This is a genomic window from Streptomyces sp. A5-4 (genome assembly GCF_051131715.1).
Taxonomy (GTDB): domain Bacteria; phylum Actinomycetota; class Actinomycetes; order Streptomycetales; family Streptomycetaceae; genus Streptomyces.
The window spans coordinates 4,880,297-4,995,114 of the sequence record NZ_CP178591.1 but is presented as its reverse complement, the minus strand read 5'-3'; the positions used below and the strand labels follow the sequence as shown (position 1 = coordinate 4,995,114).

Here is a 114,818-nt window from a genome sequence, read left to right as displayed (position 1 = left end):
CTGTACGCGTAGGCGTCCTCGACGGTGAGGCGACCGCCGGTCAGTACACCGGCCCGGCCGCGGGCCGCGGCGAGACCGCGGGCGGCGACCTCCAGCGCCTCGGGCCAGCTGGCCGGCTCAAGGACACCGTCCGCGTTGCGTACCAGCGGAGTGGTCAGCCGGTCGGGGCGCTGTGCGTAACGGAACCCGAAGCGCCCCTTGTCGCACATCCACTCCTCGTTGACCTCGGGGTCATCGGCCGCCAGGCGCCGCATGACCTTGCCGCGCCGGTGGTCGGTGCGGGTCGCGCAGCCGCTGGAGCAGTGCTCGCAAATGCTCGGCGTCGACACCAGGTCGAAGGGCCGGGAGCGGAACCGGTACGCGGCCGAGGTGAGCGCGCCCACCGGGCAGATCTGGATGGTGTTGCCGGAGAAATACGACTCGAAGGGGTCGCCCTCGCCCGTGCCGATCTGCTGGAGTGCGCCGCGCTCCAGCATCTCGATCATCGGGTCGCCCGCGATCTGGTTCGAGAAGCGGGTGCAGCGCGCGCACAGCACGCACCGCTCGCGGTCGAGCAGCACCTGGGTGGAGATGGGGACCGGCTTCTCGTACGTCCGCTTCCTGCCCTCGAAGCGGGAGTCCGGGTCACCGTGCGACATGGCCTGGTTCTGCAGGGGGCACTCGCCGCCCTTGTCGCAGACCGGGCAGTCCAACGGGTGGTTGATCAGCAGCAGTTCCATCACTCCGCGCTGCGCCTTGTCGGCGACCGGCGAGGTGATCTGGGACTTGACGACCATGCCGTCGGTGCAGGTGATGGTGCAGGAGGCCATCGGCTTGCGCTGGCCCTCGACCTCGACGATGCACTGACGACAGGCGCCGACGGGGTCGAGGAGCGGGTGGTCGCAGAACCGGGGGATCTCGATGCCGAGCAGCTCGGCGGCGCGGATGACCAGCGTCCCCTTGGGGACGGAGATGGCGATGCCGTCGATCGTCAGCGAGACGAGGTCCTCCGGAGGAACCGCTGCCTCGCCGCCTCCCGTGGGGGCTGACGTGGTGACTGTCATGCGTTCACCCCTTGGTGAGCGTTCTTGTCGTCGGCCCAGACGGTCGACTTGCTGGGGTCGAAGGGGCAGCCCTGACCGGTGATGTGCTGCTCGTACTCCTCGCGGAAGTACTTGAGCGAGGAGAAGATCGGGGACGCGGCGCCGTCACCGAGCGCGCAGAAGGACTTGCCGTTGATGTTGTCGGCGATGTCGTTCAGCTTGTCCAGGTCGGACATGCGGCCCTTGCCGGCCTCGATGTCCCGGAGCAACTGCACGAGCCAGTAGGTGCCTTCGCGGCACGGTGTGCACTTGCCGCAGGACTCGTGCGCGTAGAACTCGGTCCAGCGGGTCACCGCCCGCACCACGCACGTCGTCTCGTCGAAGCACTGGAGCGCCTTGGTGCCGAGCATCGAGCCGGCCGCGCCGACGCCCTCGTAGTCCAGCGGTACGTCGAGGTGCTCGTCGGTGAACATCGGGGTCGAGGAGCCGCCCGGCGTCCAGAACTTGAGCCGGTGCCCGGCCCGCATGCCGCCGCTCATGTCGAGCAGCTGGCGCAGGGTGATGCCGAGCGGGGCCTCGTACTGGCCGGGGCTGGTGACGTGGCCGCTCAGTGAGTACAGCGTGAAGCCCGGGGACTTCTCGCTGCCCATCGAACGGAACCATTCCTTGCCCTTGTTCAGGATCGCGGGAACGGAGGCGATGGACTCGACGTTGTTCACCACAGTCGGACATGCGTAGAGACCCGCGACCGCGGGGAAGGGGGGACGGAGCCGGGGCTGGCCGCGTCGGCCTTCGAGCGAGTCGAGCAGCGCCGTCTCTTCACCACAGATGTACGCGCCCGCGCCCGCGTGCACGGTGAGTTCGAGGTCGAGACCGCTGCCCAGGACGTTGTGCCCGAGGTAGCCCGCCGCGTATGCCTCCCGCACGGCCTCGTGCAGCCTGCGCAGTACGGGGACGACCTCGCCGCGCAGATAGATGAAGGCGTGGCTGGAGCGGATCGCGTAACAGGCGATCACGATCCCCTCGATGAGGGAGTGCGGGTTGGCGAAGAGGAGCGGGATGTCCTTGCAGGTCCCGGGCTCCGACTCGTCGGCGTTGACCACGAGGTAGTGCGGCTTGCCGTCGCCCTGCGGGATGAACTGCCACTTCATGCCGGTGGGGAAGCCGGCTCCGCCGCGACCGCGCAGACCGGAGTCCTTGACGTACGCGATGAGGTCGTCCGGGGACATGGCGAGGGCCTTGCGCAGGCCCTCGTAGCCCTCGTGGCGCTTGTAGGTCTCCAGGGTCCAGGCGTCGGGCTGGTCCCAGAAGGCCGACAGCACGGGTGAGAGCAGTTTGTCCGGGCTGGTCTCGTTGGTGTCGATCTCGGGTGCCAACGTCATCACTCCCCCTCCTCGGCTGCCGGTCCGGCAGGGTGCGCCGGGTCGGAGGCCGAGGTCTCCTCCGGCGCGTCGTGCGAGCTCAGGTGCTCGGACGGCGACGGATCGTGCGGCTGGTCCTGCGGCTCGCCCTGCTGGTTCCCGCCCTGGGCGGACTCGCCGCGCGGGTGCACCACTCGGGGCTGCGGGATCTCGCCCTTGGCGAGCTTGAGGCCGATGAGCGAGGCGGGCCCCGCGCCGCCGGTGGCCCCGACCGCGCCGGGGCGCTCGTCGGGGAAGCCGGCCAGGATGCGGGCCGTCTCCTTGTACGTGCACAGGGGCGCCCCGCGTGTGGGGGCGACCTGCTGCCCGGCCCGCAGGTCGTCGACGAGCCGCGTCGCGGACTCGACGGTCTGGTTGTCGAAGAACTCCCAGTTGACCATCACGACCGGTGCGAAGTCGCAGGCGGCGTTGCACTCGATGTGCTCCAGGGTGACCTTGCCGTCGCCGGTGGTCTCACCGTGGCCGATGTCCAGGTGGTCGCGCAGCGCGTCGTAGATCGCGTCGCCGCCCATCACCGCGCACAGCGTGTTGGTGCAGACACCCACCTGGTAGTCGCCCGAGGGCTTGCGCCGGTACATCGAGTAGAAGGTGGAGACCGCGGTGACCTCGGCCGTGGTCAGGCCGAGCGTCTCGGCGCAGAAGCGGACACCGGTGCGGGTGACATGGCCCTCTTCGGCCTGCATGAGGTGCAGCAGCGGCAGCAGGGCGGACCGGCTGTCGGGGTAACGGGCGATCACCTCCTTGGCGTCGGCTTCGAGCCGGGCGCGCACATCGGCCGGGTAGTCGGGGGCGGGGAGCTGGGGCATCCCGAGGCTGACGTCTGTCACCGGTCGACGCCTCCCATCACGGGGTCGATGGATGCGACAGCGACGATGACGTCGGCGATCTGGCCGCCTTCGCACATGGCCGCCATGGCCTGCAGATTGGTGAACGACGGGTCGCGGAAGTGGACCCGGTAGGGGCGGGTGCCGCCGTCGGAGACGACATGCACGCCCAGTTCGCCCTTGGGCGACTCGACCGCGCTGTACGTCTGCCCGGCGGGGACCCGGAAGCCCTCGGTCACCAGCTTGAAGTGGTGGATCAGGGCCTCCATGGAGGTGCCCATGATCTTCTTGATGTGGTCGAGCGAGTTGCCGAGGCCGTCCGGGCCGAGCGCGAGCTGCGCGGGCCAGGCGATCTTCTTGTCCGCGACCATGACCGGGCCCGGCGCGAGCCGGTCCAGGCACTGCTCGACGATCCGCAGCGACTGGCGCATCTCTTCGAGCCGGATCAGGAAGCGGCCGTAGGAGTCGCAGGTGTCGGCGGTGGGGACGTCGAAGTCGTACGTCTCGTAACCGCAGTAGGGGTCGGTCCTGCGCAGGTCGTGCGGCAGGCCCGCCGAGCGCAGCACGGGCCCGGTGGCGCCGAGCGCCATACAGCCCGTCAGGTCGAGATATCCGACGTCCTGCATGCGCGCCTTGAAGATGGGGTTGCCGGTGGCGAGCTTGTCGTACTCCGGCAGGTTCTTGCGCAGGGTCTTCAGCAGCTCGCGCAGGTGGTCGACGGCGCCCGGGGGGAGGTCCAGGGCGAGGCCGCCGGGCCGGATGTAAGCGTGGTTCATGCGCAGGCCGGTGATCAACTCGAAGGCATCGAGAATCAGTTCACGATCGCGGAAGCCGTAGATCATGATCGTGGTGGCGCCGAGCTCCATGCCGCCGGTGGCCAGGCACACCAGGTGCGAGGAGAGCCGGTTGAGCTCCATCAGCAGGACGCGGATGACGCTCGCGCGGTCCGGGATCTGGTCCGTGATGCCGAGCAGCTTCTCGACACCCAGGCAGTACGCCGTCTCGTTGAAGAACGGCGTCAGATAGTCCATGCGCGTGACGAACGTGGTGCCCTGCGTCCAGTTCCGGTATTCGAGGTTCTTCTCGATGCCGGTGTGCAGATAACCGATTCCGCAGCGGGCCTCGGTGACCGTCTCGCCGTCGATCTCCAGGATGAGCCGGAGCACGCCGTGCGTGGACGGGTGCTGGGGGCCCATGTTGACGACGATGCGCTCGTCGTCGGTCTTGGCGTGGGCCTGGACGACCTCGTCCCAGTCGCCGCCGGTGACTGTATATACGGGACCTTCGGTGGTCGCGCGTGCAGATGCGGGTGGGGTAGTCATGAGTACGACCTCCGCTGGTCCGGAGCCGGGATCTGGGCGCCCTTGTACTCGACGGCGATGCCGCCGAGCGGGTAGTCCTTGCGCTGCGGGAAGCCCTGCCAGTCGTCCGGCATCATGATCCGGGTGAGGGCGGGGTGCCCGTCGAAGACGAGGCCGAAGAAGTCGTACGTCTCGCGCTCGTGCCAGTCGTTGGTCGGGTAGACCTCGACCAGCGAGGGGACGTGCGGATCACTGTCCGGCGCGCTCGCTTCGATGCGGATCACTCGGCTGTGGGTGATCGACCGCAGGTGGTAGACGGCGTGCAGCTCCCGGCCCTTGTCCTCCAGGTAGTGCACCCCGCTGACGCCCGTGCAGAGCTCGAAGCGCAGCGCGGGGTCGTCGCGCAGCGTCCTGGCCACCTGGAGCAGGTGCTCGCGCGCGATGTGGAAAGTGAGCTCGTCGCGGTCGACGACGGTCTTCTCGATGGCGTTGGCGGGGAGCAGTCCCTGCTCCTCCAGTGCGCCTTCGAGCTCGTCGGCGACTTCGTCGAACCAGCCGCCGTACGGGCGCGACGCGGCGCCCGGCAGGGTGACGGTCCGTACGAGACCGCCGTAGCCACTGGTGTCGCCGCCGTTGCTGGCGCCGAACATGCCCTTGCGTACGCCGATGACCTCACCGGTCTCGTCGCGCTGGGCGGGGACGCCGTTCTGCTCGGTCACCGCAGCAGCCCCTTCATCTCAATGGTGGGGAGCGCCTTGAGAGCCGCTTCCTCCGCCTCGCGGGCCGCTTCCTCCTGGTTCACCCCGAGCTTCGAGTTCTGGATCTTTTCGTGAAGCTTGAGGATCGCGTCCAGCAGCATCTCGGGGCGGGGCGGACAACCGGGCAAATAGATGTCAACGGGAACAATGTGGTCAACACCCTGCACAATTGCGTAATTGTTGAACATTCCACCCGAGGATGCGCAAACTCCCATGGAAATGACCCACTTGGGGTTGGGCATCTGGTCATAGACCTGCCGCAGCACCGGCGCCATCTTCTGGCTGACCCGACCTGCCACGATCATCAGGTCGGCCTGGCGCGGTGAACCGCGGAAGACCTCCATGCCGAAGCGGGCCAGGTCGTAACGGCCGGCGCCGGTGGTCATCATCTCGATGGCGCAGCAGGCGAGGCCGAAGGTCGCGGGGAAGACGGAGGACTTCCGCACCCAACCCGCGGCCTGTTCGACGGTGGTCAGCAGAAAGCCGCTCGGCAGCTTCTCTTCGAGTCCCATTGGTGACCCCTCAGCCCCTCTAGTCCCATTCCAGGCCGCCGCGCCGCCACACGTACGCGTAGGCAACGAAGACGGTGAGCACGAAGAGCAGCATCTCCACGAGCCCGAAAATCCCGAGAGCGTCAAAGGAGACGGCCCAGGGATAGAGGAAGACGATCTCGATGTCGAAGACGATGAAAAGCATCGCCGTCAGGTAGTACTTGATGGGAAAACGGCCGCCTCCGGCCGGTGTGGGCGTCGGCTCAATGCCGCACTCGTATGCTTCAAGCTTTGCCCGGTTATAGCGCTTTGGCCCGATAAGCGAGGCCATGACCACGGAAAAGATCGCAAACGCTGCCCCGAGGGCGCCGAGCACGAGGATGGGCGCGTAGGCATTCACGCTCCTCGCTCCTTCCAGTCGTCCTTGACCGCTGAACCCGCAACGGGTCTTGCGATTCCCGTCTCCGCCATCCCGTCATCTCCGTCACGCGAAGATCACGCACATGTGAAGCAGGTCACAAGCCCGACTGCCCCGCATCCTATGCCTGTCGGTCTGTGATCTGCGACACGGGGTACGACAACGCCTTTGTGATCTCCACCACCTGACGAAGGATCATGAAGTCGGATGAGCGGTGATCTTCATACGCGAAGCGCCCGAGCGATCACGAGACGTGACAAGCGCAGGTGTTACCGCTGGTCGCAAGGGGTGTCGCTCTATCAAGAGATGCTCTGTACAGGCAAATTGGAGATGGGCGGCTTGGGGTGATAGGGGGTGCGGGCTCACCTGAGCGAGGGAGCGTCGGGGACGAATGTGGACGCGTGCATGCGTTCACGAGCGTTCACCGCCGCGAGGGGTGGCCGCCCTGTGACCTGCGCCACTCCGCGAGGCCTCCGACAAAAGCGGGCTTGGCCATCGGTGTGAACGGATGGTAGGCGTCGGGCAATTCGGGCGTATTGCGGAAAGCCGGTGATCACAGGCTTGCTTATGGGTGCCCGTATTGCCCGTTACGGCGTCAATAAAGGCCGCCGGGCTCCGGATTCGCGCCTTCGTTACACAACTGTGGCGCAGCACACGTTTCTTGAAGGAACCCCCATAGCCCTGGTAGCGGTTGACCCATGTCCCTCACCGCTCACATACCCAGCCACCGGAAGCCCCGTCGCAGTGCCTCGAAAATGGCACTCCGAGCCGGAGTTGCCGGTGGCGTCCTCAGCACGATCGCGGTGGCCGGTGCTGCCGGTCCGGCGAATGCCGAGCCGGTGACCGAGACCATCGAGATGCCCACGCTGACCGCGGACCTCGCGAACACCATCGCCGTCTCCGCGGACGCCACCCAGCAGGTCGCCCACGCCTACGACCTGCGCGCCCAGCAGGACGCCGCGGCCGACCAGGCGGCGAAGACCGCGAAGAAGGCCAAGGCCGAGGCCGACCGCAAGGCCGAGGCCAAGGAGAAGGCCGAGAAGGCCGCCGCGAAGAAGGCAGCCGAGGCGAAGGCCGCCGAACAGGAGCGCGCCTCGCGTTCCTCGGAGCGCACCACGCTCAGCGCCGCCTCCACGTCGTCCAACGACTCCGGCAGCTCCGCTTCCTCGTCCTCCTCCCCGTCCTCCTCGCAGGCGACCGGCTCCGCCGCCTCAGTGGTGGCGTTCGCACGCGCCCAGGTCGGCGACGCGTACGTCTCCGGTGGCACCGGCCCCAACTCGTGGGACTGCTCGGGTCTCGTCCAGGCCGCGTTCGGCACGATCGGCGTGGACCTGCCGCGTGTCTCGCAGGACCAGTCGACGGCCGGCACCCAGGTCGGGCTGAGCAACCTCCAGCCGGGCGACATCCTGTACTGGGGCAGCGCGGGCAGCGCCTACCACGTGGGCATCTACGTGGGCGGCGGCAAGTTCGTCGGCGCGCAGAACTCCGGCACCGGTGTGGTCGAGCAGACTCTGGACTACGACCCGCCGTCCGGCGCGGTCCGCGTTCTCTGAGGGACCCCGCACACTTCGTAAGGCCGAGGGCCGCCGCTCCCCCGCTCGGGGACGGCGGCCCTTCGCCGTCCCCGGCGGCCTTCCGTGCCCCGACGGCCGCCCACGGGCGCCCCCCGGCCGCCCTCCGCCGTCCCCGAGCCAGGAGACGGCGCCCCTGCCCGGAAATGCCCTCTTGCCGAGCGCGCCGCCGTGACCCACCCCTGGCCCACCCGGTACCAAGGGGGCGGAACGCGACGTACGCGACCTGGCGTACGCCACCGACGTACGCACCCAGGGGGCCGCCATGCCGTCGATGCCGCGCAGACAATTCCTACGGAACGCCGCCGGGACCGCGCTCGTCGCGGGCAGTGCGGCCGTTCACATCCCCGGCGGCCCGGCCGCCGCCGCCGAGCCCGCCGCCGCCACCGCACGGCTGCGGTTCACCGCCGCGACCAACGGCGCGGCCACCCCGGCGGGAGCGGGCGGCCGGGTCATCGCCGAAGTGCAGAACATCCTCTGGTCGCTGCCGGGCGACGGCGGCCCCGCCACCGCCCTCACCGAGCCGGACCTTGAACCCGGCCGGCCGGTCTGCTCACCGGACGGGCGCCACGTCGCGATGAGCTGCTACCGGGGCGGCCAGTTCCACATCTGGGCGATGGCCGTGGACGGTTCGGGGCTGCGCCGCCTCACCGAAGGCCCCTGGGACGACCGCGCGCCCGCCTGGTCGCCGGACGGCGCCCGCATCGTGTTCTCCTCCGAGCGCGGCGGCGACCCCGTGCAGGGCAGCCCGTACCGGATCTGGACGGTCGGCGTGCGCGACGGCGCCCTGCGCCAACTCACCGGGCTGCCCGGCCAGCAGGGCCCCGGCCAGGACGCCCCCTACGAGGACTTCGATCCGGCGTTCTCCGCCGACGGCGCCCGTGTCGTCTTCGTCCGGGCCGGGCTCGAAGGCGCCACGCTCGCGGCCCGCACGCTCGCCACCACCTCGGCGACCGCGACCGGCGCCCCCGTCACCGTCGAGCACGCCGAGACCGAACCGGGCAATCTCCAGACCCCGGCGTTCTCCCCGGCCGGGCGACCCGCCTGGCTGCGCGCGGTCCCCACCGGCATCGGCAGCGCGAACGTCGTCCTCGTCGTGGACGGCGAGCCGGTGGCGCTGGACGGCTCGCTCGCGGCGGTGCCGCCGCGCTGGCTGGACGACGAGCGGCTGCTGCTCACCGTGGACGGGCAGTTCCGCGCGGTACGGCCGCACCGCGAACGGACCGGGCAGCTCGTCCCGTTCCACGCGACCCTGCCGGTCGAGCGGCCCCGCTATCGCGTCAAGTCGTACGACTTCGAGCCCCGTGGCAGCCGCCCGGTGCGCGGCATCCAGCAGCCCGCCCTCTCCCCCGACGGACGTTCCATCGCTTTTGTCGCGCTGAACACCCTCTGGATCACGCCGACTTCAGGGGGCGCAAAACCCCGCAAAGTAGTGCGATCCGCCCCGACGACGTACCTCCAGGGGCCGTCCTGGACACCCGACGGGCACGGCCTGCTGTACGTCGACGACCGCGACGGGCTCAACGCCGTGCGGCGGCACGACCTGAGGACCGGCGAGGACACACTGCTGGCGCCCGGCGGCCGGGTGCACGGCGCGCTCTCCCCGGACGGCGCCCGCCTCGCCTGCCTCGACATGGCGGGCGGCCTCGTCGTGCGCGACCTCGCCGCCGGTACCGAGCGGAGGCTCGCATCGCCGCTCGGCGGCGGTGGGCTGCCGGGCCCGCCCAGCTGGTCGCCGGACGGCCGCTTCCTGGCGTACTGCGATCGCAACCGGCTCAACCTCCGCTTCCGCGAGGGCTACAACCTGATCCGGGTCGTCGACGCCACGAGCGGCGCGGCGAAGCTGCACGCGCTCGCCCCGCACGCCTCGCTCGCCGACCGGTACGCGTCGGGTCCTGTCTGGTCGCCGGACGGGCGGTGGATGGCGTGCGTCAGCGAGTCCGCACTGTGGCTGCTGCCGGTGCGGCCGGACGGCACCCCGGACGGCGCCCCCCGCCTTCTCGGCGACGAGGCGGCCGACCACCCGTCCTGGGCCGCCGACTCCCGCACGCTCCTGTACCTCTCCAACGCCCGGCTGCGGCTGCTGCGGACGGCCGGGGACGGCTCCGGCCAGGACGGCGGCGAGCAGCCGCCGCGTACCGTGCGCGTACGCCTGGACCACCGTCGGCCGACCCCCGTCGACACCGTCGTGCACGCGGGCCGGCTCTGGGACGGCACGGGCGGCGCAGGAGACGGCTCCCTTCGCGAGGACGTCGACATCCTCATCAGCGACGGCCGCATCACCGCGATCGAACCGCACCGCACCGGCCGCCGCACCGCCCGCACCGTCGACGCCTCGCAGCGGACCGTCCTGCCCGGCCTCTGGGACACCCACACGCACCCCTGGCAGTACACGTACGGCGCCCGGCAGACCGCGCTTGAACTCGCGTACGGCGTCACCACCACGGTCTCCCTCGCCGGTTTCAGCTACGAACAGGCCAGGCTCCGCGAGGACATCGTCGCGGGCCGCCTCAACGGTCCCCGGCTGCTCACCACCGGCGAACTCCTCGACGGCTCCCGCGTCGCGTACAGCATGGGCCGCGCCCACCGCACCCCCGAGGGCCTCCGGCGCTCGCTCGCCCGCGGGGCCGCGCTGGACTGGGACTTCGTGAAGACGTACGTACGCGCCCCCGTCACCGCGATGGCCGAGGCCGCCCGCTTCGGCCACCAGCGGCTCGGCGTACGGTCCGGCTCGCACCTGTGCGCCCAGGGCATCCAGAGCGGCGAGGACCTCACCACGCACCTGGCCGCCACCGAGCGGACCGAGAGCAGCCACAGCGTCACGGCCGGGGGACTCAGCCACCAGGACGTGGTGGAGACCTACGCGCGGGGCGCGTTCAGCCTGCTCGCCACTCCGTTCGCCGCCTTCGCGCTGCTCGCCGAGCACCCGGACCTCGTCGACGACCCCCGGGTGACCGCGATGATGCCGCCCTGGGACGTGCTGGCCGTCCGTGCCCAGGCCGCGAAACCGCCGACCGACGCCGAGCGGCTCCGGCTGCGCAGCGAGCTCGACACCTGTCGCACGGTCATCGCCCGCGGTGGCCTGCTCGGCCTCGGCACGGACACCCCGCTGACCCCGGTCGGCCTCCAACTGCACCTGATGCTGCGCGCCATGGTCGCGCACGGCTTCTCCCCCGCGGAGGCCCTGCGCACGGTCACCGTGCTCCCGGCGCGGATCTTCGGCGCCGCGAAGGACCTGGGCACGGTCGAGCGGGGCAGGATCGCGGACCTGACGATCGTGGACGGCGACCCGTTCACGGACTTCGACGACCTGGCCCGGGTCGAACGGGTCCTGGTCGGCGGCCGGATGCACGAACGGGCGCGGCTCGAGGCGCCGTACCGCGAGAACACCGCGCGCGGATACGACGCAGGGGCCGCCGGCCAGGACTGGCAGGGAGCCCTGGACCAGTTGCGCGGGGAGGGCCACTGCTGACGGGGGCCCGGCGGCGCGGGCCCCGTCCTCGGGGGCACGGGCCCGTCCTGATCCGAACGACAGCCCCTAGCGCGCCCCTTCGGGGTTCCACGCGTCCATCAGCAAGCGCAGCCGCTGCCGGTGGTCCTCGATCCAGCCGTCGGGGAGAGCGATGGGCACCCGCACGGTCACCATCGACGTGGTGACTTCCTCCAGGACCACCTCCGGGCAGTCCCGCTCGCCCGAGAGCCGGATGGACAGCGACAGACCGCCGCCATCGGTCATCCACCCGGCGTCCTCACCGGCCTCCAGCCTGTCCAGCACCCGGGCCCACTCCTCCAGGCGCGATTTCCACAGCGCGAGTTCTTCCCGACCGCTCACAAAAGGGGTTTCCAGCACGACCAAAGCTCTGATCATGGCGGGAAGTTCGGATTCGTCAGGACTTTTCGGGTATTCCCCAAGAACGGAAATACTGACCCTGTTTCCCTCCTCGTCCTCAAGCAGAACAAGATCCATCGATGCGACGCCGACGTTCTCGACCACGTTCTCTCCCCCATGCCGGATATCCGAATACCCACGCAGTATTAGTGAAGAGAGCGGCCCCGCACGCACCTTTTCCGGTGCCCACGGGGCCATGGCGGCGGCGATGGGATACCCCCGTTCCCACCCCCGCCCCCGGTCATGGGAGTCGCCGGCGAGGTGACCGGCCGATCACTCAGAACCTCGGTGAGCCTTACGACCCCCGAGGTCGTCAGTAGAGCTTGCCGACCGCGACGCCCGCGGTCTTCTTGAAGCCCGCCAGCGGCGCTCCGTCGAGCGAGCCCAGCTGACCCCACTGGACCACCGTGACGGCCTTGCCGTCACGGCCGATCGCGAAGAGGTTGATGTCGACGGGATCGGGCAGGAGTTACGGCGCCCTGGCCCGCCGAGTGGGTGTCAGCGCGTCGACCCTGCACCGCTACTGCTCGGGCCGCGCGGTGCCGATGGAGTTCGCCCCGGTGGAGCGGCTGGCCCGCTTGTGCGGCTGCGAGGGCGAGGATCTGATCGCGCTGCACCGGCTGTGGGTCATGGCGGACGCCCAACGCCGCAGGCGCCAGGAAGCAGCGGCGGACACGGCGGCGGGCCGGGGAGCGGCAGCGACGCCCACCCCGGCTCCGAAGCCGGCGGCCTCCGACGACGTACGGCCGGAGGCGGGCGACGCAGGGCCCGCCGATGAGCCCGTGAGGGACGACGCCCAGCGGGCCGAGGACACCGTCGGCGGCGTCGCGCCGCCCGCACAGCGCTACGTCCTCCCCGCACAGCTTGAGGCCCCGCCCGCACAGCTCGACGCGACGCATCACGCCGACGGGGACGACGCGGCACCAGGCCGATCCCCCGCGCCTCCCACGGCTGACGCGGACGGCGCCCCGTCGGCGGTTCACGAGATGACGCCCGTGGGGGACCACGCCATCCCGCCCGTGATCCCGTGGCACCGTCGCCGCGCCACGTACGCCTCCGCCGCCCTCGTCGCGGTCCTCGTCACCTTCGCCCTGCTCGCCGCGTTCGTCGACTCCCCGGGTTCGAGGGCGGACCGCCGCAGCGACGCGGTACGGGACGCGGGCGGTACGGCGTCCGAATCCGCCACGCCGAGGGGCAAGCGATCCGGCTCCGCCTCCCCATCGGCCTCCCCCGAGCCAACGGCCTCCGGCGGCAAGGCGGACAAGCGTCCCGGCGGCGCCGCATCCGCGGGCAAGGGTTCGGGGCCCAAGGCTTCCGCCTCCGCTGGCCGTTCCGCCGACGCCTCCACCGCACCGCGGCAGGGCGGCGGTACGCCGTTCAGCTGGAGCACGGACAGCCACATCTGGCGGGTCGGCTGCGGCCAGACCTATCTGCTCGACCGCGCCCCCGACGCCGTGCCGCCGCCGCCCGCCCAGGCCGACGCCGCACCCTGGGCGCGTTCCGTCGACGCGGTGCACGGTGACGAGACCGGCGTACGGATCAGTGTGCAGGGCAAGACCGACACGGCAGTGGTCCTCCAGTCGCTCCAGGTCCGGGTGGCCGCGCGGCGCGCGCCGTTGAAACGCAACGCGTTTCGCATGGACCCCGGTTGCGGCGGCTCGATCACTCCGCGCCAGTTCGAAGTGAACCTGGACATGCCCCGCCCGATCGCTCGTTCCGTCAGGGGCAACGACAGCGGCAATGTGATCCCCGCCGTGTCGTTCCCGTACAAGGTCTCGGCCACCGACCCCGAGCTCCTGCTCGTCACCAGCCGCACGGTCAACTGCGACTGCGACTGGTACCTGGAGCTGGAGTGGAGCAGCGGCAGCCTCTCCGGCAGCGTACGGATCGACAACAACGGCCGGCCTTTCCGTACGAGCGGAACGAAGGGCCGCCCGACGTACGACTTCGACCACACGGACTCCCGGAGCTGGATCCCGGCCGCGTCGTAGCGAGACCCCGCGAACTGCTTCGCCCCGCACGATCCTCATCGCGGAAAGGCCATGGAAGTGCCCGGGGTGTGGTGGGCCGCGCTCGGGGTAGCCGGGGGGTCTCTGGTCGTGGCCGTAGGCATGTGGGCCAGAGGCAGACGCGTGGAATCGCCGAGGGCTACAGGAGCCGAGGGTTTCCCGACAGTGGAGGAATGACATGACTGAGACAGCCAAGCCGATGTCCGGCCTCGAACGAGGCACCATTCAGCGCGCGCACATACGCACGCGCGTCTCGGACATCGCCCTGACAGCCCTGTGTCTTGTCCTCGCCCTCTGGGTGACCTTCGGCGCCATCGGCGTTGCGCGCGACATCGTCAACGCCTGGGCGTTCACGTGCGTGGGGGCCATTCTGTTCGCCGGCGCGATGTGGATGAGGGCCTCCGCGCTGCGGGAAAAGGGCCGTGGCCGCATCTGACGCGGCTCGGCCGGTCACCTCCCGCCGCCGGGAGTACGTACGCCTCACCCCCCTCCTCTCCCCGGGCCGCTGATCCGGTACGCACGCACCGCTTCCCGCAGCCGGTCCGCCTTCCCCCGCACGAGGTCCGCCGAGAGGCGGTCGTCGTCGGCGACGTACGGCTCGCTGCGGCAGATCCGGCAGAGGCCGCCCGGCAGTGACTCCGGCGGCCCCGGGGCGTGGCAGTCGGTGCACTCCATGATGTACCGGCCCTGCACAGGGGCCGGGGGCTCCGGCGGCATCTTCTTCAGCAGCCTTTTCCGTACGAAGCCGAAGGGGTACTCGACCACGTCGGGCAGCAGGGTCCCGACCGCCCGCACGATCTGCGTCTCCGTGGCCCCTCGCCGGAACCACTCCCCCGCCACGTCGGCCAACGCCTTGCATTCCAGCGCCGAGAGCGCCAACTCCGGCTGGTGGCGCCCCAGTCGGGCGAGGGCGTCGTGCCCACGCGTTTCCGGTTCCTCCACGGGCGCGGGGTCCGCCATTCCGGACTGCGGGACATCCCCGTTGAGGAACGCCGCCCACCAGGCGTCGGAGCGGGCGGTCCGGGTGAAGAAGCACCGGAAGACCCACCTCGCCCCCTCCGCGTCCGCCACCTGCCTGCGTACGCGCCGCAGATGCCCGGCCTTGGAGAGGCTGCGCAGGATGGTGCCGATCGCGCACTGACCGTAGCCCTCCACCTCCCTGGCCAGCGTCTTGATGGAGATGTCGGCGCCCTCGGGCAACCGGTCGACGTAACCGGCGATCGCCGCTTCACGCTTGGGCAGATGGGCGAAGTCCCGGCCACGGCGGGGCTCTTCGTCGGGCGCCGCGCGCTTTCCGAACCCGGGCTTGGCCATCGGGTGGGCGGGCGCGTGCAGGGCAGAGCTAAGCTGCTGAACAGCCATGAGATCGGTCCTATCGATCTTGTCGGTCAGACCCCTGTGCGGTGTTCCACCACCGCATGGGGGTCGTTCTTTGTGGCGCACGCTACACGGCGCGAGCACTGCGTCGCGACCCGATCACGAAAAGTGGCTCTGTCGCTGATCTTGTGACGGGGTGGGTCAGGGTGTGAGGAGCACCCGCTTGCGGAGGAAGTCGAGGTTGGCTCGTCCGTATCCTTGCCTTTTGAGGAATTTCACTCGTGTGACCTGGCCTTCGACCTGGCCTGAGCTCCAGGGGGTGGACAGGCCGGCGGTGACGGCGTCCTGGTCCCGGCGCAGGCCGTTGACCAGGGAGTGCAGGGCGGGCAGGTTGTCGGCGAGGACGCGTTCCATCCAGGCTGGCAGCTGGTCGCCGCGCAAGTCGCTCATCATGGCGGCGAAGTCGCGGACATGGTCGGTGACGGCGTCGAGTTCGGGGCAGTCGGCCCGGATCTCTTTGAGGTCGGCGGCGTCCACGGCTGCCAGGTTTCCGGGGGCGGTCATGATCCAGCGGACGATGCGGCGGGGCCGCGGAGCTGGACGGGGCACTGGCGGCGCGGTGGTGGAGGTCTTGAACGGGCGGAGGTAGCGGCGGACGGTCTGGATGCTTCCGGTGAACCCCCGGGCGACGATTTCCTGGTGGAGCTGGGCACTGTCGCGACAGCCCTCGTTCCATCGCTGGTGGAGGTAGGGCGTGTGCTCGTCCAGGAGGGTGGACCGGTTTGTCGCCTTGACCAGCAGTTCGTCGATGCTGGTGGCCCGGGCGAAGCGGCGCACGGTTTTGCGGCTCAGCCGCAGTGTCCGGCAGATCCCCTCCAGCGTGCTGCCGCCGTCCAGGAGTTCCCGCACTGCGGTGTAGCGTTCCCTGGTCCGGGTCACCAGACGGCGTTCGCGTCCGCAGACATCGAGCATCGCGTCAACCGGGGGCGGCGTCTGCCAGATGTCGTCGCTGGGCGGCGGCTTGGCCGGTACGGTGTTCTCGAACGCGGCCCGGGCGCAGGCGTGGTGGGCGGATACGGTCTTCTCCACCGCCTCGCCGAGGTTGTGCCACAAATGCCAGGCGTCTGCGACCTGGACCGCCTGCGGGGCGCCGCTGCGGGTGCCCTCGGCATACGCTCCGGCCCTGTCCCGGCACACGATCTCTATTTCCGGGTGGTTGCTCAGCCATGCGGCCAGTGGCTCGGCCTCACGGCCGGGCAGCACGTCGACCGGGCGCCGGGTCTCCAGGTCCACCAAGATCGTGGCGTACGTCGCACCCCTGCGGAGCGCGAAATCGTCGACACCGAGCACACGGATCTCTCCGACAGGCTCTTCCGGCACCGCACGGACCAGACGTAACAGAGTGTCCTTGGCGACGTCCAAGCCCAATACCCCGGCCAGGCGGGCCCCCGCGCGGCCGGCCAGCGCGAGAGCGATCGAGGTCAACTGGCCGCGCAGCAGCGGCGTATAGCGGGCATGCGGGCTGGTCAGCCCCGCGATCTGCTCAGCGAACGTCACCGCCCGGCACCCGGGGTTCAGGCACTTGAACCGCCGCACCAGCAACTCGATCACCACCCCGGCGCCGCTGGCCGCCGCGTCCGCGAGCCGCCGTACGTACCGTCCGTGCACCCGGCCCGACGCGCTACCGCAGTGCGGACACACCCCGCCCGACGACCGAGCACGCGCATGCATCGAGACCACACCGGACAACGACCGCTCGACCACCTCGACCACAACACCGGCCAGATGAGGGAACAACACCCCGAAACTCCGTGAAGTACACCTGGCTCATGATCACAGCCGCCACTGACACCACCCGCCCCGTCACAAGATCAGCGACAGAACCCGAAAAGTCATCCCCGCTGGTACGGCGTCCAGTTGGCGCACCACAGGGGAGGGTGGGTGGGAAGGATCCTCACCCTCCCTTCCTAGCAAAAGCGTCTCGACCCTCGCCCCTCGAAGCTCAAGAGCCGCCCCGGCACCGGGGGCATCGACAAGGCGGGTAGGCCATGGATCCGGGCGGCAACTTCACCCCGTCCACGGCCTCTGCGCCCGCTGTCGCGCCGAGCCAGAGCACGCCGTCCCTCCCGCTGTCCTCGATCAGCTCCGAGAGATACGCCCGCGCTTCGCTCCGGTTTGATTCTTCAGATGTCGCCACAAAGTCACCCCTGCCGCTCGATTCGCTACTTACGGTCACAGCTTGGAAGCGTTCCACCTAAGCTCGCCAGTAGGTGGAACGTGACATCGATGCGGTCACGCAGAGGAGTTGGCCCATGGGAACTGACGTACCGGAATCACGTATGCCTTACGGGGACGAGCTCCGGAAGCGCCGGGAGAAGGCGAGACTCACGCAGGAACTACTCAGCCGTCAGGCGATCATGTCGCGTACCCATATCGCGCATATCGAAGGCGGCCGGCGCAAGCCGTCACTGGAAGACGCGCGGCGTCTCGACCAAGTGCTCGACACGGGGGGCGTCTTTGAGAGGTTTCTGCCCACACTCGACTCGCGCAAGGTCGCGGACCACTTCGCGGCGGCAGCCGAGTCCGAACAGCAAGCCACCATGATTCGCGAATACGCCTCGTCGCTGATTCCCGGGCTCCTGCAGATCGGGGGGTACGCGCGCGCCCTCTTCCGCTCCTACTTCCCGCCCAAGAGCACCGAGGACTGTGACAAGGCCGTCGTCACACGGCTCACGCGAGCCCGCATTCTCGATGACCCCATCACCCCCGTCCTGTGGGCGCTACTGGACGAGGCGGTTCTACGACGGCCGGTGGGTGGTCCCGCTGTCATGGCGGAGCAGCTTCAACATCTCCGGGAGCTGGGTGAATCCGAACGCATCCGCCTGCACGTGATCCCGTTCTCGGCGGGGGCACACTCCCTGCTGGAAAGCGCAGTGACGCTGATGTGGTTCGAAGACGCACCACCCATCGCCTACGTCGAAGGGCTGCACACCGGCGCGATCCTAGACGACCCATCGGTAGTGCACTTGTGCCAATCGGCCTACGATCTCGCCCTGGGCGACGCGCTGTCGCACCGGGACTCACTCGCCCACATCAAGGCTGTTGCAGAGGAATACGAGAAGCAATGAACAGCACTGAGCACGCAATCCACTGGCGTAAATCCAGCTACAGCGGCGGAGGCGAAGGCAACTGCCTGGAGGTCGCCGACAACATCCCCGGCGTCACACCCGTCCGCGACAGCAAAACCCCCCACGGCCCCGCCGTCATTTTCAACGCCTCCGCGTGGTCGTGCTTCGTAACCGCCGTCAAGGACGACCAACTGCCCTGCTCCTGACCAGTTTCCGCCATGCCGTGAGCAGTTCCTCCGGCCCCACCACCCGCACGCCATCCACCATGGCACCACTCCGCGATACCGCCATCAGCGGTGTGCTCTCGTCCGCGCCCGGCAACTGCGACCGGTGGACGATCAGTCGCGCCAGGGCGCGGGTATCAAGTCGCGGGCGTCAAAGGGGTGGTTCTCCGGCCACTTGAACGCATCGCAGGGACCGGCGCCGGAAGAGTTCCCGCCGCCACTCCTCCGCGTTCAGGAGGACTCCGCGATCCGGCAACACGTTCTGGAAATGCCCGCACCGGTCGTCGCTGAGGCTCTCGGCTATCACCGGGTCACCACGGCCAAGCTCGCCTTCGAGGCCGGGGGCACGTGGAGCCGATACGCCGCTGGAGACCACTGGCGGTCACCACCCGGCTGGGCGCCCGGAGAGCTGGTGACAGTTGAGTACGCGAACTCGCCAGTATCACACCCGGTCTCAAGCCGGCGCCGCCTACGCCCCGTCGGCACTGCCGTCCTTGAGCACCGTCGGCATCCCCACCACCAGCACCACCACCTCGGCCACAGCTCCGTCTGCGGAGCGTCCCACCCACACGGGGTAGGTACCGTCGCCGGTTGTCGCGAAGGCGACCAGTTCGCCGCCGGATGCCTCGTCTCGAGTACGCACGAGGTACATGGAGTCGGGTATGTCCTCCCCGGCACCCGGCTCCCCCTGTACAAGGTGCCGCTCGAAGAGCCGGTGGAGCGACTCCCAGGCCCCAGCGTCGGCGAAGCATCCGGTCGCACTGTCGGTGTCGAAGCCGAAGATCTCGTTCTCCCCGAGCAGCCTGGGGTCGTCATCCGGCCCAAGGCGCATCTCCCACGACAGGGCCGGTGTCTCGCTGACGCGCAGCCGGACCGCCGTGGTGTCCGTACGGGTGACCCAGCCCTGGCGCCACTCACAGTCGTAGCCGAAGTGGACCTGCGCTTCTTCGAGTACGTACTCCCCCGGCGGGACGGGGACCGTGACGGCGGGCCCTTCGCCGGAGAGGTTGTCCGGCCCGGAGACAGCCAGCAGTCCGCTCGGCACGCGCAGGGTCCCGGTCCGGCGCGGCTCCACGACGGTCATCTCGGGGTGGTACCCGTCGGTCACACGCGTCCCGGGCCGAAACAGCGCGTCGATCGGCCCGGGCTGCGCGGGACGGGGCGGTCGCCAGCAGGTGGCGGGCGCCCCGGACGCGTCGTCGGGCGTCTCCGCCGCGTGAGAAGCGAGCACCGCCGCCTGGAGCACCACCGGCCCCGGAAGCCCTCGCCGGCGGGCGGTGACCACCGGCCAGTCGTCGAACCCGGGGCGAACCTCCCAACGCCGTATGTCGGCGCCGGGCACCGTGACGAGTGTCCGCCCGCGCTCGCCCTGGGGCTGCTGCGTGATCGATCCCCTGCCGTCCGGGAACAGCTCCGTCGAGGAGCGGGGGCACTCGCCGTCGAACTCCGCCATCTCCAACCCGGTGTACTGCCACCTGCGGGCACGTCGGCTGAGCAGCCGACTCTGATCGTCCAGCAGCCGCAGGTCCAGCTCGTCGGTGCGGCGGCCCTGGTCGTCGTAGGACCAGAGGCCGACGTAGTGGTCCCGCCAGGAAACCAGCCGGACTTCCAGCGGAACCTCCCGCCCCGGGATCCGGTACACCACGACGTACGGCAGCCCCGCGCCATCGCGCTCCCGCGCCGCCTCGGCGGTCAGGGGCCGCCACAGCGCGCGGGCTTCCAGATCCCACGCCAGCGCGTACGCCACCTCGACGACCGTCACCGGTCCCTGGTCCCCACCCATACGTCCACCGCCCGCTCTGCCTGAACCTGACGAACACAGTAGACACCGCCACTGACAAGGGCCGATGCGGGGACTGGCTACAGGACAACGGGGCCACGGGCGGAAGGCCAACTGGGACGTACACCGACGTGGTCGTCTTGGGGTCACAGCAGAACGGCCGCCAGTGAGGCGGCCGTTCCCTGAGAAACCGAAGCGAGCCCGGCCCGTTGGCCGGGGTCAGGAATTCGGCGCCACCTTGGACAGCCCGTTGATGATCCGGTCCATCGCGTCGCCGCCCGTCGGCTCCGTCAGGTTCGCCAGCATCTTCAGCGTGAACTTCATCAGCAGCGGGTGCGAGAGGCCGCGCTGGGTCGCGATCTTCATGATCTTCGGGTTGCCGATGAGCTTCACGAAGGCACGGCCCATCGTGTAATAGCCGCCGTACGTCTCCTTGAGGATCTTCGGGTACGCGTGCAGCGCCATCTCGCGCTGCGCCGGGGTCGCCCGTGCGTGCGCCTGGACGATGACGTCCGCCGCGATCTGGCCCGACTCCATCGCGTACGCGATGCCCTCCCCGTTGAACGGGTTGACCATCCCGCCCGCGTCCCCCACCAGCAGCAGGCCCTTGGTGTAGTGCGGCTGGCGGTTGAAGGCCATTGGGAGCGCCGCGCCCCGGATCGGCATGGTCATGTTCTCCGGGGTGTAGCCCCAGTCCGCCGGCATCGACGCGCACCACGCCTTGAGCACCTCGCGCCAGTCCAGCTCCTTGAACGCCTTGGAGGAGTTCAGGATGCCGAGCCCGACATTCGACGTACCGTCGCCCATGCCGAAGATCCAGCCGTAGCCGGGGAGCAGCCGGTCCTGGGGGCCGCGGCGGTCCCACAGCTCCAGCCAGGACTCCAGGTAGTCGTCGTCGTGGCGCGGGGACGTGAAGTACGTACGCACGGCGACGCCCATCGGGCGGTCCTCGCGACGGTTCAGGCCCATGGCCAGGGACAGCCGGGTGGAGTTGCCGTCGGCCGCGACCACCAGGGGGGCGTGGAAGGTGGCCGGGGTCTTCTCCTCGCCCATCTTCGCGTTGACGCCGGTGATGTGGCCCGTGCGCGCGTCGACGATCGGCGCGCCCACATTGCAGCGCTCGTACACCCGCGCGCCGGCCTTCTGCGCCTGGCGGGCGAGCTGCTCGTCGAAGTCGTCGCGCTTGCGGACGAGTCCGTAGTCGGGGTACGAGGCCAGTTCCGGCCAGTCGAGCTGCAGGCGGACACCGCCGCCGATGATGCGCAGGCCCTTGTTGCGCAGCCAGCCCGCCTCTTCGGAGATGTCGATCCCCATGGACACGAGCTGCTTGGTGGCGCGCGGGGTCAGACCGTCGCCGCAGACCTTCTCGCGGGGGAAAGCCGTCTTTTCCAGGAGCAGGACGTCAAGTCCCGCCTTCGCCAGGTAGTACGCAGTCGTGGAGCCGGCGGGTCCGGCCCCGACGACGATCACATCTGCGGTGTGCTCGGAGAGGGGCTCGGTCACGGCGGAATCTCCCGAAGACTCGATATCGCGTGCTGAGAGGCACTGGGCAAGGGCAGTCTAAGGGTGCGTACTGATCACCGACTCGAAGGGTTGCCCCCTATGACCGACATGACCGAGCGACCCCCCGTTGTGCGGCTTCGCGTGCCCACCGAGGAGGACGCCCTGGCCTGGCACCGGATCTTCGACGACCCGGAGGTCATGGAGTTCCACGGCGTCACGTCGACGGAGCTTTCCGCGTACGACGAGCTGACCGCCCGGCAGCGCAGACATGACGCCGAACGCGGTATTTGTCTGTGGACGATGCTTGACGAGTCGGGCGAGGTGATCGGCTTCACGGGCGCCCAGCCCTGGCCGCATCCCTCCTTCGGCCCGGTCGGCGAGATCGAGATCGGCTGGCGGCTCGGGCGGGCCCACTGGGGCAAGGGTTATGTGACGGCCGCGGCGCTGGCCACGCTGGAGCGGGTGCGGGCAGCGGGGGTGACCGAGGTGGTGGCGATGGTCAACTCCCTCAACGCCCGGTCGATCGCGGTGACTCGGCGGCTGGGCATGGAGCAGGCGGAGTCCTACACGGTGCCGGGGTCGGGGACCACTGCGTACTGCTTCCGTCTGAAGCTGGAGCAGGTGGAGGACGCCGCCCGGGCGGGGGAAGTGGAGCCGGTGCAGGTGCGGCCGGTGGGGAACGTGGATGCGGCGACGGCCGTGAGCGCCGCCTGATCGTCCTGTCCCGTCCCCGGCTCACGTCGGCGCGTCCCGCTTCCCCATGAGCGTGATCATCTCCGCCGGACGGGGCGCGACGGCCTCCTCGTCGCGCTCGTCCGGCCCGCCCCGCCGAGGAGCGGCCGGGAGCGGCGGTCGGTGTCGAGTGCGGGGCGCTCGCGCGCCCCGCACAGCCGTCCGGAATCCGCCGTCATTCCCCCGAAGAGGCGTCCATCCGGCGGCTCAGCCGAGGGTCCAGGTGGCCAGAGCCGTGTCGAACGTCTGCCGCGCGTACTGCCAGTCACGGTCCCGGCTCTTGGTGTAGATCGAGTAGTCGGTGCCGTTCGCCGCGATGTAGCCCTGGTCGATGGCGTGCAGCGTCTCGCCCGACTGCTTGTCCGTGTACGTGTACTCCCAGAGCGCACCCGGCCGGCCCTTGAAGGTGTTCTGCTCCAACCGCAGGCGCTGGAAGTTCCGTTGGTTCGCCTTGGCCTTCTTCTCCAGCTCCACGAAGTTGTCGTAGGAGGAGGCGTACGGCGGATTCCGCACGACACCGACCAGCAGGTGCTCCATGCCGGTGGAACCGGCGTAGGTGATCTGGCCGTTGACCGCCTTTTCGCGCGCCCAGAGCATGGGCACGGCGAAGGAGAACCCGGCCGGATCCGTCACCTGCCGAGAGCCACTGGGAACCTCGGGCGAGGTGGGCGGGACCGACGGGGTGACGGCCGGGGACGGAGTGAAGGACGGAGGCGGGGAGGAAGGGGCCGGAGCGGAAGAGGGCGGGGACGGCGAGTTCGAAGGCTGGGCACTCGGGCCGCCGCTCTGGGCCACGACGGGCTTGTCGTCCTTCACGGTGTTGCTGCCACCGTCGTCCTTGTTGTTCTGCAGGAGCAGGGCCCCCGCGGTGGCACCGCCGCCGATGATGAAGGCCGCGGCGAGCGTGCCCGTCCAGACGAGGACGCGCTTCCTGCGCTCGGGGTTCGGGGCGGGAGTTGTGGTGGGGGTGGGGGTGAAGGCGAGGCCCGGCATGTAGGTCTGGGCCTGCGCCTGCGCTTGGGCCTGCGCCTGCGCCTGCGCTTGGGCGTTGGCCTGGGCGTTCGCCTGGGCGTTCACTTCAGGCTGTTCGGGCGCGGGGCCGAACGCCGGTGCCGGCGCGGGAACGACGTACATCGTGTCCGGGTGCCCCTGCTGATCCGGCGCCGCCGGCTCCGGGGCGGCCATCGGCGCGACCGGGCCACCCGGCGTGTACGCCGGGTGCAATGGCGGCGTCCGCGGGACCGCGCCCGCCCCGCCGAAGGCACCACCGGTCATCTTCAGCAGATACGGCGCCGGCAGCGTCGCACCGCCCACCCACAACAGCCCGAACAGCAGCGCGTACGGCACACTCGGCGCCACCTCCATCGCGCCCTGCGCACTGCCGAACTCGCCCATCTGGCCCGCGAGTTCGACCGATACTCCGGTCAGCTCGATGAACAGCAGGAACAACGCGAGGAAGAATCCGGCGGCCATCAACTGCTCACGCCGGTCCACCGAACGGCGGACAATCCAGAGCCCGAACGCCAACGCGCACACCAGTCCCAGTGCCAGCGCGCCCACCACCGCCCCGGCTCCCTGGACGTCACTCAGCTCGCCGAGACCGAAGCTGCCGTTCTCGCCGCCGCTGCCGCCGCCGCCGAAGAAGCCGGCGGCGCCGCGTACGTCGTACTCCACCGGTACGCCCCAACTCCCCCCGAACACCAGCATCCCGATGTTCGGCAGGACCGGCAGCGCGAGCAGCAGGGCCTCACCGTCGACGTCGTCCGCGGTCGCGTACACCACGAAACCGACCAGCGTGCAGAGTGCGACGACTGCCCCGAAAACCCGGAGCGCCGTCCCCAGTGCGCGTACCGCCGCACCCGCCGCGGGTCGCTGCGCGAGCCACTGGGTGAGGTCGTCGCGCTGGAGCACGCCCGCGGTGACCGCGAGCGAGAGGACGAGGGTGCCGAGCGCGGCGAGCAGGGGGGCCGAGGAGACTTCGAGGCCCTCGAAGTCCGGCTGCGCGAACAGGCCGAGGATCAGTACGGCGCCGGTCACCAGGAGGGTGATGCGTACGGCCGCCTCCAGCCCCGCCGTGCGACCGGTCCAGGGTTGACCGGTCCGACCGGCCCGCTTCGTCTGCTTGGCGCGCAGAAACCTGATGCCGAGGAGGAGCGCGGCGACCCACAGAACGGTGACGGTGAGCGGTACCAGGGAGATCTCGGCGCCGCCTGCCGCGCCGAAGTCGGCGCCCGAGCCGAAGCCGGAACCAGATCCCGAGCCCGATCCGAAGCCCTCGCCGCCGCCGTCGAGCTGCGGCCCGCTCGCGCCGCTGATCTCGAAGCCGCCGCCGAGCGCTTGGAGCAGCAGGGCGAGCGCGACGCGCAGCCGACCGCCCCAGCCGACGGTCACGTCGCCGTCCTCCTGGCCGTACGACGGGACGGCCAGCGCCGCCGCCATGACGAGCAGCAGCCCGACGGGCCAGGCCGCGGCCTGGGCGGCGGACACCCAATTGTCCCGGCCCCGGAAGGCACGGCCGAAGAACTGGCCCACGGCGGAGGGCCCGGTGGGGACGGGCGCGTGAACGGGGGGCGGGGGTGGGGTGGGAGCCGGGTCGAGTGCGGGTGGCTGGGTCGGGGCCCGAGGGGTGTCCGCCGGAGGTGTGGGCGCGGGCAACTCTGCTGCGGGCTGCGGTTGTTCACGCCCGCACTTCATGCAGAAGCGTGCCCCTTCGGGGGCCTGGATTCCGCAATGTGGACAGTACGTCGTCACGGGGACTCCGGAGCGGGGAGAGGAGAGCGGTTCCTGTGTGAGGTGACTCAGTTTCCATGCCGGTCGGTTCCCGTCAACTCGCGCTTCAACGCGGCGGGGTGGAGGGCGGTGCGGGTGGGGAGCGGGGTGCCTGCGGGGCCGCCGAGCTAAAAGACCGACAAGCCCGTCAAGGTCGTGAAGCGGTCCAGCGCTGCCACTCCCGCCACCGAGTTGCCCCGGTCGTCCAGGCCGGGGCTCCACACGCCCAGGGTGCAGCGGCCCGGGACCACCGCGACGATTCCGCCGCCGACTCCACTCTTGCCCGGCAGCCCGACGCGGTGCGCGAATTCGCCTGCCGCGTCGTACGTACCGCAGGTCAGCATCACCGCGTTGACCTGCTTCGCCTCACTGCGGGTCAACAGCCTCGTGTCGTCGGCGCGCAGGCCGTGGCGGGCCAGGAAGCGGGCGGCCAGGGCGAGGTCCGCGCAGCTCATCTCGATCGCGCACTGCCAGAAGTAGTGGTCGAGGAGGGTGGGGACGGGGTTGGCGATGTTGCCGTACGAGGCCATGAAGTGGGCCAGGGCCGCGTTGCGGTCGCCGTTCGCCGTCTCCGACTGGGCGACCTCCGCGTCGAAGGCCAGGTCCGCGTTTCCGCTCTCCTGGCGGAGGAATTCCAGGAGTTCGCTGCTCGCGTCGCCGGTGAGGCTCTGCAGACGGTCGGTGACGACGAGCGCGCCCGCGTTGATGAAGGGGTTGCGCGGAATGCCGTTCTCGTACTCCAGCTGTACGAGCGAGTTGAACGGGTTGCCGGAGGGCTCGCGGCCCACGTGCTCCCAGAGGGTGTCGCCGCCCTGCGCCAGGACCATCGCGAGCGCGAACACCTTGGTGATCGACTGCGCGGAGAAGGGCTGCTGCCAGTCCCCGACGCCGTATACCTTGCCGTCGACGTCCGCGATGGCCATGCCGAAGCGGCGCGGGTCGACGGAGGCGAGCGCCGGGATGTACTCGGCGAGCCTGCCCCGGCCGACCTGCGGTGCGACGTCCGCCGCGATCCGCTCCAGAATCGCCTGGTAGTCCATGACGGTGACGGCCTTACTGGGAGCGGGGCCTGGTGCCGCGGTGCAGGGCCACCACGCCGCCCGTCAGATTGCGCCAGGCCACCTTCGACCAGCCGGCCTGCTGGAGGCGCGCCGCCAGCGCGGGCTGGTCGGGCCACGCGCGGACCGACTCGGCGAGGTAGACGTACGCGTCCGGGTTGGAGGCGACCGTGGAGGCGACGGGCGGCAGCGCGCGCATCAGGTACTCCATGTACACCGTGCGGAAGGGCTTCCAGGTCGGCTGCGAGAACTCGCAGATCACGACCCGACCGCCGGGCTTCGTCACCCGGTACAGCTCACGCAGCGCCTGGTCCGTGTCCTGCACATTGCGCAGCCCGAAGGAGATCGTGACCGCGTCGAAGGTCTCGTCGCGGAAGGGCAGCTTCGTGGCGTCACCGGCCGTGAAGGGCAGGTACGAGTGACGCTTCTTACCCTCCCGCAGCATGCCGATCGAGAAGTCGCACGGCACGACGTACGCACCGGCCGCGGCGAACGGCAGCGACGAGGTGGCCGTACCGGCCGCGAGGTCCAGGACCTTCTGTCCGGGGCGGGCGTCGACGGCGGCGGCGACCGCCTTGCGCCAGAACCTGCTCTGTCCGAGCGAGATCACGTCGTTGGTGAGGTCGTAGTTCGCGGCAACGTCGTCGAACATGGAGGCGACTTCGTGCGGCTGCTTTTCCAGGGAGGCTCGGGTCACGGTTCCATTGTGACGTGCGGTGTGCCGGAGCGCGGGGCAGGGTCGCCCGGGGCGCGGGGTGAGGGTGCCGCGCGGCCCTGCCCCTGGCATCGGGCAGCAGCACTCCTGGGGAGGGGACACAGTGGGGATCACGGTGGGTTCACGTACGAGACGGTGGCTGATCGGCGGCTGGCTGGCCCTGGCGCTGGGCGGCTGGTTCCTGACCGACACGATGGACGACGGCATCGCGCCGACCAGCGGGCCACAGCCTTCCCCGACCGTGTCGGCCACGCCCTCGCCGCTGCCCGGCACCTCCGGAGGTGGCGGCTGCCCCCGAGGCCGTCGGCGAGCCCCAGTACCGAGACTCCGGACGAGGTCACGATGACCATCTGCCTCACCGACCGTGCCATGACAACCGACGACTGAGCCGGTAACCAGTGGCCCACCCGCCCGTCCGCCGCCTCACCGCGCCCGGTACACCATCCGCCCGGCGATGCAGGTCACCAGGCAGCTCCCGTCGTCGGCGAGCACCGCGAAGTCGGCCGGGCCCGAGACCGTGAGCGGCCGGGGCCCGGAGCGAACGGGCAGCCCCGAGCGCTCCACCGCGATCCGGACCGCGGGCCGGGTGAACGGCCCCGCCACGGATGTCGTGCCCGCCGCGAACAGCCGCTGGATGCCGCGCCGCGCCGCCGCGCCCCAGCGGACCTCGGTCATCCCGAGCGCTTCGAGCGCGGCGCCGGTCAGCGGGTCGGTGCCGAGGGTGTCGGCCTCGCGCGGGTCCGGCCAGTACGCCGCTTCGAGGAGCGCGACGGCGTCCGGCTCGTGGCGCCCCGGGGTGAGCGCCCCGTCCCATTCGCGCGTGCGGGCGCGGTCGCCGTGGGCGGCGTACAACTCCTCGTACGGTCCGACCACCGCGATGCGGTCGCCCTCGACGAGGACCGCGTCCGCGCGGGCCCGGTGGAGGGTCAGCACGACAGGCCCGGGGAGCTAGTTCGCACTGAGCAGCTTCAGCTCCGGGTGGGCCGTACCGCCCTCGATGGCCGTCGACGACAGGTGCGAGACGACGTGGTCGTCGACCGGGTCGTCCGCCGGGTCGACGTGCACATGCAGGTGCTCGTACGTCGTCGCACGCTGAGCGGGGACGCGGCCCGCCTTGCGGATGAGATCGATGATCTCCATCCGGTTCGACCGGTGCTTCGCGCCCGCCGACGACACGACGTTCTCCTCCAGCATGATCGAGCCGAGGTCGTCGGCGCCGTAGTGCAGCGACAGCTGGCCGACCTCCTTGCCGACCGTCAGCCAGGAGCCCTGGATGTGCGCGACGTTGTCGAAGAAGAGCCGCGCGACGGCGATCAGGCGCAGGTACTCGAAGAGCGTGGCCTGCGTGCGGCCCTTCAGCGCGTTGTTCTGCGGCTGGTAGGTGTACGGGATGAACGCGCGGAAGCCGCCCGTCCGGTCCTGCACGTCGCGGATCATCGACAGGTGCTCGATGCGCTCGGCGTTGGTCTCGCCCGTACCCATGAGCATCGTCGAGGTCGACTCGACACCCAGGTTGTGCGCCAGCTCCATGATCTCCAGCCAGCGCTCGCCGGACTCCTTGAGCGGCGCGATGGCCTTGCGGGGCCGTGCGGGCAGCAGCTCGGCGCCGGCGCCCGCGAAGGAGTCGAGACCGGCCGCGTGGATGCGGGTGATCGCCTCCTCGGCGCTCACCCCGGAGATCCGCGCCATGTGCTCGACCTCGGACGCGCCGAGGGAGTGGATGACGAGCTGGGGGTACGCCGCCTTGATCGCGGCGAAGTGCTCCTCGTAATACTCCACGCCGTAGTCCGGGTGGTGCCCGCCCTGGAACATGATCTGCGTGCCGCCCAGCTCGACGGTCTCCGCGCAGCGGCGCAGGATGTCGTCGAGGTCGCGGGTCCACACCTTGTCGCTCTTGGGCGCGGCGTAGAACGCGCAGAACTTGCACGCGGTGACGCACGAGTTCGTGTAGTTGATGTTGCGCTCGATGATGTACGTCGCGATCTCCTCCGTACCCGCGTAGCGAAGGCGGCGCGCGGCGTCGGCGGCCTTGCCGAGCGCGTGCAGCGGGGCCGAGCGGTAGAGGTCGAGCGCTTCCTCGGGTGTGATCCGCCCACCCTCGGCGGCACGGTCGAGGACGGACTGAAGGTCGGCCTTCTCGGTCACTCGGGTGTCCCTTTCGGAGGGGTACGGACGGACCGATCCAGCCTACGCCAGCCCACGGACACCTCCGAGGCCGGTCGGACCGCCCGGAGCACCGCCCGGACACGCACAGCGGGCCCGGCCGGCGAGGCCTCAGCCCGCGAGCCCGCCGAGCAGGACGCCGACCAGCGCGCCGCAGATCATGAAGGGCCCCAGCGGCAGCGCCGACTTGCGGTCCGCGCGGCGGGCGAGGACGAGCCCGAGCCCGTACACCGCCCCGAGCAGCAGCCCCGCGAACGCTCCGGCGAAGAGCACGGCCCACCCGTACCAGCCGAGCACCACACCCACCACGAGCGCCAGCTTCACGTCCCCGAAACCCATGCCCCGCGGGTTGATCAGGAACAGCACGAAGTAGCCGCCGCCGAGCGCGAGCCCGCCGAGCAGCGCGGTCGGCCAGGACCCGGCGTGCTCCGGCAGCAGCGCCGCGCCGCCGAGCAGCACGGCGCCCGCGCCGGCGAGCGGCAGCGTCAGTACGTCGGGCAGCCGGTGCACCGCGAAGTCGATGTGCGCCAGGAGCACGGCGAAGGGCGCGAGCAGCAGCCAGACGGCCAGCTCGGGGCGCCCGCCGGTCGCGGCTGTCAGCAGCCCGCAGACGACCGCGGCGGCGACGACGGCGGGCGCGGACCGTCCGTACACCGCACCGTCCACCGCGCAGCGCGCCCGTCCGAGCCAGCCGCCCCCGGGCCCGGTGATGGGGTGGCCGTCCGGGCAGTGCGTGCGCCAGGGCGTCTCCGGTTCGACGGAGAAGCGGTACGCGGCCCGGGGAATCAGCAGCCCGGCCGCGGCGCCCCACAGCACGGCGCCCACGATCAGCGCCACATACGTCATGTCCGACCCGGACCCGCCCACGAGCTGCGGATCAGCCCGCGGCGGCGACGTTGGCGCGCCAGGACGGCAGCAGCTCGTCGAGCAGGGCCTCGCTGCGCGGCGGCAGCAACCCGCGTGCGGCGCCGCCCAGTTCGCGGTGGCGGGCGACGAGGGAGGCGGCCAGCGCCTCCAGCCGGGCGGGGTCCCCGATGGCGTGCGTGGAGCGCAGCAGCTCGTTCCACAGACGCTCGTCGGACGGCGAGCTGAACAGGGCCGCTTCGAGGGCGGCGACCGCCTTCTCCGGGTGCTCCTTGTCCAAGTGGTGCGCGGACAGCGACAGCGCCACGTCGGCGACGAGCAGCGGCAGCCGGGCGTCGATGATCTCGTGGGTGAGCCAGCGGTAACGGCCCTCGGGCCGGTCGGCGAGCAGCGGCCCGCGCACCAGGCCGAGCGCGTCGGTGAGCAGCCGCTCCCGCACGGACGCGCTGCGCGCTCCCCTGCCCTCGGTGGCTTCGTGGTGCAGCGAGCGCAGCACGTCGAGGTCGGAGACGACGGACGCGGCCAGCGTCATCCGGCCGGTGGCGTCCATGCCCAGGCGCGGAGTGCCGTCGGGGTCGGTGCCGAGCCAGGCGCGGACGCGCTCGATGAGGGCGTCGCGCACGTCCTCGGTCGCGCCGCGCGGCCACAGCGCCGAGGCCAGGACCCGCGGGTGGACGCCCTCGCGGTGCAGCAGGAGCATCGCGAGCGCCTCATGCATGAGCGGGCTGCGCTCACTGTCCGGGCTGTCGAGGCCGATGATCTCGTACGGGCCGACGAGCCGTGCGTACACCGCGGGCCGGCCCTGCTCGCTGACGTCGACGAGGAAGGGGCGGGACGCGGCGGTCGCCGGGTCGGGGCTGTGGTTCGCGTCGGCCTCGACGAACAGCCGGACGACGGCCTCGTGCTGGGCGCGGGGCAGCAGTTGGGCTTCGAGTTCGAGCCCGAGGAGCGGGGCGAGCAGCTTGCCCTGGGCGGTGACTTCCAGCTCCCAGGCGGCGCCGGGAACATTCTCCTGGTCCGTACCCATGAGGTAGCCGATGCCGAGCCGGCCCGCGTCGACGGCGAGTTCGGCGAGCTGCCTGGTCTCGTCCTCGGTCGGGTCGGCGCCGAGCAGTACGAGGTGGGGGGCCCACCGGGTGCTCTGGGCTGGTCCGGTGCGGCCGGTGAGGACGGAGTCGTGTCCGGCCGTGCCGAGCGCGCTGCGGCGCTGGAGGGTCTCGGCCGACATGGCTTCGAGCATCCCCTCGACGTCGTCGAAGTGGCGCAGCCGGGTCGGGGCGAGGGCGCCGAGCTCGGCGCCGAAACCGACGAGGCTCACGGTCATGCGGTCCGACCAGCCGTTGGTGGCCAGTTCGGCGGCGACGGACGACAGGACGGACGCACGGTCGGACGCGGCGCCGGTCAGCGACACGATGCCGGGGACGGCCTCCAGATTCAGCAGGAGGCGGGCGTCGTCGAGGGTGCCGATGCTGACAAGGCCGGGATACGGGGCCGCGGTCTCGGTCTCCTCGTACACCTCGGCGGCGGCCCGCTCCAGCCGCCAGAACGTCTGGTCCTGGCCGACCTGCCAGGGGGCGGGCGGCGCACCGGCGGGGTGCGCGAGCTGGAGATGCAGGTCCCCGCGGCTGAGCCAGGCCGCGTACACGACGGGCAGCGGCCGGGACTCGGCGCCGAGCGAGGCGGCGAGCCCGCGCAGGGACAGGTCGAGGAGGCGTACGGCCTCGGGGTCGGCCCCGACGAGGAGCGCGTCCTGCACATCGGCAGCGGCGCCGGTCGGGGTGGGCGGCTCGGTGCCGCGACCGCCGGCGACGGCGTTCATCGCGGACTGCCACAGGGTGTGACGGCGGCGGCGGCCCAGGGCGGCGAGGAGACCGGCGGCGAGCAGGGGGGCGCCGATGAGGGCCTCGGGGAGCCCGAAGGAGAAGCCTTCGTCCGCGGCGGGAACCTCTTCGACGACGGGCGCGGGCTGCTGCCCGGGGTCCTCGGCGGGACGCGGCTTGGGCATGGGGATCTGCCGGGTGTCGGAGTCACCACCGACGGAGCCATTCGCACCGGATCCCTGCGCGTGCTCACCGGACTTCGCGTACTCGGCGATCTGCTCACGCAGCTGCTCGGACACCTTCGGCGTCTCGTCGGGCATGTCGACGATCTCGCCGCCGTGCGCGTCCGCGGGCATCTCCATGATCCAGCCGGGCCGGATGAGGCTCGCCTGCGACAGCTTCGAACCGTCGGGCTGAACCCTGTCCTTGTTGAGCTGGTAGATCTCCTTGTAGCGGCGGCCGTCGTCGAGGTGGCGCTCGGCGACCTCCCACAGCGAATCGTGGTGCCGCCCCTCGGGGGGCTGGATCCGGTAGAACTTCGTGGCGTCCTGCTTGCCGCTCTCACTGGCGGCCTGCTCGCCCTGCGAGGCGGCCTGCTCGGCGAGTGCGTTCGCGGTCTGCGCCTGCTGCTGACCGAACAGCCCGCCGGGAGTCTGCTGCGCGGAGGCCGCCGTCGACGGCCGGTGCTCGTTCTCCATCTGCTGCCCGAGCTGCGACATCCCCGGCGCGAAACTGGCGGCGGTGGCCCCGACGAGCAGCAGCGCGGCGACCAGCTGCCGCGCCATCATCTGGGACGGCCCGGCCCCGGGCACCCGCGAGGGCATCCCGACCCCGGACAGCGCGGCCTTCATCTCGACGAGCACACAGGCGGTGAACTGCGCCCAGGCCAGCCAGACAACCACCGTCAACACATGGACGAAGGCCATGACGGTGATCTCGCTCTGCAACGTCTCCAGCGACGGAAGCTCGTCGGGAAGCGGCCACCCCACAAAGGTGACGAGCGCCCCGGGAACGGCCACAAGGAGCACGGCCAGCGCGAGGAACGCGAGAAGGGCCTTGCCGATGTCACCGACGGAGCGCCGACGGGGCAAGGGCCTTGGCCGTGCGGTCGAGTCAGGGGTACTGCGCGCCATGGCGGGATTCCTGTGGGGATGGAGTGAGACCTGAGGAGCGAGCCTACTCAGTGGCTGTTGCAGGTGTCGAAGTCCTCGTACGTATGGAGCGCATCGAAGACCCGGACCACAGCCGAAACCTCACTAATCGTTGGATAAGCCCGGCTTGCACACCGATACTTCTCTCCACTTCCCTCCTCGATCACCACCACCCCCTCACGTGCCACGCGTCCACCGGGTAATTTGCTGTTGGGTTCCGATACGGCACAGGAAGAGGACCACCATGGCTCAGAAGCCCGACCTGGCGCTCCCCCTCAGCGAGCTCGAAACCTTCGGCGGTCGGCTGCGCTCCATCAAGACCCGCATGAACCGTACGAAGAAGACCTTCGAGTCCTACCGCGAGGACGTCGGCGACAAGAACGTGTACGACGCCCTCGACGACTTCGAGTCGAACTGGGAGGACGGCCGCGAGGACATCGGCCAGCAGCTCACCGCGCTGGCCGAGATGTCGGACGCGGTGGTCCGCGAGTTCAAGAAGCTGGACGACGACCTCGCGAAGCAGGTCACCGAGGGCGTCAAGCCGAAGGAACCGGAGAAGAAGTAGGGCCCGGCCTTCTCAAGGTTCGCGTGGGAAGGAGCGTCAGAATTCCGGTGCGTCACTCAAGATGGCTCATCTCCCGCGCTTGCTGACCGGAGGACTCCAAGGCAGGCAACAATTCGTTCCTGATCCGGCTCCAGGAAGAGTTGAAAATAGACCCCCCCGTTCGGGCGGTCGTCCACAAAGCCGAGTGCGAGACTGGCCCCCTCATAGCTTCGAAGATCCTCAAGTGCTTCTTCGAACCCTACGGAAGGCTGCCCTGTCCTTCGCAGAGTCCGCTCTCGCCTCGCGTAGATCGAAACAATTCGCCCGGTGGGCGTTATGTCGGGCCAGATCTCAAACGCCGCACCGCGGGCCAACGCATCCCGACAGAGCCGTGCGGCATCATTCTCTTCCGAAAGCGCGCGCTGCAAGTTTTCACGAATCACTCGGACCGCCTGTGAGTATAAAGGTGGGAAAGCTGCGCAAGTGTGCCACTACGGTCTGCGCCAGGGGCCTCTGTCGACGCTGATTTCCGCACCAGAAATCGACCCCTCGATCGCGTGCTCCATTTCTTCATAGATTTCATGATCTGTCCCGTGAATCAAATTGTCTGCACTACTGGGGATTTCTGATCTTGGTATACGCATCACTATGCCACCCGGACCGAGTTCGTCTGCCGCGTCCAGTGCCACATCCTCATAATCATGAGTCCACGAGGTGAACTCGCTGTCCGTGTTTCCTCCTGCATGCCGCCCCGGATCGCGATGTCCTCCGCGCGGGACCGCTGTCCCCTCAAGGGCTTGCTGGTACATGGGGTGCCCTGCCGGCACTCCCCTGTAGAGGTACTCACCCGTCTCCGAACAAGACGGTGCGAGCCCTAGGGGGTCGCTCCAGGTATGCGGGTTGTGAACGTACGTAAAGGCATTGGGTGCCGGACTGAGTCCCAGGGGATCCGGGGAGAGGTAGCGAGCGGTTTCGGGGTCGTAGTGACGGTGATGGTTGTAGTGGAGGCCGGTTTCAGGGTCGTAGTACTGACCAGGGAAACGGAGGGGAGTGTAAGCGGTGCTGTCGGCGGCCCAAGCCGTGGCGCCCCAGAGGGTGGTGCGGGTGTGCCAGGCAATGTTCCCCTGCTCATCGATGAGCTCAGTGGGGGTGCCGACGAGGTCGGTGACGATGGCGAAGAAGCGGCTGTCGATTTCGTCCTGGGGCGAATCGACGGCCCTTATGCGCTCGGTCTGAGTAATGGGGTGTAGACCCAGATGGTCCCAGGTCAGGGTGATCGGGTGGAGCGCGGAATCAGTTGTCGTGGTCTGTTCGCAAAGTTTCGACCCGTCCCACGTGAAGTCGATCTGCTCCGCCACCGTTTCGCCATCGTCGGCGAGGCGTTGCTTGGTGAGGCGGCGGCCGAACGGGTCGTAGGTGTAGCGCCAGACGCTGCCGTCAGGGGTGGTGACAGCGGTGAGCTGGTCCTCCGCGTCCCAGGTGTAGCGCCACGTAGCGGGCTTACGAGATATTTGGGCTTTTTGACGCAGAGTTATGCGCCCCGCCGCATCGTACTCGTATCGGATGTGTCCGGCTTGCGTGATACGGCAGCCGGTGTAGTCGCGGGCGCCCGTCGCTTCGTGACCTGGGTGCGAGGCGGGCCAGAGCGCAGAGGTCTGATTGCCTGCGGAGTCGTAGGCGTACGACTCGGTCCAGTTACGCGCGTGGACAGCGGTGACGCGGCCTGCCGCATTCAAGTCAAAGGTACGTTCTCCATCGCGCATATCGTCCATGCCGATGAGGTGATTGTCAGCTTGATAGGTATAGGTGCGTTGCTGGAGGGTGACGCCGCTCGTGGTGGCGACAGTTTGCGTGGTCAGCCGACCCAGCTCGTCGAAGACATGGGCAAGTCTGAGCCCGCCGCCGAAGTACCGCCCCACCTCGCGGCCGACGAGGTCGTGCCCGAATTCGACGGTGCGCCCGCCAGTCGTCAGCTGCTCGGCGATGCCTGCTGCGTTGTAGGCCCAGGTGCTGCTGACACCCGTCGGGGTCGTGCGACTGACACGTCGTCCAAGTTCATCGTGGGTGAAGAGCAGGGTACGACCATTGAGGGTTTCGGACCTGCGCCGTCCGGCGCGGTCACGCTCAAGCGTGAACCTTGCGTCGGCGCCGACAGCGTGGGCGATGCGGCCGCTCAGGTCGTACTCGAATCGGGTGGTCGCACCGTCGACATCCTTGCGGATGATCTGCCCAACCAAGTCGCGCTCGTAGCGGACGGTCTGTCCGAGTGGGTTGGTACGGCCGATCAGGCGTCCGACGGCGTCGTGGGCGTAGGTAAGGATGCGGCCGTCGAAGTCGGATTCGGATATCAGACGGCCTGCGGGGTCGTATCTGTAGGTCCAGTTCATCCCGAGCGGGTCGGTGACCTTGGTCAATCGCAGATCGCTGTCATGTGCAAACTCGTAGCGTGCCCCATCGGGGCTGACGCGAGCCGTGAGCAAATCGAAGTGTGTGTACTCGAACTGCGTGACGGCGCCCATGGGATCCGTGTGGCTGGTGCAGTTGCCTTCACCGTCGTAGATCCATGACTCTGTGGTGCCGTTGGCCGCAACTCGCCGAGACGGCTTGCCTTCGACGGTCCAGTCCAGCCGTGTGGCCGCGCCGAGGGGATCAGTGACCTCTGCCAGGCGCCCAAAGCCGTCGCGCACATAGCGGGTGGTGACTCCGGGCGGTGCTGTGACTGTTATAGGTAGACCCGCCGCATCGCACTGGACTTGCGTGGTGTGCCCTGCACGATCCGTGACAGAGGCGAGGCCGCCCCTGTCGTCGTAGGCAATATGGGTGGATTGACCCGCCGGATCCGTGACAGCCGTGCAGTTGCCCCGGCCGTCGTACTCCCTTCGCCAGACGGCACCACCCGGCAGGACTATCGAACTCGGGGCCATCTGCTTGTTGTAGATGTACCGGATGACCGCACCGTCTGCTCGGGTCACTTCGAGGGGCCGCCCCAGAGGATGGTTCAGCAGGGCCGTCGTCCTACCGAGGGCGTCCGTCACGGATGCCAGGTGACCGTGGACGTCATAGGACGTGCGGACAACGCCGCCCAGTGAGTCGATCACAGCGACGATCAGACTCTGGTCATCGATGACGAAGCGCGATGTCGCACCTCCGGCGGTGACGACGGTGGTGATGCGAGCTCCGGGCCAGTCGCCATCAGCGCCGTCGTAGCTGAAGTTGGCGGCGACGTGCCCAGCCTCGCCGCCTTGGCCGGTGCAGCGGTCCTGTTCGTCGTACGTATATGAGTAGCGGCTGCCGTTGGTGTCGGTCCAGGACGTGATGCGCTGCCCTGCGTCATACGTGAACTGGAGCGGCAGGCCGGAGGAGTTGATGACGCATGCCAGGTTGCCGTCGGTAAAGCCGTAGCGCTTGACAGTGATCTCCGAGCCAGCCTCCTCAGCGCCGACCAGGCTCAGGGCAGTGATGAGGCCATCTTCGACTGTAAAGGCGAGGTGGTAGCCACCGGAGTGCCGGATGGAGATCGGGGTGCTGTCCGCGTCGTAGTCAAAGTCGATGGTGTTGTGATTGCGGTCGACAATGCGCTCCAGCAGGGCCAAGCCACCAGTCGGCGCCGTGAAGCGACGGCTATGCCCACTCAGGGGGTCGTCAATGCGGTACCCGCCGTTGTCCAGGCGGACCAGCGGCCAGCGGGGACCAGCCCCGGGCAGAACAGCTGCGTCCGGAGCCCCAGGATGCGGGTAGGCCAGGAGCATGCCGTCTTCGGTGACGAAGACGACGCCTTCTTCATCGATTTCAAGGCGCTGGTCGATGGTCGATGACCAACTGGGGCCGAACCAGAAGCCGGTGCGGCAATCGGAGGCGGCACGTCGGCTGAAGGTCAGCGGGAGGACTCCGGGCAGAGTGACATCGGTCTGGTCGAGGAACATGTACCCGGTGGCAACATCGACCGGGTCGCCGCAACCCTTGACCTTGCTTTTCAGGCGGTTGTACGCGCCCTTCGCTCCGTCGGCGATCGATCCGCGCGCCGACTTCGCCAGTCCGAGCACCGACTTGCCCATGGCCTTCATGCCGCCACGGGCCACCGCGAGACCGCCCTTGAGGCCCTTGGCGAGTCCGCCGAGGGTGGTCAGGCCCTTCATCCCCGGTATGCAGTCCAGGGCGGCGAACGCCACATCCCACAACGACGCTTCACCCTTGGCATATTTGTTGAGCGTGTCCGCCAGGACGATCAGGGCGGCGGCGAGGACGATCAACGCGATCGGCCCGCCGATGATCATCGCGACGATACCTAGGACCGCGACGACGACCTTGCAGACCGCGACGATGGTGTCCCAGTTGTCGGTGACCCAGTCCCCGACCTCCTCCCACCACTTCCGGTTCTTAATACCGGCGTCCGACGCCTCGTCGAGCTTGTCCTTCGCCTCCCTGGCGGCGTCCTCACGCATCTTCCGCGCATCGGCGGCCATCTTCTTCGCCGCGTCCAGCGCACTGTTCGCCGACGACACATCCGACTTCGCCGACCCCTGCGCGGACTTCGCCGACTGCGCGTTACGCGTCGCCGCCCGCACCTTGTCCTCATCCGGCGCCGGCGCGTCCTTCTTGTCCTTGTCCTTCTGGAAGTCGTCGGACTCCTTCGTGGCCCGCCCCACCCACGAATCCGCGTCCGTCAAACGGGTGGCCGCCGACTTCAAATCGGCCTGCGCCTCACGCCCGTTCACCAAAGCCTTGTCCGCCAACGCCTGCGCCCGCTCCAACTTCGGCCAGAACGCCGCCAAAGCATCCCCGGCCATCCCGTAGGACTTCTCCAGCTTCCTCAGATGCTTCGGAACATCCTCGAACTCATCCTGGAAGGCCTTGGCCGACTTCCCCGCCCACTTCAGGACCGCCTCCTCGCTGGCCATCCCCTTGACCAGCCGAAGCGCATCCGACACATCATCGGCAAAATCCTGCAACTCACGCGACAACGCCTTCACCCGCTGCGGATCACCCGGCGTCGGATCCGACTCCAGATCCAACACATGCCAATCACCCGGCCGATTCGCCGCCATGCCATATCCCCCGTCGCACCCGAACCACAACCACCAGCAACCACACGTACGAGCGAAGCTACAAGGTACTCAATTCAGGCGTGAAGAAAGCTCCGAATCCGTCCTCGGACAGTGAGGGCCAGCCTCACGACGCACCCCACTGGCCCCGAGAGGCCCGCTCCACGGGAAGCGGACTTTCAAGAGCCCCACGCTGACCACAAAAATGTCCGTGCCCCCGCCAAAGCCAGAAAGTGCCGCCGCTCAGCGGTTGATCGCCTGAATCTCCTGGACGTTCATGTCCTGGGTCGTCTCGAAGATGCCGTCCGGCAGCGTGTCGTCCCCAGCGCCGCCCGTGCCCACCCAGGAGATCTCCCAGGTCACCGACGCCTTCAGCTGGTACGGCGCTCCGTTGCTCGACCGCCGGTAGGTGATGCCGCACGGCGGGGGCGCGTCGGAGCTGCCCTCGGTGAACGGCGTACCGATGCTTCCGTCGCCGTTGAAGACACACTCGCCGGAAGCGGGGTACGTCTGCGCGTCGTCCGTGCCCGGCTCCAAGTGCAGGCTGACCGGCTTGGCCGTGGTCTGCGCCCACACATTGGTGCCGGGCAGCTCCGCGCGCACCCGCACCTCGTCGAACGTGCCCTTGTCGAGCCATACCCAGGTGGGCAGATTCACCGTCGACCTGGCCGCCGGCTTCAGCTCGATCTCTGTCTCGGGGACCTTGATCTTGTCGTAGGCGTACCCGGCGAGAACCTCGGGCGTGGGGGCGTTCTTGTCGTCGGGGACGGTGTTCGCGTCCTGCCAGAACAGGTTGCGCTCACAGTCGTACGACCGGGGATCGTCCGCCATGTTCTCGTTGATGACTCCGCGCCAGAACTTCCCGTCCTTGCCGACGTTGAAGTCCTTGTAACCATCGCCGCCGGTCTGCGGCTCGCCCTTCTCGTAGTGGTCCACCATCAGCTGCTCGCCCCAACTGAGGCTGGGGGTGACGGGGACCAGATCGCCGCCCGCCTTGAGCCGCTCCACACCGGCCTTCAACTGCTCGGGCGTCGCGACCGGTTCGTACCAGCAGGCCGGCGGCTTCCAGTTGGGGTCCACCGGAGCGAGACTCTTGGGCGACTTGCCCGACTTGCCGCCGCTCACCTGGGTGACCTTGATACTGGTCTGCCCGGCCCGCGCCGTCAGCATGTTGCCGGAGGAGCCACCGGATGGGCCGTCGGGGGGATTGTTCTGATGCTTGTCGCCCTCTCCGTACGCGAATGCCGCTGTCGGGCAGAGGACAAGCGTGAGAACTGAGGCGAGGACCGCGGCGCCCACCTTCGTCGAGGACCGCATCAGCCGCAGGCTCCGGGCACAGTCTCCAAGGAAACGGTCTTCCAGACACCCTGAGACGTTCTGTCCAGCCTGGCGCGGTATTGAAGAACCGAATCCGCGTTGTCGGGGGTAGCCGTGATCTCGCCGGTCTTACGGTTCTTCGTGGACGCCTTCCTTTCGTCGACGCAGTAGAAGAGCACGCCCGAACCGGATTCGTTGATGTGGACCTGAGGCGCGAAAACCCTGACCCCACCGATCAGACTGTTGTCGTCATCGACAAAGCTTTTGATCCACTTCCGGGCTGAGTCCAGAGAGGCGCCCGAGTTGTAGAACGCCACCGCGTCCGACTCCGGGTCGCCCTCGATGATCGCCGCATGCTTCGATCTCAGCTCCTCCCCGCCGTCGCTCAGGATCGCCTGCAACTTCCGATCGCTGTTCGTCCAGCCCTCGAAGTCCATCCGGAACGTACCCGGCAGCGTGATCTTCGGCCGCTCCGTCCCGCCCGGGGCCGGGGCCGAAGCCCCCGGCGTCGGGGCCTTCGAGGACTGCTCCGGGCCCGCGATCTTCTCCTCACCGGAACCGGTCGAAGAATCCTTCGCACAGCCGCCCGCCGCCAGCAGAAGTACGGCCACGGTGGTCAGCGCCGTCGTGGCAGGCAAATAGCGCGCATTCATGAAACTGCTCCAAGAAGGGGTGGAATCCATGGTCGAGCGGGGCTGGTGCCGATCAGCCCGCGACGGACTCGGCAGTCGCTCTTCCGCGCACTGTCAGCGCCGACTTGTAGAACATGCCGGTGAGGATCGGGTTGTAGGTCAGCGAGATCTCGACCTCGACCTGCTGTGCGCTCGCCGCGGTGCAGCCCGATGCCGCGATGTCCGGGCCGGACAGGCCCAGCTCCCGGGCGAATTGGCTCACTCGCGCGTCGCAGTTCTGGAAGTTGATGGGCGCGGCCCCGCCCTCGCCGACGTACAGCGCCTCCCTGTCGACGTCCTGCGCGGCGAACCGCGCCGCCTGCTCCGCGATGTCCGCCGCGCGCTCGCGCTGCGAGATGGACAGGCCGCCGTCGATGACGAACGCGGCCAGGGCCAGGAACACGAACGCGAAGATGATGACGGCCGCGGCGCCCGAGCCGCTGTCGTCCATGTGCGCGCGGCGCGACTCCGTCCACCCGACGAGCGTACGTAGGGGCTTCATGCCGCCCTCCTGTACGGGTCGAGCGGGGACGTCGAGCGGCCGGTCAACTCCGTGGGGAGGTCCAGGCCCAGCATCTTCAGGCCGCGGATCGTGCAGCTCACCTCGACGGTGAAGAAGCCGCCCGGCTCGAAGCCACCGCTCGTCTGCGTCACCGTCACGGGGCCCGAGCAGACATCCGTCAGGTTCGACGACGCGGCCCTCTTCGCCTCGGCCATCGCCGTCCCTCTGTCCTTCTGGATCGAGCCGGCCCGCGCCGCGTCGCGCGCCGCGCTGTCGATCGCGCCGCGGCCCTCGACGAGCTGGCCGAAGCCGACCAGGACCAGGATGAAGAGGATCATCACCGGGGCGAGGATGACGACCTCGACGGTGGACAGACCCCGGTCGCCATGGGGGGAAGCGGAGGACGCCGCGTCCAAGCGGTCACGTACGCGGTGGAACCACACGTCAGCCACCTTCCTCGACGAACCGTTCCACCGGTCCCATCGACTGCGCGTGCACCGTCAGGTTCAGTCCGGGAAAGACGGACGGCACCCTCCCGGTGACCTCCACCCCGACCGTGTTCTGCTCCGGCTGGAGCATCTTGACCTCCGGGCCGAGGACCAGCTGCGGGCCCAGTTGCTGGATATAGCCGGCCGCGACACCCCGCGCCTTGCCCTCCCAGCCGCCCGGATTCTCGTCCGCCTCCGCACGCGCCTCACGGGCGCCCGCCTGGGCGGCGGCCTGGGCGACGTGGTCGGCGAAGGAGTACAGCGCGAACTGCACCGTCGCGAAAATCATGAAGAAGAGGACCGGCGTGAGCAGGACGAACTCGATCGCGGTCATGCCGGAGTCGCCGCGGGTGCGAGCTGCCTGCACTCTGCGGCGTACGAACCTCCGTGCTCGCGTGCCCATGCCGTTGTTCCTCATTCAGATGATCCGCACGATGTGCGTATGGCTGCCGTACGTTCAGCAGGTACCGGAGGCCTGAGCGCCCTCGATGCAGTCGCCGACCTTCTCCGCGCCGCCCTTGAGCGCCGTGTTGATGATCGCCGCGACCACACCGACGATCGCGACCACGACCGCGGAAATGATCACCCATTCCACGGCGGAGGCGCCCCGGTCGGTGTCCTCGGAGCGCGCGCGCTCCACCCGGGCCTGCAGGAAGGTGACCAGGAAGTCGACCGCCGGGTGGCTGAAGGAGAAGCCGTTCTTGAAGTTCATGGGAGGCAGTTCCTCTCTGATTGAAAGTGGGGAGGGTGATGGAGCAGGTTCGGATTCAGACCTGGAAGACGCGCATCGCCGCCGGGAAGATCAGGAAGACCAGGAAGCCCGCACAGAGCAACAGCTGAGCCACCAGCATCGACTGCGACTTCTCGCCGGCGCTGCCCTCGATCTCCGCCATCTCCCGGTGCCGCATCGTCTCGGCCCTGGACGCCAGTGACTCCCGTACCTTCGCGCCGTCGTCCGCGACCAGCGCGAGTGACGCCGACAGGTCCTTGAGCTCGTCGATGCCCAACTCCTCGCCGAGACCGCCCAGCGCCTGCCACTGGCTCACGCCGGTGATGCGCGCGTCCGCGAGTGTTCCGCGGATACGGCGCAGCGCCCAGCCGTCGCTCACGTCGGCCGCCGCCATCAGCGCCTCGGGCAGGCCTCGGCCGCCCGCGAGGTTCATGGCGACCAGGTCCAGATACGCGCCGATCACGCGCCGCAGGTCACGCCGCTTGTCGGCGGCGTCCCTGCGGACCTCGAGGTCGGGCAGCATGAAGAATCCGATGCCGCAGACCAGCGCCAGCCAGACCGGGATCATCGGGCTGCTGCCGAACCCGATGGCCCAGCCGACCGCGAAGAGCAGCGGGCCGAAGAAGAGACCCGTCACGCCCAGCAGCACCTTGGTCGCCAGGAACTTGTCCCAGCCGCGCTCCAGGACGTTCAGGTCGGCGCGCAGGGACCGCTGTTCCCAGCCCTGCTGCCGGTAGAAGTCGCTGATGCGCTCCCCGAGCCGGGAGCGCGACGAAGCGAACCGCCCGGTGTCCTGCTGGACCGCCGCACGCCCCGCGTGCGCACCCCGCGCGCGCAGCGCGTCGATCTGCGCGACGCGGGAGAGCGCGCCCTGCCGGGACGGTATGAGGGCCCGTACGAGGGCGTAGATACCAAGCCCGAGGATCGCCCCGAGCACCAGTGTCGTCGTCATCGCATGACCACCTCCTCCGCCTCTCCCCGAGGACGTACGAATTGCACGGACGGTTCGTCGCGGACCAGAAAACGTGCCGGGGTGTCGATCCGGGACAGCTTGCGCAGCCACCAGAACCCGAGGGCGAACAGCCCGCAGACACAGGCGAGCACGAGCTGGCCGACGGCCGTGCCGTACGGCGCGACGAACTCACGGTTGAAGACGGCCAGGCCGAGCACGAAGGAGACGCTGACGGCCACCACGATCTGGACGCTGCGCCGGGTGCTCGATCGCTGCGCCATCACGCGCTGGCGCATGTCGACCTCCTCGCGGGCCGACTTGGCGAGCGCGCCGAGCACTTCGCGCAGACCGGGCCCGCGCAGGCGGGAGTTGAGGATCAGGGCGGCGACGATGATGTCGGCCGACGCGTCGTCGAGGTCGTCGGCGAGCTGCTGGAGCGCGTCGGGCAGCGGCGTACGCGCGCGTAGCCGGTCGACCATCGCCTCCAGGTGCGGGCGCAGCGCGGGGGCCGCGGCGCGGGCCGCGGCGGGGATGGCCTGCTCCAGGCCGACCGCGCCCGCGATCGTGTCGCGCAACGATTCGGTCCAGGCGGCCAGCGCCTCGACGCGGCGCATCGCGACGCGCTCCTCGCCCGCGCCGCCGAAGAGGCGGTCCCAGAAGAAGACGAGGATGCCGGCGGCGACGCCCGCCACCGTCCAGCGCGTGACGAGGAGGACGGCCAGGCCGACACCGACGGCCAGTGAGCCGCGGCGGCCGGCGAACGCGGCGAGTTCGCGGAGCCGTTCGCCCGCCTTCTCCTTCTCGTGCGCGGGCTTCACGGGCAGCCCGCGGATCGCGGTGATCAGCAGCGCGAGTCCACCGCCGACGGCGATGCCGCACAGCAGCATGTACAGAACGGGCAGCGAGAAGACGCCGCCCATACCGGTCAGTCGCTCCATCGAGCGTTCACCCCCAGGTCCCGGACGGCCGGTAGCCGTAGGCGCTCAGTTCGTCCACGCAGGAAATGGGCGCGTGGGCCACGACCCGCCCGTCGGGCGTCTCCTTGAAGATCTCGCTGGACAGGACGCGCCCGTCCACGCCGTTGACCTCGCGCACCGAGGTGACGACACGGTTCAGCTTGCCGCCCCGCTCGTAGTCGTTGCGCCGCTCCACGAAGACGACGAAGTTGACCGCGCCGGCCACCAGCATCTGGCTGGCCTCGATGGGCAGCCGCTCGGCGGCCTGCAGCGCGTACGTGGAAATACGGTTGAAGACCTCGCTGGAGCTGTTCGCGTGGATCGTCGACAGCGAGCCGTCGTTGCCCTGCGACATGGCGTTGAGCATGGTGACGATCTCGTCGCCGAGCACCTCACCGACGATGACCCGCGAAGGGTTCATACGCAGGGAACGGCGCACCAGCTCCGCCATGGCGATCGCGCCGTGGCCCTCGGAGTTCGGCAGCCGCTCCTCGAACGCCACGACGTTGGGGTGCAGTTCGGGGAACTGGTCGAGGCCGAGCTCCAGCGCCCGCTCCACGGTGATCAGACGTTCCTGCGGCGGGATCTCGTTCGCCAGGGCCCGCAGCAGCGTCGTCTTGCCGGCGTTGGTGGCCCCCGCGATCATGAAGTTCTTGCGCGCCCGGACCGCGCAGGCCAGGAAGTGTCCCAGCTCCGGGGTGAGCGTCTGGTTGCCCACCATGTCCGACATGAAGACCTTGCCCATGCGGGCACGTCGGATGGACAGCGCCGGGCGGCGCGTGACGTCCATGACCGCGGACAGCCGCGAACCGTCCGGCAGCCGCAGGTCGAGCTGCGGGTTGGCGGAGTCGAAGGGGCGCGAGGACAGACCGGAGTACGCGCCGAGCACCTGGATGAGCTCTACGAGTTCCTCGTCGGTCTCGGCGACCGGATCGCCCGGTGCCTCGCGCCCGTCGGCGTAACCGATGAAGACCTGGTCGCAGCCGTTGATGTCGATGTTCTCGACCTGCGAGTCGTCGAGGAGCGGCTGGAGGCGGCCCACGCCGAAGAGCGCGGCGTGCACGGCCGCCGCGTACTGCTCCTCGGTCTCCGCGTCGAGCGGCGTACGCCCGGCGTTGACCTCGGCGCGCGCGTAGTCCTCCAGGATCTGGGCTATGACGGCGCGGGCGTACTGCCGTTCGTCCTCGCCCGACATCGGGGACACACCCGACACCTGGTCGATACGGCGCTGTTCGGCGATACGGTCGCCGGCTTCCTGACGGAAACGTTTGACCAGCTGGTGATCGACGACGCCGGCACTCAACGGCCGACCGTCCCTGTCGCTCCGGCGGCCGGCGCGGTCCAGGCCGCGCCGAACTGCTGGTTGATGTCCCCGACGACCTTGCGGGCCGAGCGGATCAGCAGCGACTTGTCGAGCCTGCCGCGCTTGCGTCCCGCCAACTGGTCGGCGCCTGCCGGGTCGTGGGCGATCGAGCCGACCACCCGCGCCCCGGTCTGGGACCCGACCAGCATGTCGTTGACCTGGTTGGCGAGCTTCGCGGAGCTGCCGGGGTCGGCGACGAGGACGATGCCGATGAGCGTACGGGCGAGGGTCGCGGGCCCGCGCTGGGCGCCGTGCAGCCGGGCGGCGAGGGCGCCGGCCCTGTCCCGGACACGGGCCAGGTTCTCCGGCTCCGTACGGGCGACGAGCAGCACCAGGCTGGCGTGCGGCAGCAGATCAGTGGTCGGGGAGTCCGCGCCGATGCGACCGCAGTCGGCGATGACATCGGCGGCGCCGTACGGGGAGTCGGCGAGCGCGGCGAAGGAGTGCCCGAGCATCGGCCACTGACCGGCGAGCCCAGCCGCGTGCTCGGAGGACCCGAGCCCGACCAGCACGTCGAGTCCGCCGGACATGGGCTGCGCGTGGTCCCACAACTGCTCGGCCGCGAGACCGCGGCGCGCGGTCGCGGCGATGGACAGCATTCCGGTGTTGGGGTCGAGCGGGCCGCCGTGCGCGGCGGAGCTGCGGTAGACGAGGTCACCGCCGGAGGGGTCGGTCTCGGCGAGCAGCACCCTGCGCGGCCAGACGGCGGCGAGCGCGACGGCTGTGGTGGTGACGCCGGGAGACCCCTTGTCGGCGGCGATTGCGATGAGCGCCATGTATGCCTACCTACGTCCCTGACTCTTCTGATATGCCGGAGCGCACGGGCTCAGTTGCCGGCCGTGGCCGGTACGAGGACGAGCGCGACCTCACCGGCCGCGGCGGCGTCGGCGACCTTGGCGGCGTCGGCCTGGTCGACGATCACCGAGACGGGCAGGGAGCTGGAGCTGACCAGCTCGTCGCCCGAGCTCCTGGTGACGTCCTGGACCTTGGCGCTCTGCACGAGCAGCGAATTGCTGCCCGCACCACCGGTCGAGCCCGCCGAACCGGCGGAACTGCCGCTGGAGGTCTTGGCGCCGACCCGGTAGATGGAGACGGTGGAGCCGTTCTTGAGGGAGCCGCCCGCGGGATACTGGCCGGCCTTGAGTGCGACACCGACGGCGGACTTGCCGGCGGGGAGGCCCTTCTCGTTGGTCAGCATCTTGGCGATCAGCAACGTGCCCGGGACGAGGTCGACCTTGGCCACGTACTTCGGCATCAGCGAGGCCTGATCGGCCTTCACGTACCCCAGCGCCTCGTCCTCGGCGACCAGCACCGTGGCGAAGGCGGTCCGCTCGATGCGCTCGCCCGCGGAGACGTCCTTGGTCACCTTCAGGACCTCCACCCGCTCGCCCGCGCGCAGCACCAACACCGTCGCGCCGAGCGCGCCGATGAGGATGAGCAGCACGGCGAGGGCGGCCAACGCCGGTTTACGTTCGCGAGGAGCCGACGGCAGTCGTTCGCCAACCGGTCCGGCGGGTGCGGAAACCCTGTTGTTCCCCGCCCCGGCACGCTCCTGGATCTTCACGCCACTCCCCGCACATACTGGCCTGAATTGAGGCACTTACCGCAAATTTGGTCTGCACACGCGCACAACGAACACAGCGCGGACGACCGTCAAGTCAACGCACCGTATCAGCAACACATAAGCCCCTCAAAGCACTCCAATGATCTTGAATCGCTCACACCACAACCCGCATATGGGCATGAATCACCTTCTATGTGAGCGGGCCAACAACCCATCGGGCAGGGGCGGGCGGCCTTTCCACACAGAACCCCTACAGATGGACGCTCCTCGACCGACCACACGGGGAGCGGCCACTCTCGGCCACTCCCCCACGGCTCCTCCACGGCGGCGCCTCCACCGCGCCGCCGTTGCCGCATCAGCGGTTGATGGCCTGGATCTCCTTGACCGTCACATCCTGCTCGTACGTCGACAGGCCGCCCGGCAGACCGGGCTGCTGGACCGGGCCGTCGGGATCGGCCGAATCGGTCCAGGTCACCTCCCAAGTGAGCGACGCCTTGAAGGGGTACGAACCGCCCCCGGACGACCTGCGGTAGGTGACATTGCAGCCCGCGCCCTCACTGTCGACCCGGTAGCCGCCCTCGGCCTTCACCAGGTCGTACGTGCAGGACTGCGGATCCGCGTCCGCGGTACCGGCCTCGACCTTCAGCGCCACCGGCGTCGCCACCGCCGTCGCGGCCATCTGGACGCCCTTGTGGTTGATGCTCGCGGTCGTCCAGACGCGGTCCAGAGCGCCGCCCTCGAACTTCACACGCGTCGGCAGATTCACCACCAGCCGGTCCGGCTTCGGGCTCAGCTCAACCGGCGGAACAGGCAACTTCGTTGAATTGAAGGCGAGTTCGGAGAGCATCTGCGGGGTGATGGCATGCGGGTCGGGATCGGGCACGGCCGGCGGGACCCAGATCTCCCAGTTGTCCGTGTCGACGGGGCACGCCTCGTCGTACTCCCCGCCGCGGAAGGCGACTTTCCACCACAGGCCCTTGTCGCCCTTGTGGAACTGCTCCTTCTTCCGCTCCTCGGAGTACTCGGCGGCGTCACCCTGCGCGCCGCCGTAGGCGTCCTTGATGAACTCCTCGTACTCCTCCGGCGTGTACTCGGGCTCGTACCAGCACACCGGCGGCGACCAGTTCCTGTCCGCCGTGGTCACCGGGGTCCCGGAGTCGTTGTTGTTCGCGCTCCTGCTCAGCTTGATGTGCGCGCCGATGGTCCCGTCGCCGGACACCGCGCCCTTGTCGGGCTTGGGCGTGCCCGTACCGCCACCGTCCCTCCCGTCCCCGGCGTGCGCCGGAACGGCGCCGGCCAGGAGAACGGCGCAGCTCATGACCACGGCTGCGCCGGCCACCAGGCCGGGCCCTTTTCGCCCCATCAGTCGCGAACGCACGTCTCAGCCGCCTTCTTCAACTCGAACTGCCGCACTTGCCAGTCCCCCTTCGAGTTCTTCGCCGCTTCAATCTTCGTTTCGACAAAATCGTTCTTGCTCGCAGCACCCTTGTCGACCTTGCCGGTCTTGATTTCTTTGCCGAACGCGTTGCGCTGGTCCTCGCAGTAGCGTGCTGTCGCCACGTTCTCCTTCAGGTCGATGACCTGAAATCCGTAATACGAGTACTTCCCCGTCACGGTGCGCCCGCCGTCCCAGTACTTCTTGACGCCCTTCCCCAAATAGGGAGAGGCCGACCCGGTGTAATAGCGCTGCATGTTCGCGGTATAGCCGTCACCCTTGGCGAACGCTTCGATCTGAGCCTTGGCCGAATAGCCGACATCCCGCAGGAGCGCGTCCCCCTTCGGATCACCGGTCCGCGCCTTGTCGATCTCGACCGTGACGTCCTGCGGAAGGTCGAAGGCGGGGGCGCCCTTCTCCGGCGCTTCCGAAGCGGACGGATCGACCGAAGGAGACTTGCTGCCCGCGACTTCGGCACCGCTGATCTTGTCGCTGCCGGAATCGTCCGAGCCACCGGAGCCGCTGCCGCAGGCAGTGAGAGCAAAGGCCGCGGCTGCGAGGAGACAGGCGGCGCTCGTCCGCCGTCGCGTGATCAACATCAGTACGTGTCCTCAGGGTCGGTCGGCGAAGTGCCGATCGATGATGGCACGGACGTTCCCCACCGATACAGGGAAGGCACAAGCATTCCGGTGTGAGATACGTGAAGGCGAGTGACAGCGCCCGCCGAAAACGATCTTCACGGTCGCGCGGACAGGCCGGAATGGGACGTCGGCCACACGGCCGCACCCTCGTAACACCCACCACTAGGGTTGCGCCCATGTGGCCAGGAGAGCAGCCGACCGGAAACGGGCAAAACCCGCAGGGGCAGTTTCCGCAAGGGCAGTACCCGAATCCGTATCAGCAGCCGGCGCAGGCGCCTTGGGTCGCTCCGACCGTCTCCATGGGAGCGCCCCCGCCGCCCCACCAACCGCCTGGCGGTCGCGGGAACACAACGATGATCGCCATCGTCTCGGCCGCCGCTGTGGTGGTCGCGGCCGGCGTCGCCGGGTTCCTGGTCCTGAGCGGCGGCGAGGACGACAACGCCCAACCGAAGCCCACCGGTTCGGCATCCGCCGGGTCGAGCCCGAGCGGCTCGGCGACCGGCGGCGACAATCCGCGGGCCGGGAACAACACCGGGGCTGTCGTGCCGGGCTGGAAGACCGTGGCCAGGGGCGCGATCGCCTACGACGTACCTCCGCAGTGGGGGCTCAAGGCGAAGGACTGGGTCAGCTACGTCGCGGACGACCGGGACCCCGAAGAGACCCCGCTGGTCGGCTTCGGGGGCGCGGCGACGCTCAAGGAGCAGTGGTGCCGGTCCGACGACGACAGGAACGGCAGCCAGGAGGACACCGCGCTCGCCACCGTGGGAACCCGGACCGAGGGCGACGCGACGAGCGCCGCTGAAGCCGCCGCGAGCAACGCGGAGTTGTGGGTCTACGGCGGCTACGCCCAGCCCGACAAGAACAAGATCAAGACCAGCGCCGTGGAGGATTACACCACCGCCTCCGGCATCAAGGGCAGCCTCGTGACGGCCACGTCCGCCGGGGTGGACAAGACGGGCAAGTGCGCCACCGACGGCAAGGCCGTCGCGTTCGTCTTCAGGAACGCGGACAACGACTTCAAGTCATGGACGTTCATCGGCGCGAAGGGCGTACAGGACGAAGTCCCCGACGCGACGGTGCGAAAAATCCTCAGCACGCTGCGGCTGAGCGGTGGCGCGAAAGCGTCCTGATCCGGGTGGGGGGCGGGGGTGGCACGGCTGCCGGCGCTCAGCCAGTCCGCCGCGCGCCCTCTCCCGCAGGCGCGGCTCGGCTCTTCCCGCTGCCGCGCTTGCGCAGCCTCCGCAGCCGGCCCGTCGGCGCTGCCCGTCACCCATTCCCGCAAGCGAATGCCGACCGACCCGTGCGGACGCATCGCCTCCGCACGAGTTAACCTACCTGCGCTCTGCCGAGAACGGCTTGGAGAAGTCCGCGCCAGCATGCGGCAGGCAATCCTCCGCCGAGTTGCCGGAGAGCCGAATCCGACACCCACGCACACCGCCAACCATCCACTGGAACCAACCACGCACGGGGGCTTGCGACTTATGGCTGACGACACGGATCTCAAGGTCAATGTCGATCTTCTGGTGAACTCCGAGTCACGGCTCAAGGGCCTGAACAAGGAGTTCAAGAACCTCGGCACACGCAAGGACGATATGCACCCGCATTGGGGCAGTGGTGAAGTAGCGGATGCGATGGATGAATTCGTGGACAACTGGGACGACTACCGCGCCAAGATGCTGGACAACATCGACACGGTCGGAAAGTTGATCAAATCCACGATCGACGGCTTCACCGGTCTCGACCGCGATCTCGCCGACGGCCTCCGGAAGGGCAGGAAGAAGTGACGGCGACTTCCCGCACCCGCCCCCGCGACTGGCACCCCCTCGCGGAGTCCGACCCGGTCCCCGGCGATCCGGAGGAGATCCGCGCCGAGGTGCGGCACATGAAGTCGGTCGCGTCGTCCCTGCGCGAGCAGGCGAAGATGCTCCGCGGCATCGGTGACGACAACGAGCTGAAGGGCAAGTACGCGAAGAGTCTGCGCGACGAGTCCGGGACGCTGGAGAAGCACCTCCGCGAGGTGGCAGGACGCTACGAAGGCGTACACGGCCATCTGACCAACTGGGCGAACGACCTCGAGGACTGCCAGACCGAGGCCGACAAAGTTCTGGCCAACGCCAAGAAGAAGCAAGAAGAGGAAGAGGCCAAGAAGCCCCCGAAGACGCTAGGTAAGCCCGCTGCACAGACCAGCGGCGATGAGCACGATCCGCTCACCGACTACGTCGTCCAGCTCAACCGCATCAAGTCCCGGCGCGATTCGCGGGCGAAGCACCACGCGGGGAAGATCCGCGACCAGCTCGACGACGTGATCGAGGACAGCACCTGGGACAACATCAAGGGCTGGGTCCATGACAACGCCGATTGGATCAAGGTCGTCATCGATGTGCTGGGGTGGATCGCCACCGCCGTGGGCATCATCGCCATGTTCATTCCGGGATTGAACATCGCGGTGTTCCTCCTGGTCGCCGGCCTGATCGTGGTGGGCACCAGAGCCATGCTCGTGGCGTCGGGCGACGCCAGCTGGATGGACGTCGCCATGGACTCCGTCGGCCTGCTCACCATGGGCGCGGGCCGACTCGGCGTCGCCATGCTCAAGGGCGCGAACGCGTCGACCAAGGCCGCGGCGGCCCTGTCCCGCGTCGCCAAGCTCAAGGGCGGAATCAGTAGCCACTCCCGCGTCATGAATGAGCTGGGCCGCACCCTCGCCTCGGCTTCGGACGACGCGACCAAGCTCTACGCCAGGGAACTGCGGCTCTTCATTCGCAAGAAGATCCTCGACGACGCGGGCCGGGTGTCGGTGGACGCTCCCCGGATCAGCAACCTCGCCAAGATCGCGAACCTGGGTGACGACGAGGCCGCCTCCCTCCTCGCCAATATTTCCAAGAACGCCGAAGCATTCCCCGACGCCATTTCCACGGCCGCGCGCATCACCTCCGGAGCCGGTTACGGAACCTCCGTCGCCGCCGCATACATCGGCACCGGCGCCGACGTGATCGACAAGACCTTCGGGCAGAGCGACGCTTTCGCGGGCGCGCACGAGAAGTTCGGAATTCCGGACAAGCCGTTCAATCAGACGTACAACGACTGGAAGGCAAACACGTGGAAGCCGCCGGTTGACACACACTGGTAACCAGTAGTTCTCCGAGTGGAGGCTCTGAAGGCCCTTCCGCTGGAAATCAAGCAGAGATCGAGCGTCCCATGCCCCCCACGATCCCACCCACAACCAATCCGCTGATGGCACGCCTCGGTGGCGGAATTGTGGCGAAGGCGCGGCTCTGCGTCATCGTCCCGGCCGTATCCATCATCGTCTACATCCTGCTCACACTCCTGCTCCCCAGGAGTCTGGTGCCTGCGTGGGTGTGGCTGGAGCGTGGTGTGGTCTCCGCGGGGATCCTCGGCGTGCTCTGGATCTTCATCAAGCACCCGTGGCACAGCCCTCGCCCCGCAGGACTCACGCATGCGCTCGCCGTCTCTTTCACGCTGGTTCTGCCGGCAGTGGTGACGAGCTTCTGGCCCGGCATGATCGGCGCGTTCATCACGCCGCTGCTGGTGGCCGGATCAGCTGTTCTGGAAAGGTTCCGAGGTGTCTGAAACGACCGAGACCGCCACAGCCGCGGAAACCACCCCCGCCCCTCGCCCGGCGCCCATCGGCTACGTACTCGTACAGCCGCCGGGCTGGGACCTGATCCCCTTGCGGGCCGGTACCGACCAGGCGCTCAAGCGGATCGTCGACCAGGCCGTTGAGCAGTTGTCAGAGGACATTCCGAAGGACGACGTCATCAAGGCCCGCCTTGAGCTGCGCAAACAGCTCACCAAGGCGGTGAAGCCCGCGCGCAAGGCCGGCGGCCTGACGCTCTACCTTCCCGTGGAGCGGATCCACGGTTCGCTCGTCGCCGCGTCCTTCGTCGTCTCCGAAGTACTGTCCGGCCCCAGCGGCAGCGGGCCGAGCGGCGATGTCGTCGCCCAACTCCTCTCGGGAGCAGCCGACAGCGAGCCGATCACGGTGGACGGCTCAGAGGGCACGCGCACGGACCGGGTGCTCCCTCCCGCGCCGGAGCGGGAGGTGGAATTCCCGTCCCGCCGCATCGATTACGTGCTTCCTGTTCCGCGGAGTACGAGCTCGCAGTGGGTCACGGTCTGCTTCAGCACCATCGCCGACGGGGACCCTGCCGGCGAGTTCGCCGAAGTCCTGGTGGAATTGTTCGACGCCGTAATGACCACGTTTCGCTGGAGCTACGCATGATCTTCCTGGAGACCGATTCGGATCCCGCGCAATGGCTGATGATGCCTCTCGTCTGGGACCGCCCCGAGGACCTGCAGGTGTGGGCCCACCAACACGCGGAGCTGCTCTGGAAGCTCCAGGAAAAGCGCCCCAAGCGTCGCGACAAGAAGGCCCTGGCGGTCCGACTGGCCATGCTGGCCGAGGGCATCCCCGGCCGGGTCCCCGCCCACCAGGTCTTCCTGTACGCGCCGGACCCCCGTCGGACCCCGCAGGCCTTCTACGTGCTGAAGGTCCCCGTGGAGGGCGAGCGCACTGCCCGCCTCCGCGAGGCGGTCCAGGCCGACGAGGACAGCCCCGTACGGCCGATGGAGGTGGACGCCTTCGCCACCGAGCGCCTGGGGGAAGGGCTGCGCTCGCTGCGCTACTGGGGCTCCCGGGAGGGCTCACTGATGATGTCGCTCAACTTCGCCTGGCGTTCCGAGGAGTTCGGCACCGACCTGATCCTGCGGACGGTTTCCGACGACCCCGGCTGGCTCGCCTCGCACCTCGACGAGGTCGACGACTTCGCGCGGAGTGTGTGGCTCAGCGAGGTGGCGGGCGGGTAGCCCGGACATGACCGACGACATGCGCACACTGCTGGCGGCAGCGGGCTCGGCCACGAACCCCCATGCGCACTTGGGCCCCGTGGTTGCCGCCGAGGTGGCTTGGGGCAACCAGGTGGTCAAGGACTGTTACGTCGTGGACTGGCACTTCGGTGACTGGTCACTCGGCCTGGCCCGTCCCTTCCATGTGGATCTCCTGCGCGAGACCTTCCGGTTCGCGCCGGAGACCAGGCTGGTGAACGTCGCGCCGCGCCCCGGCGGACAGCCCGGCCGCATGTCACTGGCCGGCTCGTCCTTCGCCGCGGTCTCCGCGCCCATACCCCCCGGACTGGTCCGGGGGGTATGGGCGGTCCGGCTGTGAGTTCGCGGTCGGTCGACGTGACGCTCAACCCTGCTGGGCCCGGCGCGAAGTTCGGGACCGGCGGCCCCGGCTCTCACTCATGTCCCGCAGCGCCCTCCGCGAAGTACGCCACATAGTCGGCCACCACCTCGGGCGGATTCGCCGCCTCCGTGGCCTCCACTTCCCACCCGGGGCAGTCCATGTCGAAGACCACGATCGGCACCGGCCGCCCAAGGATCTCCTTGAGCCGGCCACTGGTGTGCAGGTGGCGTGCCAAGTCGGTGCAGGCGTCGGCGAAATGCAGGCCGAGAGAGTCGTCCTTGGTGTCCCGCTCGTCCTGTACGCCGTCCCGTGCGCCGTCCCGTACGCCGTCGGGAAGCTCCCCCTCGTCCCCCTCGTGCCGCTCGTCCCCCGCGTACCAGAGTCCGCGCGCTGTCACCTCTTCCACGTACAGGGCGCTGCCGACCGGGTCCTCGGGTACGTGGCCGAGCGTTTCGAAGCCGTCCAGTAGCCAGAAGGCGTAGTTCCAGCGGGCCTCTCCCGGAGCCGGGTTGCTCTGGCGCCCCAACTCCCGGCGGAACTGGCTCTCGGTGTTGTAGCCGATGGCCACATAGGGGCGGCGCGCGTCGTGGTCGATGCGCCAGATCCGGAACGAGACCGCGTAGATCTCGGGCTTGAGCTCTTCGGGGAATCTCGCCAGGATCCGCTCCGACTCCTCTCGCATGTGGTTCCGGAACGACGGGGCGGCCACGTCAGAACCCCCACGGGTCGGGGTGAGGGGTGAGGGCCGGGTCGTCCGACCACACCAGGCGCGTGTTGAGGTCGTCACCCAGGAGCTGGGTAAGATGGTCCACCGCCCAGCCGTTCCAATAGGCGGCGCGGCGGCTCCCGGGCACCCGGAAGGCCGGCAGCTCGACGGGCACGGCATCCGGGCGGAAGATCGCCTTCTTCAGCGGATCCCCCGATCGCTTCGGCTTCGACGATCTCCGCTCATCGAGGCAGTCGACCCCGCTCTCCACGAGGAAAAGCACGTACTCCCCGGTGTCCGAGCCGTCGATGAGCACCGGGAGGAAGGTCCCCGCGAGCGAGAGGTCCTCCTTCAGGGCCTCGGCGACGCGGCGGCTGAGAATGGGCGAACCCGTGTTGCCGGCGGGGAATTCGGACGCGCGCCATCGCGGGTCACCGGCCCATCGCGTACCGATGGCTGCGGGAAGGTCCGCCGGAGAGCCGCTGCGCTCCCATCGGGCGAGTTCAATGTGATGGCTCATCTCAAGCGTCAGGGTTCGGCATTCTCCGGTGCCCGGCATCAGTCGGTGGACCGTGAGAGGCGATCGGGAATTGTCAGTCATCGCTACTGAACTTGAACTCGTGATGTCGGCCTGATCGGCATCAGTTTTCCATGATCAGGCCGGTGCCGGCGAGGCATCCGTCGACCAGGTGCGGTCGGTACTGGATCTGCTTGAGGCTTCGCTTCACGGCTCGGGCCAGTTGGTCGAGGTTCGCGGCGGCGAGGTTGCCGATGGTCCGTTTGACCAGCGACCAGACGCCCTCCTGGGGGAACGCCCTCATCTGCGGCATGAGGTGAGCGCGCAGGTTGTCCCAGACCAGGACGATCGGCCCGCCGAGCTGGATGTGTGCCCGGACTATCAGGTCGCGGAAGTCCTCCCAGGCGAAGCCCTTCTTCTCGTTCTTGCGGCCGCGGTAGACGTGGAAGCTGTAGAACATCCGGGACCGCTTGCCCTGCCTGTAGCAGGTCATACCGGCCATGGAGACTCGGCCGGAGCCCCGGCCACGGACGCGGACCTCGGGGGTCTGGCCCACCCGGCCCCATGTCCTGGCGCGCGGCGGTCTCATCGATTGCCCGGCCTCGTCCTCGAAGACGATCCAGGCCCCGCGAGCCGCCGCGGCGCTTTTACCCGCGGCCAGACCTCCTTCTTCCACAACTCGACGGCCGCGTCGTCACGCTCGATCGCCCGGCGGGCCGGCTGCTGCCAGGACCAGCCGTGGCGTTTGAGCAGCCGCCATGTCCCCTCCACGGTGTAGGTGACGTGGAACAGGCGGCCGATCAGCGTTTTCACCCGAGCCAGTGTCCATCGCTGGTCATCCCAGCCATGCGCCAGCGGCCCGCGCTCCAACTCGCCCTCCAGCCTGGCGATTTGCCTGTCACTCAGCCTCGGCCGTCCCGGCGAGCCCTTCGACAGGACCCCGGACCCACCGCCCTCACGCCACAGCCGGCGCCAGCGTTCCACCGACCGCTCGGACACCCGTAGCGCGCCCGCGATCTCCCGGTTCTTCTCCCCGCCCTCGAAGCGTTCCACGGCCAACAGCCGGATCCGCTCCCGCACGGCCCTCTCAGCGTCGGTCAACCCGCCGCCCTGCGCGTACCTCACAACCCAGGACTACCGAAGCCGCCGGGTCGCTGTCAGGCGAATGGCCCCGACATCACCCAATCAAGTTCAGTACGCCGTCCATATCGCGCCGGGCCCGGGAGCGGCGGGAAGGGTCCTACTCGGTGAAGCGGAAGGTCGATGTGATCGCGTCGAAGATGTCGAAGAACGAGTCCGCCAGATCGAGCACCTGGCTACTGCCCGCCACCAGGGCGACCTTGCCCTCCTCGCCCGGCACCGGAATGAACGTCTGCATCAGCACGACACGGATCTTCCGGGTGTCCCCGGGAACCTCGATGTCCTCAATGCCGTACGCCCGCGCCGCCGGCCCGACTCCGGGAATGTCCACCGTCGTCACCTTGCGGTACGTATCGCCCTCGCGTTTCGCCTCCCGCACCGCGAGCTGCGCGACGATCGCTTCCGGAGCGGTCGGCAGCAGTTCGCCGGTCTGCGTCCGCGCCCCGACCAGCGACACGGTCACCGAGCCGGTGACCGGCGTATCGCCACCGAAGCTCTCCGCCATGCACCCGCAGTACATCGCCCCGGACTGCCAGGCCTCCTGCGCCGACTTCTTCAGGAAGGCGGTGAATTCGTCCCGGTACTGGGCCAGCTCCGGCCGCGCCCGTACGCGGTCGTTGACCATCTGCCGGATGCTGCTGTCCCGGGACTCGGGGCGTACGTCGAACTCCCACCAGGAATCCGGCACCTTGATCTGAAATCCCCCGCGCTCGATGGTGAGCGCGTCCGTGTAGCGAGCCATGATCCCCGTCTCCTCCTCGGTTGCCGCAAGCCTACGAGGGCGCGGCCACTCACCTTCGGGCCGCTCCCACTTCGGCAGCGGCCCGCCGACGAACGTACCGGCGGCGCCACCCACGGGGACCACCGCGACCAACGACGCGCAGAAGCCCACACCGCGCCCCGACCGCTTCGAAGTGTCCGGGGCCACACTCACCCTGCCCGATTTCACCCTGATCGCCCTATGGGCCGGGCAGGTTCTCCCTGGCGAACCACACGCCCCACGGATACCGTCGTTTCTCTTGCCTGAGCCATTGCCCCGACCAGGAGTCGCCCGTGAATCGCCGCACTTTGCCCGCCGCCGTCGTGTTCGCCGCCGCCACAGCCCTCTTGCTGACGGCCTGTGGCGGCGGGGACGAGGAGCCCAAGGACAAGGGCAAGATCGCAGGCGCCGAGACCGGCGACGCGCAGAAGAAGGAGTCGCCCAGCGCGAGCGCGAAGAGCGACGCCGGGCGGCCTGAGGTCAAGCTCCCGGACGACATCAAGGCCGTCTTCCAGAACTGGAAGACGGGGGACCCCAAGAGCGACGCAGTGCTGGCGGACGCTGCTCACCGCATCGACGCGACGAATTACGCGATCGCGCAGGGGGACGCGGACGAACCGACGCTCGGTTTCTACTACAAGGGTGACGCTCTCATCGGAGCCGCCCAGTGGGTCAAGGAGTTCAAAGACGCGGGAAAGTCCATGACGGGCACTACGCGCTTCTTCGACCCCGACGTGAAGGTTCAATCCGAGGATCTCGCCACCCTCACGTATTGCTCGTTCGAAGGTGAGGCATACGTGAAGGACAGGAAAACCGGGAAAGCGAAGAAGACACCCGTGACCGACAAGTCCTACAGCCTCTTTTCCACACGCCTGGAGAAGACCGCAAAGGGCGTCTGGCAAACCTCCGCACTGGACTCACAGAGGGGCAATGACGCATGCACGCCGTAGTGAGCGGTCGTCGCTGGCTTTTCGCAGCTGGTGCAGTGGTCGCGTGCACGCTGACATCGCATCCCGCACAGGCTGACGTTGACCTTGGCAACGGCGGCCAGGGCGAGGTGGATACCAGCAACAAGCGCGACGGACAAAATCTCGAATCTCGTATCACCTACACCGGCTCCACGAGGGGCTCCGACGGCAAGTCATCCGGGAGAGTGACCCCTGTCGGTGACTGGAAGCCGCCCGCCTGCTGGTACGAACCGTACTCGGCCAAGACGTTCGCGGAGCACACCGAAGGGGGCTACGACCTTGTAGCCAACGATCCCAAGCAACCCAGCTATGCGAAGAGTGCAGTGGCGCAATTCCGGGACATTTACAAGGACGGCGAGTACAAGGACTACAACTTGGACAAGGCCAGTGAGGGGAATTGGTGGGTTGGCACTCGAGACCCGGACCGATGGCTGGAAAGCGAAGCGCAGACCTGCAACAAGTTGCCATTCTGGGTTGTCAACGGCGAACAGCCCAACGTCCCCAACGCCATCACCCCAGAGATCCTCGCCCACCTCGCTTACAGTCAACTGCGGCTGCCCGACACCAAGGTCGATCTCGCGCCCGAGGGCGTCACCAAGGTGAACCTGCCCACCTGGGCCTGGCTCGACGAGAGCAAGTTCAAGCCGGTCGAGGTCACCGCGCGACTGAACGTCAACGGCCTCAACCTCCAGGCCACGACCACTGCCAAGCCCATCTCCCTCAAGCTCGAGCCCGGCACGAAGGACGCCGCGCTGCATCCCGCTTCCGGTGAGTGCACGTTCAGCGCGAGCGGATCGATCGGTGAGTCCTTCGCCAAGGGGCGGGCGCAGGAGACACCGCCCTGCGGTATCACCTATCTGCGGTCCTCCGGCAACGGGACGTACAAGCTCCAGGCGACCGTCACGTGGAGCATCAGCTGGACAGGAACCGGAAGCCCCAACGCGACGGGCCTCCCCAACGGCACCTTCGGCAACGACCAGGCCGTCACGGTTCAGGAGATCCAGACCATCAATCGCTGAGCCAGGGGTGCTGGCATGTCCGGCACGTCTAGATTTCCACAGTCAGTGCGTTCGCGACAGCGTCCGCCATCCTTTCCAGCACCTCGCTCATTCCTGGAACGGTCCAGGAAAGCAACATCACTATCGCGCTGTCGGTGCCCTCCGGGAGCACGCCGTAGACAAGAGTCTCCAACAGGATTCCCGGGTTCTGCTCCGCGTCCGCGGCGGCGGCGAAGTTCTGGCGAATGCGGACGGCAGCACCCATGGGCAGTTCGACGCGCGTGATGTGAGGAGGCCCGAAGTCAGCCGCGCTGAACGTGGCAGCCAGCCAGTCGAGGCTGATCCGCGGTACCGACGCGTCCGGATGGATCGAATCGACTTCCAGGGTCGCGAGGGCCGCGTCGAAGCCATCGGGATAGAGCGCGCCCGCGAAGAGGGGAGCACGCCCCCGACTGTCCGCGGCCCGCTCGCGGAGGTCGTGCCGTGCGGCTACGGCGTCCAGGTCATAGCCCGCCTCCCCGCTCCGTACACGCAACTCGTCGGCCGTGGTCCCGGCCCACCCCAGCACGTCGTCGGCCGATCCGAGAGGGAGTGCGACCCAGTCCGCGGGACAGACGATGCCGATATTCAGGATGTCGCGCACGTCATCCTGCCTTCCAGGTGAGGGACCCTGCGATCGCGTCGAAGAGTTCGCACATGGCGTCGGCGATCTGGATCAACGGGGTGGAGAAGGTCAGCAGCAATTGGGCATCCGTGCCAGGGATGCACAGCCGATGTTCCAACGTCACCGATGGCAGCGCGTAATCGTCCTCCCCGGGGAGTGACTCGATCTCCTCCCGGATGCGTACAGCTTTGCCCGCCGCCAGGTCGACCACGGAAATGTGGCGCTTCCCCTTGGCCTTGGCGGAAAGGTCCGCGGCAAGCTCCGCCGCTTGTGGTAGCTGTCCACCACTCGGCGGCGAGGGAAGCAGGGTGACCAACAACGACGCAGGAATGGTCAGCGAGCCGGCCTGCTGCATGCTGAGGTAGAGCTCAATGCCACCACCGCGGTACGCATCGGCTGCTCGGCGCATCAGCTCCTGCCGGAGGTCCCGACGGAAATGGGCAGCATTGTCGATGCCTTTGAGCTGTCGATCGAGCAGTGCGCCGACGGATCGTTCTCGTTTCTCCGGTTCGAGGCTGAGACGGAACCATCCCTCGGGCAAAAGCAGCTGATAGTCGTCGGGCGCGGAGGGCATGTTGTCGACTGACGAGGTCACGCGGTCTCCGGTGCGGCAGGGCGGTCGAGGAAGAAGCGACTGGCGATCTGATACCGGACGGCGGGCCCGGCAGCAGCCACAATGGTCAGTGCCGAAACCAGCCCGGCTACAAAAGTCAGGGTATTTCCAGCGCCTTGGAACAGCCCGGCCAGCAGCGGTGCGCTCAGTACCGGCACGATGATGGACTCGCCGCGTCCGACCACCGAGGAGTACCAGTCCGCTTCGGAGCGAGCCTCTCCGGGTGGCAACGACGACATGCGGTGGGCATCCATGGCCAGCAGGTGGCCGACGAACCACGGCCCCCGGTCGGGGAAGTTGGACATCTTCCGCTCAACGACGCCACAGGAAAGCTCGGCCACCAGGCTCTCCCAATTCCGCGGACCATGTGGGCCTGCGAACCACCATTTCCACGGCAGCAGTGCTCGTGCGTCGCCGTTGGACCCTTGGAACTCGACGCCGAGAGGGACGCCGCTCTTCGGGTGCAGAACACGAACGGCGCGCGAGACGGAGTGACTTCCGGAACGGGCCAGCCACCGCTCGTTCCCCAGCCCATCGGTCAGCACGATGTCGCCGGGCAGAATCCTCACTGAAGCTGTGCCGCAGAACCGCCTGGTCGCGCCGGAACCCGGCTCGGGACTCGGACGGACGACAAGCTCAGGAGACTGGAGGCCGCCCTCCCTGAGGGCCTTACTGGCGCGGCCCTTTGAGAGCACCCTGACAGCGAGGCCGGTCACCGGCACCAGAAACAGTGCCACCGCCGCAAGAGGAGCGGCCCAGGACGCCCGGTCCCCGAACACCACTGTGGTGAACATGACGGAAACGAACCACACGAGCATGCCCAGCCCACGAACCCAACCGGCCCAGCGCGGCATTTCACGCTGGGATGCGACACCGGGAACGGAGCGGCGCTTCCCGCCCGCGTCTCCAGCCTGCGGATCCTTGCTCACCGTGAGGGGAACGCCAAGGCGCTCGACCATGTCGGCAATGCCGGTACGCCTGAGAACCTCCACAGGCGTCAACGCACTCGGCGCTGCCAGGTCGGCTTCCGGCAACCACACCGAAAGCGGGATATTCACTACATCTCGGCCTTCGTTGTCTTCGAAGACAACGCTTCCCCAGCGACGTTCCGAACGCAACGCCGGAGTCTTTTCGCTCGCCGAGGGCGGGTAGTGGACGACGCGACGGATTCCAGCAGCGCCAATGTCATGACGGTCCTCACGCCCCCGCCTGTCTCGCACCACCAGAGACCTGCCATCGGTGTGAATACGCGCCACCCGCACGACGTCAAGACGCGGACGACGCATGGCTGTTGGACGGACAGCTGGCTCTCTCAACATTGCGGAGCCCGCGTGGCTGTGGCTCGTATCATGATCTCTGACATTCTCAGCCATCACTTGTTGTCCATGATTCCTTGATCCCCGTCGCCGCCCAAAGGCCGTCTTCCATACCGGCGTGGCTCCAGATCTCGCCCTTGTCGGCCAAGTCCGTCGACGAGGCTACAGCGGTCGACCCCTGCCAGATTCGTGTCTGCGTCTCAAACACATCCAGCTGAGCCTTCACCGCATCGTCCAGGCGCAGCGCCGGACTGATTTCATCAAGGTTCCTGCCCAGGTCGTCGAGTCCGCTGTCGCCAACCCTGAAGCGCGTACCCGACCAGTTACTCGCATGCCTGAGGTCGCCTACGTCCTTGAACGCCTTGAGGTCCTTGAAGCTCTCCACGACTTCCTTTCCCATGGCCTTCGGACTGAAGGCTTCCCCCATGCGCCCGGCGCCGGGGAACCAGCCCTTGGGTGCGTTGCGCACCGCCTCTGCCCCGGCCTTGCCCCGCTGCGCACCACCGCTGAGCCGGTTGGCGACCTTCCACGCCTTGTTCGTCTTCATCCCACTCGAAACGGCGTTCTTGAAGGCAGCAGTCCGGGCCAGGCTCTTCGCACCTTGCATCGCCCCCTTCGCGCCCGCCATCGCTCCTCGGCCGATCCCGAGGGTGGCAATTCCCACCACGTCCAGTGCGACATCGAACCAACTGCCCTCACCAGCCATGGCAAGGGCCAGATGTCCCACCAGGGAGACCGTGGTCATGATCAGTGCGACTGTGCCGAGGATCCCTGCGAGAGCTTGCCCGATGATCGGAATCCACCCGACGAACAGGGCAAGAGTTCCGCACACGGTGGCAATCCGACCGCTCCACTTCAGGACCTCATTGATCCAGCCGGAGTTGTCGTGCACCCAGTCCTTGAACTTGTCCCAGGTGCCGTCCTTCAGGCCGTCGTGGTCGATCGCATAGTGGATCGCCTCGCTTGCTTTCTTGGCGGCCTGGTCGCGGATCTCCTTGGCGGCCTGAAGCGCCTTCTTCGCCCGCCCCAGTGCCGCCGAGGCCTCGTCCTCGCGACCCTCCAGCTTCTTGCGGTCAGGGTCGTCCTTCGCTGCGCCCTTCGGCAGCTTGGCGATGGCGTCGCCGTTGGCCTTCCGCTCCGCATCCGCGTCCTGGGCATCGCGGAGAGCCTTGTCGGCCATGTCCTGCGCGCGCTGCAACTCAGAGGCGTACTCGTCGGAGGGGCCCGCATCACGTACCGCAGTACCCAGCGCATCGGCAGCAGTGTCATAGCGCTTGAAGGCCTTCCGGAGCTTCCCCTCGGCCTCTTCCGCCTCTTTCCGGAATTCGTCCGCCGCCTTGCTCTTCCAGGCATCCACGGACGAGAGCGCCTTGATCTCATCGGCCTGCTTGCGGATCGACTCGGCAGTTTTCCGCATGCTTCTGCCGAGCTTGGCCACGTCCTGGGAATCCCCCGGAACAGGATCCGACGGCTCACCGAGCAGGTCCCATTCATCAGCCCGCGGACGGCTCACTTCGCACCCTTTCGCGAGCTCGCGTCCTTCTTGTCCTGGCTGCGCAAGGCCTCGGCAAGCTGATGATCGATGTCGTCGTACGCCTCGGCGGCCGTCGACAGAATATTTGCGAGCTTCTTCAGCTCATCCGTCAGGCGCTCACGGTGAATCTTCCAATTGCTCTCGAAATCGCCGAACGCATCGACCAGGTCCTGCGCGCCGAGCGTCTCCTTGCCGAGCCCCGACGCCGGGTTGGAATTCTCGCTGAACTCGCTGTGGATCTTGGACAGCGACTTCGAGCATGCTCGGATGCGCTTCGTGTCCGCTACTTGATCTGCCACTGCTGCCTAACACCCTTCGAACGCCCTCGGGCACGTCGCACGTGACGCCGGCGCCCAACGCCCCCTCCCGCGAACCGCTTCCGAGGTGACGTTGGGCCCTGAACCGGCGGCCAGCAAAGTACCTGATTCCGCCGCACCGGGTTCACACCAAGGCAGGGGCGCCTACTTGCCCTTGACGCCCTTGGCGAGCTCGTCATCCAGGTCCTCGTACGCCTTCGCCGCGTTCTTGAGGAATTCGGCCATGCCGGTGAGGCCCTCGATGGTGTCCTTCGCGCCCTTCGTGAACTCCTTGAAGGAGTCTTCGAAGGCCTGCGAGCCCTTGCTCGTGGTGTAGCCGTTCTTCACCAGGCCCTCGATGAACTTCTCGAGGCTGGTGAGCTTCTCCTCGATCTTCGTCTTGGCCGTGTCGACCTGAGTCGCGGCCTTCCGCATCTCCTCATAAGTGATATCGGCGTCTTTGGCCATGAGGCTCACTCGCTTTCTTACGCGCCGCAGGGCCAACCCCCGTGGCTCCCATGAAGCAGATGGTGTGATCGTCCGTCCGCCTGGGGCACGAGGCTACCTGCGGGGCCTCCGTGAGCACACCCGCCCAGGGCAGTCTCTGCCGTGAGGTCGTGTACAGCGCCTCACCACCCGTTGCCATCGGGAAGGGAGCAGCGGATATCGTCACTGTCACTGCGGCGCTCGTTCCGGAGGCGGTCGCAGGTTCCTGGGGAGGACGAGCGTGCGCCTGACTCTGACCGTCGTCGATCCGCTCGGCGGTGCCAGCGCCGATGTAGTCCTCGATGCCGATCCCGAGTCCTCGGTCGGCGACATCGCGCGCGAGCTCGCGCAGCACGTCGGGCACGGCGCCGGTGGAGCGCAGATCATCCCGATCGGGAGCCAGCGCGGGGTGGGCGACGGGTCGCCTCTCCTGTACGTCGACGGGTTCGCCGTCGACGCCTCCGCCACGATCGCCACCTCCCCGCTGCGCGAGGGCGCGATGGTCAGCCTGCACGATCCGGCCGGCTGCCTGCCGGGCGAACCGGCCGGGCTCGTCGAGCTGCGGGTCGTGAGCGGCCCCGCGGCCGGCTCCGTGCACCGGTTCGGTGTGGGCCGTTACGACATCGGCAGTGGCGCCGGTACGTACATCCGCATCGACGATCCCGAGCTTCCGCAGCGCGCGCTGACGTTGTCAGTTGCAACCGATGGCACCTGCCAAGTCGCCATACAGGGGGACAAGAAGGGTGTCACGCTCGACGGCACCGCGATCGAAGAGGTCGAGGGCGACGAGTGGCCGCTGGACGCCCAGCTGGCCATCGGGAACACGCTCCTCGAAATCGCCCGGTACGCGCCTCCGGACGCCGCACTCAAGTGGTCCGAGGACGGTGGCGGGCTGGACTACAACCGGCCGCCCCGGCTGCGTCCCGCCGACCGGCAGACCAATTTCCGGCTGCCGACGCCGCCGCGCGAGCACGAAACTCGGCCGCTGCCCTGGCTGATGGCGCTGTTCCCGCTGGTCATGGCCATTGTCATGGTGCTGGTCATGGGCCGCTGGTACTACCTGATCATGGCCGTGATGAGCCCGATCCTGCTCTTCAGCAATTACTTCATGGACAAGAAGCACGGCCGGAAATCCCACGCGAAGCTCCTCAAGGAATACAAGGAGCACAAGGCCCGCATCGAGAAGGACGCCCAGGAGGCGCTCGTCACCGAGCGGTTCGACCGGCGCCGCTCGTACCCCGATCCCGCCACCGCGCTGTCGCTGAGCACCGGACCCCGTACCCGGCTGTGGGAGCGGCGGCGTACCGACCACGACCACCTGGTGCTGCGGATGGGCACCGGCCTGCTGCCGTCCGAAGTGGTGCTCGACGACCCTGAGCAGGACGACCACCGCCGCCAGGTCACCTGGAAGATCGAGGACGCGCCGGTCGCGCTGTCGCTGAGCACCCTCGGCGTCATCGGCATCGCCGGGCCCGGGGACTCCGCGCGGTCCCTGGGACGGTGGGCGGTGGCGCAGTCGGCGGTGCTGCACAGCCCGGTGGACGTGCAGTTCTACGTACTCACCGAGGTCGGCGCGCAGAGCAGTTGGGACTGGGTGCGCTGGTTGCCGCACACCCGGCCGTCCGGCGCCCATGACACCAATGTGCTCATCGGCACGGACGCCGAGACCGTCGGTGCCCGCATCGGCGAGCTGACCCAGCTCCTCGACGCCCGTCTGAAGGCGGCCAAGCAGAACGGCAGCAAGGGCGCGGTCTTCTCCGACCCGGACATCGTCGTCGTGTGGGACGGTTCGCGCCGGCTGCGTTCGATGCCCGGTGTGGTGCGGCTGCTGCGCGAGGGTCCCACCGTGGCGATCTACGCGGTGTGCCTCGACTCCGAGGACCGGTTCCTGCCCGGCGAGTGCCAGGCCATCGTCGTCGCCGAGCCCAAGCCGGAGGAGCCGGACCCCAAGGCGCAGAACGTCGAGGCGGCGTCCCCGCAGCCGACGGCCCCCGGCGGCTTCCCGTCCTTCCACGCCTGGCACGCGACCGGAACCGAGGCGCCCAAGGCCGAGAGCGTCCCGATGCTGCGGCTGCGCGTCGAGCAGACCAGCACCGTCCGGATCCTCGGCGTACGCCCCGACTTCGTGTCCGCCGCCTGGTGTGCCCGTCTCGCCCGCGCGCTCTCGCCCCTGCGCGACATCAGTGGTGAGTCCGAGGACTCCGCGCTGCCCGCGTCCAGCCGGCTGCTCGACGTCCTCCAGCTGGAGCCGCCGACCGGTGACGCCGTCGCGGCACGCTGGCGGATGGGCGGGCAGTCGACGATGGCCGTCGTCGGTGAGTCGTACGACGGCCCCTTCGGCATCGACATCCGGCGCGACGGGCCGCACGGCCTGATCGCGGGCACCACCGGCTCCGGCAAGTCGGAGCTGCTACAGACCATCGTGGCCTCGCTCGCCGTGGCCAACACCCCCGAGTCGATGACATTCGTACTCATCGACTACAAGGGCGGCTCCGCCTTCAAGGACTGTGTGAAGCTGCCGCACACCGTCGGCATGGTCACCGACCTCGACGCGCACCTCGTCGAGCGCGCCCTGGAGTCGCTGGGCGCCGAGCTCAAGCGCCGCGAGCACATCCTCGCCGCCGCCGACGCGAAGGACATCGAGGACTACCAGGACCTGGTACGCCGCGACCCCTCGCACCCACCGGTCCCCCGACTCCTCATCGTCATCGACGAGTTCGCGTCGATGGTCCGCGACCTGCCGGACTTCGTCGCGGGCCTGGTCAACATCGCGCAGCGAGGCCGTTCGCTCGGTATCCACCTGATGCTCGCCACCCAGCGCCCCAGCGGTGTCGTCTCCCCCGAGATCCGCGCGAACACCAACCTCCGTATCGCGCTGCGTGTCACCGACGGCAGCGAGTCCAGCGACGTCATCGACTCCCCCGAGGCCGGGAACATCTCCAAGAGCAACCCCGGTCGTGCGTACGTACGCCTGGGCGCGTCCTCCCTGGTTCCGTTCCAGTCGGGGCGCGTCGGTGGCCGTCGGCCGGGCGCGACCGACCCGCAGACGCTCGCCCCGTGGGCGGGGGCGCTGGACTGGGGCGACCTGGGGCGCGCGACGCTGCGCAAGCCCAAGTCGCAGGCGCGCGAGGAGGAGGAGATCACCGACCTCAAGGTCCTGGTCGACGCGGTACGGGGCGCGAACGAACGGCTCGGCATCCCCTCCCAGCACAGCCCGTGGCTGCCCGCGCTGGACGAGAGCCTGCTGCTCGACGACGTGCCGGTGCCGGCGGCGCAGGCGGAGGGCGCCCTGCCGCCCGCCGCGTACGGCGTCGAGGACCTGCCGTCGGACCAGGCACGGCGTCCCGTCGCAATGGACTTCAGCACCTTCGGCCACCTGCTGATCGGTGGCGCACCGCGCAGTGGCCGCTCGCAGGTGCTCCGCACGATGGCGGGCTCGTTGGCCCGTACGCACTCGGTCGCCGACGTCCATCTGTACGGGATCGACTGCGGCAACGGCGCGCTCAACGCGCTGACCCGGCTGCCGCACTGCGGCGCGGTCGTGGGCCGCGCCCAGACCGAGCGCGCCATCCGGCTCATCAACCGGCTCAAGGGCGAGCTGACCCGACGTCAGGAACTGCTGGCGGACAAGGGCTTCGCCGACATCGGCGAGCAGCGGTCGGTGGTGCCCGTCAGTGAGCGGCTGCCGCACATCGTGGTGTTCCTGGACCGGTGGGAGGGCTGGCTGCCGACGCTGGGTGAGATCAACCACGGTGAACTGACGGACGAGTTGACCATCATCATGCGCGAGGGTGCGAGCCTCGGCGTACACATGGTGATGACGGGCGACCGGCAGATCCTCGTGGGCCGCATCTCCTCGCTCACCGAGGACAAGTACGCGCTGCGGCTCGCGGACCGCTCCGACTTCTCGATGATCGGCATCAACTCGCGGAAGGTGCCGGACGAGATCCCGCCGGGCCGCGCGTTCAAGAACGAGAGCGGTACGGAGACACAGTTCGCCCTGCTCTCGGCGGACTCCACGGGTCAGGGCCAGGCGGCGGCGATCGCGGCGATCGGCGAGGCGGCGACGGAACGCGACGCGGCGGTGCCCCGCGCGATGCGCCCGTTCCGGGTCGACACGCTGCCGAGCCGCATCTCGTTCGACGCGGCCTGGGAGATGCGCGACCCGGAGGCGTCGGTGTCCCCGCTGTGGGCGCTGGTGGGCATCGGCGGCGACGACCTGAACGGCTTCGGCCCGGACCTCGGGCGGGGCGTGCCGTCGTTCGTGATCGCGGGACCCGCGAAGTCGGGCCGCAGCACAGTACTGATGAACTTCGCCCGCTCCTACCTCAAGCAGGGCGTACGCCTCGTCATCGCCGCGCCCCGTCCGTCGCCGTTGCGTGAACTCGACGGCCAGGAAGGCGTGTTGAAGGTCTTCGTCGAGGACGACATCGAGGGCGACGACCTGGAGGAAGCACTCGAATCGGCGACACCGGAGGCTCCGGTCGTCGTACTGATCGACGACGGCGAACTCCTGGAGGACTGCGACGCCGAACCGGTCTTCAAGCGCCTCATCCAGCGGGGCGCCGAGCGCGGGCTCGGGCTGGTCATCGCGGGCGACGAGGAGGACGTGTGCAGCGGCTTCAGCGGCTGGCAGGTCGACGCGAAGAAGGCGCGGCGGGGCATTCTGCTGTCGGCCCAGGACTCGTCGAGCGGCGAGCTGATCGGCACGCGGACGACACGCAGCATGGTCGGCGGCCCGGTCACGCCGGGCAAGGGACTGCTGCACCTCGGGGACAGCGAGACGATGACGGTTACTACGCCGATGTGACGGATGTGCGAGTTGCGACGGGTGCACGACTGTTGGGACTGAGGGCTTCCCTCGCTACGCGGGCAGGTTGCTTGTAGCTTCGCTCGTACGTGTGGTTGCTGGTGGTTGTGGTTCGGGTGCGACGGGGGATATGGCATGGCGGCGAATCGGCCGGGTGACTGGCATGTGTTGGATCTGGAGAAGGATCCGACGCCGGGTGATCCGCAGCGGGTGAAGGCGTTGTCGCGTGAGTTGCAGGATTTTGCCGATGATGTGTCGGATGCGCTTCGGCTGGTCAAGGGGATGGCCAGCGAGGAGGCGGTCCTGAAGTGGGCGGGGAAGTCGGCCAAGGCCTTCCAGGATGAGTTCGAGGATGTTCCGAAGCATCTGAGGAAGCTGGAGAAGTCCTACGGGATGGCCGGGGACGCTCTGGCGGCGTACTGGCCGAAGTTGGAGCGGGCGCAGGCGTTGGCGGACAAGGCTCTGGTGAACGGGCGTGAGGCGCAGGCCGATTTGAAGTCGGCGACCGCCCGTTTGACGGACGCGGATTCGCACGAGTGCTCGGCCCCAGCGGCGCCGAGGAGACTTGGTCCTACGACGGTGAGGGCAACTGCACGCGCCATGTGGGTGCGAACGGCGAAGCCGCAACGTTCGAATACACCCACTTCGACCTGCTCGCCGCGCGTACCGGCCCCGATCAAGAGCGTCATTCATTTACCTACGATGCCGAGCTCCGCCTCATCAAGGTCACCAACTCTCGTGGGCTCGATTGGTCATTCGCCTACGACGACGCCGGGCGCCTCATAGGCGAATGCGACTTCGACGGCAGCACCGTGGAATACAGTCGTGACGCGCTGGGCCGACTCACCCGGCGTACCAATCCGCTCGGCCAAGCGGTGAGCTTCAGTTACGACGTCATGGGTCGAACGGCTTCGAAGAATGTTGACGGCATCGTTACCGACTACACCTACGACGTGGTCGGCCAGATAGAGGGCGCTGTAAGCCCCAGCTGCGACATGACCTGGCAGAGGGACCTGACTGGTCGTCTACTCACGGAGACGGTCAACGGCCGGCCCCTGTACCTCCGCCGTGATGCGTTGGGCCGTCGCACAGACCGTCTCACCCCTGCTGGCGCCCGTGCCCGGTACGGGTACGACACAGCGGGCCGCCGGACATCGTTGCGCACCTCCGACCGCCTTATCGGCTTCGCGTACGACGCGGCCGGACAGGAAGTGGAGCGATCGGTCGCGGATTCGCTTTCACTCAAGCAAGACTGGGACGACGCCGGTCGACTGCAGACCATGAGCCTGACCAGCGACAATGGCCCTGCTCTGCGGCGTTCATACAGTTACCGCGCAGACAACCACCTGCAAGGCATGAATGACAGCGAGACCGGCGACTGGCGATACGAATTGGATGCCGTCGGACGCGTTACAGGCGTTCATGCCCGATCCTGGACGGAGTCGTATGCGTACGACTCCAACGGCGAACAGACCCAAGCCGATTGGCCTGAATCTGAGCCTGGAGAGAGCGCCAGAGGCCCTCGCGTCCACTCCGGCGGCCACCTGCTCAGGGCCGGCGCGGTCCGCTATGAGTATGACAGGGCCGGGCGCATGGTCCAGCGGCGCAAGACACGCCTTTCACACAAGGCCGATGTGTGGACATACGACTGGGATGCCGAGGACCGGCTGCGCACCCTCGTCACACCCGACGGGACCACTTGGCGCTACCAGTACGACCCCTTCGGCCGACGGATCACGAAACAACGGCTGGGCGCCAACTGCGTGGGCGTCCTGGAGGAAACCCTCTTCACATGGGACGGCCCCGTACTCGCGGAGCAGAGCACCACCACGAAGGAACTGCCCCACCAGGTGACACTCACCTGGGACCATGCGGGAACTCGCCCGCTGGTCCAAGCCGAACGGCTCACGAACCTTTCCACCCAGAATGAGATCGACGAGCGGTTTTTCTCGATCGTCACCGACTTGGTCGGCAGCCCCACCGAACTCGTCGACGAGAGCGGCAACAGAGCTTGGTACGCCCGCAAGACTCTCTGGGGCCAGACCGCCTGGAACACGGACAGCACCACCTATTCTCCACTGCGTTTTCCCGGCCAGTACTACGACCCGGAATCCGGGCTTCACTACAACTGCCACCGCTATTACGATCCAGAATCCGGCCGTTACACGACGTTGGATCCTCTAGGTCTGGAGCCTGCCCCCAATCCCTATGGATACGTGACCAACCCGGGACGCTACATCGACCCGCTTGGCCTCATGTCATGCGACGAAGACCCGTGGTTCTGCACCATGGCAGCAGAAATTGGACCGGCGGACCAACATTCGCGCTGGGCTCCCAAAGCCGATCGTACACACCTGACGCCGGCGTGTACTTGACCGACAATTTCAACAGGGCGGCTACCGCGTACGCGGGACCCGAGGGCGTGATTATCCGAACGGAGGTCCCGAAAAGCTGGGCGGACACCGTCTTGAGAGAACATGCGGGCCCTGCCGGCAACCTACCGGAGCACTTCGTCAACACCCCCGACGGCATCAATATGCTGAACGCGGGATCTCCACGGATGTTGCCACAAATGGAAGCGATCATGGAACACTTCGCAGGGACCTTCTGAACAGGAAATGAGTGATCAGTCGTGACACATCAGCAGCCCGGGCCCATTCCGGAGCATATGCTCGCGCGGGAAATTTTCGCCGCGGTTGGCGGAATCGTAGAGCTGGGCGCGGTACACGCGATAAACGGCGTTGCGCTGGATCAGCTGTCGGTGGGGTCATTCTGCATGTCCAGGCAGGACATCCTGGATGAGTTGCTTTTGACGGTGAGGGCTGTGGGGGAATTCGACTCAGCGAGCATGGCGATTTTCGATGAGCTCGGCTGGCGTCGCGACCACGAAGTGGGCTGGGCGAACCTGGCTCTGTGGTCGGGCGCCATCGAAGCATATTCCCCGGCCATCGGTGAGCCCCCGGCGGTACGTCGTATGGTCCGCATGGGCGGCGACCTTCAACTGACCAATCTCTTGCATGCGCTGGTCACCGCCGCAATTGTGCGCGGGCCCGCAGCCACCCGGACGGCTCCCCTGATCTCCCGCATCCTGAGTCTGGCCGCCGAATTGCTCGGCCGACCTCCATCAGAGTCCCGGACTGACACTTTCCGAACCTGGCGCGTGGTCTACCTCCCCGACATCCTGAAGCCGGATTCGAAGGCCCCTGCAGCCGGGAAGAGCGCCTTCCGGGCCCACGCCCATGCCCTGGAGGATTTGAGGCTCTGTCGCTGATCTTGTGACGGGGTGGGTCAGGGTGTGAGGAGCACCCGCTTGCGGAGGAAGTCGAGGTTGGCTCGTCCGTATCCTTGCCTTTTGAGGAATTTCACTCGTGTGACCTGGCCTTCGACCTGGCCTGAGCTCCAGGGGGTGGACAGGCCGGCGGTGACGGCGTCCTGGTCCCGGCGCAGGCCGTTGACCAGGGAGTGCAGGGCGGGCAGGTTGTCGGCGAGGACGCGTTCCATCCAGGCTGGCAGCTGGTCGCCGCGCAAGTCGCTCATCATGGCGGCGAAGTCGCGGACATGGTCGGTGACGGCGTCGAGTTCGGGGCAGTCGGCCCGGATCTCTTTGAGGTCGGCGGCGTCCACGGCTGCCAGGTTTCCGGGGGCGGTCATGATCCAGCGGACGATGCGGCGGGGCCGCGGAGCTGGACGGGGCACTGGCGGCGCGGTGGTGGAGGTCTTGAACGGGCGGAGGTAGCGGCGGACGGTCTGGATGCTTCCGGTGAACCCCCGGGCGACGATTTCCTGGTGGAGCTGGGCACTGTCGCGACAGCCCTCGTTCCATCGCTGGTGGAGGTAGGGCGTGTGCTCGTCCAGGAGGGTGGACCGGTTTGTCGCCTTGACCAGCAGTTCGTCGATGCTGGTGGCCCGGGCGAAGCGGCGCACGGTTTTGCGGCTCAGCCGCAGTGTCCGGCAGATCCCCTCCAGCGTGCTGCCGCCGTCCAGGAGTTCCCGCACTGCGGTGTAGCGTTCCCTGGTCCGGGTCACCAGACGGCGTTCGCGTCCGCAGACATCGAGCATCGCGTCAACCGGGGGCGGCGTCTGCCAGATGTCGTCGCTGGGCGGCGGCTTGGCCGGTACGGTGTTCTCGAACGCGGCCCGGGCGCAGGCGTGGTGGGCGGATACGGTCTTCTCCACCGCCTCGCCGAGGTTGTGCCACAAATGCCAGGCGTCTGCGACCTGGACCGCCTGCGGGGCGCCGCTGCGGGTGCCCTCGGCATACGCTCCGGCCCTGTCCCGGCACACGATCTCTATTTCCGGGTGGTTGCTCAGCCATGCGGCCAGTGGCTCGGCCTCACGGCCGGGCAGCACGTCGACCGGGCGCCGGGTCTCCAGGTCCACCAAGATCGTGGCGTACGTCGCACCCCTGCGGAGCGCGAAATCGTCGACACCGAGCACACGGATCTCTCCGACAGGCTCTTCCGGCACCGCACGGACCAGACGTAACAGAGTGTCCTTGGCGACGTCCAAGCCCAATACCCCGGCCAGGCGGGCCCCCGCGCGGCCGGCCAGCGCGAGAGCGATCGAGGTCAACTGGCCGCGCAGCAGCGGCGTATAGCGGGCATGCGGGCTGGTCAGCCCCGCGATCTGCTCAGCGAACGTCACCGCCCGGCACCCGGGGTTCAGGCACTTGAACCGCCGCACCAGCAACTCGATCACCACCCCGGCGCCGCTGGCCGCCGCGTCCGCGAGCCGCCGTACGTACCGTCCGTGCACCCGGCCCGACGCGCTACCGCAGTGCGGACACACCCCGCCCGACGACCGAGCACGCGCATGCATCGAGACCACACCGGACAACGACCGCTCGACCACCTCGACCACAACACCGGCCAGATGAGGGAACAACACCCCGAAACTCCGTGAAGTACACCTGGCTCATGATCACAGCCGCCACTGACACCACCCGCCCCGTCACAAGATCAGCGACAGAGCCGGATTTGATGATCGGCCCTGCCTGACCATTGAAAGGCGCCGGACCGCCCTCTGCCGGGAAGAGCCGCGCCTGATCGAGTTCGCACTCTCCATTGAATGACGGTCGGGCCCTTGAGGCCTTCAGCGACTACATCTACGACAACGGGCTTCTCCGGATCGGCAATGTGGCCATCGAGGGCCCCTTGCAGTCACCCGGCAGCAGAAGCCCAAGGCTCGACCGGTGTGAGAGCGCCTCGGGCAGTCGGGCCCCTCATCGTCCCAACTGATGTAAATGACGCAGGAGGGCGCGCCAACGTGGAGCCCCGGTGGTCCGACTTGACCGACCAGGTGTTGCGCACGGCCGGGTGGCACCCCGGGCGCTCGGTGCCCACTGCCGCCTGGGAGAGCGCCCTGCGCGAGCACGACGGCTTCGAGGTCCACGAGGCCGCTCGCCGGTTCCTCGCCGAATTCGGTGGGTTGGTGGTTCCCGACCGGGGTGCGGGCAGAACGATGGCGCGCATGGAGTTCAATCTCAATCCCGCCCTGGCCACGTGGGACGCCGAGATCTTCGAGGTGCTCAGCGAGGAAGCCGGGGCATACCTCTATCCCGTCGGCATGATCGACCGCCGCAACAGCTACTTGGGCATGGCCCCGGACGGCAGGGCCTTCACCGGCATGGACGGGCGTCACCCTCCTTGCGGGCGACGCCGATGAGGCGTTGGAAAAGCTGATCGAGGGAATCCGATGACCAGGACAGGCGCGCTCCTCGCCCGAAGAGGCGGTCGAAGGGCCGCCCGCTGGGCCTCAGCGGCGGCCCGAATCCGGCCCAACGCATACAGACCTTCGAACGGAGGATGAAGGTGATCGGATTCCGGACTCATGGCAGCGTCACCGTCGACTCACTCGACGCCCATAACATCACCACCCCATTCCCCGTGGGAAAGAGCGCGGTGTAATGCAGTTCGATTTCCCTATGGAAGAGCCTGAAGTCCCTCCTCCGTCAGGATTCGACCTTGGTCACCTGGAGGTATCGGGAAACCACGGAGTTGCGACTTCCCGCGGCAAAACCCCGGACCAGGCAATGATGATCTACCTGTCGATTGTTCTGCTGCTGGACGGGCTGCGGGGGCTACTGGGCGGACACGCACGAGGCTGTGCGTGCCCAGCAGTGGGCTCTTCCTTCTCCTTGAAGTTCGGCCGGAAAGGCAAGGTGATCTCCACCGCGTACCACGGAAGCCTCGTCGACGAGCGCGGCAACCGCACCTCACTGACTGATCCCACAGGCGCGCGGACTCAATTTTCCTATGGCGGATCAGGGCATCCGATTTCGGTGACTGACGCGCTCGGTGAAACGACCAGGATCCGCTGCAACGCGGCAGGTCTACCGATCGAATTCACGGATCCGCTCGGCTCGATCACCCGGCTCCGACCCACTCGGACTCTCTCCTGCTCCGCACCCGAGTACCTACGTACACAATCGGCTCACCTGGGCAGATCCACTCGGTCTCGCTCCTTGCACGCGGGCGACCTTCGTGGCAGATGCACACGGAACTGTGGTCCCGACCAGCCAGAGCAGACTGGAGGACGGCCTCCAACGCGCGGTCGATTCGGGCGAACCGGGTTTCAGCACCTTCCAGACCAGATCTGCGGGTGTCGGGTACCAGCTTCCGAATGGCGAGTCGATCCGCGTTATGCAACCGGCAGGAACCGCTCCGCTGCGAGCCTCATCCCGGATCCACCGGCTTGATACCTGTGGATAGTTTCTCCGGAAATAAAGAAGTGCCTTGTGACCTGCGATGATGGGGTTTCTCTAGGACCACATCAGGCACGATCGGCAAGGCACTTCCGAGATGCAATCTTCCCATGCCGCGGCGGCGGTCTCATCCGTGTTCGACGATCCGAATCTGGTCGCGTACGGCGGGCTGGAGCCGGTGATCCGGCTGGCCGAGCGGTGTGGTCTGCCGACTCTGGCCGATGATCTCATCAGGCTGCCGCGCTCGAAGGACGGCACCGGCGCCTTCCCCGCGGCGAAACTGATGTCGCTGGTGGGCGGCATGGTCGCGGGCGCCGACAGCATCGATGACATGGACCGGCTGCGGCACGGTGCGATGGGCCGCCTGTTCTCCGGAGTGCGGGCCCCGTCCACGCTGGGGTCGTTTCTGCGTTCCTTCACGCACGGGCATGTGAAGCAACTGCACGCCGTGGCCCGCCGGTTGCTGCCCAAACTGGCCCGTCACGCCCCGCTGCTGCCCGGCGCGGACCAGGTCGCCTACGTGGATGTCGATGACACCATCCGCCGCACCTACGGCTACGCCAAGCAGGGCGCCGGATACGGATACAGCAAGGTCAAGGGCCTGAACGCACTGCTCGGCATTGTCTCCACACCCCTGTCCGCCCCGGTGATCGCCGCCACGAGGCTGCGCATGGGACCCTCGAACTCCGCGCGCGGGGCGGCAGCTTTCGTGGCCGAGAACATCCGTACCGCCCGCGCCTGCGGCGCGAGCGGCCTGCTGGTGGTACGGACGGACTCCGCGTTCTACGGCGCGGACGTCATCAATGCCTGCCGGACGCTGGGCGCCCGTTTCTCGGTCACGGCTCGGATGAACACCTCCGTCAAGGCCGCGATCGCCCGCATCAACGAGGACGCGTGGACGCCGATCAAATATCCCCAAGCGGTCTGGGACGAGGAGGGCCAGTGCTGGATCTCGGACGCTGAGATTGCCGAGGTCTCCTACACCGCGTTCACTTCCAAGCCGAAGAAGCAGCAGGTCGCCGCCCGTCTGATCGTGCGCCGCGTCAAGCGCCTGGGCCATGGCGCCGTCCCTGCAGGGCAGGGCACGCTCTTCGACACCTGGCGCTACCACGCCGCATTCACCGACTCCCCGCTCTCCTTGAAGGACGCCGAAGCCGATCACCGTCGGCACGCTGTCGTCGAGCAGGTGATCGCGGATGTCAAGAACAGCGCCTTCGCCCACGCGCCGTCCGGGCATTTCCAGGCCAATGCCGCGTGGCTCGCACTGGCAGCCGTGGCGCACAACCTGACCCGCGCCGCCGGCACCCTGGCCGGAACGTTCCATGCCAGAGCGACCACCGCCACCATCCGTGACCACCTGATCAGCGTGCCCGCCCGCCTGGCCCGCTCGGCCCGCCGCCTCACCCTGCACCTGCCCGAACGCTGGCCCTGGAGCGGGGACTTCACCCAGCTCTTCAGCACGGTGCATGCGCCACCAGCCCTCTGACGCTCCCTGACCGACCTGCCCGAAAGGGCCCGAGACCTGTGGACAAGTGGAAGAGCTGGACAGACCAGCGGCCACCCCATGCCCGAATCCACAGCTCAGCCTCGACGCGGCCTGCACACCCCCGAAACGATCAATCCAAAATCAAGCCGGTGGATCCGGGCTCATTCGAGGGACCCAACGGAGCCGTCAGCCCCTTCACCGGTCGGCAACCTCAAGCCCCCCGCGGCATGAAGGGTGCCGCTGCCCGTCAATACATCCGCGAACGAACACATGTGGAACTCTCCTGATGAATAGCGACGTCTTCGAAGAGATTTCGGCCCACCTTCCCTTTCAGGTGGAGGCTTGCTGGCTGGACCCGGACTCGGACACGCTCCTCCTGAGCGGCTCCGGATGGCGCCTGCGTGTGTCAGGGCCGTGGCGGCTGACCCGTGAGGAAGTGATCGAGGCATCAAGAGATGCCGAGGTCAGGCCGGACATGGCCGACGGTGTCCGGTCGCTCGTCGGAGCCCAGATCGTCGACGTGCAGCCGCAGTCGCGGTTCAATTCGCTCGACATCGCTCTGCTCATGAATGACGGGCGCGTCCTTGAGCTCTTCAGTGACTACACCTACGACATCTGGCTTCTCCGGATCGGCGATGTGGCCATCGAGGGCCCCTTGCAGTCCTCCGGACGGTAGGGGTCCACGCCCCGTCCGACGAGGGTAAAACCGCCTCGGGCAGTCGGGCCCCTCATCGCCCCAGTTGGCTAACGACGCAGGAGGGTGCGCCGACGTGGAGCCCCGGTGGTCCGACTTGACCGGCCAGGTGTTGCGCACGGCCGGGTGGTGCCCCGCTCTGCCGCAGAAAGCCACGATGGGACGATGGCGGCCTCGACGCATGGCTGGACGCACATCGAAGGCAGGCACATCACCGGTAGTCCGCAGCCTCAGCGCAGTAGGAGCCTCAGCCCTGCCGCCGCAGCACTCCCGTAGGCGTCCCCGCTCCCGCCGTTTCGAGCCGCAGAGCGCCGTCCCGGCCCAGGGTGTACGTGATCGTCGCCGTGCCCGTCGTGCAGCCCGGGGTGTTCGTGCGGGTCGGGTCCGTTCGGGACGTTACGCGGATTTCCTTGGGGGTCGCCTTCTCCAGCCGGCCCACTCCGCTGCACTTCAGCGGGCCCAGAGTGTTCGTTGCCTTCGTGACGTCCTCGCCCGCCTTGCCCGATCCGATCTCCACCGTGTACGTGCCGCCCGGCAGGCCCGCGTTCGCGGTGAGTTGGCCCGTCCAGGTGCCGGCGAAGGTCTTCGGGACGGTGTCGGGGGGCGGGCGGGACCCGGCGGGGGCGGCCGTGTCGCTGCTGCCGCTCTTGTCGCCTGCTTCGGAGCCGCCCGGCATCAGGTCCAGGACGAACGCGCCCCCGATCGTTGCCACCGCCAGCGCGCCCGCCACCGCCAGGACCAGTGAGCAGCTTCTGCGTCGGCCCCGAGCGCCCTCGCCCTGCGGGGCATCCGGTTCGTCCGTGGTCGTCAGGGAGAAGGAGAGGCGGCCCGCCGGGCGCTTCGCCGGTTCCATTGGTCGGGGCCGGGGCGGACTGCCGCTCTCGCGCGGCCAGTTGCCGTACGACGGGTCCGGTGGGCCGAAGCCCGCCACCGCATCCGCCCCGCCCACCGACTCGTGGCTGAACGGCACCAGGCCCGACCCTGTCGGCCCCGCACCCTCCGCCCCCGCGTCCAGGTCCAGGTCCAGGTCCAGGTCCAGGTCCAGGTCCAGGTCCAGCAACCGCACCGCCGACCGGCTGACCTCCTCCACCAACGGGCCCGGCAGCCAGCCCGAGGCCACCAGTTCCGCCGCGCCGTCGGGCGCCAGCCTGGCCGCCACCTCCGCCGGGGACGGGCGCGACTCCGGGGTCTTCGCCAGGCAGGCGGCCACCAGCTCGCGCAAGTCGCCCTGCAATACGCCCAGTTCGGGCTCCCCGTGCACCACCTGGTAGAGCAGCGCCGCCGAGGAGCCGCCGGGGAAGGGCGCCGCCCCCAGGGCCGCGTAGGCCAGTACCGCGCCCAGCGAGAAGACATCGGCCGCGCCCGTCACGCCCTTGCCCAGGATCTGCTCGGGCGACATATAGCCGGGTGAGCCGATCGAGACGCCCGTCGAGGTGAGCGAGGCGGTGGCGTCCGTGGCTCGGGCGATGCCGAAGTCGATCAGGCGGGGGCCGTCGATCGTCAGCAGCACGTTCGACGGCTTCACATCGCGGTGTACGAGGCCGAGCTCGTGCACCGCCGTCAGCGCCTCCGCGAGTCCCGCTCCCAGGGTCCGTACCGCGTGCTCGGGCAGCGGTCCGTGTCCGGCGACCGCCTGGGCGAGGGACGGGCCCGCCACATAGCCGGTGGCGACCCACGGCACGGCCGCGTCCGGGTCCGCGTCCAGGACGGGCGCCGTCCAGTCGCCGCCGACGAGCCGCGCCGCCGCCACCTCGCGCCGGAAGCGCGCCCGGAACTCCTCGTCGAGCGCGAAGTGCGGATGCACGACCTTGACGGCGACCGTACGTCCGCCCGCACTGCGCCCCAGGTAGACCCGGCCCATCCCGCCCGCGCCGAGCCTGCCCAGCAGCCGGTACGCGCCCATGGTCCGCGGTTCGCCCGCTTCGAGCGGCTGCAGCGGACGCGGAGGGCGCGGGGGTGGCTGTATCGGCCCCGTCGACCCCGTTGGCTCCATGCGTTCCATCCGCCCCATCGGCCGGTCCTCCCCCTCGTACCGAGCAGCCTAGGCGCGGCGTGTTCCGGATCACCACGGTCAGGTGCGGCGCGCAGCCAACCAAAACGGTCCGGCGCCCATCTCCCTGGGCGTAATTCAGCACGTTGCCCGGAATGGCAGGAATGCCGGGCAACCGGAACATCCTTCGGAGCGTCCCCCTGTGAAACGTCTGTCCGCCGTCCTCATGGCCGCCGTCACTCTCGCCTCCGCCGCGCTCGCCTCCGGCTGCTCCGACCAGGGCGACCCGGTCACCTTCGACAACCCCGGCGCATCGGCCCCGGCGGGCGGGCCCGGGAAGGGTGCGACGGACCGGCCGGCTCCCGCCCGCGTCGATACGGAGACGCTGCTGCCGACCGGCCCGCGCGCGCGGTTCACCACCGAGAACTCCCTCGACGACGGCACCAAGATCGGCGTCACCACGCTGCACGGAAAGAAGTCGGGATTCACCGGCAAGGTATGGGTGTGGGCCCCCAAGCAGTACTTCGACCCGAAGTACGCGAGGAGCGGCTTTCCCGTCCTCATCGCCCTGCCCGGCGGCAACGGCTATCCCAATAACTACTGGATGGGCACCGACCTCAAGCTGCAGAGCAGCATCAGCAAGTGGTCGAAGGCGGGCAAGAGCCTCCCGTTCATCGTGGTGATGCCCGTCCTCAATCCGGACGCCGAGAACTACTACGACGGCAGTGACATTCCGGCGGGGCAGCCGAAAATGGGCACCTGGATGACGGACGACGTTCCCGAATTCGTCCAAGCGAATTTCCGTACATTCAAGTCCCGTGACGGCTGGGCCTTCATGGGTTCGTCGTCCGGCGGCTTCGTCGGCCTCAAGTCGGTACTCAAGCGGCCCGACCGGTTCAAGGCCGTGATCGCCTCGGGCCCCGACACCGTGCCCGACTCACCGCTGTGGGCCGGCCACGAGAAGGAGAAGCAGGCCAACAACCCGGAGCGGCTGGCGAAGGCGCTCGCCGCGCGACCGGCCGGGTCGGGCCGCAAGGACGTCTACCTGGCGTTCCAGGTCGGCACCGAGGAGTCGGGGCTCGGCAGCCTGCGCACGTTCGTCAGGACCTACGGCAAGGGGCCGGTGAAGACCCGCCTCCAAGTCATCCAGGGCGGCGAGCACAACGCCAAGACGTACGTGAAGGGCATGGGGGACGGGACCATCCAGTGGATCAGTGAGCACATACGGGGGCCCGTTCCGGCCCCCTGATGCCACTTGCCCGGGGTCAGCCGAGCAGCTCCACCGTGACGTCCGCCGGATAGCCGGTCGTCGGCCCGGTGCGCCGCGCGAACTCCCGTACGCCCTTGAGCTGGTCGGGACCGAACCGGAAGTCCAGCGTCGTGAAGTAGCGCTCCAGCAGCTCCGCGTCGAAGACCTCCCAGCGGGCGGCCTGCTCGGCGACCTTGGCGACCTCTTCGAGGGACACGTCACGGGAGGCCAGGAACGCCTCGTGCACCTTCTTCACGATGACCGGCTCGCGCTCCAGGTAGTCCTTGCGCGCCGCCCACACCGCGAAGACGAACGGCAGGCCCGTCCAGTCCTTCCACATCTTCCCCAGGTCATGGACCTGCAGGCCGAGGCGGGGGGCGTCGTGCAGCGAGGCGCGCAGAGCCGCGTCGCCGATCAGTACGGCCGCGTCCGCCTCCTGCATCATCACGCCGAGGTCCGGCGGACACGTGTAGTAGTCGGGCTGTACGCCGTACTGCTCGGCAAGGAGCAGCTGGGCCAGCCGTACGGACGTACGCGACGTCGAACCGAGCGCGACCCGCGCCCTGTCCAGCTGCTCCAGCGGCAGCTTCGAAACGATCACGCACGACATGACGGGGCCGTCGCAGCCGACCGCCAGGTCGGGGAAGGCCACGAGCTGGTCCGCGCTGCGCAGGAACTCCACGAGGGTGACAGGAGCGATGTCCAGGTCGCCGCGGACCAGCTGCTCGCTGAGCCGCTCCGGGGTGTCCTTCGTCAGCTCGAAGTCGAGAAGCGCTCCGGTACGGGCCAGCCCCCAGTACAAGGGCACACAGTTGAGGAACTGGATGTGGCCGACACGTGGCCGGCTGCGACGGTGGTCGGCAGCAGTTGAATTGTCCACATCGTGAGGCTAGCCCCGTACGTCTCGGATGGTGACGCCGGGGGCCTTCCTGCCCGTCCGGGCATTGCTCCCGACGCCCTCCGGACGCCTCTCCAGGAGCGCTTCGAGCACCCGTACCAAACATCCGTATGAGGTGATCTTTCCCTCTACCGCTTGCCTGATGGCGCGTGCTACGCTCGCCGCAAGTTGCAGTTTGGTTTCCCTTGCAGTACAGAGCCTGCGGCGCATGTGACGCCGCAGGCTTTTGTAGTTTTCAGACTTCTTGCAGGTTCTGGAGCAGGGCAACCCTTTGGCCCATGGGAGGGCTTATGGCTACCGGAACCGTCAAGTGGTTCAACGCTGAAAAGGGCTTCGGCTTCATCGCCCAGGACGGCGGCGGCCCGGATGTCTTCGTCCACTATTCCGCGATCAACGCGTCTGGCTTTCGCTCGCTCGAGGAAAACCAGCTCGTGAATTTCGACGTCACGCAGGGCCCCAAGGGCCCGCAGGCGGAGAATGTCACCCCGGCCAACTAGTTTGCCCGGACCGACCGGATCGCGGTCGAAGCAGCAGTACTCAAGGGGCCCTGTTCCTTTCCGCCCAGGCGGAGAGCGGCAGGGCCCCTGCCTGTGCCCCGCCCGCGCGGCGGCTCCCGCCCGCGCGGACGGCGGCGCCGCCGGGTCGAGGCGGCCGTGCCGGCCCCGCGCACGAAGAGCCGACGCCGAGTACCCGCAGGCCAAGGCGGTGTGCGCGTGCTCACCCCGTCGCGTACAGCGCCTCGATCACCTCCGCGTACCGCTCCACCACCGCTTTGCGCCGCACCTTCAACGTCGGCGTGAGCACCCCGCTGTCCACCGTGAAGTCCTCGTCGAGCACCGCGAAGGCGCGGATCCGGGCGGGCCGGGACACCTGGGCGTTCGCCGTGTCCACCGCCTCCTGGACCAGGGTCCGCACCGCGTCGCGGTCGGCCGGGTCGTGGCCCGTCCTGGTGGCCCAGCCCGCCACCTCGTCCGCGTCGAGCGTGATCAGGGCGACGGGGTACGGGCGGCGGTCGCCCACCAGCACCGTGTGCGAGACGAACCGGGACTGCTGCACGGCCAGTTCGACCTGGGAGGGCGTGAGGTTCTTGCCGGAGGACGTGATGATGAGGTCCTTCTTGCGGCCGGTGATCGTGAGGTAGCCGTCCTCGTCCAGGGCCCCCAGGTCCCCCGTGTGCAGCCAGCCGTCCGCGTCGAGGGTCTCGCCGGTGGCGCGCTCGTTGCCGTAGTAGCCGGGGAAGACCATCGGGCCGCGCGCCAGCACCTCGCCGTCCTCGCCGATCCGCACCTCGCAGCCCGCGATCGGCCGGCCGACGGTGCCGTAGCGGACCGCGCCCGGGTGGTTGATCGAGATCGCGCCACCCGACTCGGTCATCCCGTACCCCTCGAAGACCGCGATGCCGCACGCCCGCAGGAAGTCCAGCGTCTGCGGCGCGATCGGGGCGGCCCCGGTGAGCGCCCAGCGCAGCCGACCGCCGAAGGCCGCCCTGACCAGGCTGTACAGGCGCTGATCGGCATCCTCGTACGCGCCCTTGAGCTCTTCGGGCAGCCGCCCCTCCGCGGCGAGCACCCCGATGCGTACCGCCTCCGTGAAGCGTTCGCGCCCGCCCTCCTCGGACTCCGCGAGCGACAGCACCACCGAGTGGATTTTCTCGAACAGGCGCGGCACGGAGGGCAGATGGGTCGGCCGGACCTCGGCCAGCTCGGCCACCACGTCCTCGATGCGCCCGCCGAAGTAGCAGAGCTCGCTGCCGTGCAGGACGGTGGTGAACTCGATGAGCTGGGCGAGGAGATGGGCGAGCGGGAGGTAGAGGTACGTACGGTCGCCGGGACCGCCCTCGATCAGGTCGAGGTTGGCGTCGAGTACGGCGCCGATGTTGCCGTGGGTGAGGAGACAGCCCTTGGGCGGGCCCGTCGTCCCCGAGGTGTAGACGATCTCCGCCGTGTCGTCGGCGCGCACCGCCGCGCACCGGTCGAGCAGTTCGGCGAGCGGCGCTGACGCGAGCGGCGCGTCCAGGGTGCCCGGCCGGCCCGGGTGGCGCAGCGCGTCCATCCGCACCACGTGGCGCAGCGCCGGGAGCCCACCGCGCACCCCCTCCACCCTGGCGGCCCGGTCCGCGTTCTCGCAGATCACGACCGACGCGCCGGAGTCGCCGAGTACCCAGGCGAGCTCCTCGTCGCCCGCCGTCGGATAGACGGGAACCACGACCGCGCCCGCCGCGAACGCCGCGAAGTGCGCGTATGTCCATGCGGGGCGGGTCTCGGAGAGGATCGCGACCCGGTCGCCCGCGGCGACCCCCAGACCGCCGATCAGGACGCGGCCGGTCTCCCGTACGACCTCACGGAGTTCGGCGTACGAGACCGAGTCCCAGCCGCCGCCCTCCGCCCCGGCGGGGCCCTTGAAGCGCAGGGCCGGATGGTCCGCGTAGCGCTCGCCCGCCCACTCGGTGAACTCCGCGAGCGTGTCGGGCCGTCGTCGAGTCATGGACTCGACGGTAGGTACGTTCGTGGTCCCGCGGCGATGACCGGAAACGTCACCGGCGCTGACCTTGGCGCTCAGTGCCTGGACGGCTACCGTCCATGACCATGGCCAAGCGGACGATCACGGTGCACCACGTGCGGGCCCTGCTGCGCGGCGCCGAGCGCCGCGGCATCGACACCGTGCCGCTGCTCCAGGCGGGCCACATCCCGCCCCTGCTGCTGGGTGACGACCGGGCGCGTGTCACCGCCGCCCAGTTCGCCCGCCTGTTCCGGGCGCTGTACCGCGCCACGGAGGACGAGTTCCTGGGCCTCGGTCCCGCCCCGAGCCGGCCCGGCACGTTCGCGATGATGTGTTACGCCCTGCTGGGGTGCCGTGACCTGGGTACGGCGATCGAGCGGGGGACCGCGTTCTACGGGCTGTTCCCGGGCGGGCCCGATCTCACGCTGGAACGCGCGGGCGGGGAGGCCGTGTTCAGTGTCCGCAGCGATCTCGGCCGGGACGAGGACCGCTTCCTCACCGAGTGCCTGGTGATCATCTGGCACCGGTTGTGCAGCTGGCTGGTCGGCCGTCGCATCCCCCTGCGCTGGGCGGACTTCGACTATCCGCCGCCGCCGCACAAGGACGAGTACGACACGCTCTTCGGCTGCGCCGTCCGCTTCGGCACGGACCGGACGGCGGCGGGCTTCGACGCGCACTGGCTCACGGCCCCGCTGATCCGTGACGAGCCCGCGGTCGACGTGATGCTGGGCGGCGCCCCCTTCGAGCTGCTCAGCCGCCGCGAGTACGGCACGACGGTGGCCGAGCAGGTACGCCGCGACCTGGCCCAGTCGCTGCGGGCATCGCCCCGTCTCCCGTCCCTCGGCGCGACGGCGGCGCGCCTGGCGGTCAGCCCGGCGACGCTGCGGCGCAGGCTCCAGCTGGAGAGCACGTCGTTCCAGCAACTGAAGGACGCCGTGCGGCGGGACGCGGCCATAGCGGGCCTCGCGGAGGGTCGGGAGCCGATCGCGGAGCTGGCCGCGCGGCTCGGCTTCTCGGAGGACACCTCGTTCCACCGGGCCTTCCGCCGCTGGACGGGGACGACGCCGGGGGCGTACCGGGTGATCGGCTCGGCGTCGGCGCACGGGCGCGTCGCCGAAGCTCCCCGGTCGGGCTGATCGCCACGCCGTCAACCTGCCGGTACCGGGGCCGGTCTCCGGGGCGCGGCCGTCCGGGGCCCGCTCCGCTCGCGCCCGCAGGCCCCCGACCAGCGGCGGCGGGCAGCCGGGGCGGGCCAGGCCGGGCACATCCGCGTCCTCGCCGCACGTGTCACGCGGCCCGGCATTGGATCTCTCTGCTGGAATTTGGAATTCAGGGTCAGCAAAGCTGAGCTTCCCGGTCAGCTCCGTACCTACTGGTCAGTCACTACGGTCTCGGCAACGAGCCCAGCCCCCACAGGAACGTTGGGAGAGCCGCATGAGCCGCACGCCCATCAGGAACAGAGTGGTGGCCACCTTGGCCGCACTCGCCTTCACCTCCGCCGTACCCACGGCCGTCGCCCAGGACACCCCCGCCGACAGCGCCGCTTCGGCCGCCGCCCCCGGCGACATCGTCAGCTCCGCCCGGACCTCGTTCCACCCGCTGCCGGGCCAGCCGACGAACACCGACTCCTGGCACATCACCTACCGCTCCAGCACCGCCAAGGGCGCGCCCAATGTCGTGTCCGGCACGGTCATCGTGCCCAAGGACGGCCGGGAGGGGCCGCGCCCGCTGGTGACGTACGCGGTCGGCACGGTCGGCCTCGCCGACCAGTGCGCGCCCAGCGCGGGCTTCCCCAAGGGCACCACCGTCGAGGCCAACCTCATCAACCAGGCCGTGCTGCGCGGCTGGGCCGTCGCCGTCACCGACTACGAGGGCCTCGGCACCCCCGGCGACCACACCTACACGGTCGGCAGGGCCGAGGGCCAGGCCGTCCTGGACGCGGCCCGCGCCGCGCTCCGCCACCCGGAGGCGGGCCTCTCCAAGGACTCCCCCGTCGGCATCATGGGCTACTCGCAGGGCGGCCAGGCCTCCAGCTGGGCCGCCGAACTGCACGACTCGTACGCACCCGAGCTCAAGGTCGAGGGCACCGCGACCGGCGGCGTACCGGCCGACCTGCTCAAGGTCGCCGACTTCAACGACGGCAACATCGGCGCCGGTCTGATCCTGATGGCCGCGACCGGCCAGGACGCCGCGTTCCCCGAGCTGAAGCTCGATTCGTATCTCAACGACAAGGGCCGCGAGTACGTCGACTTCATGAAGAAGAACTGCGTCGCGGTCGACACCGTCGCCGGCCTCTTCCAGCGCATCTCCGACGTGACGGTCAAGAACCCGCTGGCCGAGCCCGACTGGCAGCAGCGCCTGAACGAGTCGAAGCTCGGCTCGCACGCCCCCGACCACCCGGTGTACCTCTACCACGGGGGCCTCGACGAGCTGATCCCGTACGACGTCGGCAAGCAGCTGCGCGCCGACTGGTGCGCGCAGGGCGCCAAGGTCCAGTGGCGCTCCCACCCCGTGCTCGGACACATCGGCGGGGTGACGGTCGGTGCGTTCCCGGCGATGGACTGGCTGGGCGACCGCTTCGCGGGCAGGCCCACGAACGGCAACTGCTGATCCCTGCGCCGGCGGACGAAGACGTACGGCCGCGCCCCGTTCCGGAAGGGAACGGGGCGCGGCCGGGCGGGGGCGGCGGGGGCGGAAACCCTGTTCGGGTTGGCCGAACATCGCGTATATGAATTAGATGCCTCGGGCATGTAGTGGGTAGTGGTGATCAGCACCGGATCAGCGCGTGATCAGTACGACGCCCTCTCCCCCAGTGAGGCAGTCATGACCGAGACCGTTTCCTTCCCCCAGGACCGCACCTGTCCCTACCACCCGCCGACCGAGTACAAGCCCCTCGCCGAGGAGCGCCCCCTCGCCCGCGTCACCCTCTACGACGGGCGGCGGATCTGGGTGGTGACCGGGCATGCCGAGGCCCGCGCCCTGCTCGTCGATCCGCGGCTGTCCGCCGACCGGGAGAACCCGGACTTCCCGAAGCCCACCGAGCGCGTCGCCCGCATCAGCGCGCGCCGGATAGCCCTGCTCGGGGTCGACGACCCGGAACACCAGGTGCAGCGGCGGATGTTGATACCGAGCTTCACCCTGAAGCGGACGGCGTCGATGCGCCCGCGCATCCAGGAGACCGTGGACCGGCAGCTCGACGCGATGATCGCGCAGGGGCCTCCGGCCGACCTGGTCGCCGTCTTCGCCCTACCCGTCCCTTCCATGGTCATCTGCGCACTGCTCGGAGTCCCGTACGAGGACCACGAGTTCTTCGAGGCGCAGTCGCGACGGCTGCTGCGCGGGCCCTCGACCGCGGACGTGGAGGACGCCAGGGACCAGCTGAACGACTATCTCGGGGCGCTGGTTGAGCGGAAACAGGACAACCCCGGGGACGGGCTGATCGACGAGCTGATCGCCCAGCAGCTCAACTCGGGGTCGCTGGACCGAGAAGAGCTCGTCAGCCTGGCCACGCTGCTGCTCCTCGCGGGCCACGAGACCACCGCGAACATGATCTCCCTCGGCACCTACACCCTCCTCGAACACCCGGAGCGCCTCGCCCAACTGCGCGCCGATCCCACGCTGATGCCGGTCGCCGTCGAGGAACTGCTGCGGTTCCTGTCCATCGCCGACGGCATGCTGCGGGTGGCCACCGAGGACATCGAGACGGGCGGCGAGGTGATCCGTACCGGCGACGGCGTCGCCCTGTCCACGTCGCTGATCAACCGGGACGACCAGGCCTTCGCGGAGCCGGACGACCTGGACTGGCAGCGCACGGCCCGCCACCATGTCGCGTTCGGCTTCGGTATCCATCAGTGCCTCGGACAGAATCTGGCGCGGGCCGAGATGGAGATCGCACTCGGCTCCCTCTTCGCACGACTGCCCGGACTGCGGCTGGCGGTGCCCGCCGACGAGGTGCCGTTCAAACCCGGGGACACCATCCAGGGGCTCTTCGAGCTGCCCGTCACCTGGTGAGCGAGCGGACGGACATGCGGATCAGGATCGACCAGGACGTGTGTATCGGCGCGGGGCAGTGCGCGCTGACCGCGCCCGGCGTCTTCACCCAGGACGACGACGGTTTCAGCGAGCTGCTGCCCGGCCTCGCCGACGGAGGAGGTGACCCGATGGTCCGGGAGGCCGCGCGCGCCTGCCCGGTGCGGGCCATCGAGATCGAGGAGCCCCAGGTGTACTGACCCGTGAGGTTGGGGACGCGGCCGGCGGGGTCTCGCCCGCAGCCGCGGGCGTGGGCCCCTCCCCTCACCCCCCTCAGCGCTCGTACAGCTTCTCCATCTCCTTGGCGAAGTCCCGTGCGACCACCGGCCGTTTGAGCTTCAGCGACGGCGTGAGATGTCCGCCCGCCTCGGTGAAGTCGACCGGCAGGATCGCGAACCGGCGGATCGACTCGGCCCGCGACACCAGCCGGTTCGCCTCGTCGACGGCCTTCTGGATCGTGCCGCGCAGCTCCTCGTCCTCGACGAGTGCGCTCATCGGCACGTCCTGCTTCCCCGTCATCCGCAGCCAGTGCGCGAGACCATCGGGCTCCAGCGTCAACAGGGCAGTGATGTAAGGGCGGTTGTCGCCGACCACCATGCACTGACCGACCAACGGGTGCGCCCGCAGCCAGTCCTCCAGTGGCGCGGGGGCGACGTTCTTGCCGACCGAGGTGATGATGATGTCCTTCTTGCGGCCGGTGATCGTGAGGTAGCCGTCGTCGTCGAGGGCCCCGAGGTCACCCGTCGCGAACCACCCCCGCTCGGTCATGTCCACAGCCACCTGCCGCTCGTGGTCCCAGTAGCCGCTGAACACCTGCCCGCCGCGCAGCAGCACCTCTCCGTCGTCGGCGATACGCACCCCCGTGCCCGGCAGCGGCCAGCCGACCGTCCCCAGCCGGGGTTTGAGCGGGGGTGTCACGGTCGCGGCAGCCGTGGTCTCCGTCAGGCCGTACCCCTCGAAGATCTCGATGCCGGCGCCCGCGTAGAAGGACGCGAGGGTCCGCCCGAGCGGGGAGCCGCCGCAGATCGCGTACGTGACCCTGCCGCCCAGCGCCGCCCTGATCCGCCGGTAGACCAGCGGGTCGTAGAGCTTACGGGCGGCGCGCAGGCCGAGGCCTGGGCCGGGGCCCATGCCGTGTTCCTGCGCTTCCAGTGCCTGCCCGTAGCGCCGCGCGATGCGCGCCGCCCGGTCGAAGGACGCGACGCGGCCCATCCTCTCCGCCGTGGCGCGCCCGGTGTTGTACACCTTCTCCAGGACGTACGGGATGGCCAGCAGGAACGTCGGACGGAACCCGGCGAGGTCGGCCAGCAGCTCCTCGGTGGCGATGCTGGGCGCGTGCCCGAGCCGCACTCGCGCCCGCATGCACCCGACGGCGACCATCCGCCCGAATACATGCGCCAGCGGCAGGAAGAGCAGCGTCGACGCGGGGTCCTTGCTGACGGACTTGAAGACCGGGTGGAGCAGCTCGATGGCGTTGTCGACCTCGGCGAAGAAGTTGGCGTGGGTCAGGACGCAGCCCTTGGGGCGGCCCGTGGTGCCCGAGGTGTAGATGAGGGTGGCGACGGACTCCGGGGCGAGGCCCGAACGGCGGGCGACGACCACCTCGTCGGGTACCTTGCGGCCCACCGCCCGCAGCCGGTCGACGGCGCCCGTGTCGAACTCCCACAGATGGGCGAGGTCCGGCAGGTTCTGCCGCTCGGGGCTGACGACCCTGGCCTGCTCCGCGCTCTCGATGGCGCAGGCGACCGCACCGGAGTCCTGGAGTATCCAGCGCGTCTGGAACGCCGACGACGTCGGATAGATGGGCACGGTGACCAGGCCCACCGCCCAGGAGGCGAAGTCGAGCAGAGTCCATTCGTACGTCGTACGGGACATGATCGCGATCCGGTCGCCGGGCCGCAGCCCCTCGGCGACCAGCCCCTTCGCCACCGCGAGGACATCGGCGGCGAACTCGGCGGCGGACATGTCGCGCCAGCTGCCGTCGGGCTGCTTCCGGCCGAGTACGACGTCGGCGGGGGCCTCGCGGGCGTTGTCGAACGGGATGTCGGCGAGCGAGCCGCGCCGGACGGGCCGGGCGAGCGCCGGCACGGAGGCCTCGCGCACGACCCCGCCCATCCGGATCATCTCGGGACCGCGCTGCCGCAGGGCGTCGGAGACGGGTGCGGACGGGGACAGCGAGAGGGCGGCGGACACCGGCACGGGTGCGGGGACGGGTACGGCGGGCTCTGACACGAGCGGCTCCTCGTCGGCGAAGGGCGTGATAATGCGCAACTGACCGTCCACTCAGGGGTGTTCGACGCCGTCTCGACCCGGTACTGACCCTTGAGTAACCTTACTCTGGAGTAAATCTAAGACCGTCAGGGAGTCCGGACAATGACCTCGCTCGCACCACTCCTCGCGCTCGGGGCACTCACCTCTCCCCTGAAGCGGCGAATCTCCCCCACCGCGGCGCTCCCCGCGACCCGCCTCACCCACCCCGGCCTCCGCATCGACCACGGCCACCTGGCGGCGTACGCGCGGCTCTGCGGCTTCACCGGCACCGATCCACTGCCGCTCACCTACCCGCACGTCATCGCCTTTCCGATGGCGTTACGGGTGATGACGCGCCGGGACTTCCCGCTCCCCCTGCTCGGGCTGATCCACACCGGCATCGCGATCACGCGGTACCGCGCCCTGCACCCGGACGACCGGCCCGAACTCACCGTGTACGCCGACAAGCTGGTCCCGCACCGGCGCGGGACCGAGGTGGGCATGGTGAGCCAGGCCCGGCTCGCGGGCACCCTGGTGTGGGAGTCGCGCAGCACCTATCTGGCCCGCCACACCACCGGGGCCCGCCGCGCGACCGAAGCCGCGCCCTCCGGCCGCGCGGGCCCCGCCCCGCTGCCCACCGTCACCACCTGGGACCTGCCCGGCGACCTCGGCCGGCGCTACGGCGCCGCGTCCGGGGACCGCAACCCCGTCCACCTCTGCGCGGCGACAGCGCGGCTCTTCGGCTTCTCTCGTGCGATCGCGCACGGCATGTGGACCCTCGCCCGCTGTGTCGCACAGGCCAACCCGGCCGAAGTCACCGACGTACAGGCCGAGTTCAAGGCGCCCGTGCTGCTCCCCTGCACGGTCACCTACGCCGCGTCGGGCAGCGCCTTCCAGCTGCGCGGCCAGGACGGCCGCGTCCATCTCAGCGGGCGGCTCGGCGGCCGGACGACGGCGACCAGCGCTCCCCGTTCATGAGGTTCTCCAGGCCGGCCCAGGCGAAGTTCATCAGCGTCGCCGCCGTCTCCTTCGCCGGGACACCGGTGGCGACGTTCGCCCAGCCGGCGAGCGATTCGGCGGCGCCCACCAGCGCATGGGCGATTCCGGCGATCTCCCGGTCGGCCAGCTCGGGGTCGCAGTCGCCCTCGCGGGCCGCGGCGCCGATCAGATAGGTGACGAACGCGATGATCTCCTCGCGCATCGTGGCGACCTCGGCGGCGAACGGCTCCCCGTGGGTACGTGCCTGGTTGTGCAGCACCGCCCACCCGTCCGGGCTCTCGGCGGTGTGCGTGAAGAACGCCCGCAGCCCGTGCCACAGCTGGCGGTCCGCCGAGTCCCCGGGCTCGACCCCGGCCCGGACCGCTTCGACGAGCGCCGCGGCCTCCCGCCGGACGCACGCCGCGAACAGCTCTTCCTTGGAGTTCAGATACAGATAGACCAGCGGCTTGGACACCCCGGCGAGCTCCGCGATCTCGTCCATCGACGTGGCCCGGTACCCCCGCTGCCCGAAGGTCCGCACGGCGGCGTCCATCATCTGCCGCTCCCGTACGGCACGCGGCATCCGCTTGCCCCTGACAACACCCACGTCCCAGATCCTTCCGCCCCCGCGCCACACACCACGACTCGCGCCCCACAAGCGTACGGGCGTGCGGGAGTTCGCCGGACGCACGGAGACGGCGGTGCCCCCGGCCACCAGGCCGGGGGCACCGCCGTACGGGTCACACCGCGAACGCGGCGGCCGTTCCCGCCGCTTACGCGGGGACCGGGACGGACGCCTTCCGGTCCGCGTCGCGCGCGTCGTCACGCTCGTCCTCGTCCTGCCCGTCCTCGTGCACGTCGAACGCGTCGATCGGGGAGGCCGAGGCCGAGTTGTACGCGTCGTGGTCGAGGATCTTCTCCCGGGCCGCGACGATGACCGGGACCAGGGCCTGGCCCGCGACGTTGGTCGCGGTGCGCATCATGTCGAGGATCGGGTCGATGGCCATCAGCAGGCCCACGCCCTCCAACGGGAGCCCGAGGGTGGAGAGGGTCAGCGTGAGCATGACCGTCGCGCCGGTCAGGCCGGCGGTGGCCGCGGAGCCGATGACCGAGACGAACGCGATCAGTAGGTAGTCCTGGATGCCGAGCTGCACGTCGAAGATCTGCGCGATGAAGATCGCGGCGAGCGCCGGGTAGATCGCGGCGCAGCCGTCCATCTTGGTGGTCGCGCCGAACGGCACGGCGAAGGAGGCGTACTCCTTGGGCACGCCGAGGCGCTCGGTGACCTGCTGGGTGACCGGCATGGTGCCGACCGAGGAGCGGGAGACGAAGGCGAGCTGAATGGCGGGCCAGGCGCCCTTGAAGAACTGGAGCGGGCTAACCTTGGCGACCGTGGCGAGGAGCAGCGGGTAGACGCCGAACAGGACCAGGGCGCAACCGATGTAGACGTCGGCGGTGAAGGTCGCGTACTTGCTGATCAGGTCCCAGCCGTAGTCGGCGATGGCGAAGCCGATGAGGCCGATGGTGCCGATCGGCGCGAGGCGGATGACCCACCACAGGGCCTTCTGGAGCAGCTCCAGGATGGAGGCGCTGAGCTTGAGGATCGGCTCGGCCTTGGTGCCGAGCTGGAGGGCGGCGATGCCGGCGACAGCGGCCATGAAGACGATCTGCAGCACGTTCAGTTCGGTGAACGGGGTGATGACGTCGGTGGGCACGATGCCGGTCAGGAAGTCGATCCAGGAGCCGGAGCCCTCAGGCTTCTTGCCGTCCTTCGGCGTGAGGCCGGTGCCGGCGCCCGGGTTGGTGAGCAGGCCGATCGTGATGCCGATGGCGACCGCGATCAGCGAGGTGATCATGAACCAGAGCAGGGTGCGGGTGGCCAGCCTGGCGGCGTTGTTGACCTTCCGCAGGTTGGTGATCGACACCAGGATGGCGAAGAAGACCAGCGGCGCGACGGCCAGCTTCAGCAGCTGGATGAAGATGTCCCCGACCTGCTCAAGCGTGGTCTTGAGCCAGGTGATGTCCTGGCTGCGGGCGAGCCAGCCGAACAGGACACCGAGCACCAGACCGGTGATGATCTGGGCCCAGAAGGGGAACTTGTCGGTTATTCGGAAGCGGGGCTTCGGCTTGCCGGTGAGCTGCTCGGGCTGCTCGGGCTGCTCGGGCGCGGTCGCGGAGTTCGCGGACACGGACACACTCCGTTGATTACGTACGGGTGCCGTACGGGGATTCGGGACGGGGGTGCGGCGGCCGTGAGCTGCACGAGGGAGCTGGGCGTCGCCGCTGCGTGATGTCGCTTCTGGGTCAGATGTGGCGGCGACAGGCCGCGGACATGCAGCGGCAGAGATCGACATGCAGGCGCGCCACGAGCGGAACGCTCATGACAATGCGGGGCGCGGCTGCTGTCTTCATAGCGAACACGTTAACACTTGTACTTTGAGAACATCAAAGACCTGCTTTGGGTGCGAACCCCCCGAACCACCCCCGCGACCGGGCAAAACGACAACGCCCCAGCCCCGGAGCGGGTGCTCCGGAACTGGGGCGTCGTGGGATGTGACGAACCTTACGCAGCCCTTACGGGACTGAGCCCTACTGCGTAAGGCCGTCTTCCTGGCTGCGGTTGGAGTCGAGGCGTGCCTTCGAGTGATCCACGCGCTCGACGATCTTCGCGGACATCGCGTCCCGCTGCTTGCGCAGCAGCACGAAGCTGAGCGGCGCGGAGATGACGATCGCGAGCATCAGGACCCACAGCAGGTTGGATTCGCCGAGACCGGCCGGGAGCACCCGGAAGTACACCAGGGCCCAGATCACGAAGAAGCAGCCGACGAATACGCCGAGGCGCATCGCGGTGTAGCGAACCGTTGCGTGCTTGGTGCTCACGGAGGGGACCTTCTTCTCAACGACAACCGAAAGGGTCACCACCAGTCAAGCACAGCCGCTCATCGCTCAGGTCAGGGGCTGAAGCATCACGATGTCGTCGCGGTCGTCGCCGGGCGCCACCCGGATCGCGCCGGGCACCCGCCCGACCTCCTTGTAGCCGCAGGACGCGTAGAAACGGTCGACGCCGGTGCCACCGCGGCAGGTCAGCCGGATCGCTTCGATCCCGGCGAAGGTCCTGGCCGCATCGGCCACGGCCGCCATCAGATCGCGGCCGTAGCCCCTGCCCTGATGGCCCGGGTGCACCATCACCGTGTAGAGCCAGAGCCAGTGGGTCATCAGCCGGTGCGTGTTGTACGTGAGGAAGGCCGCGGCGGCGACGGCGCCCCGCTCGTCGTAACCGACCAGCAGCCGGGTGCGCCCCTCGGCCATCGCGACGAAGTGCCTGACCAGCTCGGGGCGGACCTGCTCGACACTCACCGGCGGTACGAACCCCACGGCGCCGCCCGCGTTGCTGACATCGGCCCAGAGCGCGAGGAGACCGTCGCGAAGGGCGGCGTCGACCGGCGGATCCAGCTCAAAAGTAAGGGGCATAGCTGAAGAGTAATCATTACCCCGGGCGGACCTCAACCCGTGTCCAGCACGCGAGAGGCCCCGGCGCGATCCCTCGCGCCGGGGCCTGTGCGGCAGCCGGACGGCGTCAGACGCGCATCGCCTGCGGCGACTCGCGGCGCGCCGCGTCCGGGCCCGGGTACTCGTGGATGATCTCGTACTTGGTGTTGCGCTCGACCGGGCGGAACCCTGCGTCGCGGATCAGCTCAAGCAGGTCCTCGCGGCCCAGCTTGTTCGGCGTGCCGTAGTTGTCCGCGTCGTGCGTGATCTTGTACTCGACGACCGAGCCGTCCATGTCGTCGGCGCCGTGCTGCAGCGCGAGCTGCGAGGTCTGGACGCCGTGCATCGGCCAGAAGACCTTGACGTGCGGGATGTTGTCGAAGAGCAGACGCGAGACCGCGAAGGTCTTGAGCGCGTCGGCGCCGCTCGCCATCGTCGTCCGCGCCTGGAGCTTGTTGCGGACCTTGCCGTCCTTCATGTCCTCGAAGTCGTGCTGATAGCGAAGCGGGATGAAGACCTGGAAACCATTGGTCTCGTCCTGGAGCTCACGCAGCCGCAGCACGTGGTCCACGCGGTGGCGCGGCTCCTCGATGTGCCCGTACAGCATCGTCACCGGGGTCTTGAGACCCTTCTCGTGCGCGAGGCGGTGGATGCGCGACCAGTCTTCCCAGTGGGTGTTGTGGTCGACGATGTGCTGGCGGACCTCCCAGTCGAAGATCTCCGCACCGCCACCGGTCAGCGACTCCAGACCGGCCTCGATCAGCTCGTCGAGGATCTCGGAGGCGGACAGGCCCGAGATCGTCTCGAAGTGGTGGATCTCGGTGGCCGTGAACGCCTTCAGGGCGACCTGTGGGAGGGCTTCCTTCAGGGCGCTGAGCGAGCGCGGGTAGTAGCGCCAGGGAAGCGTGGGGTGCAGGCCGTTGACGATGTGCAGCTCGGTGAGGTTCTCGTTCTCCATCGCCTTCGCGAGGCGGACGGCCTCCTCGATGCGCATCGTGTACGCGTCCTTCTCGCCCGGCTTGCGCTGGAACGAGCAGTACGCGCACGACGCGGTGCACACGTTCGTCATGTTGAGGTGGCGGTTGATGTTGAAGTGGACGACGTCGCCGTTCTTGCGCGTACGCACCTCATGGGCCAGACCGCCCAGCCAGGCCAGGTCGTCCGTCGCGTAGAGGGCGATGCCGTCCTCACGGGTGAGCCGCTCCCCGGCCCGGACCTTCTGCTCCAGCTCACGCTTGAGCCCCACATCTTGAACAGACGCAGTCATCAGGCCGCCTCCCACTAGTCTCCGTAAACCCTCGATCAAACCCCCATCAAGGTACGCCTAGCTCTCCTCGGGCAGTTCCCCGACCCGGTTCTCCCACTTGGTGGAGAGCACGATGGTCGTGCGCGTGCGGGAGACCCCGCGGGTGCCGGAGAGCCTGCGGATCGTCCTCTCCAGGTCGTCCACGTCACCCACCCTGACCTTGAGCATGTACGAGTCGTCGCCCGCGATGAACCAGGCGTCCTCGATCTCGGCGAGATCCTTCAGCCGGTGCGCCACGTCCTCGTGGTCGGCCGCGTCCGAGAGCGAGATGCCGATCAGGGCCGTGACCCCGAGGCCCAGCGACTTGGAGTCGACCGTCGCGCGGTAGCCGGTGATGACCCCCGCCGTCTCCAGCCGGTTGATGCGGTCGGTGACGCTCGGCCCGGAGAGCCCGACGAGCCGGCCGAGCTCGGCGTACGAGGCCCTGCCGTTCTCCCTGAGGGCCTGGATGAGCTGCCTATCCACGGCGTCCATATGCCTGAAGCCTTCCATTATTCAGCGATCACGCGAGTTTACGTATAGAATCTAAGGCACACAGGGTCGACACCCTGTGAATCTGTCAGACGATCACAGTCAAAACTTCAGGAGTGAACCCACCGTGTACACGCTCGAGATGGCCTATGCCCACATGCGCTCACTGCAGGAGCTGGCCGACCGCTCGCGTGACCACCAGCTCGCCACCTCGCACCGCGCCGACAAGGCCCGCACCGCGCGCGGCAACAAGAAGAAGCGCTAGGACTCACGGGAGCCACCGAGCTTCCCCCCCCAACGGCGGTACAGGCTGTGCGGCACCCCTGCCGCGTCCAGCACCCGCCCCGCGACGAAGTCCACCAGATCCTGGATGTGCGTCGCACCCGCGTAGAACGCCGGAGAGGCGGGCAGCACCACGGCGCCCGCCTCGTCCAGCGTCACCAGGTGCCTGAGCGTCTGCCCGTTGAGCGGCGTCTCGCGCACGGCGACCACCAGCTTGCGGCGCTCCTTGAGCGTCACGCTCGCCACCCGTTGCAGCAGGTCCTTCGAGAGCCCCAGCGCGACCCCGGCCACGCTCGCCGTGGACGCCGGGACGATCAGCATCCCCTTGACGGGGTACGAACCCGACGAGGGCCCGGCGGCCAGATCCCCGGCCGCCCAGTGCCGTACGTCGCCCACATCGGCCGTGAACGTGTCCGGCTTCCCGTCCGCGCCCCGCGCCAGCCAGGCCCGCAGATCGTCCTGCCAGTGCGCGTCGCGGAACGCGATGCCCGTCTCGTCGAGCAGCGTCAGCCGCGAGGCCCGGCTGACCACCAGGTCCACGCTCTCCCCCGCGTCCAGCAGGCCGCGCAGCACGGCGGCGGCGTAGGGCGTCCCCGACGCACCGGAAACACCGACGATCCATGGCCGTCGCGGCGGCTGCTGAGTGTGTACAAGTCCTGGCTCCACGTGCCCGAGCCTATCCGGGCGCCCAGGTCCCGGCCCGAGTCAGGTGCCCCGGACCGGAACCGAGTCAGGTGTCCCGCACGTTCGACAGGACAGAACCACACGCGAAGCCAGGGGGCCGCCATGCAGGGAAACACCCTTCTACAGACCCGGTCCGACCGGGCGAAGGCCGCTGCCGCGCTGATGCTCGGGTGGGTCGCGCTGCTGTGGGCGCTCGAAGCGATCGACGCGGCGACCGGCGCCCTCGACACCTTCGGGCTGAGCCCGCGCGAGGCCGGCGAGCTGCGCGACGTACTCCCGATGGCGTTCCTGCACCACGGGTTCGACCACGTCGCTTCGAACAGCGTCCCGCTGCTGATCCTCGGCTTCCTCGCCGCCCTGAGCGGGGTGCGCCGGTTCGTCGCCGTCGCCTTCACGATCATGCTCGTCGGAGGTCTGGGCGTCTGGCTCACGGCCCCCGACCACTCGAACACCGCGGGCGCCTCCGGCGTCGTCTTCGGCCTCTTCGGCTATCTGCTGGTCCGCGGCTTCGTCGACCGCAAGCCGGTCGACATCGCCGTCGGAGTCGCGGTAGCCGCGGTCTACGGCTCGCTGCTGTGGGGCGTGCTCCCCACCAACCCGGCCATCAGCTGGCAGGGCCACCTGTCGGGACTGATGGGCGGGGTGCTCGCCGCGTTCCTGTTCCGGCGGCGGGCACCGCGCATGTCCCTGCCGCCGCTCGACCGGTGACGCTCAGACAGTGAGGCCGCGCACCAGCAGGTCGAGCAGCGCGCACACGAACAGGGCAATGCCGATGAATCCGTTGACCTGGAAGAACGCCCGGTTGAGCCGGGACAGGTCGTGCGGCTTCACGACGGTGTGCTCGTAGAGGAAGGCCGCGACCACGATCACCAGGCCGATCCAGAAGAACGCGCCGGCGTCGGTGGCCAGCGCGTACCAGACCAGCAGGAGCGTCGTCACCGCGTGGCAGGCCCGCGCGCCGTACAGCGCGGCGGGGATGCCGAAGCGGGCCGGCACCGACTTCACGCCGTGCGCGCGGTCCGCCTGGACGTCCTGGCTGCCGAAGATCAGGTCGAAGCCGCCGATCCAGACGCCGACCGCGAGACCGAGGATCGCCGCGTCCCAGGACCACTCGCCGGTGATCGCGATCCAGGCGCCGACCGGGCCCATGGCCTGGGCGATGCCGAGGATCGCGTGCGGGAAGTTGGTGAAGCGCTTCCCGTACGGATAGACCACCATCGGGACGACGGCGACCGGTGCGAGGGCCAGGCAGAGCGGGTTGAGCAGGGCCGCGGCGCCGAGGAAGACGACGACGGCAACGATCGCGCCGGTCCACGCCGAGCGGACGGTGACCACACCGGTGACCAACTCGCGGTTGGCGGTACGGGGGTTACGGGCGTCGAGCTCGCGGTCGATGATGCGGTTGCACGCCATCGCGAACGTACGCAGCCCGACCATCGCGACGGTGACGAGCAGCAGTTTGCCCCAGTGGACGTTCCCGTCCAGCTGGAACATCGCGGTGAGCGCGGCGATGTAGGCGAAGGGCAGCGCGAAGACCGAGTGCTCGATCATCACAAGACGCAGGAAGGCCTTGGTCCGGCCCATCTGCGGGAGGGCGGCAGCGGCGGAGGTCACAGGCCGTACTCCTTCCAGCGGCGGTCCACCTTGGCCGCCGTCCCCGGGTCCGACTCGACCATGTTCGGCCAGCCGCCGTCCCGTACGTAGCCCTCCTCGGGCAGCTTCTTCGTCGCGTCGACGCCCGCCTTGCCGCCCCAGAACTGCTGGTACGACGCGTGGTCGAGGTGGTCGACCGGGCCCTCGGTGACCACCAGGTCCCGCGAGTAGTCGACGTTCCCGAAGGCCCGCCACGCCACCTCGTGGTAGTTGTGCACGTCGCAGTCGGAGTCGACCACGACGATCAGCTTCTCCAGGGACAGCATGTGCGCGCCCCAGATCGCCGACATCACCTTCTGCGCGTGCTTCGGGTACTTCTTGTCGATCGACACGATGATGCAGTTGTGGAAGCCGCCCGCCTCGGGCAGGTGGTAGTCCACGATGTCCGGCACGATCACCTTGAGCAGCGGCAGGAAGAACCGCTCCGTCGCCCGGCCCAGCGGCCCGTCCTCCGTCGGCGGCCGGCCGACGACGATCGACTGGAGCAGCGGACGCTTGCGCATCGTGATCGTGTCGATCGTCAGCGCGGGGAAGTCCTCCTGCGGCGTGTAGAAGCCGGTGTGGTCGCCGAACGGCCCCTCGGGAAGCATGTTCCCGGGCTCCAGCCACCCCTCAAGGACGACCTCGGCGTGCGCGGGGACCTGGAGCGGGACCGATCTGCAGTCGACCATCTCGACGCGCTTGCCCTGCAGGAAGCCCGCGAAGAGGTACTCGTCGATGTCCCCGGGCAGCGGCGCGGTCGACGCGTACGTCACGGCCGGCGGCGCGCCGAAGGCGATCGCGACCGGCAGCCGCTCACCGCGCCGCGCGGCCACCTGGTAGTGGTTGCGGCTGTCCTTGTGGATCTGCCAGTGCATGCCGATGGTGCGCTTGTCGTGGCGCTGGAGGCGGTACAGGCCGAGGTTGCGCACACCCGACTCCGGGTCCTTGGTGTGCGTCAGGCCGAGGTTGAAGAACGAGCCGCCGTCCTCGGGCCAGGTGAAGAGCGCCGGGAGCTTGTCGAGGTCCACGTCGTCGCCGGTGAGGACGACTTCCTGGACGGGCGCGGCATCCGACTTCACCTTCTTCGGCGGTACGTGCGCCATGCTGCCGAGCTTCCCGAAGGCCTCCCTGACCCCCATGAAGCCCTGCGGCAGCTCGGGCTTCAGCAGCCCGCCGATCTTGTCGCTGATGTCGTCGTACGACTTCAGGCCGAGCGACTTGAGCAGCCTGCGGTCGGTCCCGAAGACGTTCATCGCCAGGGGCATCGATGAACCCTTGACGTTCTCGAAGAGGAGCGCCGGGCCGCCCGCCTTGTTCACCCGGTCGACGATCTCCCCGACTTCCAGGTGCGGGTCGACTTCGGCCTTGATGCGCAGGAGGTCGCCCTCGCGCTCCAGCGCCCGGAGCAGGGAGCGAAGATCGTCGTAAGCCATGCGATCCAGTATCCGGTACGCATTACGCTGGCCACGTCACCGGGGCCGCGCACGGTCCCCGCGGTCCGCGTTCTGGGGGCTTGTCTTCATGCTCAGGTATCTGCCGTTCCTGCTTGTTCTGGCGCTGTGGATCTACGCCTTCATCGACTGCCTCAACACCCCGGAGAAAGAGGTCCGCCACCTGCCGAAGGTGGTGTGGGTGATCATCGTGCTGCTCTTCGGCGAGGTGCTGATCGGCCCGGTCGCCTGGCTCGCGGTGGGCAAAGTGCGCGGTGGCCCGCGGGACGGCGCTGCGGGGTCCGGCGGACTGCGCGGCGGTCGGCCGAAGTGGACCGCGCCCGACGACAACCCGGAGTTCCTGGCGTCGCTGCGGGACGACAAGAAGGCCGCGAAGGCCGAGGAGAGCAAGAAGGACGAGCCCTCGCCCGAGGCCCTGGCGGCCCGGGAGGCGGAGCTGCTCCGCCGCGAGGAGGAGCTCAGGCGCCGCGAGAGCGGCAACGGGCCCGGCGCGGGGCCCGACGACGCCGCGCCGCCGAAGGCCTGACGCACCGGCGTACGTCCCCCTTTCAGCGGGTCAGGAGCCGCCCCAGCCGTTCGAGCAGGGGCAGCAGGGCCGTGCGCTCCTCCGGGGTGAGCGCCTCCAGGGCCGCGTGCACGGTCCGCATCTCGGCGCGGATGCGCAGCGCGAGGTCGGTTCCGGTCGGCGTCCGGCTCGCGACCTTGCTGCGGCGGTCGCCGGGGGCCGGGTCGCGGCGGACGAGGCCGCGGGTCTCCATGCGGGCGATGAGCCCGGTGGCGTTGGACGCGTCGCACACCAGGTGGTCCGCGAGGGCCCGCATCGGCATGGGCTCGTTCAGCGCGACAAGCGCGCGGGCCTGGGCTGTACTGAGGCCGTGACGAGTGGCCACGACAGTGAGGTCGTCGTGGTGTGCGCGGACCACGAGCGCCAGCGGTTCCATCAGGGCGCCCGGCTCGGGGCTCGCCGGGTCGGTCATGTCGGCCACTTCACTCCCACTCGCTTCACTTGACATGCTCAATCTTTGGTAGTTACATGTATTTAATTGCTTGACCATATCAAGGTTATGCCGCCGCGCGACGCGAGGAGAAGACCGTGCCCACCACCGCAGAGAAGACCGGGGCCGAGACGCCCGCCGAGCTGGTCGCCCGACTGCGCGCCACCTTCCGCAGCCGCCGCACCGCACCCCTGGCCTGGCGCACCGGCCAGCTGCGGCAGCTGCGCGCCCTGCTGACCGAGCGCGGCGACGAGATCGCCGAGGCGCTCCACGCCGACCTCGGCAAGAGCCGCAAGGAGGCGTACCGCACCGAGATCGACTTCACCGTCCGCGAGATCGACCACACCCTGGACCACCTGGAGAAGTGGCTGCTCCCCGAGCCCGCTCCGGTGCCGGCCGCGCTCGGCGGGGCCACGGCCTGGACGGTGCAGGACCCGCTCGGCCTGGTCCTCGTCATCGCGCCGTGGAACTACCCGGTCCAGCTGCTGCTCGCCCCCGTCGTGGGCGCCCTGGCCGCGGGCAACTGCGTGGTCGTCAAGCCCAGCGAGCTGGCCCCCACCACCTCCGCCACGCTGGCCCGGCTGCTCCCCGAGTACCTGGACACCGACGCCTTCGGCGTCGTCGAGGGCGCCGTCCCGGAGACCACGGCCCTCCTTGAGCAGCACTTCGACCACATCTTCTACACCGGCAACGGCGCGGTGGGCCGGATCGTCATGACGGCAGCCGCCCGCAACCTCACCCCGGTCACCCTCGAACTCGGCGGCAAATCACCGGTGCTCGTCGACCGCGACACCGACATCGCCGTCGTCGCCGGGCGGCTGGTCGCGGGCAAGTTCCTCAACGCGGGCCAGACCTGCGTCGCCCCCGACTACGTACTGACCGACCCCGAGACCTCCGCCGAACTGCAGACCGCGCTCGCGAAGGCCGTCGAGGCGCTGTTCGGCGCCGACCCCGCGCAGAGCCCGGAGTACGGGCGCATCGTCAACGAGCGCCACTTCGACCGGCTGGTGGGCCTCCTGGAATCCGGCCGCACCGTGACGGGCGGCGCCCACGACCGTACGACGAAGTACATCGCCCCGACCGTGCTCGCCGACGTCGCGCCGGACTCCCCCGTGATGCGCGAGGAGATCTTCGGGCCCGTCCTGCCCCTCATCGAGGTGGCCGGTCTGGACGAGGCCATCGCCTTCATCAACGACCGCGACAAGCCGCTGGCCCTGTACGCGTTCACCGAGTCGGCCGACACCCGCGACCGGCTTTCCGCCGAGACCTCGTCGGGCGCGCTCGGCCTGGGGCTGCCGCTCGCCCATCTCACCGTGTCCGACCTGCCGTTCGGCGGCGTCGGCGAGAGCGGCATGGGCAACTACCACGGGCGCTACTCCCTCGAAACGTTCAGCCACCGCAAGGCGGTGCTGGACAAGCCGCTCGTCTGACGCACAGTGGACACCATGGACCAGGCACAGGCACGGGAATGGCTGGCGACCGCCGTCGCGGAGGCGCGCGCGGGGCTCGCCGAGGGCGGCGTCCCCATCGGCGCCGCCCTGTACGGCGCGGACGGCACGCTCCTGGGGCGCGGCCACAACCGCCGCGTCCAGGACGGCGACCCGTCCATGCACGCGGAGACGGCGGCGTTCCGTGCGGCGGGGCGGCAACGCTCGTACCGGGGCACGACAATGGTGACCACGCTCTCCCCCTGCTGGTACTGCAGCGGTCTGGTACGGCAGTTCGGGATCTCGCGGGTCGTGATCGGCGAGTCGCTGACCTTCCGGGGCGGGCACGACTGGCTGGCGGAGCACGGCGTGCGGATCGTGCAGCTCGACGACCCCGGGTGCGTCACGCTCATGCGCGACTTCATCAGGGACCACCCGGACCTGTGGAACGAGGACATCGGCGACGACTGACCGGCGCCCCCGCCCGCCGGATCATCTGACGAACCGTCCGGAATTTCCGGACAGAGCAACCACCCGTCGATATCCTGGTGTTGATGCTGCGGCAGGGCATGTCGCGTGGCACGGGGGGTGCTGTGGAACGACAGTTGTACGGACGCGAGGCGATATTCGACCAGGCGGGGCTCGCCGCGCGGCTGACCGGTCTGGCCCCGGCCGGCTTCGCCAAGGTCGCCTACGAGCACGGTGACGACCCGCCCGTCGTCGTCCTGACCGGCGGGCGCGGCATGGGCAAGACCGCCGTGCTCAAACAGCTCCGGCACGTCTACCGCACCGGCACGCCCGTCGCGTTCCTCGACTGCGGTTCCGTCGCGGCACCCGCCGAGCACGGCCCCGGCTGGACACCCGTCACCGGGGCCCTGACCGAACTGGCCATCCAGCTCGCGCCCAAGGCGCCCGCGGGGAAGGCCGTCCAGTTCCCGCGGCTCGCTCTCGGCCTGGTGGCCGTCGCCAGCACCGGCTGGACCCGCGACGACGACGAACAGGCACGGCGCGACCTGCTGCGCCTCGGCCCGGTACTCGCCACCGTCAACGAGAAGAAGGGGCCCGCCCCCGGCTGGGTCAGCGAACTGCTTACGACGCTCGCCGGGCTCGCCCTGGAGGGCGCCGCCCCCATCGTCGGCATGGTCGCGGAGAAAACCGTCGAGACCGTCGTCACCGAGCTGTTCGGCTGGGCACAGAAGCGCACCACGCCCTGGTACGGCTCGTACCCGAACGCCGGGGACAGCGGCACCCGCGGACTGCGCCTGCTCGCCGTGGACTTCGAGCGCGGCGGCGAGCTGCGCGCCCGCGCCGAGGCGCACCTGGTGTCCGCGCTGATCGCCGACCTGACCCATGCCTACCGGGGCCTGGCGGGGAGCGGCGCCCGCCGGGGCCGCCCGCTGATCCTGCTCGACAACGCCCATCTCCCGCTCGGCCGGGCCCTCGTGGAGCCGGTGCTCCGCCGGCGCAGTGCGAGCGGCCACCGCGACCAGGTCGTCGTCTTCGCCACGTCCCGGATGCGGGAGCACGACGGGCTGCGGCACGCCGCCCGACTCCGGCTGCCCGAGGTCGCGCACACCGCGCCGTGTCCGCGCGGCACCGACGTCACGTCGGGCATCCTCGCCGTCGAGCTCACCCCGCTCAGCCCCGCGCACGTACGCACGGCCTTCGACCGGTACGACCCCCACCGCCGCACGCCCTCGGGGCTGGCCCGCGGGGTGCACCGGCTGACCGGCGGGCGTCCGCTGGGCGCCGTCCTGCTCGCGCAGGCGGCCGGGGAGGCCGCGGAACCGGCGTCGCTGGTGCCCGGCGCGCTCTTCGACCGCACCGTCGAGCTGCGCGAGGACCAGCCGCCGGTGCCGGTCGCCGATGAGCTGCTCGACCGGCTGCTGCCGCCCGGTCTGCGCCGCGACACCCTCGCCGTCCTCGCCGCCGCGCACGGCGAGGACTCCGCGCGGCTGCTCGCCAGGACCCGGCTGCGCGGCGAGTCGTACGACGGTGATGTCGCCCTGCGCGTACGGGACCTGCTGCTGGCCGAGGACTGGCCGGTGGGGCCCGAGCACTTCATCGCCGATCCGCTGCTGCGCGCCCTGCTGCTGCACCGGCTGCGGTTCCACGACGGCGACCATCCGTCGTACGCGGTGTGGCGGGCGGTGCACGAGACGCTGCACTCCGCGTACGGCGAGCAGCACCCGGCATTCCGCCTCCACCAAAAGCTGGTCCTCGGGCGGGCCGAGGACTGTGTGACGCACCTGCGCGGGACGTTCCCGGCGACAGGGGTGCTCGGCTGGCTCGGCGAGCTGCGCTTCATCGCCTCCGCGCCCTCCCCGCGCGGGCGCGACAGCGGCCCCGATCCGCGGCGGGCGGCGGCCCTGGGGCAGGAGTCCCCACCGGAGCTGCCCGCCGGCCTGGGTCACGACGAGGTCGAACTGCATCTGCGGCTGCGCAGGCTGCTGCACGCGATGTGGTTCCTGTCCGATCCGCTGGTCCTCCCGGACGACGAGGTGATCGACAAAATGGCGCACGAACTACGGCAGTTGTCCGGACAGCATCTGACGGGCAACAGCGTGCTGTGGGACGCCGCTTCCCACTGGCCGAAGGACATCAGGGCCTGGCAGGCGCCGAGCATGCCGCCCGGCCGGGACGAGGGGAACTCCGATGCGTAACCGGTTGCGTTACCACGTCTGGTACTCCACCAGGCAGCGGATCGTCACCTCCGCGCTGGTGGCCGCACTCCTCACCGGCGGCACTCTGATCGCCGTCGACCAGGCCAACGACCCCGAGGACCGCTCGTGCGCGGCGGGCGTGGAGCGGCCGGTGGGCAGCGACGAGTGCGTAGGCGTATCGAGCAGCGGATTCGAGTTCGCGGTACCGGAGTTGAAGGACGTGGTCCAGGCGATCGACCGCGAGAACGACACCCTTGAGAAGGACTCGTACGCGACGGTGGCGCTGATGCTGCCGTTCACCTCCACCGACATGGGCATGCGGACCAAGATCCTGCACGAGACGCAGGGGGCATACCTCCAGCAGTACCGGGCCAACCGCGAGTCCAACGGGGAGATGCCCAAGATCCGCCTCGTCCTCGCCAACACCGGCAGGAACAACGCCCATTGGGAACCGGTCGTGGAGCGGCTCGACGGCATGACGGACGCGCCCGACCGGCTGCGCGTGGTGTCCGGCGTGGCCACCAGCAGCGCGCCGGTCAAGGCGGCGGTGGCCGAGCTGACCGCCCGCAAGGGCATCGCGGTCGTCGGCACCACCATCACGGCGGACGACATCGCCAACGGCGCGAAGGGCAAGGACCCCTACCCCGGCCTGGCGCGGGTCTCACCCACCAACCGCGACGAGGCACGCGCCCTGGCGCACTTCGGCAAGGTCAGGCCCGACAAGGCGCTCCTGGTGCAGGACACGGTCGTCGGCGACTACTACACGGACACGCTGAAGGCCGCCTTCGCGGGCCTGCTCAAGGGCGCGCCGTACGAGCCGCAGCTGTTCACCTCGCCCGAGGACCCGACCGAGGAGGGCACTACACCCAACACCTTCCGCCAGATCACCCACCTCATCTGCGACACCAGCGCCGACACGGTGTACTTCGCCGGACGTCACACCCAACTGCGGCAGTTCATCAACGCGCTGGGCGCGCGCGGCTGCCGGGACCGCGCGTTCACGGTGCTCACCGGGGACGAGGGCTCGTACCTGGGCGGCGACAAGAAGCTGAACAGGGCCGCGCTCAGCACCAGGGTCACGGTCCGCTACGCGGCCCTCGCCCACCCCGACGCGTGGGCGGACGCCGCGAAGGCCCCGAAGACCGGCGGCTCAACGGAGGCGTACGAGACCTTCACGGATCTGCTCGCGCGCGCGGCGAAGCCCGGGCTCGGCCCGATCGGGGCGACCTCGCTGAACGACGGGCAGGCGATCATCGCGTACGACGCTCTGGCCCTGGCCGTGCACGGCATCAGGCAGGCGCCGGGCGAAGGCGAAGAGCTGGTACCGGCGCCGGCCGAGGTGGCCGGCCAGTGGGCGCGCGTGAAGGGCTCGCTGCGGGTCGAGGGTGCGAGCGGCTGGATCTGCCTGGACAACCACGGCAACCCGCACAACAAGGCGGTGCCGGTGGTGGAGCTGGCCCGCGACGGCAGCCAGCGCTTCGTGGAAGTGGCCTGGCCGGAGGGCGAGCCCCCGTCGAAGACGTGCCTGCCGCCGGGCGGAGCGGGGTCCTAGCGGAGGGCGGGCGGGGTGGGGTCGGCGGGTCGCCCCGCCCCGGTTCGGGCCTGGGTCGTCGCGACCACGGTCACTCCGAAGCCGTCGGCACCTCGTGGCTCAGCAAGGACAGCGCGACCGTACGCACGCGGATCCGGGCGCCCGCCCCCGTACGACAAAGGCCGGTCCCCCACGACCCGGGTCGCAGGAAGCCGGCCTCCGTAGCCGTACAGCGGTGTCAGGTGTCAGACGCCCGCGTACGAGTGCTTGCCGTTGATGAAGATGTTCACGCCGTAGTAGTTGAACAGCCAGCAACCGAAGGCGAAGAGCGCCAGGTAGGCGGCCTTGCGGCCCTTCCAGCCCGCCGTCGCGCGGGCGTGCAGGTAGCAGGCGTACGCGACCCACGTGATGAAGGACCAGACCTCCTTGGGGTCCCAGCCCCAGTAGCGGCCCCACGCGTCGCCCGCCCAGATCGCGCCCGCGATGATCGTGAACGTCCACAGTGGGAAGACCGCCGCGTTCACGCGGTACGAGAACTTGTCGAGCGTCGCCGCCGACGGCAGCCGCTCCAGCACCGAGGTGGCGAAGATGCCCGGCTTGCGGCCCGCGGCGAGCTTCGCCTCGTACGAGTCGCGGAAGAGGTAGAGCAGGGTGCCGACCGCGCCGAGGTAGAAGACCGCGCCACAGAAGATCGCGGTGGAGACGTGGATCCACAGCCAGTACGAGTCGAGCGCCGGGACCAGCTGGTCGCTGTCGGTGTAGAGCCACTTGGTGGCGATACCGAGGTCCAGGAGGACCGTGGTGACCAGCGGCAGGCCCGCCCAGCGGACGTTCTTCCTCGCGGCCAGGAAGACCAGGTAGACCGCCACGAGCACCGTGGAGAAGGTGATCGAGAACTCGTACATGTTGCCCCACGGCGCGCGCTGCACCGACATCGCACGGGACGCGACGCCGGCCGCCTCGATGAGGAACGCCAGGGCGGTCAGTGAGATGGCGACGCGTCCGTAGAGGTCGCCCTTCTCCGTGCCGCCCGCCGCGCCGGGGCCGTCCGGGACATCACGGGAGCCGGCCGGGGCGCGCGTGACGACCTGGGGCTTGTCGAGTACGGCGACGGAGCCGGCGGCCGGGGCGGCGGCCCGGGCCGGTGCCTTGCCCGTCAGCGCGGCGGCCGTGCGGCCCACCTTGCTGCGGCTGCCGAGGACCCACTCGGCGATGTGGGCGAAGAAGGCCAGCAGGTAGATGGCCATCGACGAATAGATCAGCACATTGCTGATGCTGGCGAGGTTCTCGTTGGTCTCGGCCGCGAGATTCACGCGCGGGCTCCTTCGGCGGGTTCAGCAGGATCTGCGGGGTCGGGCGCCGGTGGCGCGGTCGGCGCCTCGGTGTTCAGCTGGGCGGCCAGGCCGGCCAGTTCTTCGGGGAGCTTCGTGGACTCGCTGCGGCCGAGCCCCGCCATCTCGACGACGGTGACACCGTCCTTGCCCCGTGCGGCCCGGATCCAGATCCGGCGCCGCTGGATGAACAGCGAGCCCGACAGGCCCGCGATGGCCGCGACGGCTCCGATCAGCGCGAGCTGGGTGCCCGGCTGCTGGGAGATCTGGAACGTCGCCCACTCCTTCACGTCCTTCTCGAACGTGACGGTACCCGCGCCGTCGGGAAGCTTCATGGTCTCGCCGGGCGCGAGGCGCTGCTTGAGGTCCGCGCCCTTGGCGTCCTTGAACGGCTTCATCTTGCGCTTGTCGAGCTGGTACACGTTCTGGGCCAGCCCGGCGTCGACGCCGAGGCTGCCGTGGAAGGCGTTGAGCGCGAGCCGCGGGTCGTCGAGGCCGGGGTACTGGGAGAGCATCGTGCCCTGGCCGGCGCCCGCGAACGTCGGTACGAAGAAGGCCTGGAAGCCCAGCTGGTCCTTCTTGCCGTTCTTGTCGCGGTACCCGTCCATGACCTTGACCGCGCCGGACGAGGTGACGTTGGAGTCCATCGGCAGCATGGGGACCGCGCCCGAGAAGACCTTCTTGCCCTTGCTGTCCCGGACGGTGACGACCGGCGCGTAGCCGTGCCCGATGAGGTGGACCTTGGAGCCGTCGACCGTCAGGGGCGAGTTCACCTCGATGACGGCCTTCTTCTCCGCGCCGTCCGAGCCCTTCGCGTACGTCACATGCGCCTCGTAGACACGGGGCGTGCCGCGCTGCGGGCCACTGCGCTCGTACGTCCCGACGAACTTGTCCAGCTGGAAGCTGAAGGGCGCCAGGTCGTGGTCCTTGTCGAAGAGCGTCCCGGACTTGAAGTCGTCGTACTGCGTGAGCGTGTTGGCGAAGCCACCGCCCTGGACGACGAGCTTGCCGCCCTCGGACTTGAAGAGCTGCCCGGTGGCGAACGACACCAGCATCACGATGAGCGCGATGTGGAAGAGGAGGTTGCCGGTCTCGCGCAGGTAGCCCTTCTCCGCGGCGACCGCGTCGCCCGCCGGGTGCGCCCGGTAGCGGCGCTTCCTCATCATCGCCAGCGCGGCCTCGCGCACCTGCTCGGGCTCGGCGTCGGTGCGCCACGTCGTGTACGCGGGCAGCCGCGTCAGACGCTTGGGGGCGCCCGGCGGGCGGCTGCGCAGCTGGCCGACGAACTGCCAGGTGCGGGGCACGATGCAGCCGATGAGCGAGATGAAAAGGAGCAGGTAGATCGCGGAGAACCACACCGAGCTGTAGACGTGGAACAGGCCCAGGTCGTCGTAGATCGGCGAGAGCGTCTTGTGCAATGCGCGGAAGTCGGCGACCTTGCCCTCGTCGACGCTGGTCTGCGGGATCAGCGAGCCGGGGATGGAGCCGAGCGACAGCATGAAGAGCAGCAGCAGCGCCACCCGCATCGAGGTCAGCTGCCGCCAGAACCAGCGCGCCCAGCCGATCACGCCGAGCGTGGGCATGCTGAGGCCGGTGTCCTCGCGGGGCGCCGTGGACAGCTGGGCACCGGCCGCGCCGAGCCCCTGGTCCTGCTGCTCTTCGGTGTCCCCGGAGGTGTCCGCGGGCCCTGTCTTGGTCTTGCTCATGGAACTAGATCCCCACCGTGAAGCCGTTGGACCAGCCTTGCATGTCCTGGACGAGGCCGTTCCAGACGCCCGTGACGAGCAGCAGGCCGGTCGCGATCATCATCAGCCCGCCGATGCGCATCACCCAGACGTAGTGCTTCTTCACCCAGCTGAACGCGCCGAGCGCCTTGCGGAACGCCACCGCGGCGAGCACGAAGGGCACGCCGAGACCGAGGCAGTACGCGACGGTCAGTATCGCCCCGCGCCCGGCGCTCGCCTGCTCGGCGGAGAGGGCGATCACCGAGGCCAGGGTCGGGCCGATGCACGGCGTCCAGCCGATGCCGAAGAGGGCGCCAAGGACGGGCGCGCCCACCAGCCCGGCCACCGGCCGCTTGTGGAAGCGAAATTCGCGCTGGGTGAGCCAGGGCATCATGCCCATGAAGAAGATGCCCATCAGGATCATCAGCCCACCGAGCACCTTGGAGAGGATCTCCTGGTGCTCCTGGAGCGTGGAGCCGAAGTAGCCGAAGAGCGCCCCGCCGGAGACGAACACGGCGGTGAATCCGACGACGAAGAGCGAGGCTCCGGCGACCATCCGGCCGCGCTTGGCCTCCGCGAGGTCGGTGCCGCTGATACCGGTGACGTACGACAGATAGCCGGGGACGAGCGGCAGCACACAGGGCGAGAAGAACGAGACGAGTCCGCCGGCGACGGCGATCGGTACCGCGAGGAGCAGCGCGCCGTTCAGAACCGTCGGGTTCGGATCGGAGATCGCCGCGGCCAGAACACTCACAGGATCACTTCTCCGCGATCAACGGGTCGATCATCTGGCGCAGCTTCTTCTCATTGAGGGCGGTGAGCGTGCGGGCCGCGATCCGGCCCTCCCGGTCGATGACGATCGTCGACGGAATGGCCTGCGGATTCAGGCTGCCCTTGGGGAAGCGCAGAATGAGTTTGCCGATCGGGTCGTACAGGCTCGGATAAGCGACGCCGTAATCTTCCTCGAACTTGAGCGCCGGATCCTTGGTGTCGTCGCGGGTGTTGATCCCCACGAACTCCACGCCGTCGGCCTTCGTCTCTTTGGCGACCTTCGAGAAATGCGGCGCCTCGGCGCGGCAGGGCGGGCACCAGGAGCCCCAGACATTCATGACGACGACCTTGCCCTTGAAGTCGCCGACGTCGAGCTTCTTGCCTTCGAGCGTGGTGCCGTCGAGCTGGGGCGCGTCCTGCCGGTCGCCCTTGGCGACGGTGGAGATGCCGCTGTCGCCGGTGACGAACTTGGCGCCGCCGGTGCCCGAGGACGTACTGCCGTCGCCTCCGCACGCCGACAGGGTCAGCGCGCCGACGACCGCGACGGCCGCCGCGGCGGCAGCGTGACGAGTGCGGTTCGAGCGGCGGCGGGGGGCGCGGCTAAGGCTCATGTGAAAAGTTTCGCATGAGCGTTCCCGTGATCTTCCGCGCCCCCCATGGTGCCCGTAAAGCCCCTTGTCAAGATGCGGTGAGGAAGCTCTTCCAGCCGCCGGTCGGCGCCTGGCCTACTTCGAGGGAACGCAGTTTGGCGAGCACCTTCGGGTCCTGGACGTCGAGCCAGTCGCAGAACTGCCGGAAGGAGACCAGACGTACGTCCTTCTTCCCGGCCATGCCCTTGATCGCCTCTTCCACGGCGTCCATGTAGATGCCGCCGTTCCACTGCTCGAAGTGGTTGCCGATGTAGAAGGGCGCGCGATTGCTCTCGTACGCGCGCTTGAAACCGGCGAGATACGCTCCCGCGGCCTCCTGCTTCCATCCCGGGTAACGCGCGGGCGGGCCCTTGGTCGAATTCTTCGACTGGTTCGCGAGCATGTTGTAGTCCATCGAGAGCACCTCGAAGGAATGCCCCGGGAACGGCACGGCCTGGAGCGGCAGGTCCCACAGGCCCTTGCGCTTGACGGGCCACATCTGACGGCCGCCGGGCGAGCTGGCGTCGTAGCGCCAGCCGAGCTTCTTCGCCGTCGGCAGCAGGTTGTCCTGGCCGAGCAGACACGGCGTACGGCCGCCGACGAGCTCCTTCTCGTAGTCGAAGGGCAGCGGGTCGAGGTCGGTCCAGCCGCTGTTCGTCTTCCACTCGGTGACGAAGGACTTCGCCTGCGCGGTCTCGCTCTCCCACTGGGCGGGCGTCCAGCTGCCGACGGAGCCGGAGCCCGCGCAGAAGTGCCCGTTGAAGTGGGTGCCTATCTCGTGGCCGTCGAGCCAGGCCTGGCGTACGCCCTTGAGCGTGGCCTTGATGTGGTCGTCGGTGAGATAGCCGATGTCGGAGGCGCCGACCGGATTGTTCGGCGGCTTGTAGAGGTCCTTCTTCGACTCGGGCAACAGGTAGAGGCCGGAGAGGAAGAAGGTCATCGCCGCGTCGTGGTCCTTGGCGACCTTCAGGAAGCGCGGGAAGAGGCCGTTGCCGACCTCGCCCGCGCCGTCCCAGGAGAAGATCACGAACTGCGGCGGAGTCTCGCCGGGCTGCAGAGGGACGGGCTTCTTGGGCTGGTTCGGCTGCTTGCCAGTGTCGGCGGTGGAGCCGTCGCCTATGAGACGTATCTCGGGCTTGTCGGCCCCGTTCCCACCGCCGTCACCCTTGCCCTGGTCGGAGCCGGGCCGCCCCGAGCCCGAACCGGAGGAACCGCAGCCGGCGACCCCGACCGCCGCCGCCGCCCCAACTCCCAGTCCCAGCAAGCCCCTTCGACTGATGTCGCGCATACCGTCCCCATCCGAACTCGTCATACTCATCGCCCATAGAAATGGACATCGAGTGAGATGACGTGACGAACACGTAGGTTCCGACGCCGACGCATATTTTTCTCAGCCATGGCTGAAGATTGCCGATCATTTACTGGCCATTTACTGGCGTTTACGCGCCGAAAGCCTTGCTCTGCCCCTTGACGGGCTTCGCGCCCGCCAGCAGATGCGGCGGTACGAGGTCGCGGGCCGGCTCACTGTAACCCACCGAGACGATTTTGTCGCCGCGGAAGGTGAAGGTGGTGAGCGAGGCCAGCGTGCACTGCCGTCTGCGCGGATCGTGCCACAGCCGCCGGCGCTCGACGAAGCTGCGCACGGTCCAGATCGGCAGCTGATGGCTCACGCACACCGCCTCGTGACCGCGGGCCGCGTCGCGCGCGGCGCTCAGGGCGGCCATCATCCGGGCGGCCTGGTCGACGTACGCCTCACCCCAGGACGGGCGGAACGGGTTCGTCAGGTGCTTCCAGTTCGCGGGCCTGCGCAGCGCGCCGTCGCCGACACCGAAGGTCTTGCCCTCGAAGACGTTGCCCGCCTCCAGCAGCCGGTCGTCGGTGACCAGCTCCAGGCTGTGTGACTTGGCGACCGGCGTCGCGGTCTCCTGGGCGCGCTCCAGCGGGGAGGCGACGACATGCGTGATGTCGCGCCCCTCCAGGTGCTCGGCGACCCGGTCGGCCATCTGCCGGCCCAGCTCGGAGAGGTGATAGCCGGAGCGGCGGCCGTACAGGACCCCGTCGGGGTTGTGCACTTCGCCATGGCGCATCAGGTGGACGACGGTCAGCTCGTCCGCCGCGCCTCTTGTGAGCTCGCTCACGCGGTCACCTCGGCGGCGGCGCGGGCGGCGGCCGGCAGCGCGGCGGCGATGCGCTCGACGGCGCGCTCGTCGTGCGCCGTCGAGACGAACCACGATTCGAATGCCGAGGGCGGCAGATAGACGCCGTCGGCGAGCATCGAGTGGAAGAAGGCGGTGAAGCGGAAGGCTTCCTGCTTCTTCGCGTCTTCGTAGTCGCGGACCTCGTCGGCCGTGAAGAAGACGGAGAACATGTTGCTCGCCGCCTGGAGGCGGTGGGCGACACCCTCCTTGGTGAGGGCCCCGGTGACGAGCGCCCGGATCTCCGCGGACACCGCGTCGACCTTCGTGTACGCCGCGTCGTCGAGCAGCCGCAGCTGGGCGAGCCCGGCGGC

The 114,818-nt window shown here is 69.0% G+C and carries 101 protein-coding genes and 3 pseudogenes (2 of these 104 running past the window's edge); 38 read left to right on the top strand and 66 right to left on the bottom strand.

The features are described 5' to 3' along the window. The 7 genes in view from ACLLJJ_RS23255 to ACLLJJ_RS23225 are tightly spaced (at most 19 nt apart) and all read right to left on the bottom strand, a layout consistent with a single transcriptional unit that may run on beyond the window. Positions 1 to 1,043: the start of an NADH-quinone oxidoreductase subunit G gene (locus ACLLJJ_RS23255; RefSeq protein ID WP_434594812.1), read on the bottom strand. 1,453 nt of this gene lie to the left of the window's left edge; only the first 1,043 of its 2,496 coding nucleotides appear in the window; its start codon is at positions 1,041 to 1,043; the stop codon falls past the left edge of the window. After that, complete coding sequence (gene nuoF / locus ACLLJJ_RS23250) at positions 1,040 to 2,404, bottom strand: NADH-quinone oxidoreductase subunit NuoF (protein WP_434594809.1); 1,365 nt, start codon at positions 2,402 to 2,404, stop codon at positions 1,040 to 1,042. Before nuoF ends, ACLLJJ_RS23255 begins: the two co-directional genes overlap by 4 nt. Continuing rightward, a complete protein-coding gene (gene nuoE / locus ACLLJJ_RS23245) occupies positions 2,404 to 3,249 on the bottom strand; it encodes an NADH-quinone oxidoreductase subunit NuoE (RefSeq protein ID WP_434600497.1) in 846 nt (281 codons plus the stop codon). Before nuoE ends, nuoF begins: the two co-directional genes overlap by 1 nt. A 17-nt stretch (positions 3,250 to 3,266) precedes the next feature. Further along, entirely contained in the window at positions 3,267 to 4,589 is a 1,323-nt protein-coding gene (locus ACLLJJ_RS23240; RefSeq protein WP_434594806.1) for an NADH-quinone oxidoreductase subunit D, read from the bottom strand. After that, positions 4,586 to 5,287 (bottom strand): NADH-quinone oxidoreductase subunit C, encoded by a 702-nt coding sequence (locus ACLLJJ_RS23235; protein ID WP_283520222.1) that lies wholly within the window; start codon positions 5,285 to 5,287, stop codon positions 4,586 to 4,588. The genes ACLLJJ_RS23240 and ACLLJJ_RS23235 overlap by 4 nt, the downstream gene beginning before the upstream one ends. Further along, positions 5,284 to 5,838, bottom strand: coding sequence for a NuoB/complex I 20 kDa subunit family protein (locus ACLLJJ_RS23230; RefSeq protein ID WP_283520223.1), 555 nt, complete (start codon positions 5,836 to 5,838; stop codon positions 5,284 to 5,286). The genes ACLLJJ_RS23235 and ACLLJJ_RS23230 overlap by 4 nt, the downstream gene beginning before the upstream one ends. A 19-nt stretch (positions 5,839 to 5,857) precedes the next feature. Continuing rightward, the gene (locus ACLLJJ_RS23225) at positions 5,858 to 6,217 is read right to left on the bottom strand and encodes an NADH-quinone oxidoreductase subunit A (protein WP_347122460.1); all 360 of its coding nucleotides are present in this window, start codon (positions 6,215 to 6,217) and stop codon (positions 5,858 to 5,860) included. A gap of 716 nt (positions 6,218 to 6,933) precedes the next feature. On the opposite strand from ACLLJJ_RS23225, the gene ACLLJJ_RS23220 reads away from it, so the two are divergent. Together ACLLJJ_RS23220 and ACLLJJ_RS23215 are read left to right on the top strand one after the other, a co-directional pair. Next, a complete protein-coding gene (locus ACLLJJ_RS23220; RefSeq protein WP_434594801.1) occupies positions 6,934 to 7,788 on the top strand; it encodes a C40 family peptidase in 855 nt (284 codons plus the stop codon). Between the two features lie 283 nt (positions 7,789 to 8,071). After that, positions 8,072 to 11,278 (top strand): amidohydrolase family protein, encoded by a 3,207-nt coding sequence (locus ACLLJJ_RS23215; RefSeq protein ID WP_434594799.1) that lies wholly within the window; start codon positions 8,072 to 8,074, stop codon positions 11,276 to 11,278. A 66-nt stretch (positions 11,279 to 11,344) separates the two neighbouring features. On the opposite strand, the gene ACLLJJ_RS23210 is transcribed toward ACLLJJ_RS23215, so the two are convergent. Next, on the bottom strand, positions 11,345 to 11,800 hold the full coding sequence (locus tag ACLLJJ_RS23210) for a DUF5959 family protein (protein ID WP_434594796.1): 456 nt from the start codon (positions 11,798 to 11,800) through the stop codon (positions 11,345 to 11,347). Positions 11,801 to 12,141: 341 nt separating this feature from the next. On the opposite strand from ACLLJJ_RS23210, the gene ACLLJJ_RS23205 reads away from it, so the two are divergent. Both ACLLJJ_RS23205 and ACLLJJ_RS23200 read left to right on the top strand, forming a co-directional pair. Beyond that, complete coding sequence (locus ACLLJJ_RS23205) at positions 12,142 to 13,686, top strand: helix-turn-helix domain-containing protein (RefSeq protein ID WP_434594794.1); 1,545 nt, start codon at positions 12,142 to 12,144, stop codon at positions 13,684 to 13,686. Between the two features lie 196 nt (positions 13,687 to 13,882). Next, entirely contained in the window at positions 13,883 to 14,140 is a 258-nt protein-coding gene (locus tag ACLLJJ_RS23200) for a hypothetical protein (protein ID WP_434594791.1), read from the top strand. A 44-nt stretch (positions 14,141 to 14,184) separates the two neighbouring features. Here ACLLJJ_RS23200 and ACLLJJ_RS23195 read toward each other — a convergent pair whose 3' ends face one another. Then, positions 14,185 to 15,066 carry a hypothetical protein gene (locus tag ACLLJJ_RS23195; protein ID WP_434594788.1) on the bottom strand — a complete coding sequence of 294 codons (882 nt, stop codon included), beginning with the start codon at positions 15,064 to 15,066 and terminating at the stop codon, positions 14,185 to 14,187. Between the two features lie 156 nt (positions 15,067 to 15,222). Then, positions 15,223 to 16,821, bottom strand: a complete 1,599-nt coding sequence (locus ACLLJJ_RS23190) for an ISL3 family transposase (RefSeq protein WP_434588078.1) — start codon at positions 16,819 to 16,821, stop codon at positions 15,223 to 15,225. A 512-nt stretch (positions 16,822 to 17,333) separates the two neighbouring features. On the opposite strand from ACLLJJ_RS23190, the gene ACLLJJ_RS23185 reads away from it, so the two are divergent. Beyond that, positions 17,334 to 18,149: a helix-turn-helix domain-containing protein gene (locus tag ACLLJJ_RS23185; RefSeq protein ID WP_434594785.1), complete on the top strand. Its 816-nt coding sequence runs from the start codon at positions 17,334 to 17,336 to the stop codon at positions 18,147 to 18,149. Then, the gene (locus ACLLJJ_RS23180) at positions 18,146 to 18,355 is read left to right on the top strand and encodes a DUF397 domain-containing protein (protein WP_434594782.1); all 210 of its coding nucleotides are present in this window, start codon (positions 18,146 to 18,148) and stop codon (positions 18,353 to 18,355) included. The genes ACLLJJ_RS23185 and ACLLJJ_RS23180 overlap by 4 nt, the downstream gene beginning before the upstream one ends. A 487-nt stretch (positions 18,356 to 18,842) precedes the next feature. On the opposite strand, the gene ACLLJJ_RS23175 is transcribed toward ACLLJJ_RS23180, so the two are convergent. Both ACLLJJ_RS23175 and ACLLJJ_RS23170 read right to left on the bottom strand, forming a co-directional pair. Beyond that, complete coding sequence (locus tag ACLLJJ_RS23175) at positions 18,843 to 20,156, bottom strand: DUF4241 domain-containing protein (protein ID WP_434594779.1); 1,314 nt, start codon at positions 20,154 to 20,156, stop codon at positions 18,843 to 18,845. Between the two features lie 216 nt (positions 20,157 to 20,372). Then, on the bottom strand, positions 20,373 to 21,656 hold the full coding sequence (locus ACLLJJ_RS23170) for a geranylgeranyl reductase family protein (RefSeq protein ID WP_434594776.1): 1,284 nt from the start codon (positions 21,654 to 21,656) through the stop codon (positions 20,373 to 20,375). A 108-nt stretch (positions 21,657 to 21,764) separates the two neighbouring features. On the opposite strand from ACLLJJ_RS23170, the gene ACLLJJ_RS23165 reads away from it, so the two are divergent. Then, positions 21,765 to 22,370: a GNAT family N-acetyltransferase gene (locus ACLLJJ_RS23165; protein ID WP_434594773.1), complete on the top strand. Its 606-nt coding sequence runs from the start codon at positions 21,765 to 21,767 to the stop codon at positions 22,368 to 22,370. Between the two features lie 225 nt (positions 22,371 to 22,595). Here the strand turns inward: ACLLJJ_RS23165 and ACLLJJ_RS23160 are convergent, their stop codons facing one another. From ACLLJJ_RS23160 to ACLLJJ_RS23125, 8 genes and pseudogenes are all read right to left on the bottom strand, one after another. Further along, positions 22,596 to 24,875, bottom strand: coding sequence for a hypothetical protein (locus tag ACLLJJ_RS23160; protein WP_434600698.1), 2,280 nt, complete (start codon positions 24,873 to 24,875; stop codon positions 22,596 to 22,598). Positions 24,876 to 25,070: 195 nt separating this feature from the next. Next, positions 25,071 to 25,139: pseudogene (locus tag ACLLJJ_RS23155) on the bottom strand (zinc-ribbon domain-containing protein); the annotation flags it as partial. A gap of 146 nt (positions 25,140 to 25,285) precedes the next feature. Then, entirely contained in the window at positions 25,286 to 26,197 is a 912-nt protein-coding gene (locus ACLLJJ_RS23150; protein ID WP_434594771.1) for a glutaminase, read from the bottom strand. Between the two features lie 13 nt (positions 26,198 to 26,210). Next, positions 26,211 to 26,912 (bottom strand): demethylmenaquinone methyltransferase, encoded by a 702-nt coding sequence (locus tag ACLLJJ_RS23145; RefSeq protein WP_434594768.1) that lies wholly within the window; start codon positions 26,910 to 26,912, stop codon positions 26,211 to 26,213. A gap of 441 nt (positions 26,913 to 27,353) precedes the next feature. After that, positions 27,354 to 27,863, bottom strand: a complete 510-nt coding sequence (locus ACLLJJ_RS23140; RefSeq protein ID WP_434594765.1) for an imidazolonepropionase-like domain-containing protein — start codon at positions 27,861 to 27,863, stop codon at positions 27,354 to 27,356. 15 nt (positions 27,864 to 27,878) lie between these two features. After that, positions 27,879 to 29,075: a cyclic dehypoxanthinyl futalosine synthase gene (mqnC, locus tag ACLLJJ_RS23135; protein WP_434594762.1), complete on the bottom strand. Its 1,197-nt coding sequence runs from the start codon at positions 29,073 to 29,075 to the stop codon at positions 27,879 to 27,881. Between the two features lie 129 nt (positions 29,076 to 29,204). Beyond that, positions 29,205 to 29,939, bottom strand: a complete 735-nt coding sequence (locus tag ACLLJJ_RS23130) for a prepilin peptidase (protein ID WP_434594759.1) — start codon at positions 29,937 to 29,939, stop codon at positions 29,205 to 29,207. 31 nt (positions 29,940 to 29,970) lie between these two features. Continuing rightward, a complete protein-coding gene (locus ACLLJJ_RS23125; protein WP_434594756.1) occupies positions 29,971 to 32,910 on the bottom strand; it encodes a BTAD domain-containing putative transcriptional regulator in 2,940 nt (979 codons plus the stop codon). Between the two features lie 262 nt (positions 32,911 to 33,172). Between ACLLJJ_RS23125 and ACLLJJ_RS23120 the strand changes: the two genes are divergently transcribed. Then, on the top strand, positions 33,173 to 33,493 hold the full coding sequence (locus tag ACLLJJ_RS23120) for a hypothetical protein (RefSeq protein ID WP_434594755.1): 321 nt from the start codon (positions 33,173 to 33,175) through the stop codon (positions 33,491 to 33,493). A gap of 470 nt (positions 33,494 to 33,963) precedes the next feature. On the opposite strand, the gene ACLLJJ_RS23115 is transcribed toward ACLLJJ_RS23120, so the two are convergent. The 14 genes from ACLLJJ_RS23115 to ACLLJJ_RS23050 all read right to left on the bottom strand — a co-directional run bounded on the left by ACLLJJ_RS23115 (position 33,964) and on the right by ACLLJJ_RS23050 (position 49,091). Further along, on the bottom strand, positions 33,964 to 38,517 hold the full coding sequence (locus ACLLJJ_RS23115; RefSeq protein WP_434594752.1) for an RHS repeat-associated core domain-containing protein: 4,554 nt from the start codon (positions 38,515 to 38,517) through the stop codon (positions 33,964 to 33,966). A gap of 240 nt (positions 38,518 to 38,757) precedes the next feature. Beyond that, on the bottom strand, positions 38,758 to 39,831 hold the full coding sequence (locus ACLLJJ_RS23110; protein ID WP_434594751.1) for a hypothetical protein: 1,074 nt from the start codon (positions 39,829 to 39,831) through the stop codon (positions 38,758 to 38,760). Beyond that, on the bottom strand, positions 39,831 to 40,514 hold the full coding sequence (locus ACLLJJ_RS23105) for a hypothetical protein (protein ID WP_434594748.1): 684 nt from the start codon (positions 40,512 to 40,514) through the stop codon (positions 39,831 to 39,833). The genes ACLLJJ_RS23110 and ACLLJJ_RS23105 overlap by 1 nt, the downstream gene beginning before the upstream one ends. A 22-nt stretch (positions 40,515 to 40,536) precedes the next feature. Then, entirely contained in the window at positions 40,537 to 41,004 is a 468-nt protein-coding gene (locus ACLLJJ_RS23100; RefSeq protein ID WP_434594746.1) for a pilus assembly protein TadG-related protein, read from the bottom strand. After that, on the bottom strand, positions 41,001 to 41,447 hold the full coding sequence (locus tag ACLLJJ_RS23095) for a TadE/TadG family type IV pilus assembly protein (RefSeq protein ID WP_434594743.1): 447 nt from the start codon (positions 41,445 to 41,447) through the stop codon (positions 41,001 to 41,003). The genes ACLLJJ_RS23100 and ACLLJJ_RS23095 overlap by 4 nt, the downstream gene beginning before the upstream one ends. A gap of 1 nt (position 41,448) precedes the next feature. Next, a complete protein-coding gene (locus ACLLJJ_RS23090; RefSeq protein WP_434594740.1) occupies positions 41,449 to 41,895 on the bottom strand; it encodes a TadE family protein in 447 nt (148 codons plus the stop codon). A 54-nt stretch (positions 41,896 to 41,949) separates the two neighbouring features. Then, complete coding sequence (locus ACLLJJ_RS23085; protein ID WP_347122480.1) at positions 41,950 to 42,204, bottom strand: hypothetical protein; 255 nt, start codon at positions 42,202 to 42,204, stop codon at positions 41,950 to 41,952. A 55-nt stretch (positions 42,205 to 42,259) separates the two neighbouring features. After that, positions 42,260 to 43,174: a type II secretion system F family protein gene (locus tag ACLLJJ_RS23080; protein ID WP_434594737.1), complete on the bottom strand. Its 915-nt coding sequence runs from the start codon at positions 43,172 to 43,174 to the stop codon at positions 42,260 to 42,262. Further along, a complete protein-coding gene (locus ACLLJJ_RS23075; RefSeq protein ID WP_434594734.1) occupies positions 43,171 to 44,112 on the bottom strand; it encodes a type II secretion system F family protein in 942 nt (313 codons plus the stop codon). The genes ACLLJJ_RS23080 and ACLLJJ_RS23075 overlap by 4 nt, the downstream gene beginning before the upstream one ends. Before the next feature lie 7 nt (positions 44,113 to 44,119). Beyond that, positions 44,120 to 45,433 (bottom strand): CpaF family protein, encoded by a 1,314-nt coding sequence (locus ACLLJJ_RS23070; RefSeq protein ID WP_434594731.1) that lies wholly within the window; start codon positions 45,431 to 45,433, stop codon positions 44,120 to 44,122. Next, entirely contained in the window at positions 45,430 to 46,269 is an 840-nt protein-coding gene (locus tag ACLLJJ_RS23065; RefSeq protein ID WP_434594728.1) for a hypothetical protein, read from the bottom strand. The genes ACLLJJ_RS23070 and ACLLJJ_RS23065 overlap by 4 nt, the downstream gene beginning before the upstream one ends. Positions 46,270 to 46,319: 50 nt before the next feature. Further along, on the bottom strand, positions 46,320 to 47,057 hold the full coding sequence (locus ACLLJJ_RS23060) for a hypothetical protein (RefSeq protein ID WP_434594725.1): 738 nt from the start codon (positions 47,055 to 47,057) through the stop codon (positions 46,320 to 46,322). Between the two features lie 355 nt (positions 47,058 to 47,412). Next, a complete protein-coding gene (locus tag ACLLJJ_RS23055; RefSeq protein ID WP_434594723.1) occupies positions 47,413 to 48,396 on the bottom strand; it encodes a hypothetical protein in 984 nt (327 codons plus the stop codon). Between the two features lie 23 nt (positions 48,397 to 48,419). After that, entirely contained in the window at positions 48,420 to 49,091 is a 672-nt protein-coding gene (locus ACLLJJ_RS23050) for a hypothetical protein (RefSeq protein WP_434594720.1), read from the bottom strand. 395 nt (positions 49,092 to 49,486) lie between these two features. On the opposite strand from ACLLJJ_RS23050, the gene ACLLJJ_RS23045 reads away from it, so the two are divergent. The 7 genes from ACLLJJ_RS23045 to ACLLJJ_RS23015 all read left to right on the top strand — a co-directional run bounded on the left by ACLLJJ_RS23045 (position 49,487) and on the right by ACLLJJ_RS23015 (position 54,315). Next, a complete protein-coding gene (locus ACLLJJ_RS23045; RefSeq protein WP_434594717.1) occupies positions 49,487 to 50,263 on the top strand; it encodes a hypothetical protein in 777 nt (258 codons plus the stop codon). Between the two features lie 351 nt (positions 50,264 to 50,614). Beyond that, positions 50,615 to 50,917 (top strand): hypothetical protein, encoded by a 303-nt coding sequence (locus ACLLJJ_RS23040; RefSeq protein ID WP_434594714.1) that lies wholly within the window; start codon positions 50,615 to 50,617, stop codon positions 50,915 to 50,917. Then, positions 50,914 to 52,260, top strand: a complete 1,347-nt coding sequence (locus ACLLJJ_RS23035; RefSeq protein WP_434594711.1) for a putative T7SS-secreted protein — start codon at positions 50,914 to 50,916, stop codon at positions 52,258 to 52,260. The genes ACLLJJ_RS23040 and ACLLJJ_RS23035 overlap by 4 nt, the downstream gene beginning before the upstream one ends. A 104-nt stretch (positions 52,261 to 52,364) precedes the next feature. Then, a complete protein-coding gene (locus tag ACLLJJ_RS23030) occupies positions 52,365 to 52,721 on the top strand; it encodes a hypothetical protein (protein ID WP_434594708.1) in 357 nt (118 codons plus the stop codon). Next, complete coding sequence (locus ACLLJJ_RS23025) at positions 52,714 to 53,373, top strand: hypothetical protein (RefSeq protein WP_434594705.1); 660 nt, start codon at positions 52,714 to 52,716, stop codon at positions 53,371 to 53,373. The genes ACLLJJ_RS23030 and ACLLJJ_RS23025 overlap by 8 nt, the downstream gene beginning before the upstream one ends. Further along, positions 53,370 to 53,957, top strand: a complete 588-nt coding sequence (locus ACLLJJ_RS23020) for a hypothetical protein (RefSeq protein WP_434594704.1) — start codon at positions 53,370 to 53,372, stop codon at positions 53,955 to 53,957. The genes ACLLJJ_RS23025 and ACLLJJ_RS23020 overlap by 4 nt, the downstream gene beginning before the upstream one ends. A gap of 7 nt (positions 53,958 to 53,964) precedes the next feature. After that, on the top strand, positions 53,965 to 54,315 hold the full coding sequence (locus tag ACLLJJ_RS23015; RefSeq protein ID WP_434594701.1) for a hypothetical protein: 351 nt from the start codon (positions 53,965 to 53,967) through the stop codon (positions 54,313 to 54,315). A gap of 73 nt (positions 54,316 to 54,388) precedes the next feature. Here the strand turns inward: ACLLJJ_RS23015 and ACLLJJ_RS23010 are convergent, their stop codons facing one another. From ACLLJJ_RS23010 to ACLLJJ_RS22995, 4 genes are all read right to left on the bottom strand, one after another. Beyond that, positions 54,389 to 55,018: a hypothetical protein gene (locus ACLLJJ_RS23010; protein ID WP_434594699.1), complete on the bottom strand. Its 630-nt coding sequence runs from the start codon at positions 55,016 to 55,018 to the stop codon at positions 54,389 to 54,391. 28 nt (positions 55,019 to 55,046) lie between these two features. Then, a complete protein-coding gene (locus ACLLJJ_RS23005) occupies positions 55,047 to 55,562 on the bottom strand; it encodes a hypothetical protein (protein ID WP_434594696.1) in 516 nt (171 codons plus the stop codon). A 121-nt stretch (positions 55,563 to 55,683) separates the two neighbouring features. Next, positions 55,684 to 56,684, bottom strand: a protein-coding gene (locus ACLLJJ_RS23000) for an IS630 family transposase (protein ID WP_434594694.1) whose coding sequence is annotated in 2 segments (ribosomal slippage) — positions 55,684 to 56,237 and positions 56,237 to 56,684 — 1,002 coding nt in all. Because the reading frame shifts where the segments join, the coding sequence is not laid out codon by codon here. Between the two features lie 115 nt (positions 56,685 to 56,799). Continuing rightward, complete coding sequence (locus tag ACLLJJ_RS22995) at positions 56,800 to 57,441, bottom strand: hypothetical protein (protein WP_434594691.1); 642 nt, start codon at positions 57,439 to 57,441, stop codon at positions 56,800 to 56,802. Positions 57,442 to 57,752: 311 nt separating this feature from the next. Here ACLLJJ_RS22995 and ACLLJJ_RS22990 point away from each other — a divergent pair, with 311 nt between their 5' ends. Next, entirely contained in the window at positions 57,753 to 58,409 is a 657-nt protein-coding gene (locus tag ACLLJJ_RS22990) for a hypothetical protein (protein ID WP_434594689.1), read from the top strand. Continuing rightward, entirely contained in the window at positions 58,397 to 59,446 is a 1,050-nt protein-coding gene (locus ACLLJJ_RS22985) for a hypothetical protein (RefSeq protein WP_434594687.1), read from the top strand. The genes ACLLJJ_RS22990 and ACLLJJ_RS22985 overlap by 13 nt, the downstream gene beginning before the upstream one ends. Before the next feature lie 28 nt (positions 59,447 to 59,474). On the opposite strand, the gene ACLLJJ_RS22980 is transcribed toward ACLLJJ_RS22985, so the two are convergent. The 6 genes from ACLLJJ_RS22980 to ACLLJJ_RS22955 form a co-directional block, all read right to left on the bottom strand. Beyond that, positions 59,475 to 60,068, bottom strand: a complete 594-nt coding sequence (locus ACLLJJ_RS22980) for a hypothetical protein (protein WP_434594684.1) — start codon at positions 60,066 to 60,068, stop codon at positions 59,475 to 59,477. Between the two features lies 1 nt (position 60,069). After that, positions 60,070 to 60,684: a hypothetical protein gene (locus ACLLJJ_RS22975; protein ID WP_434594681.1), complete on the bottom strand. Its 615-nt coding sequence runs from the start codon at positions 60,682 to 60,684 to the stop codon at positions 60,070 to 60,072. Next, positions 60,681 to 61,820, bottom strand: coding sequence for a hypothetical protein (locus ACLLJJ_RS22970; RefSeq protein WP_434594679.1), 1,140 nt, complete (start codon positions 61,818 to 61,820; stop codon positions 60,681 to 60,683). Before ACLLJJ_RS22970 ends, ACLLJJ_RS22975 begins: the two co-directional genes overlap by 4 nt. Positions 61,821 to 62,067: 247 nt before the next feature. Next, on the bottom strand, positions 62,068 to 63,531 hold the full coding sequence (locus ACLLJJ_RS22965; protein WP_434594676.1) for a putative T7SS-secreted protein: 1,464 nt from the start codon (positions 63,529 to 63,531) through the stop codon (positions 62,068 to 62,070). Continuing rightward, positions 63,528 to 63,851, bottom strand: a complete 324-nt coding sequence (locus tag ACLLJJ_RS22960) for a type VII secretion target (RefSeq protein WP_434594673.1) — start codon at positions 63,849 to 63,851, stop codon at positions 63,528 to 63,530. The genes ACLLJJ_RS22965 and ACLLJJ_RS22960 overlap by 4 nt, the downstream gene beginning before the upstream one ends. A gap of 162 nt (positions 63,852 to 64,013) precedes the next feature. Then, the gene (locus ACLLJJ_RS22955) at positions 64,014 to 64,316 is read right to left on the bottom strand and encodes a WXG100 family type VII secretion target (RefSeq protein WP_434594671.1); all 303 of its coding nucleotides are present in this window, start codon (positions 64,314 to 64,316) and stop codon (positions 64,014 to 64,016) included. Positions 64,317 to 64,575: 259 nt separating this feature from the next. On the opposite strand from ACLLJJ_RS22955, the gene ACLLJJ_RS22950 reads away from it, so the two are divergent. The 4 genes and pseudogenes from ACLLJJ_RS22950 to ACLLJJ_RS22935 all read left to right on the top strand — a co-directional run bounded on the left by ACLLJJ_RS22950 (position 64,576) and on the right by ACLLJJ_RS22935 (position 72,415). Then, the gene (locus ACLLJJ_RS22950) at positions 64,576 to 69,144 is read left to right on the top strand and encodes an FtsK/SpoIIIE domain-containing protein (RefSeq protein ID WP_434594668.1); all 4,569 of its coding nucleotides are present in this window, start codon (positions 64,576 to 64,578) and stop codon (positions 69,142 to 69,144) included. A 135-nt stretch (positions 69,145 to 69,279) separates the two neighbouring features. Beyond that, positions 69,280 to 69,675, top strand: a pseudogene (locus ACLLJJ_RS22945) (putative T7SS-secreted protein); the annotation flags it as partial. A gap of 1,154 nt (positions 69,676 to 70,829) precedes the next feature. Next, positions 70,830 to 71,411 (top strand): annotated as a pseudogene (locus tag ACLLJJ_RS22940) (RHS repeat-associated core domain-containing protein); the annotation flags it as partial. A 365-nt stretch (positions 71,412 to 71,776) separates the two neighbouring features. After that, entirely contained in the window at positions 71,777 to 72,415 is a 639-nt protein-coding gene (locus ACLLJJ_RS22935) for a hypothetical protein (RefSeq protein WP_434594665.1), read from the top strand. A gap of 17 nt (positions 72,416 to 72,432) precedes the next feature. On the opposite strand, the gene ACLLJJ_RS22930 is transcribed toward ACLLJJ_RS22935, so the two are convergent. Next, positions 72,433 to 74,031 (bottom strand): ISL3 family transposase, encoded by a 1,599-nt coding sequence (locus ACLLJJ_RS22930; RefSeq protein ID WP_434588078.1) that lies wholly within the window; start codon positions 74,029 to 74,031, stop codon positions 72,433 to 72,435. Positions 74,032 to 74,409: 378 nt separating this feature from the next. On the opposite strand from ACLLJJ_RS22930, the gene ACLLJJ_RS22925 reads away from it, so the two are divergent. The 3 genes from ACLLJJ_RS22925 (at position 74,410) to ACLLJJ_RS22915 (ending at position 78,009) form a co-directional block, all read left to right on the top strand. Then, positions 74,410 to 74,808, top strand: a complete 399-nt coding sequence (locus ACLLJJ_RS22925; protein ID WP_434594663.1) for an SUKH-3 domain-containing protein — start codon at positions 74,410 to 74,412, stop codon at positions 74,806 to 74,808. Positions 74,809 to 75,944: 1,136 nt separating this feature from the next. Beyond that, a complete protein-coding gene (locus tag ACLLJJ_RS22920) occupies positions 75,945 to 77,333 on the top strand; it encodes an IS1380 family transposase (RefSeq protein ID WP_434588954.1) in 1,389 nt (462 codons plus the stop codon). 286 nt (positions 77,334 to 77,619) lie between these two features. Further along, complete coding sequence (locus ACLLJJ_RS22915) at positions 77,620 to 78,009, top strand: hypothetical protein (RefSeq protein ID WP_434594660.1); 390 nt, start codon at positions 77,620 to 77,622, stop codon at positions 78,007 to 78,009. A gap of 265 nt (positions 78,010 to 78,274) precedes the next feature. Here the strand turns inward: ACLLJJ_RS22915 and ACLLJJ_RS22910 are convergent, their stop codons facing one another. Then, complete coding sequence (locus ACLLJJ_RS22910; protein WP_434600496.1) at positions 78,275 to 79,963, bottom strand: serine/threonine-protein kinase; 1,689 nt, start codon at positions 79,961 to 79,963, stop codon at positions 78,275 to 78,277. Between the two features lie 256 nt (positions 79,964 to 80,219). Between ACLLJJ_RS22910 and ACLLJJ_RS22905 the strand changes: the two genes are divergently transcribed. Then, on the top strand, positions 80,220 to 81,266 hold the full coding sequence (locus ACLLJJ_RS22905; protein WP_434594657.1) for an alpha/beta hydrolase: 1,047 nt from the start codon (positions 80,220 to 80,222) through the stop codon (positions 81,264 to 81,266). Between the two features lie 16 nt (positions 81,267 to 81,282). Here ACLLJJ_RS22905 and ACLLJJ_RS22900 read toward each other — a convergent pair whose 3' ends face one another. Further along, positions 81,283 to 82,146: a menaquinone biosynthetic enzyme MqnA/MqnD family protein gene (locus ACLLJJ_RS22900; protein WP_434594654.1), complete on the bottom strand. Its 864-nt coding sequence runs from the start codon at positions 82,144 to 82,146 to the stop codon at positions 81,283 to 81,285. A 308-nt stretch (positions 82,147 to 82,454) separates the two neighbouring features. Between ACLLJJ_RS22900 and ACLLJJ_RS22895 the strand changes: the two genes are divergently transcribed. After that, entirely contained in the window at positions 82,455 to 82,661 is a 207-nt protein-coding gene (locus ACLLJJ_RS22895) for a cold-shock protein (RefSeq protein WP_347125522.1), read from the top strand. Between the two features lie 220 nt (positions 82,662 to 82,881). On the opposite strand, the gene ACLLJJ_RS22890 is transcribed toward ACLLJJ_RS22895, so the two are convergent. Further along, positions 82,882 to 84,648, bottom strand: a complete 1,767-nt coding sequence (locus tag ACLLJJ_RS22890; RefSeq protein ID WP_434594650.1) for an AMP-dependent synthetase/ligase — start codon at positions 84,646 to 84,648, stop codon at positions 82,882 to 82,884. A 101-nt stretch (positions 84,649 to 84,749) separates the two neighbouring features. Between ACLLJJ_RS22890 and ACLLJJ_RS22885 the strand changes: the two genes are divergently transcribed. The 4 genes from ACLLJJ_RS22885 to ACLLJJ_RS22870 all read left to right on the top strand — a co-directional run bounded on the left by ACLLJJ_RS22885 (position 84,750) and on the right by ACLLJJ_RS22870 (position 88,892). Further along, entirely contained in the window at positions 84,750 to 85,799 is a 1,050-nt protein-coding gene (locus tag ACLLJJ_RS22885) for an AraC family transcriptional regulator (protein ID WP_434594647.1), read from the top strand. 298 nt (positions 85,800 to 86,097) lie between these two features. Continuing rightward, positions 86,098 to 87,273, top strand: a complete 1,176-nt coding sequence (locus tag ACLLJJ_RS22880; RefSeq protein WP_434594644.1) for a lipase family protein — start codon at positions 86,098 to 86,100, stop codon at positions 87,271 to 87,273. 213 nt (positions 87,274 to 87,486) lie between these two features. After that, positions 87,487 to 88,674 carry a cytochrome P450 gene (locus ACLLJJ_RS22875; protein ID WP_434594641.1) on the top strand — a complete coding sequence of 396 codons (1,188 nt, stop codon included), beginning with the start codon at positions 87,487 to 87,489 and terminating at the stop codon, positions 88,672 to 88,674. 14 nt (positions 88,675 to 88,688) lie between these two features. Further along, positions 88,689 to 88,892, top strand: coding sequence for a ferredoxin (locus tag ACLLJJ_RS22870; RefSeq protein WP_434600495.1), 204 nt, complete (start codon positions 88,689 to 88,691; stop codon positions 88,890 to 88,892). Positions 88,893 to 88,965: 73 nt separating this feature from the next. On the opposite strand, the gene ACLLJJ_RS22865 is transcribed toward ACLLJJ_RS22870, so the two are convergent. Further along, a complete protein-coding gene (locus tag ACLLJJ_RS22865) occupies positions 88,966 to 90,816 on the bottom strand; it encodes an AMP-dependent synthetase/ligase (RefSeq protein WP_434600494.1) in 1,851 nt (616 codons plus the stop codon). A 249-nt stretch (positions 90,817 to 91,065) separates the two neighbouring features. Between ACLLJJ_RS22865 and ACLLJJ_RS22860 the strand changes: the two genes are divergently transcribed. Continuing rightward, complete coding sequence (locus ACLLJJ_RS22860) at positions 91,066 to 91,920, top strand: MaoC family dehydratase (RefSeq protein WP_434594638.1); 855 nt, start codon at positions 91,066 to 91,068, stop codon at positions 91,918 to 91,920. Here the strand turns inward: ACLLJJ_RS22860 and ACLLJJ_RS22855 are convergent. From ACLLJJ_RS22855 to ACLLJJ_RS22830, 6 genes are all read right to left on the bottom strand, one after another. Next, the gene (locus ACLLJJ_RS22855) at positions 91,868 to 92,527 is read right to left on the bottom strand and encodes a TetR/AcrR family transcriptional regulator (RefSeq protein WP_434594635.1); all 660 of its coding nucleotides are present in this window, start codon (positions 92,525 to 92,527) and stop codon (positions 91,868 to 91,870) included. The two genes, ACLLJJ_RS22860 and ACLLJJ_RS22855, sit on opposite strands and share 53 nt — an antisense overlap. Before the next feature lie 166 nt (positions 92,528 to 92,693). Then, positions 92,694 to 94,109 carry a dicarboxylate/amino acid:cation symporter gene (locus ACLLJJ_RS22850; RefSeq protein WP_434594632.1) on the bottom strand — a complete coding sequence of 472 codons (1,416 nt, stop codon included), beginning with the start codon at positions 94,107 to 94,109 and terminating at the stop codon, positions 92,694 to 92,696. A 400-nt stretch (positions 94,110 to 94,509) separates the two neighbouring features. Then, positions 94,510 to 94,800 carry a DUF4229 domain-containing protein gene (locus tag ACLLJJ_RS22845; protein ID WP_434594629.1) on the bottom strand — a complete coding sequence of 97 codons (291 nt, stop codon included), beginning with the start codon at positions 94,798 to 94,800 and terminating at the stop codon, positions 94,510 to 94,512. A gap of 66 nt (positions 94,801 to 94,866) precedes the next feature. Beyond that, entirely contained in the window at positions 94,867 to 95,391 is a 525-nt protein-coding gene (locus tag ACLLJJ_RS22840) for a GNAT family N-acetyltransferase (RefSeq protein ID WP_434594626.1), read from the bottom strand. 106 nt (positions 95,392 to 95,497) lie between these two features. Then, entirely contained in the window at positions 95,498 to 96,676 is a 1,179-nt protein-coding gene (gene mqnE, locus ACLLJJ_RS22835) for an aminofutalosine synthase MqnE (protein ID WP_434594623.1), read from the bottom strand. Positions 96,677 to 96,733: 57 nt separating this feature from the next. Then, positions 96,734 to 97,189 carry an Lrp/AsnC family transcriptional regulator gene (locus tag ACLLJJ_RS22830; RefSeq protein ID WP_434594620.1) on the bottom strand — a complete coding sequence of 152 codons (456 nt, stop codon included), beginning with the start codon at positions 97,187 to 97,189 and terminating at the stop codon, positions 96,734 to 96,736. A 124-nt stretch (positions 97,190 to 97,313) separates the two neighbouring features. Here ACLLJJ_RS22830 and ACLLJJ_RS22825 point away from each other — a divergent pair, with 124 nt between their 5' ends. After that, positions 97,314 to 97,451, top strand: a complete 138-nt coding sequence (locus ACLLJJ_RS22825) for a hypothetical protein (protein ID WP_434594617.1) — start codon at positions 97,314 to 97,316, stop codon at positions 97,449 to 97,451. On the opposite strand, the gene ACLLJJ_RS22820 is transcribed toward ACLLJJ_RS22825, so the two are convergent. Beyond that, positions 97,448 to 98,134 (bottom strand): UbiX family flavin prenyltransferase, encoded by a 687-nt coding sequence (locus tag ACLLJJ_RS22820; RefSeq protein ID WP_434594614.1) that lies wholly within the window; start codon positions 98,132 to 98,134, stop codon positions 97,448 to 97,450. The two genes, ACLLJJ_RS22825 and ACLLJJ_RS22820, sit on opposite strands and share 4 nt — an antisense overlap. Before the next feature lie 120 nt (positions 98,135 to 98,254). On the opposite strand from ACLLJJ_RS22820, the gene ACLLJJ_RS22815 reads away from it, so the two are divergent. Beyond that, positions 98,255 to 98,860 (top strand): rhomboid family intramembrane serine protease, encoded by a 606-nt coding sequence (locus ACLLJJ_RS22815; RefSeq protein ID WP_434594611.1) that lies wholly within the window; start codon positions 98,255 to 98,257, stop codon positions 98,858 to 98,860. 3 nt (positions 98,861 to 98,863) lie between these two features. Here ACLLJJ_RS22815 and mqnP read toward each other — a convergent pair whose 3' ends face one another. Continuing rightward, a complete protein-coding gene (gene mqnP / locus ACLLJJ_RS22810) occupies positions 98,864 to 99,766 on the bottom strand; it encodes a menaquinone biosynthesis prenyltransferase MqnP (RefSeq protein ID WP_434594609.1) in 903 nt (300 codons plus the stop codon). After that, positions 99,763 to 101,220 (bottom strand): menaquinone biosynthesis decarboxylase, encoded by a 1,458-nt coding sequence (locus tag ACLLJJ_RS22805; RefSeq protein WP_434594606.1) that lies wholly within the window; start codon positions 101,218 to 101,220, stop codon positions 99,763 to 99,765. The genes mqnP and ACLLJJ_RS22805 overlap by 4 nt, the downstream gene beginning before the upstream one ends. An 88-nt stretch (positions 101,221 to 101,308) precedes the next feature. Between ACLLJJ_RS22805 and ACLLJJ_RS22800 the strand changes: the two genes are divergently transcribed. Further along, positions 101,309 to 101,764, top strand: a complete 456-nt coding sequence (locus ACLLJJ_RS22800; RefSeq protein ID WP_434594603.1) for a PLD nuclease N-terminal domain-containing protein — start codon at positions 101,309 to 101,311, stop codon at positions 101,762 to 101,764. A gap of 22 nt (positions 101,765 to 101,786) precedes the next feature. On the opposite strand, the gene ACLLJJ_RS22795 is transcribed toward ACLLJJ_RS22800, so the two are convergent. After that, a complete protein-coding gene (locus tag ACLLJJ_RS22795) occupies positions 101,787 to 102,215 on the bottom strand; it encodes a MarR family winged helix-turn-helix transcriptional regulator (protein ID WP_434594600.1) in 429 nt (142 codons plus the stop codon). A gap of 116 nt (positions 102,216 to 102,331) precedes the next feature. Between ACLLJJ_RS22795 and ACLLJJ_RS22790 the strand changes: the two genes are divergently transcribed. The 4 genes from ACLLJJ_RS22790 (at position 102,332) to ACLLJJ_RS22775 (ending at position 107,875) form a co-directional block, all read left to right on the top strand. Then, positions 102,332 to 103,663: an aldehyde dehydrogenase family protein gene (locus ACLLJJ_RS22790; RefSeq protein ID WP_434594597.1), complete on the top strand. Its 1,332-nt coding sequence runs from the start codon at positions 102,332 to 102,334 to the stop codon at positions 103,661 to 103,663. 15 nt (positions 103,664 to 103,678) lie between these two features. Further along, complete coding sequence (locus tag ACLLJJ_RS22785; RefSeq protein WP_434594595.1) at positions 103,679 to 104,131, top strand: nucleoside deaminase; 453 nt, start codon at positions 103,679 to 103,681, stop codon at positions 104,129 to 104,131. A gap of 122 nt (positions 104,132 to 104,253) precedes the next feature. After that, positions 104,254 to 106,323, top strand: coding sequence for a hypothetical protein (locus tag ACLLJJ_RS22780; RefSeq protein ID WP_434594592.1), 2,070 nt, complete (start codon positions 104,254 to 104,256; stop codon positions 106,321 to 106,323). Then, positions 106,316 to 107,875: an ABC transporter substrate-binding protein gene (locus ACLLJJ_RS22775; RefSeq protein ID WP_434594590.1), complete on the top strand. Its 1,560-nt coding sequence runs from the start codon at positions 106,316 to 106,318 to the stop codon at positions 107,873 to 107,875. Before ACLLJJ_RS22780 ends, ACLLJJ_RS22775 begins: the two co-directional genes overlap by 8 nt. Before the next feature lie 224 nt (positions 107,876 to 108,099). Here ACLLJJ_RS22775 and ccsB read toward each other — a convergent pair whose 3' ends face one another. The 7 genes from ccsB to hemL form a co-directional block, all read right to left on the bottom strand. Then, on the bottom strand, positions 108,100 to 109,167 hold the full coding sequence (gene ccsB / locus ACLLJJ_RS22770; RefSeq protein WP_434594588.1) for a c-type cytochrome biogenesis protein CcsB: 1,068 nt from the start codon (positions 109,165 to 109,167) through the stop codon (positions 108,100 to 108,102). Continuing rightward, positions 109,164 to 110,891, bottom strand: coding sequence for a cytochrome c biogenesis protein ResB (gene resB / locus ACLLJJ_RS22765; protein ID WP_434594585.1), 1,728 nt, complete (start codon positions 110,889 to 110,891; stop codon positions 109,164 to 109,166). The genes ccsB and resB overlap by 4 nt, the downstream gene beginning before the upstream one ends. Before the next feature lie 4 nt (positions 110,892 to 110,895). Further along, entirely contained in the window at positions 110,896 to 111,663 is a 768-nt protein-coding gene (locus ACLLJJ_RS22760) for a cytochrome c biogenesis CcdA family protein (protein WP_434594582.1), read from the bottom strand. 4 nt (positions 111,664 to 111,667) lie between these two features. Continuing rightward, positions 111,668 to 112,291 carry a TlpA family protein disulfide reductase gene (locus ACLLJJ_RS22755; protein WP_434594580.1) on the bottom strand — a complete coding sequence of 208 codons (624 nt, stop codon included), beginning with the start codon at positions 112,289 to 112,291 and terminating at the stop codon, positions 111,668 to 111,670. 67 nt (positions 112,292 to 112,358) lie between these two features. Beyond that, a complete protein-coding gene (locus ACLLJJ_RS22750) occupies positions 112,359 to 113,597 on the bottom strand; it encodes a hypothetical protein (protein ID WP_434594577.1) in 1,239 nt (412 codons plus the stop codon). Between the two features lie 151 nt (positions 113,598 to 113,748). Further along, positions 113,749 to 114,396, bottom strand: a complete 648-nt coding sequence (locus ACLLJJ_RS22745) for a histidine phosphatase family protein (RefSeq protein WP_434600493.1) — start codon at positions 114,394 to 114,396, stop codon at positions 113,749 to 113,751. Positions 114,397 to 114,443: 47 nt separating this feature from the next. After that, a protein-coding gene (gene hemL / locus ACLLJJ_RS22740; RefSeq protein WP_434594575.1) for a glutamate-1-semialdehyde 2,1-aminomutase crosses the window boundary here: on the bottom strand, positions 114,444 to 114,818 show its 3' end. 942 nt of this gene lie beyond the right edge of the window; the window shows 375 of its 1,317 coding nt (coding positions 943–1,317); its start codon lies off the right edge, out of view — the gene reads right to left on this strand; the stop codon is at positions 114,444 to 114,446.

Coding starts and splice junctions, on each gene's coding strand:
- ACLLJJ_RS23065 (WP_434594728.1), bottom strand. CDS start 46,269: ATGGCGCTCATCGCAATCGCCGCCGACAAGGGGTCTCCCGGCGTCACC.
- ACLLJJ_RS22860 (WP_434594638.1), top strand. CDS start 91,066: ATGACCTCGCTCGCACCACTCCTCGCGCTCGGGGCACTCACCTCTCCC.
- ACLLJJ_RS23215 (WP_434594799.1), top strand. CDS start 8,072: ATGCCGTCGATGCCGCGCAGACAATTCCTACGGAACGCCGCCGGGACC.
- ACLLJJ_RS22870 (WP_434600495.1), top strand. CDS start 88,689: ATGCGGATCAGGATCGACCAGGACGTGTGTATCGGCGCGGGGCAGTGC.
- ACLLJJ_RS23230 (WP_283520223.1), bottom strand. CDS start 5,838: ATGGGACTCGAAGAGAAGCTGCCGAGCGGCTTTCTGCTGACCACCGTC.
- ACLLJJ_RS22885 (WP_434594647.1), top strand. CDS start 84,750: ATGGCCAAGCGGACGATCACGGTGCACCACGTGCGGGCCCTGCTGCGC.
- ACLLJJ_RS22785 (WP_434594595.1), top strand. CDS start 103,679: ATGGACCAGGCACAGGCACGGGAATGGCTGGCGACCGCCGTCGCGGAG.
- ACLLJJ_RS23120 (WP_434594755.1), top strand. CDS start 33,173: ATGGCTCAGAAGCCCGACCTGGCGCTCCCCCTCAGCGAGCTCGAAACC.
- ACLLJJ_RS23110 (WP_434594751.1), bottom strand. CDS start 39,831: ATGCGGTCCTCGACGAAGGTGGGCGCCGCGGTCCTCGCCTCAGTTCTC.
- resB (WP_434594585.1), bottom strand. CDS start 110,891: ATGAGCAAGACCAAGACAGGGCCCGCGGACACCTCCGGGGACACCGAA.
- ACLLJJ_RS22915 (WP_434594660.1), top strand. CDS start 77,620: ATGAATAGCGACGTCTTCGAAGAGATTTCGGCCCACCTTCCCTTTCAG.
- ACLLJJ_RS23200 (WP_434594791.1), top strand. CDS start 13,883: ATGACTGAGACAGCCAAGCCGATGTCCGGCCTCGAACGAGGCACCATT.
- ACLLJJ_RS23180 (WP_434594782.1), top strand. CDS start 18,146: ATGAACAGCACTGAGCACGCAATCCACTGGCGTAAATCCAGCTACAGC.
- ACLLJJ_RS22830 (WP_434594620.1), bottom strand. CDS start 97,189: ATGGACGCCGTGGATAGGCAGCTCATCCAGGCCCTCAGGGAGAACGGC.
- ACLLJJ_RS22755 (WP_434594580.1), bottom strand. CDS start 112,291: ATGAGCCTTAGCCGCGCCCCCCGCCGCCGCTCGAACCGCACTCGTCAC.
- ACLLJJ_RS23080 (WP_434594737.1), bottom strand. CDS start 43,174: ATGACGACGACACTGGTGCTCGGGGCGATCCTCGGGCTTGGTATCTAC.
- ACLLJJ_RS23165 (WP_434594773.1), top strand. CDS start 21,765: ATGACCGAGCGACCCCCCGTTGTGCGGCTTCGCGTGCCCACCGAGGAG.
- ACLLJJ_RS23005 (WP_434594696.1), bottom strand. CDS start 55,562: ATGAGCCATCACATTGAACTCGCCCGATGGGAGCGCAGCGGCTCTCCG.
- ACLLJJ_RS22795 (WP_434594600.1), bottom strand. CDS start 102,215: ATGACCGACCCGGCGAGCCCCGAGCCGGGCGCCCTGATGGAACCGCTG.
- ACLLJJ_RS22995 (WP_434594691.1), bottom strand. CDS start 57,441: ATGGCTCGCTACACGGACGCGCTCACCATCGAGCGCGGGGGATTTCAG.
- ACLLJJ_RS23125 (WP_434594756.1), bottom strand. CDS start 32,910: ATGGCGCGCAGTACCCCTGACTCGACCGCACGGCCAAGGCCCTTGCCC.
- ACLLJJ_RS22815 (WP_434594611.1), top strand. CDS start 98,255: ATGCAGGGAAACACCCTTCTACAGACCCGGTCCGACCGGGCGAAGGCC.
- ACLLJJ_RS23220 (WP_434594801.1), top strand. CDS start 6,934: ATGTCCCTCACCGCTCACATACCCAGCCACCGGAAGCCCCGTCGCAGT.
- ACLLJJ_RS23030 (WP_434594708.1), top strand. CDS start 52,365: ATGGCACGCCTCGGTGGCGGAATTGTGGCGAAGGCGCGGCTCTGCGTC.
- ACLLJJ_RS23130 (WP_434594759.1), bottom strand. CDS start 29,939: ATGACGTATGTGGCGCTGATCGTGGGCGCCGTGCTGTGGGGCGCCGCG.
- ACLLJJ_RS22800 (WP_434594603.1), top strand. CDS start 101,309: ATGCTCAGGTATCTGCCGTTCCTGCTTGTTCTGGCGCTGTGGATCTAC.
- ACLLJJ_RS23150 (WP_434594771.1), bottom strand. CDS start 26,197: ATGGACTACCAGGCGATTCTGGAGCGGATCGCGGCGGACGTCGCACCG.
- ACLLJJ_RS23015 (WP_434594701.1), top strand. CDS start 53,965: ATGACCGACGACATGCGCACACTGCTGGCGGCAGCGGGCTCGGCCACG.
- ACLLJJ_RS22890 (WP_434594650.1), bottom strand. CDS start 84,648: ATGACTCGACGACGGCCCGACACGCTCGCGGAGTTCACCGAGTGGGCG.
- ACLLJJ_RS23175 (WP_434594779.1), bottom strand. CDS start 20,156: ATGGGTGGGGACCAGGGACCGGTGACGGTCGTCGAGGTGGCGTACGCG.
- ACLLJJ_RS22920 (WP_434588954.1), top strand. CDS start 75,945: ATGCAATCTTCCCATGCCGCGGCGGCGGTCTCATCCGTGTTCGACGAT.
- ACLLJJ_RS22745 (WP_434600493.1), bottom strand. CDS start 114,396: ATGCGCCATGGCGAAGTGCACAACCCCGACGGGGTCCTGTACGGCCGC.
- ACLLJJ_RS23205 (WP_434594794.1), top strand. CDS start 12,142: ATGTCGACGGGATCGGGCAGGAGTTACGGCGCCCTGGCCCGCCGAGTG.
- nuoF (WP_434594809.1), bottom strand. CDS start 2,404: ATGACGTTGGCACCCGAGATCGACACCAACGAGACCAGCCCGGACAAA.
- ACLLJJ_RS23040 (WP_434594714.1), top strand. CDS start 50,615: ATGGCTGACGACACGGATCTCAAGGTCAATGTCGATCTTCTGGTGAAC.
- ACLLJJ_RS22750 (WP_434594577.1), bottom strand. CDS start 113,597: ATGCGCGACATCAGTCGAAGGGGCTTGCTGGGACTGGGAGTTGGGGCG.
- ACLLJJ_RS23240 (WP_434594806.1), bottom strand. CDS start 4,589: ATGACTACCCCACCCGCATCTGCACGCGCGACCACCGAAGGTCCCGTA.
- ACLLJJ_RS23100 (WP_434594746.1), bottom strand. CDS start 41,004: ATGAAGCCCCTACGTACGCTCGTCGGGTGGACGGAGTCGCGCCGCGCG.
- ACLLJJ_RS22805 (WP_434594606.1), bottom strand. CDS start 101,220: ATGGCTTACGACGATCTTCGCTCCCTGCTCCGGGCGCTGGAGCGCGAG.
- ACLLJJ_RS22865 (WP_434600494.1), bottom strand. CDS start 90,816: ATGATCCGGATGGGCGGGGTCGTGCGCGAGGCCTCCGTGCCGGCGCTC.
- ACLLJJ_RS23050 (WP_434594720.1), bottom strand. CDS start 49,091: ATGTTGATCACGCGACGGCGGACGAGCGCCGCCTGTCTCCTCGCAGCC.
- ACLLJJ_RS22895 (WP_347125522.1), top strand. CDS start 82,455: ATGGCTACCGGAACCGTCAAGTGGTTCAACGCTGAAAAGGGCTTCGGC.
- ACLLJJ_RS23075 (WP_434594734.1), bottom strand. CDS start 44,112: ATGGAGCGACTGACCGGTATGGGCGGCGTCTTCTCGCTGCCCGTTCTG.
- ACLLJJ_RS22775 (WP_434594590.1), top strand. CDS start 106,316: ATGCGTAACCGGTTGCGTTACCACGTCTGGTACTCCACCAGGCAGCGG.
- ACLLJJ_RS23105 (WP_434594748.1), bottom strand. CDS start 40,514: ATGGATTCCACCCCTTCTTGGAGCAGTTTCATGAATGCGCGCTATTTG.
- ACLLJJ_RS23085 (WP_347122480.1), bottom strand. CDS start 42,204: ATGAACTTCAAGAACGGCTTCTCCTTCAGCCACCCGGCGGTCGACTTC.
- ACLLJJ_RS22840 (WP_434594626.1), bottom strand. CDS start 95,391: ATGCCCCTTACTTTTGAGCTGGATCCGCCGGTCGACGCCGCCCTTCGC.
- mqnE (WP_434594623.1), bottom strand. CDS start 96,676: ATGACTGCGTCTGTTCAAGATGTGGGGCTCAAGCGTGAGCTGGAGCAG.
- ACLLJJ_RS23185 (WP_434594785.1), top strand. CDS start 17,334: ATGGGAACTGACGTACCGGAATCACGTATGCCTTACGGGGACGAGCTC.
- ACLLJJ_RS23090 (WP_434594740.1), bottom strand. CDS start 41,895: ATGGGCACGCGAGCACGGAGGTTCGTACGCCGCAGAGTGCAGGCAGCT.
- ACLLJJ_RS22985 (WP_434594687.1), top strand. CDS start 58,397: ATGCACGCCGTAGTGAGCGGTCGTCGCTGGCTTTTCGCAGCTGGTGCA.
- ACLLJJ_RS23195 (WP_434594788.1), bottom strand. CDS start 15,066: ATGGCTGTTCAGCAGCTTAGCTCTGCCCTGCACGCGCCCGCCCACCCG.
- ACLLJJ_RS23010 (WP_434594699.1), bottom strand. CDS start 55,018: ATGCGAGAGGAGTCGGAGCGGATCCTGGCGAGATTCCCCGAAGAGCTC.
- ACLLJJ_RS23115 (WP_434594752.1), bottom strand. CDS start 38,517: ATGGCGGCGAATCGGCCGGGTGATTGGCATGTGTTGGATCTGGAGTCG.
- nuoE (WP_434600497.1), bottom strand. CDS start 3,249: ATGCCCCAGCTCCCCGCCCCCGACTACCCGGCCGATGTGCGCGCCCGG.
- ACLLJJ_RS23020 (WP_434594704.1), top strand. CDS start 53,370: ATGATCTTCCTGGAGACCGATTCGGATCCCGCGCAATGGCTGATGATG.
- ACLLJJ_RS23045 (WP_434594717.1), top strand. CDS start 49,487: ATGATCGCCATCGTCTCGGCCGCCGCTGTGGTGGTCGCGGCCGGCGTC.
- ACLLJJ_RS22955 (WP_434594671.1), bottom strand. CDS start 64,316: ATGGCCAAAGACGCCGATATCACTTATGAGGAGATGCGGAAGGCCGCG.
- ACLLJJ_RS22880 (WP_434594644.1), top strand. CDS start 86,098: ATGAGCCGCACGCCCATCAGGAACAGAGTGGTGGCCACCTTGGCCGCA.
- ACLLJJ_RS22875 (WP_434594641.1), top strand. CDS start 87,487: ATGACCGAGACCGTTTCCTTCCCCCAGGACCGCACCTGTCCCTACCAC.